Origin of the sequence: Citrobacter sp. Ca225, assembly GCF_030337175.1 — a bacterium.
GTDB classification, from domain to species: Bacteria; Pseudomonadota; Gammaproteobacteria; order Enterobacterales; family Enterobacteriaceae; genus Citrobacter_A; species Citrobacter_A amalonaticus.
Window position 1 is genome coordinate 1 of the sequence record NZ_JAOWCD010000051.1, and the last position, 107,641, is coordinate 107,641.

At 53.4% G+C, this 107,641-nt stretch carries 95 protein-coding genes and 4 pseudogenes; 56 read left to right on the forward strand and 43 right to left on the reverse strand.

Features of this window, described 5'->3' with window-relative positions; genetic code table 11:
* Nucleotides 1-680, reverse strand: a pseudogene (locus tag OGW13_RS03775) (autotransporter outer membrane beta-barrel domain-containing protein); the annotation flags it as partial.
* A 585-nt stretch (nt 681-1,265) separates the two neighbouring features.
* Between OGW13_RS03775 and OGW13_RS03780 the strand changes: the two are divergent.
* Nucleotides 1,266-1,976, forward strand: coding sequence for a YnfC family lipoprotein (locus OGW13_RS03780; protein WP_043000746.1), 711 nt, complete (start codon nt 1,266-1,268; stop codon nt 1,974-1,976).
* Between the two features lie 16 nt (nt 1,977-1,992).
* Here the strand turns inward: OGW13_RS03780 and speG are convergent, their stop codons facing one another.
* Together speG and OGW13_RS03790 are read right to left on the reverse strand one after the other, a co-directional pair.
* Nucleotides 1,993-2,553 carry a spermidine N1-acetyltransferase gene (gene speG / locus OGW13_RS03785; RefSeq protein ID WP_043000745.1) on the reverse strand — a complete coding sequence of 187 codons (561 nt, stop codon included), beginning with the start codon at nt 2,551-2,553 and terminating at the stop codon, nt 1,993-1,995.
* 33 nt (nt 2,554-2,586) lie between these two features.
* The gene (locus OGW13_RS03790; protein ID WP_044326672.1) at nt 2,587-2,928 is read right to left on the reverse strand and encodes a DUF1283 family protein; all 342 of its coding nucleotides are present in this window, start codon (nt 2,926-2,928) and stop codon (nt 2,587-2,589) included.
* 152 nt (nt 2,929-3,080) lie between these two features.
* On the opposite strand from OGW13_RS03790, the gene OGW13_RS03795 reads away from it, so the two are divergent.
* The 4 genes from OGW13_RS03795 (at nt 3,081) to OGW13_RS03810 (ending at nt 7,967) form a co-directional block, all read left to right on the forward strand.
* On the forward strand, nt 3,081-3,407 hold the full coding sequence (locus OGW13_RS03795; RefSeq protein WP_044268057.1) for a YnfA family protein: 327 nt from the start codon (nt 3,081-3,083) through the stop codon (nt 3,405-3,407).
* A 269-nt stretch (nt 3,408-3,676) separates the two neighbouring features.
* Nucleotides 3,677-4,891: a starvation-sensing protein RspA gene (rspA, locus tag OGW13_RS03800; RefSeq protein ID WP_043000742.1), complete on the forward strand. Its 1,215-nt coding sequence runs from the start codon at nt 3,677-3,679 to the stop codon at nt 4,889-4,891.
* A 58-nt stretch (nt 4,892-4,949) separates the two neighbouring features.
* A complete protein-coding gene (locus OGW13_RS03805) occupies nt 4,950-6,287 on the forward strand; it encodes an MFS transporter (RefSeq protein WP_287115716.1) in 1,338 nt (445 codons plus the stop codon).
* Between the two features lie 213 nt (nt 6,288-6,500).
* On the forward strand, nt 6,501-7,967 hold the full coding sequence (locus OGW13_RS03810; RefSeq protein WP_287115717.1) for a mannitol dehydrogenase family protein: 1,467 nt from the start codon (nt 6,501-6,503) through the stop codon (nt 7,965-7,967).
* Nucleotides 7,968-8,016: 49 nt separating this feature from the next.
* On the opposite strand, the gene ydfZ is transcribed toward OGW13_RS03810, so the two are convergent.
* From ydfZ to ydfG, 3 genes are all read right to left on the reverse strand, one after another.
* The gene (gene ydfZ, locus OGW13_RS03815) at nt 8,017-8,220 is read right to left on the reverse strand and encodes a putative selenium delivery protein YdfZ (RefSeq protein ID WP_042319125.1); all 204 of its coding nucleotides are present in this window, start codon (nt 8,218-8,220) and stop codon (nt 8,017-8,019) included.
* 182 nt (nt 8,221-8,402) lie between these two features.
* Entirely contained in the window at nt 8,403-9,089 is a 687-nt protein-coding gene (locus OGW13_RS03820) for a GntR family transcriptional regulator (protein ID WP_043000739.1), read from the reverse strand.
* A gap of 86 nt (nt 9,090-9,175) precedes the next feature.
* On the reverse strand, nt 9,176-9,922 hold the full coding sequence (ydfG, locus tag OGW13_RS03825) for a bifunctional NADP-dependent 3-hydroxy acid dehydrogenase/3-hydroxypropionate dehydrogenase YdfG (protein ID WP_043000738.1): 747 nt from the start codon (nt 9,920-9,922) through the stop codon (nt 9,176-9,178).
* Between the two features lie 138 nt (nt 9,923-10,060).
* Here ydfG and dcp point away from each other — a divergent pair, with 138 nt between their 5' ends.
* Nucleotides 10,061-12,106, forward strand: a complete 2,046-nt coding sequence (gene dcp / locus OGW13_RS03830) for a peptidyl-dipeptidase Dcp (RefSeq protein ID WP_287115721.1) — start codon at nt 10,061-10,063, stop codon at nt 12,104-12,106.
* A 124-nt stretch (nt 12,107-12,230) separates the two neighbouring features.
* A complete protein-coding gene (locus tag OGW13_RS03835; RefSeq protein WP_099434132.1) occupies nt 12,231-13,397 on the forward strand; it encodes a serine hydrolase domain-containing protein in 1,167 nt (388 codons plus the stop codon).
* Between the two features lie 433 nt (nt 13,398-13,830).
* On the opposite strand, the gene OGW13_RS25815 is transcribed toward OGW13_RS03835, so the two are convergent.
* The 3 genes from OGW13_RS25815 to ftrA form a co-directional block, all read right to left on the reverse strand.
* Entirely contained in the window at nt 13,831-13,938 is a 108-nt protein-coding gene (locus OGW13_RS25815) for a hypothetical protein (protein ID WP_224267578.1), read from the reverse strand.
* Nucleotides 13,938-14,033 carry a protein MgtS gene (gene mgtS / locus OGW13_RS03840; protein WP_000901367.1) on the reverse strand — a complete coding sequence of 32 codons (96 nt, stop codon included), beginning with the start codon at nt 14,031-14,033 and terminating at the stop codon, nt 13,938-13,940. Before mgtS ends, OGW13_RS25815 begins: the two co-directional genes overlap by 1 nt.
* 103 nt (nt 14,034-14,136) lie before the next feature.
* Nucleotides 14,137-15,129 carry a transcriptional regulator FtrA gene (ftrA, locus tag OGW13_RS03845; RefSeq protein WP_043000736.1) on the reverse strand — a complete coding sequence of 331 codons (993 nt, stop codon included), beginning with the start codon at nt 15,127-15,129 and terminating at the stop codon, nt 14,137-14,139.
* Between the two features lie 73 nt (nt 15,130-15,202).
* Here ftrA and OGW13_RS03850 point away from each other — a divergent pair, with 73 nt between their 5' ends.
* The 7 genes from OGW13_RS03850 to urtE all read left to right on the forward strand — a co-directional run bounded on the left by OGW13_RS03850 (nt 15,203) and on the right by urtE (nt 22,676).
* A complete protein-coding gene (locus tag OGW13_RS03850; protein ID WP_044258864.1) occupies nt 15,203-15,604 on the forward strand; it encodes a rhodanese-like domain-containing protein in 402 nt (133 codons plus the stop codon).
* A gap of 151 nt (nt 15,605-15,755) precedes the next feature.
* Nucleotides 15,756-16,859, forward strand: a complete 1,104-nt coding sequence (locus tag OGW13_RS03855; protein WP_054177040.1) for a cobalamin-independent methionine synthase II family protein — start codon at nt 15,756-15,758, stop codon at nt 16,857-16,859.
* 225 nt (nt 16,860-17,084) lie between these two features.
* Nucleotides 17,085-18,356 carry an urea ABC transporter substrate-binding protein gene (gene urtA / locus OGW13_RS03860; RefSeq protein WP_043000733.1) on the forward strand — a complete coding sequence of 424 codons (1,272 nt, stop codon included), beginning with the start codon at nt 17,085-17,087 and terminating at the stop codon, nt 18,354-18,356.
* Nucleotides 18,357-18,523: 167 nt separating this feature from the next.
* Entirely contained in the window at nt 18,524-20,098 is a 1,575-nt protein-coding gene (gene urtB, locus OGW13_RS03865; protein ID WP_104446439.1) for an urea ABC transporter permease subunit UrtB, read from the forward strand.
* The gene (gene urtC, locus OGW13_RS03870; protein WP_043000731.1) at nt 20,098-21,171 is read left to right on the forward strand and encodes an urea ABC transporter permease subunit UrtC; all 1,074 of its coding nucleotides are present in this window, start codon (nt 20,098-20,100) and stop codon (nt 21,169-21,171) included. The genes urtB and urtC overlap by 1 nt, the downstream gene beginning before the upstream one ends.
* The gene (gene urtD / locus OGW13_RS03875; RefSeq protein ID WP_043000730.1) at nt 21,171-21,968 is read left to right on the forward strand and encodes an urea ABC transporter ATP-binding protein UrtD; all 798 of its coding nucleotides are present in this window, start codon (nt 21,171-21,173) and stop codon (nt 21,966-21,968) included. Before urtC ends, urtD begins: the two co-directional genes overlap by 1 nt.
* A gap of 9 nt (nt 21,969-21,977) precedes the next feature.
* Nucleotides 21,978-22,676 carry an urea ABC transporter ATP-binding subunit UrtE gene (gene urtE, locus OGW13_RS03880; protein WP_043000729.1) on the forward strand — a complete coding sequence of 233 codons (699 nt, stop codon included), beginning with the start codon at nt 21,978-21,980 and terminating at the stop codon, nt 22,674-22,676.
* A gap of 35 nt (nt 22,677-22,711) precedes the next feature.
* Here urtE and ydeE read toward each other — a convergent pair whose 3' ends face one another.
* The gene (gene ydeE / locus OGW13_RS03885) at nt 22,712-23,899 is read right to left on the reverse strand and encodes an efflux MFS transporter YdeE (protein WP_200041205.1); all 1,188 of its coding nucleotides are present in this window, start codon (nt 23,897-23,899) and stop codon (nt 22,712-22,714) included.
* 196 nt (nt 23,900-24,095) lie between these two features.
* Between ydeE and eamA the strand changes: the two genes are divergently transcribed.
* Both eamA and OGW13_RS03895 read left to right on the forward strand, forming a co-directional pair.
* Nucleotides 24,096-24,998, forward strand: coding sequence for an O-acetylserine/cysteine exporter (gene eamA, locus OGW13_RS03890; protein WP_043000727.1), 903 nt, complete (start codon nt 24,096-24,098; stop codon nt 24,996-24,998).
* Nucleotides 24,999-25,271: 273 nt separating this feature from the next.
* Nucleotides 25,272-25,625, forward strand: a complete 354-nt coding sequence (locus OGW13_RS03895) for a nuclear transport factor 2 family protein (RefSeq protein WP_044258874.1) — start codon at nt 25,272-25,274, stop codon at nt 25,623-25,625.
* Nucleotides 25,626-25,730: 105 nt separating this feature from the next.
* Here the strand turns inward: OGW13_RS03895 and marB are convergent, their stop codons facing one another.
* The 3 genes from marB to marR are packed head-to-tail and all read right to left on the reverse strand — an operon-like array spanning nt 25,731 to nt 26,817.
* Entirely contained in the window at nt 25,731-25,949 is a 219-nt protein-coding gene (gene marB / locus OGW13_RS03900) for a multiple antibiotic resistance protein MarB (RefSeq protein WP_043000725.1), read from the reverse strand.
* A gap of 33 nt (nt 25,950-25,982) precedes the next feature.
* The gene (marA, locus tag OGW13_RS03905) at nt 25,983-26,363 is read right to left on the reverse strand and encodes an MDR efflux pump AcrAB transcriptional activator MarA (protein WP_139155862.1); all 381 of its coding nucleotides are present in this window, start codon (nt 26,361-26,363) and stop codon (nt 25,983-25,985) included.
* A gap of 19 nt (nt 26,364-26,382) precedes the next feature.
* Nucleotides 26,383-26,817 carry a multiple antibiotic resistance transcriptional regulator MarR gene (gene marR, locus OGW13_RS03910; RefSeq protein WP_043000723.1) on the reverse strand — a complete coding sequence of 145 codons (435 nt, stop codon included), beginning with the start codon at nt 26,815-26,817 and terminating at the stop codon, nt 26,383-26,385.
* Nucleotides 26,818-27,076: 259 nt separating this feature from the next.
* Between marR and OGW13_RS03915 the strand changes: the two genes are divergently transcribed.
* Nucleotides 27,077-27,739 (forward strand): MarC family NAAT transporter, encoded by a 663-nt coding sequence (locus tag OGW13_RS03915; protein WP_043000722.1) that lies wholly within the window; start codon nt 27,077-27,079, stop codon nt 27,737-27,739.
* A 34-nt stretch (nt 27,740-27,773) separates the two neighbouring features.
* On the opposite strand, the gene OGW13_RS03920 is transcribed toward OGW13_RS03915, so the two are convergent.
* Nucleotides 27,774-28,970: a sugar transporter gene (locus OGW13_RS03920; protein ID WP_287115727.1), complete on the reverse strand. Its 1,197-nt coding sequence runs from the start codon at nt 28,968-28,970 to the stop codon at nt 27,774-27,776.
* A gap of 93 nt (nt 28,971-29,063) precedes the next feature.
* Nucleotides 29,064-29,924, reverse strand: coding sequence for a putrescine utilization regulator PtrR (ptrR, locus tag OGW13_RS03925; RefSeq protein WP_090050094.1), 861 nt, complete (start codon nt 29,922-29,924; stop codon nt 29,064-29,066).
* A gap of 99 nt (nt 29,925-30,023) precedes the next feature.
* On the opposite strand from ptrR, the gene sad reads away from it, so the two are divergent.
* From sad to OGW13_RS03975, 10 genes are all read left to right on the forward strand, one after another.
* The gene (gene sad, locus OGW13_RS03930; RefSeq protein ID WP_287115728.1) at nt 30,024-31,412 is read left to right on the forward strand and encodes a succinate-semialdehyde dehydrogenase; all 1,389 of its coding nucleotides are present in this window, start codon (nt 30,024-30,026) and stop codon (nt 31,410-31,412) included.
* A 101-nt stretch (nt 31,413-31,513) separates the two neighbouring features.
* Nucleotides 31,514-33,103 carry a methyl-accepting chemotaxis protein gene (locus OGW13_RS03935; protein ID WP_200119823.1) on the forward strand — a complete coding sequence of 530 codons (1,590 nt, stop codon included), beginning with the start codon at nt 31,514-31,516 and terminating at the stop codon, nt 33,101-33,103.
* A 63-nt stretch (nt 33,104-33,166) separates the two neighbouring features.
* Nucleotides 33,167-34,093: a glutaminase B gene (glsB, locus tag OGW13_RS03940; protein WP_044258885.1), complete on the forward strand. Its 927-nt coding sequence runs from the start codon at nt 33,167-33,169 to the stop codon at nt 34,091-34,093.
* On the forward strand, nt 34,093-34,452 hold the full coding sequence (locus tag OGW13_RS03945) for a DUF4186 domain-containing protein (RefSeq protein WP_043000716.1): 360 nt from the start codon (nt 34,093-34,095) through the stop codon (nt 34,450-34,452). Before glsB ends, OGW13_RS03945 begins: the two co-directional genes overlap by 1 nt.
* 183 nt (nt 34,453-34,635) lie before the next feature.
* Nucleotides 34,636-36,072, forward strand: coding sequence for a GGDEF domain-containing protein (locus tag OGW13_RS03950; protein ID WP_090050101.1), 1,437 nt, complete (start codon nt 34,636-34,638; stop codon nt 36,070-36,072).
* 74 nt (nt 36,073-36,146) lie between these two features.
* A complete protein-coding gene (locus OGW13_RS03955; protein WP_090050103.1) occupies nt 36,147-36,674 on the forward strand; it encodes a GNAT family N-acetyltransferase in 528 nt (175 codons plus the stop codon).
* Between the two features lie 106 nt (nt 36,675-36,780).
* On the forward strand, nt 36,781-38,232 hold the full coding sequence (locus tag OGW13_RS03960) for a tagaturonate reductase (protein WP_090050105.1): 1,452 nt from the start codon (nt 36,781-36,783) through the stop codon (nt 38,230-38,232).
* A gap of 206 nt (nt 38,233-38,438) precedes the next feature.
* The gene (locus tag OGW13_RS03965; RefSeq protein WP_287115729.1) at nt 38,439-39,215 is read left to right on the forward strand and encodes a bestrophin family protein; all 777 of its coding nucleotides are present in this window, start codon (nt 38,439-38,441) and stop codon (nt 39,213-39,215) included.
* Between the two features lie 223 nt (nt 39,216-39,438).
* Complete coding sequence (locus OGW13_RS03970) at nt 39,439-42,222, forward strand: autotransporter outer membrane beta-barrel domain-containing protein (RefSeq protein ID WP_287115730.1); 2,784 nt, start codon at nt 39,439-39,441, stop codon at nt 42,220-42,222.
* 321 nt (nt 42,223-42,543) lie between these two features.
* The gene (locus OGW13_RS03975; protein WP_502874023.1) at nt 42,544-42,969 is read left to right on the forward strand and encodes a CaiF/GrlA family transcriptional regulator; all 426 of its coding nucleotides are present in this window, start codon (nt 42,544-42,546) and stop codon (nt 42,967-42,969) included.
* A 2-nt stretch (nt 42,970-42,971) separates the two neighbouring features.
* On the opposite strand, the gene tam is transcribed toward OGW13_RS03975, so the two are convergent.
* Nucleotides 42,972-43,730, reverse strand: coding sequence for a trans-aconitate 2-methyltransferase (gene tam, locus OGW13_RS03980; RefSeq protein ID WP_287115732.1), 759 nt, complete (start codon nt 43,728-43,730; stop codon nt 42,972-42,974).
* 92 nt (nt 43,731-43,822) lie between these two features.
* Here tam and OGW13_RS03985 point away from each other — a divergent pair, with 92 nt between their 5' ends.
* Nucleotides 43,823-44,188 carry a VOC family protein gene (locus tag OGW13_RS03985; RefSeq protein WP_043000710.1) on the forward strand — a complete coding sequence of 122 codons (366 nt, stop codon included), beginning with the start codon at nt 43,823-43,825 and terminating at the stop codon, nt 44,186-44,188.
* 336 nt (nt 44,189-44,524) lie between these two features.
* Here OGW13_RS03985 and OGW13_RS03990 read toward each other — a convergent pair whose 3' ends face one another.
* From OGW13_RS03990 to OGW13_RS04010, 5 genes are all read right to left on the reverse strand, one after another.
* A complete protein-coding gene (locus OGW13_RS03990; protein WP_016239971.1) occupies nt 44,525-45,331 on the reverse strand; it encodes a hypothetical protein in 807 nt (268 codons plus the stop codon).
* Nucleotides 45,332-45,348: 17 nt separating this feature from the next.
* Nucleotides 45,349-45,789 carry a hypothetical protein gene (locus tag OGW13_RS03995; RefSeq protein WP_016239970.1) on the reverse strand — a complete coding sequence of 147 codons (441 nt, stop codon included), beginning with the start codon at nt 45,787-45,789 and terminating at the stop codon, nt 45,349-45,351.
* 152 nt (nt 45,790-45,941) lie between these two features.
* Nucleotides 45,942-47,303 carry an FRG domain-containing protein gene (locus tag OGW13_RS04000; protein WP_016239969.1) on the reverse strand — a complete coding sequence of 454 codons (1,362 nt, stop codon included), beginning with the start codon at nt 47,301-47,303 and terminating at the stop codon, nt 45,942-45,944.
* Between the two features lie 13 nt (nt 47,304-47,316).
* Nucleotides 47,317-48,120, reverse strand: a complete 804-nt coding sequence (locus tag OGW13_RS04005) for a hypothetical protein (protein WP_000589340.1) — start codon at nt 48,118-48,120, stop codon at nt 47,317-47,319.
* Between the two features lie 58 nt (nt 48,121-48,178).
* On the reverse strand, nt 48,179-49,525 hold the full coding sequence (locus OGW13_RS04010) for an ISNCY-like element ISLad2 family transposase (RefSeq protein ID WP_076611902.1): 1,347 nt from the start codon (nt 49,523-49,525) through the stop codon (nt 48,179-48,181).
* Nucleotides 49,526-49,916: 391 nt separating this feature from the next.
* Here OGW13_RS04010 and OGW13_RS04015 point away from each other — a divergent pair, with 391 nt between their 5' ends.
* The 3 genes and pseudogenes from OGW13_RS04015 (at nt 49,917) to dosP (ending at nt 55,696) form a co-directional block, all read left to right on the forward strand.
* The gene (locus OGW13_RS04015; RefSeq protein WP_044268084.1) at nt 49,917-51,245 is read left to right on the forward strand and encodes a glycoside hydrolase family 10-like protein; all 1,329 of its coding nucleotides are present in this window, start codon (nt 49,917-49,919) and stop codon (nt 51,243-51,245) included.
* Between the two features lie 636 nt (nt 51,246-51,881).
* A pseudogene (locus OGW13_RS04020) lies at nt 51,882-53,264 on the forward strand (diguanylate cyclase).
* Between the two features lie 26 nt (nt 53,265-53,290).
* Nucleotides 53,291-55,696: an oxygen-sensing cyclic-di-GMP phosphodiesterase DosP gene (dosP, locus tag OGW13_RS04025; protein ID WP_044257956.1), complete on the forward strand. Its 2,406-nt coding sequence runs from the start codon at nt 53,291-53,293 to the stop codon at nt 55,694-55,696.
* A gap of 51 nt (nt 55,697-55,747) precedes the next feature.
* Here the strand turns inward: dosP and OGW13_RS04030 are convergent, their stop codons facing one another.
* Nucleotides 55,748-57,679, reverse strand: coding sequence for a methyl-accepting chemotaxis protein (locus OGW13_RS04030; protein ID WP_287115733.1), 1,932 nt, complete (start codon nt 57,677-57,679; stop codon nt 55,748-55,750).
* A 157-nt stretch (nt 57,680-57,836) separates the two neighbouring features.
* Complete coding sequence (gene hdeB, locus OGW13_RS04035) at nt 57,837-58,166, reverse strand: acid-activated periplasmic chaperone HdeB (protein ID WP_054177025.1); 330 nt, start codon at nt 58,164-58,166, stop codon at nt 57,837-57,839.
* 402 nt (nt 58,167-58,568) lie between these two features.
* Here hdeB and OGW13_RS04040 point away from each other — a divergent pair, with 402 nt between their 5' ends.
* From OGW13_RS04040 to OGW13_RS04070, 7 genes are read left to right on the forward strand one after another with little or no spacing between them, the layout of a single operon-like run.
* Entirely contained in the window at nt 58,569-59,435 is an 867-nt protein-coding gene (locus tag OGW13_RS04040; protein ID WP_044267623.1) for a MurR/RpiR family transcriptional regulator, read from the forward strand.
* A gap of 14 nt (nt 59,436-59,449) precedes the next feature.
* Entirely contained in the window at nt 59,450-60,037 is a 588-nt protein-coding gene (gene ddpX / locus OGW13_RS04045; RefSeq protein ID WP_287115734.1) for a D-alanyl-D-alanine dipeptidase, read from the forward strand.
* Between the two features lie 15 nt (nt 60,038-60,052).
* Nucleotides 60,053-61,603, forward strand: coding sequence for an ABC transporter substrate-binding protein (locus OGW13_RS04050; RefSeq protein ID WP_287115735.1), 1,551 nt, complete (start codon nt 60,053-60,055; stop codon nt 61,601-61,603).
* A 44-nt stretch (nt 61,604-61,647) separates the two neighbouring features.
* Complete coding sequence (locus OGW13_RS04055; RefSeq protein WP_044326786.1) at nt 61,648-62,670, forward strand: ABC transporter permease; 1,023 nt, start codon at nt 61,648-61,650, stop codon at nt 62,668-62,670.
* Nucleotides 62,667-63,554 (forward strand): D,D-dipeptide ABC transporter permease, encoded by an 888-nt coding sequence (gene ddpC / locus OGW13_RS04060; RefSeq protein ID WP_043000700.1) that lies wholly within the window; start codon nt 62,667-62,669, stop codon nt 63,552-63,554. The genes OGW13_RS04055 and ddpC overlap by 4 nt, the downstream gene beginning before the upstream one ends.
* Complete coding sequence (locus OGW13_RS04065) at nt 63,554-64,540, forward strand: ABC transporter ATP-binding protein (protein WP_044257945.1); 987 nt, start codon at nt 63,554-63,556, stop codon at nt 64,538-64,540. Before ddpC ends, OGW13_RS04065 begins: the two co-directional genes overlap by 1 nt.
* On the forward strand, nt 64,533-65,456 hold the full coding sequence (locus OGW13_RS04070; protein ID WP_043000698.1) for an oligopeptide/dipeptide ABC transporter ATP-binding protein: 924 nt from the start codon (nt 64,533-64,535) through the stop codon (nt 65,454-65,456). Before OGW13_RS04065 ends, OGW13_RS04070 begins: the two co-directional genes overlap by 8 nt.
* A 75-nt stretch (nt 65,457-65,531) precedes the next feature.
* On the opposite strand, the gene osmC is transcribed toward OGW13_RS04070, so the two are convergent.
* Nucleotides 65,532-65,963, reverse strand: coding sequence for a peroxiredoxin OsmC (osmC, locus tag OGW13_RS04075; protein WP_061070120.1), 432 nt, complete (start codon nt 65,961-65,963; stop codon nt 65,532-65,534).
* 227 nt (nt 65,964-66,190) lie between these two features.
* Between osmC and sra the strand changes: the two genes are divergently transcribed.
* From sra to OGW13_RS04090, 3 genes and pseudogenes are all read left to right on the forward strand, one after another.
* Nucleotides 66,191-66,334 (forward strand): stationary-phase-induced ribosome-associated protein, encoded by a 144-nt coding sequence (sra, locus tag OGW13_RS04080; RefSeq protein WP_042319017.1) that lies wholly within the window; start codon nt 66,191-66,193, stop codon nt 66,332-66,334.
* 171 nt (nt 66,335-66,505) lie between these two features.
* On the forward strand, nt 66,506-68,203 hold the full coding sequence (maeA, locus tag OGW13_RS04085; protein WP_044257943.1) for a malate dehydrogenase: 1,698 nt from the start codon (nt 66,506-66,508) through the stop codon (nt 68,201-68,203).
* Between the two features lie 308 nt (nt 68,204-68,511).
* Nucleotides 68,512-69,360 (forward strand): annotated as a pseudogene (locus tag OGW13_RS04090) (ATP-binding cassette domain-containing protein); the annotation flags it as partial.
* Nucleotides 69,361-69,394: 34 nt separating this feature from the next.
* On the opposite strand, the gene OGW13_RS04095 reads toward OGW13_RS04090, so the two are convergent.
* The 7 genes from OGW13_RS04095 to OGW13_RS04125 form a co-directional block, all read right to left on the reverse strand.
* Nucleotides 69,395-69,952 (reverse strand): recombinase family protein, encoded by a 558-nt coding sequence (locus OGW13_RS04095; protein ID WP_003100847.1) that lies wholly within the window; start codon nt 69,950-69,952, stop codon nt 69,395-69,397.
* Nucleotides 69,946-70,317 carry a hypothetical protein gene (locus OGW13_RS04100; RefSeq protein ID WP_003100853.1) on the reverse strand — a complete coding sequence of 124 codons (372 nt, stop codon included), beginning with the start codon at nt 70,315-70,317 and terminating at the stop codon, nt 69,946-69,948. Before OGW13_RS04100 ends, OGW13_RS04095 begins: the two co-directional genes overlap by 7 nt.
* Nucleotides 70,314-70,814, reverse strand: a complete 501-nt coding sequence (locus tag OGW13_RS04105; protein WP_003100856.1) for a hypothetical protein — start codon at nt 70,812-70,814, stop codon at nt 70,314-70,316. The genes OGW13_RS04100 and OGW13_RS04105 overlap by 4 nt, the downstream gene beginning before the upstream one ends.
* Nucleotides 70,811-71,137: a hypothetical protein gene (locus OGW13_RS04110; protein WP_003100858.1), complete on the reverse strand. Its 327-nt coding sequence runs from the start codon at nt 71,135-71,137 to the stop codon at nt 70,811-70,813. Before OGW13_RS04110 ends, OGW13_RS04105 begins: the two co-directional genes overlap by 4 nt.
* Before the next feature lie 254 nt (nt 71,138-71,391).
* Entirely contained in the window at nt 71,392-71,748 is a 357-nt protein-coding gene (locus OGW13_RS04115; RefSeq protein WP_000215515.1) for a cupin domain-containing protein, read from the reverse strand.
* 236 nt (nt 71,749-71,984) lie between these two features.
* Nucleotides 71,985-72,371: a HepT-like ribonuclease domain-containing protein gene (locus OGW13_RS04120; RefSeq protein ID WP_003100872.1), complete on the reverse strand. Its 387-nt coding sequence runs from the start codon at nt 72,369-72,371 to the stop codon at nt 71,985-71,987.
* Entirely contained in the window at nt 72,368-72,634 is a 267-nt protein-coding gene (locus OGW13_RS04125) for a nucleotidyltransferase family protein (protein WP_016487057.1), read from the reverse strand. The genes OGW13_RS04120 and OGW13_RS04125 overlap by 4 nt, the downstream gene beginning before the upstream one ends.
* Nucleotides 72,635-72,816: 182 nt before the next feature.
* Between OGW13_RS04125 and OGW13_RS04130 the strand changes: the two genes are divergently transcribed.
* The 4 genes and pseudogenes from OGW13_RS04130 (at nt 72,817) to OGW13_RS04145 (ending at nt 77,426) form a co-directional block, all read left to right on the forward strand.
* Nucleotides 72,817-75,783, forward strand: a complete 2,967-nt coding sequence (locus OGW13_RS04130; protein WP_015065644.1) for a Tn3-like element ISPa38 family transposase — start codon at nt 72,817-72,819, stop codon at nt 75,781-75,783.
* 34 nt (nt 75,784-75,817) lie between these two features.
* A pseudogene (locus OGW13_RS04135) lies at nt 75,818-76,687 on the forward strand (ATP-binding cassette domain-containing protein); the annotation flags it as partial.
* A 179-nt stretch (nt 76,688-76,866) separates the two neighbouring features.
* On the forward strand, nt 76,867-77,145 hold the full coding sequence (locus tag OGW13_RS04140; protein WP_043000694.1) for a type II toxin-antitoxin system RelE/ParE family toxin: 279 nt from the start codon (nt 76,867-76,869) through the stop codon (nt 77,143-77,145).
* Nucleotides 77,145-77,426: a HigA family addiction module antitoxin gene (locus OGW13_RS04145; RefSeq protein WP_287115736.1), complete on the forward strand. Its 282-nt coding sequence runs from the start codon at nt 77,145-77,147 to the stop codon at nt 77,424-77,426. Before OGW13_RS04140 ends, OGW13_RS04145 begins: the two co-directional genes overlap by 1 nt.
* A 47-nt stretch (nt 77,427-77,473) precedes the next feature.
* On the opposite strand, the gene OGW13_RS04150 is transcribed toward OGW13_RS04145, so the two are convergent.
* The 4 genes from OGW13_RS04150 to fdnG form a co-directional block, all read right to left on the reverse strand.
* Nucleotides 77,474-78,076: an inorganic diphosphatase gene (locus tag OGW13_RS04150; RefSeq protein WP_142765134.1), complete on the reverse strand. Its 603-nt coding sequence runs from the start codon at nt 78,074-78,076 to the stop codon at nt 77,474-77,476.
* 126 nt (nt 78,077-78,202) lie between these two features.
* Nucleotides 78,203-78,859: a formate dehydrogenase-N subunit gamma gene (fdnI, locus tag OGW13_RS04155; RefSeq protein ID WP_043000691.1), complete on the reverse strand. Its 657-nt coding sequence runs from the start codon at nt 78,857-78,859 to the stop codon at nt 78,203-78,205.
* A complete protein-coding gene (gene fdxH / locus OGW13_RS04160; protein ID WP_043000690.1) occupies nt 78,852-79,736 on the reverse strand; it encodes a formate dehydrogenase subunit beta in 885 nt (294 codons plus the stop codon). The genes fdnI and fdxH overlap by 8 nt, the downstream gene beginning before the upstream one ends.
* Nucleotides 79,737-79,749: 13 nt before the next feature.
* Nucleotides 79,750-82,797, reverse strand: coding sequence for a formate dehydrogenase-N subunit alpha (gene fdnG, locus OGW13_RS04165; RefSeq protein ID WP_090050117.1), 3,048 nt, complete (start codon nt 82,795-82,797; stop codon nt 79,750-79,752).
* 235 nt (nt 82,798-83,032) lie between these two features.
* Between fdnG and yddG the strand changes: the two genes are divergently transcribed.
* From yddG to OGW13_RS04180, 3 genes are all read left to right on the forward strand, one after another.
* Nucleotides 83,033-83,914: an aromatic amino acid efflux DMT transporter YddG gene (gene yddG, locus OGW13_RS04170; RefSeq protein ID WP_044257934.1), complete on the forward strand. Its 882-nt coding sequence runs from the start codon at nt 83,033-83,035 to the stop codon at nt 83,912-83,914.
* 546 nt (nt 83,915-84,460) lie between these two features.
* Nucleotides 84,461-85,537 carry a porin OmpC gene (gene ompC, locus OGW13_RS04175; protein ID WP_044257932.1) on the forward strand — a complete coding sequence of 359 codons (1,077 nt, stop codon included), beginning with the start codon at nt 84,461-84,463 and terminating at the stop codon, nt 85,535-85,537.
* An 87-nt stretch (nt 85,538-85,624) separates the two neighbouring features.
* Nucleotides 85,625-86,065 carry a GFA family protein gene (locus OGW13_RS04180; RefSeq protein ID WP_043000687.1) on the forward strand — a complete coding sequence of 147 codons (441 nt, stop codon included), beginning with the start codon at nt 85,625-85,627 and terminating at the stop codon, nt 86,063-86,065.
* A 1-nt stretch (nt 86,066) separates the two neighbouring features.
* On the opposite strand, the gene OGW13_RS04185 is transcribed toward OGW13_RS04180, so the two are convergent.
* The 8 genes from OGW13_RS04185 to OGW13_RS04220 all read right to left on the reverse strand — a co-directional run bounded on the left by OGW13_RS04185 (nt 86,067) and on the right by OGW13_RS04220 (nt 94,011).
* Complete coding sequence (locus tag OGW13_RS04185; RefSeq protein ID WP_109740242.1) at nt 86,067-87,554, reverse strand: MFS transporter; 1,488 nt, start codon at nt 87,552-87,554, stop codon at nt 86,067-86,069.
* Nucleotides 87,555-87,765: 211 nt separating this feature from the next.
* A complete protein-coding gene (locus tag OGW13_RS04190; protein ID WP_287115737.1) occupies nt 87,766-88,539 on the reverse strand; it encodes a 1,6-dihydroxycyclohexa-2,4-diene-1-carboxylate dehydrogenase in 774 nt (257 codons plus the stop codon).
* A gap of 9 nt (nt 88,540-88,548) precedes the next feature.
* A complete protein-coding gene (gene benC / locus OGW13_RS04195; RefSeq protein ID WP_044257928.1) occupies nt 88,549-89,565 on the reverse strand; it encodes a benzoate 1,2-dioxygenase electron transfer component BenC in 1,017 nt (338 codons plus the stop codon).
* 9 nt (nt 89,566-89,574) lie between these two features.
* Nucleotides 89,575-90,060: a benzoate 1,2-dioxygenase small subunit gene (gene benB / locus OGW13_RS04200; protein WP_043000683.1), complete on the reverse strand. Its 486-nt coding sequence runs from the start codon at nt 90,058-90,060 to the stop codon at nt 89,575-89,577.
* Complete coding sequence (locus tag OGW13_RS04205; protein WP_287115738.1) at nt 90,054-91,442, reverse strand: Rieske 2Fe-2S domain-containing protein; 1,389 nt, start codon at nt 91,440-91,442, stop codon at nt 90,054-90,056. The genes benB and OGW13_RS04205 overlap by 7 nt, the downstream gene beginning before the upstream one ends.
* A 122-nt stretch (nt 91,443-91,564) precedes the next feature.
* Nucleotides 91,565-92,491, reverse strand: coding sequence for a catechol 1,2-dioxygenase (gene catA / locus OGW13_RS04210; RefSeq protein ID WP_043000681.1), 927 nt, complete (start codon nt 92,489-92,491; stop codon nt 91,565-91,567).
* A 65-nt stretch (nt 92,492-92,556) separates the two neighbouring features.
* The gene (catC, locus tag OGW13_RS04215) at nt 92,557-92,847 is read right to left on the reverse strand and encodes a muconolactone Delta-isomerase (RefSeq protein WP_099434155.1); all 291 of its coding nucleotides are present in this window, start codon (nt 92,845-92,847) and stop codon (nt 92,557-92,559) included.
* A gap of 12 nt (nt 92,848-92,859) precedes the next feature.
* Entirely contained in the window at nt 92,860-94,011 is a 1,152-nt protein-coding gene (locus OGW13_RS04220; RefSeq protein WP_225738875.1) for a muconate cycloisomerase family protein, read from the reverse strand.
* 195 nt (nt 94,012-94,206) lie between these two features.
* Here OGW13_RS04220 and OGW13_RS04225 point away from each other — a divergent pair, with 195 nt between their 5' ends.
* From OGW13_RS04225 to OGW13_RS04260, 8 genes are all read left to right on the forward strand, one after another.
* Nucleotides 94,207-95,043 (forward strand): IclR family transcriptional regulator domain-containing protein, encoded by an 837-nt coding sequence (locus tag OGW13_RS04225; RefSeq protein WP_161215637.1) that lies wholly within the window; start codon nt 94,207-94,209, stop codon nt 95,041-95,043.
* A gap of 66 nt (nt 95,044-95,109) precedes the next feature.
* The gene (locus tag OGW13_RS04230; RefSeq protein WP_044257920.1) at nt 95,110-95,688 is read left to right on the forward strand and encodes a TetR family transcriptional regulator; all 579 of its coding nucleotides are present in this window, start codon (nt 95,110-95,112) and stop codon (nt 95,686-95,688) included.
* 216 nt (nt 95,689-95,904) lie between these two features.
* Nucleotides 95,905-97,293 carry a NarK family nitrate/nitrite MFS transporter gene (locus OGW13_RS04235; protein ID WP_044257919.1) on the forward strand — a complete coding sequence of 463 codons (1,389 nt, stop codon included), beginning with the start codon at nt 95,905-95,907 and terminating at the stop codon, nt 97,291-97,293.
* 147 nt (nt 97,294-97,440) lie between these two features.
* The gene (locus OGW13_RS04240) at nt 97,441-101,181 is read left to right on the forward strand and encodes a nitrate reductase subunit alpha (RefSeq protein WP_287115739.1); all 3,741 of its coding nucleotides are present in this window, start codon (nt 97,441-97,443) and stop codon (nt 101,179-101,181) included.
* A complete protein-coding gene (gene narH, locus OGW13_RS04245; RefSeq protein WP_099434159.1) occupies nt 101,178-102,722 on the forward strand; it encodes a nitrate reductase subunit beta in 1,545 nt (514 codons plus the stop codon). The genes OGW13_RS04240 and narH overlap by 4 nt, the downstream gene beginning before the upstream one ends.
* The gene (gene narW / locus OGW13_RS04250) at nt 102,722-103,417 is read left to right on the forward strand and encodes a nitrate reductase molybdenum cofactor assembly chaperone (protein WP_044257968.1); all 696 of its coding nucleotides are present in this window, start codon (nt 102,722-102,724) and stop codon (nt 103,415-103,417) included. The genes narH and narW overlap by 1 nt, the downstream gene beginning before the upstream one ends.
* On the forward strand, nt 103,414-104,094 hold the full coding sequence (gene narI / locus OGW13_RS04255) for a respiratory nitrate reductase subunit gamma (protein WP_044326516.1): 681 nt from the start codon (nt 103,414-103,416) through the stop codon (nt 104,092-104,094). Before narW ends, narI begins: the two co-directional genes overlap by 4 nt.
* Before the next feature lie 668 nt (nt 104,095-104,762).
* A partial coding sequence (locus OGW13_RS04260; protein ID WP_287115740.1) for an autotransporter outer membrane beta-barrel domain-containing protein occupies nt 104,763-107,641 on the forward strand: 2,879 nt, incomplete at its 3' end.

Below are 107,641 nucleotides of genomic sequence, written 5' to 3' on the forward strand. Positions count from 1 at the left end.
TTTTCACCGTCCACGAGGGCGACACCGTAGCCATTACGACTGGTGTTACTCGTATTGCCGACGTAGCCAATGTTCATGTGCTCCGTCGTTGAGAGTTTACCTCCATTGGTAATCAATAATTTACCGTGATTCTGATCTCCAACGATAATATGGTTGGTCGCAACGGATGAATTAGCACCGTCGATGGAAAGTAGACCCTCTCCCGTTTCGTAAAATTCGCCGACGCGTAATCCAGCAATACCGGTGATTTTGCTACCGTTATGTACATTCAGTATGCCGGTACCGCCCTCCAGACCAATTTGAATTAACGAATTATTCAGTTCCCAGGTTGCGCCATTGGTTAATGTCACGGAGCCTGTCGCCGCACGGCCAATTTCCGCCCCTGTTGTTGTCAGAATATCCCGCCCGTCAATGATCATTGATCCGGCGCTAGCGTCTCCAACACGTAATGTACTGAAGTTATTCCAGTAACTCTCAGTATTTTCTGTGTTAGAAAGGGTGAGTGTGTCATTATTATTAACAAGGACAATACTGTTGCCTCCGGTCGGAGGGGTAACAGCTAACAGATTGATATTATCCACATTCGCTGCGGCGGCAGTTTGTACAGCCAGTGCCACAGCGATTGCGAGCATTGATTTTGGGTGGTGCAAGTATTTAATTTTCATAATTGTCTCTTCCATAAGAGAGTGCCTGGTGTTGAAAATAACATTTCGTCTTTAAAACAATCTCTTAATGCTTTTATGTTGAACGCGATATAATATGTGTAAATAAATATTGTTTATCTAAGGCATATTTTATTTGCATCATTGAAAATAACGAAATGGTTTTATCTTTGAATTATTGGAACCTTTAATAGGTTTTATCTATTTAATATAATGTTTATTTTCTTATATAAGATCTTATATGTTTTTTTTGCAAGTAATATATCTTATTAAGGCTATTTAAAATAATAGGAATTGTACAAATAATTATCCTTATACAATGAGATAATGGATAGGCAGGATGAGTCATTTTCATTGTCAAAGGAATGACTCATCGGCTAGTCATTTGACGGGTAATCATTACTTAAATGCCACGAGGCGTATTTTTTAGGAATACTGTAAAAAACAGATACACATTAGTTTGATCTTGATCAATTAACGTGAGAGGAAACCGTGAATTCTGCTCACGATTTACCCTTGTTTATGCCACTTTCGCGCAGGTATACAGTAAACGACAGTCTTTGCTACTATGACTGAAGATCATCTTTTTCTCTTGGGGAACCTGTGAAAAAACAGATATTTCTTTTGTCGCTTGGTGTTGCGCTGGTGGGATGTGACAACAGCGCAACGCCGCTCTCCTTTACGCCGGAAATGGCCAGCTTTTCTAATGAATTTGACTTTGATCCCTTACGCGGGCCGGTAAAAGATTTCAGCCAGACGTTGCTTAATGAGAAGGGAGAAGTGACGAAGCGCGTCAACGGTACGTTGTCTGAAGAAGGTTGTTTTGACTCGCTTGAGTTACACGATCTCGAAAACAATACCGCTGTAGCGCTGGTGCTGGACGCGAACTATTATCGCGATGCCGAAACGCTGGAGAAAAAGGTGCGTTTGCAGGGGAAATGTCAGTTGGCGGAACTGCCGTCAGCGGGTGTCGTCTGGGATACCGATGATAATGGTTTTGTGGTTGCGGCAACGGGAAAAGAGATGAAAGTCCAGTACCGCTATGATGCGGAAGGGTATCCGCTCGGCAAGACCACGATCAGCAAGGACCAGACATTATCCGTCAGCGCGAAACCCTCGACCGATCCGCGCAAGAAGCTGGATTACACGGCGGTGAGTCTGCTTAACGATCACCCTTTGGGGAACGTTAAACAGACCTGCGACTATGACCGTCATGCCAATCCCACCGACTGTACGCTGGTGATCGTCGATGAAAGCGTCAAACCCGCGGTCGAGCATAACTACACGATCAAAAATACCATCGATTACTATTGAGAGGACCGCGCAGCGGTTACTGCGCGGTAGGTTTTAGCATCGTCGATCCCGGCGAGCGATGCTCTGCCAGGTACTGATGCTGGAAGATACACATCCGGATCGTATTGCGATATTCCCCGTTGATAAAGAATTCATGAATCAGCTCGCCTTCGACCATAAAGCCCAGCTTACGATAGATGTGGATCGCCTTTTCGTTCTCTTTATCAACGATGAGGTACAGCTTATAGAGGTTAAGTACGGTAAATCCGTAGTCCATCGCCAGTTTAGCGGCCCGTGAGGCGAGACCTTTTCCCTGATATTCCGGGGAAATAATGATCTGAAATTCAGCCCGACGGTGGACATGGTTAATTTCAACCAGTTCGACCAGGCCCGCTTTTTCGCCATCACATTCCACGACGAAACGACGTTCGCTTTGATCGTGAATGTGCTTATCGTAGAGATCGGACAACTCGACGAACGCTTCGTAAGGCTCTTCAAACCAGTAGCGCATCACGCTGGCGTTGTTGTCGAGTTGATGGACAAAACGTAAATCTTCACGCTCCAGCGGGCGCAGCTTAACACTGAGGGCGCTTGTCATACTTAATCCTTAATGTCTTTTTAACGCGTTATATCAAGGGGCAATCACGCGACCGGTGCGACGATCCAGACAGCGCAGGGTGTTCGGTTCCCAGTACGCATTCAGGTTGGCGCTCTGTTCGCAGCTGTCGCGGTTATCAAAGGCGGCATCCGCTTTATCCCACTCTTTTTCCGCGCGTTTGTTCACTTTCTGACGCAGACTGCGCGTGTCATCCCACTGTTCTTTTTGCATGGCCGCCTGTTGACGGCTCAGGGCGCTATCGCCTGATTCAATCACCAGTCGGCTGGTCTCAGCCTGCGCGGTCGCGGTGTAGACGACAGCACCCAGCAGCAGCATTGCCGTCAGGCACAGGCGTTTGCGAAGCGTAATGTTCATGGCAAGTTCCTTTTATGAGCGACGCAAAAAGCATCATTTGCAGGCAAATTCTACACCATTCCTTGCGCAGGGCATACCCGCCGCAAGGTTATGGATAAGATCGGAGGATTATGGCGTATCATGCCTGAACCCCAGGTCAATGAACGATTCAGATGCTTAAAACCACGCTGCTTTTTTTTGCCACTGCGCTTTGCGAAATTATCGGCTGCTTTCTGCCCTGGCTCTGGCTGAAGCGGGGGGCCACCGTCTGGTTGTTGTTACCCGCAGGCGTTGCGCTGGCGCTTTTCGTCTGGATGCTGACGCTGCATCCTGCCGCCAGCGGTCGGGTGTATGCCGCATACGGTGGCGTTTATGTCTGTACCGCACTGATCTGGCTGCGCGTGGTCGATGGCGTCAAACTCAGTCTGTATGACTGGAGCGGGGCGCTCATCGCACTGTGCGGAATGCTGATTATTGTAGCGGGATGGGGGCGCGGCTAAGCGTTCTCTGCGCAAGATGTGTCATGCTCTTGGCGTATGACATGTGTCATTTCTCGTAAATCTCTCTTTATTCTTATTTAAATTCAATGGATTAAGATGTCTGCTGTTTCTCTGTTCAGGCATCCGCCAGACGTTTTCCCTGAAAAGCCTCCTTTTTATAGCTCGTGATTTTTTGTGATCAAGATTGAAAAACAAACCGTTCATACTTGTATGGTAGTATATGTATTGCGTAGATTCTCACCATCACCACACAGAACCAGGAAGAAAAAATGAAGATTGTAGGGGCTGAGGTTTTTGTCACCTGTCCGGGACGTAACTTTGTCACACTGAAGATTACGACCGAGGACGGTATCACCGGTCTTGGAGACGCCACGCTGAATGGACGTGAGTTATCCGTCGCGTCTTACCTGAAAGATCATCTTTGCCCACAGTTGATCGGTCGGGATGCGCACCGCATCGAAGATATCTGGCAGTTCTTTTATAAAGGCGCGTACTGGCGTCGTGGCCCGGTGACCATGTCTGCTATCTCCGCCGTCGACATGGCGCTGTGGGATATCAAAGCGAAAGCCGCCAACATGCCGCTGTATCAACTGCTTGGCGGCGCATCACGCGAAGGGGTGATGGTTTACTGCCACACCACCGGTCACACCGTGGATGATGTGCTGGAAGACTATGCACGCCATAAAGAGATGGGCTTCAAAGCCATTCGCGTTCAGTGCGGCGTGCCAGGTATGAAAACCACCTACGGCATGGCAAAGGGAAAAGGGCAGGCCTATGAACCCGCCACGAAAGGACAGTGGCCGGAAGAGCAACTGTGGTCGACGGAAAAGTATCTTGATTTCACGCCGAAACTGTTCGAGGCGGTGCGCAATACGTTCGGCTTTAACGAGCATCTCCTTCACGACATGCACCACCGCCTGACACCCATAGAAGCGGCGCGCTTTGGTAAAAGCATTGAAGATTATCGCCTTTTCTGGATGGAAGATCCGACGCCTGCCGAGAACCAGGAGTGCTTCCGATTGATCCGTCAGCACACGGTGACCCCGATTGCCGTCGGTGAAGTCTTCAACAGCATCTGGGACTGCAAGCAGCTTATTGAAGAACAGCTCATCGATTATATCCGCACCACGATCACCCATGCGGGCGGGATCACCGGCATGCGTCGCATCGCCGACTTCGCTTCGCTCTACCAGGTGCGTACCGGTTCACACGGCCCGTCCGATCTTTCTCCGGTTTGTATGGCCGCTGCGCTGCATTTTGACCTGTGGGTACCGAACTTTGGCGTGCAGGAATACATGGGCTATTCCGAACAGATGCTGGAAGTCTTCCCGCACAACTGGACCTTTGACAACGGCTATATGCATCCGGGCGAGAAGCCGGGACTGGGTATCGAGTTCGATGAAAAACTGGCGGCGAAATATCCCTATGACCCCGCCTATCTGCCGGTTGCCCGGCTTGAAGATGGCACCTTGTGGAACTGGTAAGTTAACATTTATACGACACGGATGTTGTTCACCTCTGAACCAACGAAGGTAATTATTTATGGTTAGTTCCGTTGATATTAAAAATGATGTTGATAGCAAACCCGTAGTTCGTCGCGTCGCTTCTGCTTCAGCGATTGGTACAGCTGCTGAATACTATGACTTTTTTGCCTATGGCACTGCGGCAGTGCTGTTCTTTGGTCACCTGTTTTTCCCCAGTGACGATCCGTTAATCAGTACGCTGGCCGCATTTGCCACTTATGCGGTGGGCTTCCTGGCAAGGCCTTTGGGCGGAATTGTCTTTGGACATATCGGCGATAAAGTGGGGCGTAAAAAAGCGCTGGTTATCACGATACTGATTGTCGGGCTCGGGACATTCTGCATTGGCTTATTGCCAACGTACGAAAAAATCGGTGTCTGGGCACCCGTTCTGTTGATCTTCATTCGCGTACTCCAGGGGTTTGGTGTCGGGGGTGAACAGGCCGGGGCGGTCTTGATGACGGCAGAATATGCCGAACCTAAACGGCGCGGATTCTTTGCCAGTTGGGTACAAATTGGTGCGCCGGTCGGCTTTTTGTTACCGATGGCACTGTTTGCACAGCTCAATGCCACCTTATCTCCTGAAGCAATGATGGATTACGGCTGGCGTATTCCGTTCCTGCTTAGTCTGCTGCTGGTGATCGTTGGCCTGTTTATTCGCCTGAGAATCGATGAGTCTCCTGTCTTTGCGCAGATTCGTGAGACGAAAGCAGAAGAGTCCCGTCCACTCATTGAAGTCATCCGCGATTTTCCTGGCATCGTGGTAAAAGGCGTCTGCGCAAAACTGATTGAAGCCTGTACGTTTGCCATGTTCACGGTAATCGTCCTGGCGTACGGCAAAGCCAATAATCTGGATGCCAATATCTTAATGGAAACCATGATTATCGCTGTGGTGATCGAAGTGCTTGCCATACCCATGATGGGGGCGCTGTGCGACAAAATTGGTCGTAAGCCGGTGTATATCATGGGCGCGCTGATTCAGGTCATAATGATTATTCCGTTCTTCCTGGCCATTAATCAGGACAATTTCTGGCTGACGCAGCTGGTGATGATTATCGTCATTAGCTTTGGCCATAGCATGTGCTACGCACCGCAGGCATCGTTCTTCCCGGAGCTGTTCCCGACGCATATTCGCTGCAGCGGCATCGCTTTAATCTGGCAATTGGGTTCACTGATTGGCAGCGGGGTGCTGGGGCTGGTGGCAGTGAAGATTTTGCAGATGACCGGTGGGCATTACTACGGGTTAGCAAGCTATGTGATTGTTCTCGGCATCATTTCTGTTATCGGCTTGCTCATGATGCCTGAAACGGCGCCACAGCGACTCAAGCGTGAATACCAGGAGTGGCGCAAGCACGATTAAGAGGATTGTCACCTAATGGCTGCAGGGATGCAGCCATTACTCAGCCCAGGGAACCTGCCCTGGGCGTCAGGCTCAGCATCAGGAATCGCATCCTGTCACATAACTTTCAAATGATGTTATACCAATTGGCAAAATATTAATTCAAATCAAAACATACAACCATACAGGCGTTACTCTGGAACCGTCCTGATTTCATTCAAAGTAGGTCATACAATGCAAAACAAGCTCTTAACGGCAAAAGCGACGCTTCCTGACTACGATCGCAACCGACTGTTCCCGCGTATTGTTCATCTTGGTTTTGGTGCTTTCCACCGTGCGCACCAGGGCGTCTATACCGATATCCTGGCGGCGGAGCACAACAGCGACTGGGGATATTGCGAAGTGAACCTGATCGGCGGGGAACAGCAGATCGCCGATCTCAAACATCAGGATAATCTCTATACCGTGGCGGAAATGTCTGCCGATGCCTGGACCGCGAGAGTCGTGGGGGTGGTGAAAAAGGCGCTGCATGCTCAGGTTGACGGGCTGGAGAGCGTGCTGGCGGCGATGTGTGAACCACAGGTTGCGATTGTTTCACTGACGATTACTGAGAAAGGGTATTGCCATTCCCCGGCGACAGGACAACTGATGCTGGATCACCCGATGATCGCAGCCGATCTGCAAAACCCACATCAGCCGAAATCTGCGCCGGGTGTGGTGGTTGAAGCGCTGGCGCGCCGTAAAGCGGCGGGCTTAGCCGCCTTCACCGTGATGTCCTGCGACAACATGCCGGAAAACGGTCACGTGATGCGTAACGTGGTCACCGCTTACGCGCGTGCCGTGGACGCCGAACTGGCCGCATGGATCGAACAACACGTCACGTTCCCGTCGACGATGGTTGACCGCATTGTTCCGGCCGTCACCGCTGACACGCTGGATAAAATTGAACACCTGACCGGCGTGCGCGATCCGGCCGGTGTGGCCTGCGAGCCATTCCGTCAGTGGGTGATTGAAGATAACTTTGTTGCCGGCCGTCCGCAGTGGGAAAAAGCCGGGGCAGAACTGGTCTCTGACGTGATCCCGTTTGAAGAGATGAAACTGCGGATGCTCAACGGCAGCCACTCATTCCTCGCGTATCTGGGCTATCTCGCCGGGTATCAGCATATCAACGACTGCATGGGTGATGAAAATTATCGGGTGGCTGCCCGCGCACTGATGCTCAACGAGCAGGCGCCCACGCTGAAAGTGCAGGGGGTGGATCTCACCCGCTATGCAGACCTGCTTATTGAACGCTACAGCAACCCGGCGCTGCGTCACCGTACCTGGCAGATTGCGATGGACGGTAGCCAGAAATTACCTCAGCGGATGCTCGATTCAGTACGCTGGCATCTGGCACATAACAGTCGTTTTGATTTGCTGGCGCTGGGCGTGGCGGGCTGGATGCGCTATGTCGGCGGCGTGGATGAGCAGGGAAATGCCATTGAAGTCAACGATCCGCTTCTGCCAGTGATCCAACAGGCGGTACAAAACAGTGCGGAAGGCGCAAGCCGTGTTGAAGCGCTGCTGGCTATTGAGGCAATCTTTGGTAACGAACTGCCGCAGGTCGCGTTATTCACGCAGGCCGTGAAAGACGCGTATCAGACGCTGCTGGCGGAAGGGGCGAAAGCCACCGTGGCAAAGTATGCAGCAAACGTGAAGTAAATGCCTCAGGACTGCCGGATAATCAAGGCATTATCCGGCACTCACACCATTAGTTCATGCCGAGACGAATCAGTTCTACCGGGGCAAATTTGCCTTCACAGCCTTCCACTTCGACTGTTTTTTCACGACGAATTTGCGCCGCATCCAGGCCTTCGGTCTCAATCGCTTTAATGCGACCGGTATGGCCGGTGCCACTGATCATCACACGGCTGCCTGTGGTGATTGCGTTACGGTTACGATCGTATGTCATCATGGTATTTTCTCCTTTCTAACTTACCGTCAAAGCCCGTGGGCTCAGGTCCCACGTAACGGGCGCTATATAAATACGCTTATCAGTCAGGATTTTTTTTGTTTTTGATCAATCTCACATCTTTTTTGATGTAGACATGCAGGGGGACGGAGAGACCTCATCTCACGAGAGATGAGGCAGGGGAATTACTCTTCGCTGAACCAGTCGCTGTTTTCCTGGCGGATCAGCAGGACCGACTCGCCGATTTCTTGCAGATGTTGAGTCATGGCTTTCTCGACAGCATCGGCGTCATGTTTTTCCAGGGCTGAAAAAATATCGAGATGCTGGCGAAGCAACATTTCTGGTGGAGAGACGTGATCAAGACTCATATAACGCACACGGTCGATGGTGGCTTTGATATTTTCGATGGTGTCCCAGGCCAGTTGGCAGTCCGCAATGGTTGCTAGCTTCTGGTGAAAATTGTCATCCAGCTCGAAGAAATCATTCAGCTGTTTGCGCTCAATCGCAATCCGCTGCTGATTAAGATTCTGTTCAAGCTGATAGCACTGACTGTCGGTGATTTGGGCTGCGGCCCGCCGCGCCACCGCGCATTCGATAGCCTGACGGACAAAACAGCCGTTTCGCACCTGCGAGAGGGAGATCTTGTTGACGTAGCTGCCGCGCTGCGGACGGATCTGAATCAAGCCGTTTTCCGCGAGCTTAATAAACGCTTCGCGCACCGGTTGGCGAGACACATCGAAGCGAACAGACACCTCTTTTTCGGACAGCGGCGTGCCTGGCGCAATGAGGCAGTGCACGATGTCACGGCGAAGAATGCGATAAATCTGCTGATTTACGGGCTGTGTAGGATTGAGTTGCGTTTCGACGGTCATTCGCTCTTACTTTTTAGAAAATTAACCCACAAATTCTACCACTTTTTTGTCGCGAGCTATACCCGGCCCGCGGGCCGGGAGGCAAATTAACCGCGATGAACGCTCAGTCCGGCAAAAGATTGCGTCACTGGCATCATTTCTACCGTATTGATGTTCACATGGGCAGGCAGGGTGGCGACCCACCAGACCGCTTCGGTCACATCTTCCGGCGTCAGCGCCGTAGTGTTCTCATAGGTTTTTCCCGCTTTATTGTCATCGCCTTTAAAGCGCACGTTAGAAAACTCGGTGCCGCCCACCAGACCCGGCTCGATATCCGTGACGCGAACGGCCGTGCCGTGCAGGTCGGTACGCAGGTTCAAACTGAACTGACGTACAAACGCCTTGGTCGCGCCATACACGTTGCCGCCAGCATAAGGCCAACTGCCTGCGGTAGAGCCGATGTTGATGATATGCCCACGGTTACGCTCGACCATGCCCGGCAGGACGGCGCGGGTCATGTAAATCAGCCCTTTGTTGTTGGTATCGATCATGGTTTCCCAGTCTTCCACGCTGGCTTTATGCGCAGGCTCCAGACCCAGCGCCAGCCCGGCGTTGTTGACCAGCAGGTCGATGTCACGCCACTCGGCAGGTAACGATGCCAGCATCTCTTCAATGGCTGCGCGGTTACGCACATCCAGTTGCGCGATCAGCACGTTATCACCCAGCGACTCTTTTAACTCTTGCAGGCGTTCCTGGCGACGGCCAGTGGCAATGACTTTATGCCCGTTCTCAACAAAACGACGTGTAATGCATTCACCAAAACCTGCGGTTGCTCCGGTTACTAAAACGATCATCTCACTGTTCCTCAACGCTTTTTACGTTTGACTACCATAGCATGTGATCCGCTCTCACGGGTAACCCTGGTTTTACAGGATTGCGGTCTTTTACCCTGAAGCCTACTCTATTGAACAAATCGTTTTCAGGAGTGAAAGATGTCGTTAACGAATCCGTTCTTTAGCCACAGCCTGTTACCGTATCAGGCGCCCCGTTTTGATTTGATTAAAACGGAACACTATCGTCCCGCCTTTGACGAAGGGATCAAGCAAAAGCGCGCGGACATCGCCGCCATAATTGCTAATAGCGCGGCCCCGGATTTTGCCAATACGGTTCTCGCCCTGGAGAAAAGTGGTGAGCTGTTAACCCGCGTCACCAGCGTCTTCTTCGCCATGACCGCGGCACATACGCATGATGAACTTCAGCGTCTCGATGAGGCGTTTTCTGCCGAGCTCGCGGAACTGGCGAATGATATCTGGTTGAACCGCGCGTTGTTTTCCCGCGTTGATTGCGTCTGGCAACAACGTGATGCGCTGGGGCTCGACGATGAATCCGTGCGTCTGATCGAGGTGACACACCAGCGTTTTGTTCTCGCCGGGGCCCAACTGAGCGATGCCGATAAAGCGCAACTCCGGGCGCTCAATACCGAAGCCGCGACGCTCACCAGCCAGTTTAACCAGCGCCTGCTGGCGGCGAATAAATCTGGCGGACTGGTAGTCGATTACGCCCATCAACTGGAGGGGCTCAGCGCGGAAGAGATCGCCAGCGCGCGACAGGCGGCGAGCGAAAAAGGGCTCGCCGAGGGATGGCTGATACCACTGCTGAATACCACGCAACAGCCGGCATTAAGTGCACTGCGCGATCGCCAGACCCGGGAGAATCTGTTTAACGCCGGGTGGCGTCGTGCCGAAAAAGGCGATGATAATGACACGCGTGCGCTGATTCAGCGGCTGGTAGCCCTGCGCGCCCGCCAGGCGCAACTGCTGGGGTTTGCCGATTATGCATCGTGGAAAATCGCCGATCAGATGGCAAAAACGCCGGAGGCCGCGCTGGCCTTTATGCGCGCGATTGTCCCTGCTGCGCGCCAACGGGCGCTGAGTGAACTGACCGATATCCAACAGGTAATTGACGATGAACAGGGTGGGTTTACCGCGCAGGCCTGGGACTGGTCTTTTTATGCCGGGCAGGTGCGGCGTGCGAAATACGCGTTAGATGAATCACAGCTCAAACCGTATTTCGAACTGAATACCGTTCTGCACGAAGGGGTGTTCTGGACCGCCAACCAGCTGTTTGGCATCAAATTCATCGAGCGCTTTGATATTCCGGTCTACCATCCGGATGTGCGCGTCTGGGAAATCTTCGATCATAACGGTGTTGGGCTGGCGCTTTTTTACGGCGATTTCTTTGCCCGGGATTCGAAAAGCGGCGGTGCCTGGATGGGCAATTTCGTCGAGCAGTCGACGCTCAACGAAACCCAGCCGGTTATTTACAACGTCTGTAATTATCAGAAGCCCGCCTCAGGACAGCCCGCGCTGTTACTCTGGGATGATGTCATCACGTTGTTCCATGAGTTCGGCCATACCCTGCACGGACTGTTTGCGTCACAGCGCTATGCGTCGCTGTCGGGAACCAATACGCCGCGTGATTTCGTCGAGTTTCCATCGCAAATCAATGAACACTGGGCGAGCCATCCGACGGTGTTTGACCGCTATGCCCGCCATGCGGTCACCGGCGAAAAAATGCCAGAGGCGTTACAGGACAAAATGCGTAAGGCCAGCCTGTTCAATAAGGGGTATGACATGAGCGAACTGCTTAGCGCCGCGCTGCTGGATATGGGCTGGCACCGTCTGTCTGTTGACGAACCCCCTCAGGACGTTGAAACATTTGAAAAACAACGGCTGGCGGCGGAGCAACTCGATTTTCCGGCGGTGCCGCCGCGCTATCGCAGCAGCTATTTTGCCCATATCTTTGGGGGCGGTTACGCGGCAGGCTACTATGCCTATCTGTGGACGCAAATGCTGGCGGATGACGGCTATCAGTGGTTTGTGGAGCAGGGCGGACTGACGCGTGAGAACGGCCAGCGGTTCCGTGACGCGATTTTATCACGGGGCAACAGTGAAGATTTAGAACGCCTTTACCCGGCATGGCGGGGTAGTGAGCCACAGATCGAGCACATGCTCAAACATCGTGGCCTGGCGGGATAACACAATCGACACTTCATTATTAGCAACTTGATGTACAATGCGGGCTCCTTTTTCCGGAGTCCGTATTGTACATGCCTGTTTTCCTGCCTTTCTGCGCTGATATCCTTCAGGCGACTTTCTGCTCATGAAAGCGTCCGCGCCACTCCTTCTTTCTTCTGCTCTGCTGCTGACTGGTTGTAGCAACAGCACCTTATCGCAGTTGAATATGCCTGCCGAACAGAGTGCGCAGGCGGTGGTGGGGTACTATGCGCGCGGTATCGATCCGATGATCCACCAGTATATGCAGGAAAAGCAGGTGAGCGGAATGGTGGTTGCGGTCATTCAACATAACGGACCCGCTGAGTTCCACAGTTACGGTGTGACCGACAGCCGACATCAATATCCGATCACCCCGGACACGCTGTTTGCGCTGGGGTCGCTGAGTAAAGGGGTAACGGCCGAAATCACTACCGTGCTGGTGAATCAGGGTGTGCTGCACTGGAACGACACGCTGGCGCAGCTTCTGCCAGCAGATACGCCGCTGAGCGATGACGCCAGAAAGATTACCCTGCTGCAACTGGCGACGCATACCTCCGGCCTGCCCAGACAGCCGATGGATCTGCTGACTCTGGAAAATCTCCTGCGCTATTTCAGTTCGGGGGAGAATTTCTATACCCAACTGGATAACGATACGGTGCTGACTTCTCTTGCCGACTTCACCGCGCCCGAGGCACGCGTGCCGCACTATTCCAATATCGGTTACGCGCTGCTCGGTTTCATCGTGCAGCATCGTACCGGCGAGTCGATCCCGTCGCTGGCGAATCGTCTGATTTTCCAGCCATTACAGATGAACAACAGCAGTTTTGAGCCCATGACGCTCAACGCCTATCCGTATCGCGCATTAGGTCACGCGGGAGATCAGCCCAAGCTTATTCGACGCGGTGAACTGACGCCTGACTGGACGTTTAACCACAATATGGTCGGGGCGGCGAGTTTATACAGCAGTGCGCGCGATCTGGCGGGCTATGCGCGAGCGCATTTTGCCACGCAAGACAATGCCGGGCTTGCCCGTGCATTTGCGGACGTCGCCAGAACCCAGTTTTATCGTCAGAAAGAAGCCGCAAATATTGCATGGGTAACCGATACGTTAGCCGATCGTCAGATCACATATCAGGTCGGATATATTGGCGGTTATTCCAGTTATATTGGCTTTGATAAAAAGAACCAGAATGCGGTGGTGGTTCTGCAAAATAGTTTTAACTGGAGTAATTATCTGGGGCACACCATTCTCAGTCAGTTAGCTCCGCGGTAAATTAAACCGCTAGTTGACGTTTTCGCTGCCAATAATTCGTGGTGGGTTGCCGCCTTTACAAAACAGGCGGTTTATTGACATTAACCTGCACTCGATATGCTACATTCCCTTCAACAAATTGATTAATGGATTAAAGCAGTGACAACCGGAGGTAATATGCAGCTGTTCATGGGCAAGAAATTACAGAGAAAACGCTGGAATTCCCGTCCCGAAACGCAGGACTTACAGAATACACGCTCTGTTGAGCCGTGGTCTTCCCGTACTGCATCTTGCCAGAGTAAAAAAGAGTGGAAACGAGAAACGCCTCAATCTTAGCGCCTGCCGTTTAACATTCATTGAGAATCGGCGTGGTAAGGTGTAAGTGATCCATTGTCGCTGCCGGGAGTGGCGGGACGGTGGAAAAAGTAAAATACAAATCTATCCATGCAAGCATTCACCGTCGGTTATCCGGCGGTTTTTTTTGCCCGTCAGCCATAAAAAATGGCCCCTTGTGCAGTGATGCGACAAGGGGCCTTATCGGTTCAGGACTTTCTCCGTTCATTAGTCATCCCATTTGTGGCTGAAATACGCGGCCAGAAATCCAGAAAATAAAATAATCCCCAGAACGGCCATAAAAACGTTCATATTACCCAGCATGTTTGCCTCCATTTAATGAGTAGTGTGTTTCCTCGCTTACCTTAATTTGGTTGGTGAAAGAGATAATAGCAGCTTTAACCTAAACAAAAGCTGAATTAGGTGATTATTTAGCGATAAGCGTAAATTTCTTTCGATATTGTGAAGGAGACAGACAATACATGTGGCGAAAATGGTGGCGAAATAACGCGGCGCTGCCAAAACCAGTTTGTTCCGCGATCAATTCCACGCTGAGCGGTGAGTTTTCCAGGTAATCGCGCGCCCGTAATAAGCGTTCGTTGAGGATCCAGCGTGCAGGCGTGGTGCCGGTACAATCGGTAAAACGACGCAAAAACGTCCGCGGACTCATCCCGGCGCGTTTGGCCAGCGAGGCGGTATCGTGATTCACCGTCAGATTCTGATGCAGAAAATCAAACAACTGGCCCAGCGTCTGACTTTCACGCTGCCGGGCAACGGGGCGCAGAAGCTGCTGTGGCTGTGCGCCATCGCGATGGGGCTGCACCACCAGCCGTCGGGCAACGCTGTTGGCAACCTCAAGACCATAGTCCTCGCGGATCAGATAAAGACACAGATCGATCCCCGCTGCGCTGCCCGCCGAGGTCAGCAACAGTCCGGCATCATGGTAGAGAACGTCATCAAGCACCTCGATAGCCGGAAAACGCTGCCGGAGCGTGTCCGTGTAGCGCCAGTGAGTGGTGGCCTTGCGCCCGTCCAGCAACCCTGTCGCTGCCAGTACAAACACGCCAGAACAGATCGACAACAGACGGCAACCTCGCGCCCACGCGGCACGCAGCGCGGTACACAAGGCTTCGGGTACCGGCGCGTCGCTGCCTCGCCAGCCGGGAACCACAACGATATCGGCCTCAGCCAACAGTTCCAGTCCCCCATCCACCATCAACCGCACGCCGCCGGTCGCGCGGAGTGGACCGGCATCGACCGACGCGACGGCAAAACGATACCAGTCCGCGCCCAGTTCCGGGCGCGGCAGACCAAAGACTTCGACCGCTACGCCAAACTCGAAGGTGCACAGTCCGTCATAGGCGAGTACGACCACAAGCGGGCGCGGCGATTTTGGCAGAATCCTGGTGTTTTTTGGCATGGTCGAAGGCGGTACGTCAGCTCAGAGATGGTTAAATTATTGTAAACATAATCGTCACTGAGGAGAAAGTAGAATGAGTCATGTCACTGAGTTTCCCGCCGCCGCATCCACCGTTGCGGTCAACCATTTCCTGTCGCGTCTGAGTCTGGAAACCGATTGTGCCGACGTCCATGAGAGTATGCGCAAGGGGGAACCCGATTTCGTCTTACTCCACGTGGTGGGAAAACCGGAGGCGTTTGCACGTCGTCATCTTCCCGGGGCGATTCATCTGCCGCACGCCATGATGACCGCCGAACGGATGGCGCAGTGGCCTGCGGATACGCTGTTCGTGGTTTACTGCGCCGGACCTCACTGTAACGGTGCCGACCGGGCGGCATTAACGCTCGCCAGACTGGGCATACCGGTAAAGGTCATGATTGGCGGCATCACCGGATGGGAAGATGAAGGGTTCGCGTTTTCCTGTCTTGCGGAGTGAAGATGAATTTTTTTCATAAGCCATGAATTTATCTCGTTTGCCTGTCCGACAAGGGTATGTCAATTTGGACGCATAGACATCCAGAAGTCTAAATATTCAAATAAGAAACTATCACGTCAGGCAACCTTTGCCTGACGACGAAGGAGATCACATGCAAAGACAACAGGCCCCATTTCGCGCAGAAGTCGTTGGCAGCTTTTTACGTCCCGACGATATCAAAGTGGCTCGTCAGCAGTTTTCACGCGGCGAGTTAAGCGCACCACAGCTGCGCGCCATTGAAGACGACGCCATTCGTCGGGTGGTCGAACAGCAGTGCGCCTGTGGTCTGCATGTGGTGACGGACGGCGAGTTCCGTCGCGCCTGGTGGCATTTTGATTTCTTCGATGGTTTGCAAGGGGTTGAACGTTATGACTCACAGCAGGGAATTCAGTTTAACGGCGTACAGACCAAAGCACATGGCGTTCGGGTCACGGGTAAACTGGCGTTCGGCGATCATCCGATGCTGGAAGATTTTCGCTATCTGAAGAGCATTAGCGGTAACGCCCAGCCGAAGATGACGATTCCCAGCCCCAGCGTGTTGCACTTTCGCGGCGGACGTAAAGATATCGATGCCACGGTCTATCCGGATCTGAAGGACTATTTTGACGATCTGGCGACCACCTGGCGCGATGCGATCCACGCTTTCTATGCCGCAGGTTGTCGCTATTTGCAACTGGATGACACGGTGTGGGCTTACCTCTGTTCCGATGCTCAGCGCCAGCAAATTCGCGAACGTGGTGACGACCCTGATGCGCTGGCGCGAATTTACGCCGATGTGATCAACCGGGCGCTGGCGGAAAAACCCGCCGACATGACGGTGGGACTGCACGTATGTCGCGGCAACTTCCGTTCAACCTGGATCTCTGAAGGCGGCTATGAACCGGTTGCGGAGATCCTGTTCGGCAGCGTCAATGTCGATGCTTTCTTCCTGGAGTACGACAACGATCGCTCTGGCGATTTTGCGCCGCTGCGTTTTATCCGTCCTGGCCATCAGCAGGTGGTTCTGGGACTGGTGACGACGAAAAATGGTGAACTGGAAAACCCGGATGGCGTAAAAGCACGCCTGCAGGAAGCGGCACAATATGTCGACCACGCGCAAATTTGTCTCAGCCCGCAGTGCGGCTTTGCCTCAACGGAAGAGGGGAATTCGCTCACGGAAGCCCAGCAGTGGAACAAAATCAAACTTATCACCGAAATAGCTCAACAGGTCTGGTAAGTTGCCTCAATAATGCACACCGCGTTGCACATAAATAATGCAACGCGGGTACATTGTGGAGCATCCCCCGCGCGAAGCCTTGCAGGCCGCGCACGCCAACGCTTTTTCCTTTCTGCCTTCGTCCTGGCATCCTTTTTGCCTTATTCCTCCTGAACTCTTTTTTGCGCCGTGTTGTTTGTCGGTAGCACCAGAACTCACAGCATTTTTATTTTCAGGAGTGAAATTATGCAGCGTCGTACCTTACTCAAAGCGTTTGCCCTCTCGGCCTCGGTGGCTGCGATGGGACTCAGTTTTAGCGTTCAGGCCGCCGATACCATTAAAGTGGGCATTATGCACTCACTGTCCGGCACGATGGCGATCTCCGAAACACCGCTGAAAGATGTGGCCCTGATGACGATTGATGAGATCAACGCCAAAGGGGGCGTATTAGGCAAAAAGCTGGAACCGGTGGTGGTTGATCCGGCTTCGAACTGGCCGCTGTTCGCCGAGAAAGCCCGACAGCTGTTGAGCCAGGATAAGGTGGCGGTAGTGTTTGGCTGCTGGACCTCCGTGTCGCGTAAGTCAGTATTGCCGGTTTTTGAGGAGCTGAACGGCCTGCTGTTCTACCCTGTACAGTACGAAGGGGAAGAGATGTCGCCGAACGTCTTCTACACTGGCGCGGCACCCAACCAGCAGGCGATCCCGGCGGTTGAATACCTGCTGAGTGAGGATGGTGGGAGCGCCAAACGCTTCTTCCTGCTGGGCACCGACTATGTTTATCCGCGCACCACCAACAAGATCCTGCGTGCGTTCCTGCATTCGAAAGGGGTTGCGGATAAAGACATCGAAGAGGTCTACACCCCGTTTGGTCACAGTGATTACCAGACCATTGTCGCCAATATCAAAAAATTCTCCGCAGGTGGCAAAACGGCTGTCGTTTCAACCATCAACGGCGATTCCAACGTCCCGTTTTATAAAGAGCTGGCAAACCAGGGCCTGAAAGCCACCGATGTTCCGGTGGTCGCGTTCTCGGTGGGTGAAGAAGAACTGCGCGGGATTGATACCAAACCGCTGGTTGGCAACCTTGCCGCCTGGAACTACTTCGAATCGGTCGATAACGCCACCAACCAGAAATTTGTTGCCGATTATCGTGCGTACGCCAAAGCCCATAAGCTGCCAAATGCTGACACCGTGGTGACAAACGATCCGATGGAAGCCACGTACGTGGGTCTGCATATGTGGGCGCAGGCCGTCGAAAAAGCCGGGACGACAGATGTCGATAAAGTCCGGGCGGCAATGGCCGGACAGTCCTTCCCGGCACCGTCGGGCTTTACGCTGACGATGGATGCCACCAACCACCATCTGCATAAACCGGTGATGATTGGCGAGATTGAAGGCAACGGTCAGTTCAACGTCGTCTGGCAGACTGAAGAACCGGTTCGCGCCCAGCCGTGGAGCCCGTTCATTGCCGGTAATGACAAGAAATCAGAACAACCAGTGAAAACCGCCAGCAACTAAAATCAACCGCTTCGGCGGGGGCAGACGGCGACATGCCCGATGGCGCAAGCTTATCGGGCCTACACCGAGCAGGGTTAAGCAGATGTAGGCCGGATAAGGCGAAAGCGTCGCAAGGTTTGTCAACGTGCTTATCCCTCCCGCAGAGGGTGACTTCTGGAGATCTTGACATGAAAGCCATGGGCTTTATTCGCGGTTTGTTGCTGGCGTTCGGGCTTCTGCCAGGGTTCGTTCAGGCCAGCGATGCCGACGCGTTTGTCGCCGCCAGCCGTACCGTCCAGGCGCAACTGCTCGAACAGTGGGCGGCAACACCTGACCCTCAGCGTTTGCCGCTGCTGACGTCGCTGAGCCGGGAGGCGCTGCTCACCGACAGCACAAAACAGGCTTTCACCCGCGAGGGAACGCAGGTTGTGCCTCTGGGAACGGCCAGTAGCCCAACGGGAACGTTAAAACCCCTACGCCTGACCAACCGACTGCGCATTCTTGTTGCCGGCGCGCTGGCGACGCATCAACTTGTTAGTGACAGTGTCACACAAAGGCTGGCGGCTACCCGTACGCTACAGCGCGACGCACAGCCGTCCATGCTGCCTTTTATCCAACAGCGCCTGGCACAGGAAACTGATGCGGAGGTGAAATCACGCCTGACCCGCGTTCTGGCTAACCTGCAACTGGCCAGTCCATCGGCGGAGATTCGCCGTCAGGCGATCATGCTGTTGGGCGACTCCAGCGATCCGGAAATGCAGGCACGCCTGCAACCGTTTACTGACAAAGCGCATGAACCGGATGCCAGCGTGCGCGCGGTGGCCAGTGACAGCCTGGCGCGTATCCAACAGCGAATGGCGATTGGCGATCTGCTTGGACAGGCGTTTATGGGGCTGTCGCTTGGATCGGTGCTGCTGCTGGCGGCGCTCGGGTTGGCGATCACCTACGGCCTGTTGGGAGTGATCAACATGGCGCACGGCGAAATGCTGATGCTCGGGGCTTACTGTACGTGGATGGTGCAACAGGCGATGGCGCAGTTTGTCCCGCAGTGGCTGGCTTTTTATCCGCTGGTTGCTTTGCCGGTTGCCTTTATGTTTACCGCTGGCGCGGGAATGATTCTGGAACGCGGGGTGATCCGCCATCTTTACGGACGTCCACTGGAAACGCTGCTGGCGACGTGGGGTATCAGCCTGATGCTGATCCAGCTTGTGCGGATGACCTTCGGGGCACAAAACCTGGAGGTGGCGAATCCGGCGTGGCTGTCGGGTGGCGTACAGGTTTACGCCAGTCTGGTACTACCGTGGAATCGCATTGTGGTGCTGGGGTTCGCGCTTCTGGTGCTGTTCTTCACCTGGCTGCTGCTGAATAAAACGCGGCTGGGCATGCGGGTACGCGCCGTGACCCAGAACCGCAGTATGGCGGCCTGCTGCGGTGTTCCGACGGGGCGTGTGGATATGCTGGCCTTTGGCCTGGGTTCAGGTATTGCCGGACTTGGCGGCGTCGCCCTGTCGCAACTGGGTAACGTCGGTCCGGAACTGGGCCAGGGTTATATCATCGACTCCTTTCTGGTGGTGGTGCTGGGCGGCGTCGGCCAACTTGCCGGTAGCGTGGCGGCGGCGTTCGGTCTCGGTGTGTTCAACAAAATCCTTGAACCGCAGATGGGTGCGGTACTCGGGAAGATTGTCATTCTGGTGTTGATCATTCTGTTTATCCAGAAGCGACCCCAGGGACTGTTTGCTCTGAAAGGGAGAGTCACCGAATAATGACCATGCCAATGACCTTAACACTGGCGCGTAAAGCGCCGCGCATCAGTCGGGTGCTGGCGGGGATTATCCTGCTGGCGCTGATGGTGCTGCCGTTTCTTGCCTTGCTGCCCGCCGATCATCCGCTGGCGATTTCCGTGTGGACGTTGACGCTTGCCGGGAAAATTCTCTGCTACGCGGTGGTGGCGGTCGCACTGGATCTGGTCTGGGGGTATGCCGGGATGCTGTCGCTGGGACACGGGCTTTTCTTTGCGCTTGGCGGTTACGCGATGGGGATGTATCTGATGCGCCAGGCCTCCGGTGAAGGGCTGCCCGCGTTTATGTCCTTTCTCTCCTGGAGCGAGTTGCCGTGGTTCTGGTGGGGAACCCAGCATTTTGCGTGGGCAATGGCGCTGGTGGTACTGGTGCCCGGCGGACTGGCGCTGATCTTTGGCTACTTCGCTTTCCGCTCGAAGATTAAAGGCGTCTACTTTTCGATCATGACGCAGGCGCTGACCTTCGCCGGTATGTTGCTGTTCTTTCGTAATGAGACCGGTTTTGGCGGCAACAACGGGTTTACCGGTTTTACCACGCTTCTGGGGCTGTCGGTCACTGCCACCACCACCCGTATCGGACTGTTTCTGGCGACGCTAGGGTTGCTGGTACTGGCATTGTGGCTGGGGTTTGCGCTGGCGCGCAGTAAGTTTGGCCGGATCCTCACCGCCGTGCGCGACGCGGAAAACCGGCTGATGTTTTGCGGCTATGACCCGAAAGGTTTCAAATTGCTGGTCTGGACGCTCTCTGCCGTGTTGTGCGGGTTGGCAGGCGCACTGTATGTGCCGCAGGTCGGGATCATTAACCCCAGCGAAATGTCGCCCACTAACTCTATCGAAGCCGCCATCTGGGTGGCGCTCGGCGGGCGTGGCTCGCTGATCGGCCCGGTCATTGGTGCGGTGATGGTAAACGGTGCCAAAAGCCTCTTTACCGTCATCATGCCGGAATACTGGCAGCTGTTTCTGGGGCTGATCTTCATCGGCGTCACGCTGTTTTTACCCCGTGGCGTGATTGGCCTGTTTCGTAAAGGAGACAAATAATGCAGCCGGATGAAGGCCTTTTTACCCGCCAGGTTCCCGGCGATCGCTATCGCCAGCAGACGGACCCGGTGCTGCAACTGGAAAACATCAACGTCAGCTTTGACGGTTTTCAGGCATTAACCAATCTCACGCTGAATATTGGCGTTGGCGAACTGCGTTGCGTCATTGGTCCTAACGGCGCGGGGAAAACCACGCTGATGGATGTGATTACCGGGAAGACGCGTCCGCAAAGCGGAAAGGCGCTGTATGACCAGTCAACCGATCTGACCGCGTTGGATCCGATCGCCATTGCCCGTCAGGGTATTGGCCGTAAGTTTCAAAAGCCGACGGTGTTCGAAGCGCTGACGGTGGCAGAAAACCTTGAGCTGGCGATGAAAAACGATAAATCGGTGTGGGCGTCACTGCGCGCAAAGTTAAACAGCGAACAGCGCGACCGCATCGATGAGATGCTTGGCTTGCTGCGCCTGCGGACCGAAAGAGGGCGCCATGCCGGGATGCTGTCACACGGCCAGAAGCAGTTTCTCGAGATCGGTATGCTGTTGGTGCAGGAGCCGCACCTGCTATTGCTGGATGAACCCGCCGCTGGCATGACCGATGCAGAGACGGAATATACCGCAGAACTGTTTCGTACGCTGGCGGGCAAACATTCGCTGATGGTAGTGGAGCATGATATGGGCTTTGTAGAAACCATCGCCGACCACGTCACGGTGCTCCATCAGGGAAGCGTACTGGCGGAAGGCAGTCTGCGTGAGGTGCAGGCCAACGAGCAGGTGATTGACGTCTATCTTGGGCGCTAAGGAGTACAGATGCTACAGGTAAATGAACTGAATCAATATTATGGTGGCAGCCATATTCTGCGCGGCGTCACCTTTGACGCCAGCCCTGGTGAAGTGACCTGTCTGCTGGGTCGCAACGGCGTCGGTAAAACCACCTTGCTGAAATGTCTGATGGGGCTGATACCGGCGCGTAGCGGAACGGTGACCTGGCAGGAAAAGAACATCACCCATCGCAAGCCGCATCAGCGGGTACAGGCGGGCATCGCGTATGTGCCGCAGGGCCGCGAAATTTTCCCGCGACTGACGGTGGAAGAAAACCTGTTGCTGGGGCTGTCGCGCTTTTCGTCACGCGAAGCGAAAGCGGTTCCGGAAGAGATCTACACACTATTCCCGGTACTGAAAGAGATGAAACAGCGGCGCGGCGGCGATCTCTCCGGTGGTCAACAGCAGCAACTGGCGATTGGCCGCGCGCTGGCGAGTCGTCCGCAGTTATTGATTCTCGATGAACCGACGGAGGGGATTCAGCCGTCGGTGATCAAAGAGATAGGACAGGTGATCGCTCAGCTCGCCCGGCGTGGCGATATGGCGATTCTGCTGGTTGAGCAGTTCTACGACTTTGCAGCGGAACTGGCGGATAACTATCTGCTGATGTCGCGCGGTAGCATTATTCAACGGGGACGCGGCGAAAATATGGAATCGGAAGGGGTACGCGGTTTAGTGGCTATCTGACAGCCGTGCAGGCCTTGGATCTGCACGACATCAGCTCAACACAACGCCGGTTGGCCCCAGGATCTGACACGCATGCCTTTAAGCATCAGCGCCCACGCGACAATAATCGCCACCATCAGGACGATAAACAGCGTCCAGGCGGGGAATGAGGTCAGAATGACGCCGCTGGCCAACGGGTTAAACGCCGCCCCCAACCAACCCAGCGACTGCGCGGAGAAATAACTGGCCTTCATACCCGGTGGGGCGATGTTATCGATCAGCATGTATTCACCTGGTGCGTAGATCACTTCACCAAGCGTAAAGATCGCGGCGGATACGCCCCAGAGCAGCAGGCTGTTGCCGGAGATCATGAACCCGCCGAGACCAATGACAAAACAGACGGTGCCAAAGCCCATCAGCGGACGAATGTTAGCCGGCGTCAGTCTGCGCCCCACGGCATACTGCAAGCTGACGACCACCGCGGCGTTGACGGGCAACACCACCGCCACGACTTTCTCAGCGAAATTGCCATCGGCGACGACCATCACGTACTGAGAGAGACAGGACGCAAACGCACCGGAAACAAACGAGGCCAGAAACGCCGACAGCGTAAACCAGAACAGTGCTTTATCATGCAGCAGTACCGCAGGCGACCAGGCGACGCTGTTTTCGCTATTAACGGCGGCGGCAGAACGCTTGACCAGAAGCTGGATAAACACCAGCGGAAAGGCGGAGCAGAAGGCGGCGAGCCAGAAGGGTAAGTTGATGCTCTGCATCACCAGCAGCGTGCCGAGCGGCGGGCCAACGGTCCAGCCGATATTCAGTACCGTATAGTTGAGCGAAAAGATTTTTGCCTTCGCGCCGGGCGAAAGATGGTCGGCAAACCAGGCTTTCAGCACGGTGGCAAACACCGAATAAGCGCAGTTGATCAGGGCAAAAAGCAGCACCACCAGCATTACGCTATCAACCAACGGAATGGCGATAAAGCCAAAGGCAAAGGCGGAAATCGCCAGAAGCATGTAGCGCTTCTTGTCGAATTTGTCCGCCAGAATGCCAAAGCCAAGGCTAAAGACCACGCCGATGGTCAACGCAATGGTCATGGCATAGCCGATCAGATCCACGCTCAGGTCGTACTGGCGACTCAGATAAATGGTCATGAAGGGCAGCGTTGCGCCACGACCGATCGTCAGTAACAGTGAGGAGGCGAGTAAAGCAAGGGTGGATCGTCTCAGCGTTTTGTTCATTTCTCTGCCCGACAGTGCGTTTCGTTATATTTGTTTTAGATATGTAAAGAAATAACACGGCAAAAGTGTGATGTATAGCGGATAAATTGTTCTATTGTGCACTGCTATCCCTACCAGAATTAATGATCTGTTGCGGGCTACTCATTTCCGTTACTTTAACTTGTTTACAAAAATTTAAACTTCGCGGAGCGGTGGTATGACGCGCAAAGACGGGCTGTTGGCATTACTGGTGGTGGTGGTTTGGGGGCTGAACTTTGTTGTCATTAAGGTGGGGCTGCATGCAATGCCACCGCTGATGCTGGCGGGGTTGCGCTTTTTGCTGGTGGCGTTTCCGGCGATATTTTTTGTTGCGCGTCCGCGTATTCCGCTGTCGCTGCTGCTCGGTTACGGCCTGACAATCAGCTTCGGTCAGTTTGCCTTTCTGTTTTGCGCGATCAAGTTTGGCATGCCAGCTGGACTGGCGTCGCTGGTATTGCAGGCTCAGGCCTTTTTCACCATCGTGCTGGGCGCATTTGCCTTTGGCGAACGTTTGCAGGGCAAACAAATTGCCGGAATTGCGCTCGCAATTTTTGGTGTGCTGGTGCTGATTGAAGGCAGCCTCAACGGACAGCATGTCGGGATGCTCGGCTTTATGCTGACGCTGGCGGCGGCATTTAGCTGGGCCTGCGGCAATATCTTCAATAAAAAAATAATGGGGCATGCCTCGCGCCCGCCGGTAATGTCGCTGGTGGTCTGGAGCGCACTGATTCCGATACTGCCGTTCTTTGCAGCGTCGCTGTTGCTCGACGGCGCGACGCAAATCGTTGAAAGCCTGATTGCCATCGATCTGACCACGATCTTATCGCTGGTCTATCTGGCCTTTGTTGCCACGATAGTCGGCTACGGGATCTGGGGGACGCTGCTCGGGCGTTATGAAACCTGGCGTGTTGCGCCGCTCTCCCTGCTGGTGCCGGTGGTGGGACTGGCCAGCGCGGCGCTGCTGCTCGACGAAACGCTGAGCGCATTACAGCTGTTTGGCGCGGTGCTGATCATGGCCGGTCTGTACATCAATGTGTTTGGTTTTCGCTGGCGCAGAACGGCGCAGGTGAGGGGATCGTAGGTCGGAAAAAGCGAATAGCGCAGGGATTGCCTGATGTCGCTGCGCTGATCAGGCCTGGCAGGTAAAAACTGACGTTAATATTATCACAATCATCCATTGTCATTTAATACTTAGAAGTGAATTTAAAAATAGTAACAGATATTTTAATAGAGCAGCCATGTACAGGCTGCTCTATTTTTAAGTAATGGCTATATTTTAAATAAATGTTGAACTTGATAATTTTTTGATGATATGTTACGACGAGGGAATGTTCACAGGTTGGAGGTAAATTATATGACGCCAAAAGAGATACTTTGCCAATGGGTTGACGCATTTAATAATGCTGATATAGAAACTATTTCAGAATTATATGATGAGAATGCAATAAACCATCAGGTTGCCAATGAGCCAGTTATTGGTAAAGAGGCGATAAAGAAAATGTTTGAACAAGATTTTTCTTACACGGATATGGTTTGTATCGTTGAAAACATTTTCGAAGATGGACAATGGGCAATTTTAGAGTGGCGTGACCCATTAGGTCTGAGAGGTTGCGGTTTTTTCCAAATAGTAAATAATAAAATTTTATTTCAAAGAGGCTACTGGGATAAGCTAACTTTCTTGAAGCAGCATAATTTGCCTATTGAATAAAATGAATACGTAAAAGAAGAGCGAAAACGGCGCTGCGGGAAATTTTAAGAATATAACGATCAGGGGGATAAAAAAAGCCCCGCTTTTCAGCAGGGCGAAAACGAATCACAGGCTGTGCCGGTTGTAATAGGGCACGCCCAGTTCGTCGGACTTGTCACTTCCCGCGCCCATGTGATTAAAATCAAACGGCGACTGTTCCTGTGAAGTGGGGACAATCATCGTGTCACGACTGTTTGTCGTGGTGGGCTGCGCGGATTGCTCCGCAACGCTCTGACCTGAGACAACAAGCAGCAGGGCCAGCATTGCAGAAGACAACAGTTTCATGATTTCCTCGATTACGTCGTTTACAGGCGATGGTTAGTTACAATGGTTCAGCGGTAGCAAATACCGCGATTCGCCGCGCATATTGGTAATACGGTATTTATGCGGCGGAACGTCGAAATAGTTTTTGAATGTCCGGGTCAGCGTCTGCTGCGACTCGAAACCGTAACGTTCTGCCAGATATAAAATCGGCTCGTTACTCTCTTTTAATTTCTGCGCTATTTCGGTCATTTTACGGCTGCGAATGTACTGGCCTAATGAATGGCCGGTCTCTTTTTTGAACATCCGCTGCAGGTGCCATTTGGAGTAACCTGAACGCTCAGACACTTTTTCCAGTGAGAGCGGCGATTCCAGGTTATCTTCGATCCAGTCCAAAATGCTATGAATGGTGATAGCGTCAGTATTGCGTCTGGACATCGTCATACCTCTTCTTGTTTTACGGCAGTACTTTCTTAAGCAAATGCTCAAGTGTTGCCACTTCGTCCGCCGTTAAGTTTTTTGTTAATTCCTGGTGCAGGTCTTGTCCTACTAATTGATGACATTGCTCACAAATTGCCGCGCCGTGTTCGGTGAGTTTCACCAGCACACCGCGTTTGTCATGTGGGTTAGGCAGTCTGTCAATCCAGCCTTTGCAGACCAGACGCTCGAGCATGCGCGTTAAGGCGCCGAGATCGACAGACAACACTTTTTTCAGTTCAACCGGGGTAATGCAGCCCGCACAACGGATAGAGCAGAGCACCTTAAACTGTGCTGCCGTGATATCCAGCGGCGAGAGATAGTCGTTCAACAGACGATCTTTCTTCTGATTGACCATGTGGATCAAGCGCCCCAGTGGGATGATTTCATTGAATAAGTCACTGGTGCTTTTCACAATGGTTGCCCTGGCAAGTATTTAGTTACGGCAGATAATATTGCCCAGGCAACTATAAGTCAAACGAATGGATTTACCGATCACACGTTTTGCTAAAAGCGAAAAGACACGCGCTGTGTCACATTTTATTTAGTTAATGATAATTAGCGGTTATCTCTCAGGTCGCTAACGAATGCTTACAGCACCAGAATGGCTAACTTCATGGTTTTCCACTTATACTTGCCGCTAATACATGGGTGAAACAGGAATGACGGCCAATATGATGGATTTGTTTAAAGCAATAGGGCTGGGGCTGGTAGTGATTCTCCCTCTGGCGAATCCGTTGACGACCGTCGCGCTGTTTCTCGGCCTTGCCGGGAACATGAACAGCGCAGAACGGAATCACCAGTCGTTAATGGCATCGGTTTACGTGTTTGCCATCATGATGGTGGCCTACTATGCGGGCCAACTGGTGATGAATACTTTCGGTATCTCCATTCCGGGCCTGCGTATCGCCGGGGGGTTAATTGTGGCGTTCATCGGTTTCCGCATGCTGTTTCCGCAGCAAAAAGCGCATGAATCGCCGGAGGCGCGGAGCAAGTCGGAAGAGCTGGAAGATGAGCCGACCGCCAATATCGCGTTTGTGCCGCTGGCAATGCCAAGCACGGCGGGGCCGGGGACCATTGCGATGATTATCAGCTCTGCCTCAACGGTGCGTCACGGCACGGATTTTCCTGACTGGGTGATTACCGTCGCGCCGCCGCTCATCTTTGCCCTGGTGGGGGTGATCCTGTGGGGATGCTTACGCAGTTCCGGGGCGATTATGCGTCTGGTGGGCAAGGGCGGTATTGAAGCCATTTCCCGGCTGATGGGCTTTCTGCTGGTCTGTATGGGCGTGCAGTTTATTATTAACGGCGTGCTGGAAATTATTAAAACCTACTGATCAAAAAGCCCGGTCGCGATGATCGGGCTGTCTGTCAGGAATGCTGTGGTTGTTCTTCTAATGAGACCGGCCATTTACGGAAGATAATCACCGACCAGATCAGCGCGGCAAGTGCCGGAACGGCACCCACGTAGCCAATGGTTGACATCGACCAGTGCAGACTCACCTGATTTCCCACCAGCGCGCCCGCGCCAATACCAATATTGAAAATGCCGGAAAACAGCGCCATCGCTACATCCGTGGCATCCGGAGCCAGCGCCAGCACCTTCACCTGCATCCCGAGGCCAATCACCATGATGGCAATCCCCCAGAAAACGCTCAGAACAGCCAGATGAGATTCACTGTCAGCGGCAGGTAACAGCAATACCAGGCAGAGCAGCAGCAGCGCGATGGCGATGCTGATGAGCGCCGAGGCATGGTGATTGCCGAGCTTGCCAAAGATGATGCTGCCGATAATGCCTGCACCGCCCAGCACCAGTAACAGTACGGTGGCGAAATTTGCGCTCAACCCGGCAACAGTCTGCACAAACGGTTCGATATAGCTGTACGCGGTGTAGTGCGCCGTCACCACCACCACCGTCAACAGATAGAGGCACATCAGCGCCGGACGGCGGAACAGCAGTGGCAGACTTTTCAGCGAGCCGGAATGTTCACTTGGTAATTTCGGCAGCAGCTTGATCAGGCAAATCAGGGTGATGAATGCCCCCATCCCGATGGCGAAGAAGGTGGTTCGCCAGCCAAAATACTGACCAACAATACGACCAAGCGGTAAGCCCAGCACCATCGCCAGCGCCGTTCCGGTGGCGAGTAAACTTAATGCCTGAGCGCGTTTGCCCGCGGGAGCAAGGCGGATCGCCAGTGAAGCGGTAATCGACCAGAAGATCGCGTGCGCAAAGGCAATCCCGATGCGGCTAATCACCAGCACGGTGAAGTTCCACGCCAGGAACGAGAGCACATGGCTGGCAATAAACAGCACAAACAAGCATATCAGCAGCTTACGCCGCTCAACCTGACTGGTCATCAACATGAACGGCAGGGACAACAGCGCGACTACCCAAGCGTAGATCGTCAGCATGATCCCGACCTGTGCGGTCTGCATACTAAAACTCTGTGCGATGTCGGAAAGCAGACCCACGGGGACAAATTCTGTGGTATTGAAAATAAACGCAGCAATAGCCAGCGTAACGACCCGTAACCACGCGACTTTGCGGGAAACCGTTTGAGTTGTCATAAGAGTGCATCGGTTCGTTGCGAAAAGGAGAGGATGCGATCTTAAAACGTTTGCTGATGAAAAGACAACCGTTTTGTGATTCAGATCTCGTTTTCAGCATTGTTCCGTCAGCAGCTCAATGAACGCCTCCAGTTGGCGCATCTTCGCCCCGCGCCGCCAGACCAGCCAGGTCGTCAGCCAGCGCCAGTTACCGGACAGCGGCCAGGCCTCAACCTGCTGATGTCCGGGCATACTTTCCAGCATCGAACGGGGGATTAACGCGATACCAGCACCGGCGATCACACAGGCCAGCATGCCGTGATAGGACTCCATTTCGTGGATCGTGCCAGGCATTGCCCGATCGGCATGAAACCAGCTTTCGAAATGGCGGCGATAGGAACAATTGGCGCGAAAGGCGTAAATGTGACTGCCGTTGACCTCGCTGGCGCGTGTCACTGGCGGGTGACCGTGCGGCGTAACCACCATCATCTCTTCCTGATACACCGGCATCCCTTCAAGACCGGGGTGGGTAATCGGTCCGTCCACAAAGGCGGCATTGAGATGACCCTGAAGCACGCCGTCCAGCATGTTGCCAGAAGGCCCGGTCGCCAGGGAGAACTGGATTTTGGGGTAGCGCTGATTGTAGCGAGCAAGCGTAGCCGGTATGCGTACCGCGGCGGTGCTTTCCAGCGCGCCCAGTGAGAACAGCCCCTGAGGTTCATCACCCGCGACAACCATTCGCGCCTCGTCAACCAGCGCGAGGATCTGCTGACTGTAGCGCAGAAAGTTGTGCCCGGCGGGGGAAAGGCGCAGGCGCTGATTCTCGCGAATAAACAGATCGACGCCGAGATCGGCCTCCAGTTTGCGAATGCGGGTGGTGAGATTGGAGGGGACACGGTGCACCTTCGCCGCTGCCTGGGTGATGCTGCCCGTTTCGGCAACCGCGTTAAACATCTCCAGTTGGGTCAGATCCATAATGTTCTCTCATTGTGAATGGTTTGGTTAATATTATTCATTTTTAGGAAAGAGTAAATGCGTCCATGATGATCGCATCAAGAATGATGGAGAGACTGTATGACGATTTCACCGGCAACCCACGCCATTTCCACCAACCCGTACAATGGCGAACGCCTTTCAGCACTGCCGTGGTCTACGGCCAAAGACATTGAACAGGCGCTACAGCTTGCGGCCGTGGGATTTCGCGACTGGAAACAGACTACGGTGGCGTATCGGGCGCAGAAATTACGTGACATCGGCCAGGCCTTACGCGTGCGTGGCGAAGAGATGGCGCAGTGCATTACCCGTGAGATGGGCAAACCGATTAAACAGGCGCGTGCAGAGGTGGCAAAATCGGCGTCACTGTGTGACTGGTATGCAGAACACGGCCCGGCGATGCTGGACGCTGAACCCACGCAGGTGGAAAACCAACAGGCGGTCATTGAGTATCGTCCGTTAGGTACCATTCTGGCGGTCATGCCGTGGAACTTTCCGCTGTGGCAGGTGCTGCGCGGAGCGGTGCCGATTTTGCTGGCCGGTAATGGCTATCTGCTTAAGCCTGCGCCGAACGTCATTGGCTGCGCGCAAATCATCCGCCAGGTTTTTGCTGATGCAGCGATACCCGTCGGCGTCTACGGCTGGCTGAATGCGGATAATCAGGGCGTCAGCACATTGATAAACGATGCGCGGATTGCGGCCGTGACGGTGACCGGTAGCGTGCGTGCAGGGGCAGCCATTGGCGCTCAGGCCGGAGCCGCGTTGAAAAAATGTGTGCTGGAACTGGGAGGTTCCGATCCGTTTATTGTGCTAAACGATGCCGATCTGGATCTGGCAGTGCAGGCGGCGGTGGCCGGACGCTACCAAAATAGTGGGCAGGTTTGTGCGGCGGCGAAACGCTTTATTCTCGAAGAGGGGATCGCAGAGTGTTTTATCGCGCGCTTTGTGGCGGCTGCCGCCGCGCTGAAGCAGGGCGATCCGCTGGCGGAGGAGAGCGAACTCGGACCGATGGCGCGTGCCGATCTGCGTGACGAGTTGCATCAGCAGGTGCAGGCGACGATTGCCGAAGGCGCTCAGTTACGACTTGGCGGTGAGATGCCTTCCGGAGCCGGTAACTTTTATCCGGCCACGGTGCTGACCAACGTAACCCCTGAGATGACGGCGTTTCGCGAAGAACTGTTCGGGCCGGTTGCGGCGATCGCCATAGCGAAGAGTGCTGAGCATGCGCTGGAACTCGCAAACGACAGTGACTTTGGTCTGTCGGCGACCCTTTTTACCGCCGATGAAGCCCGGGCACTGGAGATGGCCGCACGTCTGGAATGCGGCGGTGTCTTTATCAACGGCTTTAGCGCCAGCGATGCCCGGGTGGCGTTTGGCGGCGTGAAGAAGAGCGGCTTTGGTCGCGAACTCTCGCACTTTGGTCTGCGTGAATTCTGTAATGTGCAGACCGTCTGGAAGAACCGACGCTAATCTTTCCGGCGCTCTGCGGGGCGCCTTGTCACATTTCTGCCATAGTTTTGTCATTTACGCTTCGTAGACTCGCGCTTAACGTGTTGATACTGAAGAATATTATGAACTTAACTCAAATTTTACGTCGCGTTGCGCGCCGTTTTCTACCGCAGCAGTTTGGCCTGTTAACCGGGATTTTTTGCATCATTGCGCTGTTTTCCGTGCTGCAAATGACGTCGTCATTGATGCTGTCGTTTTCTGTCAGTCAGGCCCGGGAAAACGAGCAGCGTAACCAACAGGCGTTGCGTCAACAGACAAAAGTTGAAGAGGCACGGATTGCGCTTCTGACCGCCAGCGATCTGCTCAATCGAGCGGGTGTTTACTTTATGCAGGATGCCGCCACGGGTTCTGAAGGCAGCTGGCAGCCGTTGATTGACGAAGCCCGGCAGGCGTTAACTCAGTCGACAACCGCGTGGCAGACATGGCGCGAAATGAACCCGCAGGCGGACGACGGGCTGGTCGACAGCTATCAGCGTTTTAGCGGCGGTATCCAGGAACAGGTGACAGGGCTAAGTAAGACGCAGTCGATTGACGCGTTCTTTGCGGTGCCCATTCAGGCGTTTCAGGCTGACTTCAATGATAACTATGCCAGAGTGCAAAAAGTCACTGCCCAGGAGCGGGAGAGTGGACGACAACAACTGCTGGATCGTCTACTCAATCTTCAGCATCTGTTCTTACTCCTGCCGATAATGCTGCTGGCCATTGCGATCGCGGTCTGGTGGGGGATGTCGCGCTGGGTGATTTCTCCGCTGCGTCGGCTGATCGCACATATTGATATTCTGGCGGCAGGCGATCTCTCACAGCCGCTTCCTGCCGTACCTGGGTCTAACCGGGAAGTGTCGCAGCTCCACGTAAGAATTGGTGCGATGCAGCAGGGGCTACGTGAGCTGGTCCAGCAGGTCAGTGAGGCAACGACGGCGATGGCTGACAATATCGAAAGGCTGGCGCAGAACAATACGCGCTTGTATCAGCAGTCGGCGAAACAGAGTGAAGAACTGCATAACGTCACCTCGCATATTTCTGTGCTGGAAACGCACGTTGAAGATAACAGCGGATATGCCCAACTGGCGAATCAGCGTGCGGAAGAAGCGCGCGCCATTGCGGCAGGCGGTGACCGAATGATGGATACCGTGAATCGTTCAATGCAGGCGATTGTGACGCGCTCGGCGGAAATGCGCGGGATTATTGCGCTGATTGATAACGTTGCCTTCCAGACTAATATTCTGGCGCTGAACGCGGCTATCGAAGCCGCCCATGCCGGTGAGCAGGGACGCGGCTTTGCGGTGGTGGCAAGAGAAGTGGGATTGCTGGCGCGCAAGAGCAGTCAGTCCACGCAGGATATTCAGGCGCTGATCTATCACTCTCTGCAAGGAATAGAAGAAGGGTCAAGCGCAGTGACGCATCTGGAAGAGAACTTACAGCAGGTGATCGCGCTGGTGGAAAATCTGGGCGCCTCGCTGAATGATATCTCCGCCGCGACGCTGCATCAGGGAGCCCGAATCCATCAAATGACGCGTCAGCTGCAAGCGCTGAACCTGGTCGCGCGTGATACCCGCGAACTGGTGGATACGGCATCGGCTTCCTCGCAGCAGTTGCATAATGAATCGCACCAGTTGATTCACGCCGTGGCGAGATTCCGACTTCCGGCCTGACGTGGGGTATTCCGCTCTGTTATACTCGCAGCCCTTTTCAGACCGGCAGGCAAGGAGCGTGGTGTGGCAATCACTCTGGACAATTCAATTTTAGAGACCATTCTGGCGGAGGTTCGCCCGCTGATAGGTCAGGGCAAAGTTGCGGACTATATTCCCGCGCTGGCCTCGGTTGACGGGTCCCGACTGGGTATTGCGATTTGTACCGTGGAAGGTCAGCTCTGGCAGGCCGGGGATGCGACTGAACGCTTTTCCATTCAGTCAATTTCGAAGGTACTCAGTCTGGTGGTGGCAATGCGTCACTATTCAGAGGATGAGATCTGGCAACGGGTGGGGAAAGATCCGTCCGGTTCGCCGTTTAATTCGCTGGTGCAGTTAGAAATGGAGTACGGCATTCCGCGTAATCCGTTTATTAATGCCGGGGCGCTGGTTGTCTGTGACATGTTACAGGGGCGACTCAGCGCACCGCGTCAGCGTATGCTGGAAGTGGTTCGTGCGCTGAGCGGTGTGCCGGATATCGCTTATGATGCGGTGGTGGCCCGTTCAGAGTTCGAACACTCCGCCCGTAATGCCGCCATTGCCTGGCTGATGAAATCCTTCGGTAATTTTCATCATGACGTGACGACGGTCCTGCAAAACTATTTTCATTACTGTGCGCTGAAAATGAGCTGTGTGGAACTGGCGAAGACGTTTGTCTTTCTGGCGAACCAGGGGAAAGCGTTTCATCTTGATGAGCCCGTGGTGACGCCGATGCAGGCACGACAGATCAATGCGCTGATGGCGACCAGCGGAATGTATCAGAACGCCGGGGAATTTGCGTGGCGTGTTGGCTTGCCCGCGAAATCGGGTGTAGGCGGGGGAATTGTGGCGATAGTGCCGCATGAGATGGCGATCGCCGTGTGGAGTCCTGAACTGGATCCGACCGGGAATTCGCTCGCGGGTATCGCTGCGCTGGAACAACTGACTCAACGCTTAGGACGTTCAGTTTACTGATGAACACGTTTGATCCGCTTTTTGCCCGTCTGTCGCGCTCGCCGTTTCGCTCCCGTTTTCGTCTGGGCACGAAAGAGAGACAGTATTGCTGGGATAAAGGGGCAGAGGTTATCGATCAACATGCTGCGGATTTTGTGGCGAAGCGACTTGCGCCAGCCGCACCGGTCAATGACGGCAAACAAACGCCGATGCGCGGTCATCCGGTATTTATCGCCCAACATGCCACGGCGACCTGCTGTCGCGGCTGTCTTGCTAAATGGCATAATATCGCCCAGGGACAGCCGTTGAGCGATGAGCAACAGCAGTATGTGGTCGCTGTTATCCATCACTGGTTAGTGCTTCAAATGAATACACCGTAATAATTAAATGGTTACGTTAATCCCATAAAATAAGCATGGTTTATTGCTGGCGAATTTAACAAATAAAAATGTTAACGCAGCTGGAGTACGACTACCTTTGAGAATAATTCATGCTATTCTCTTAAATATTATAACCATTACGCAGAGATAATTGCCGACGGCAATTATATGGATAGATATTTAATGCACGTACTCCACATTCCGTCTTTCCGGCTGTTTCAGGAAGGCCATTCACTGCGTAACGCCAGCGTTATTTTTGCTTTAACCACACTATTCTACTTTATTGGCGCCGAGCTGCGCCTGGTGCATGAACTTTCGCTGTTCTGGCCGCTCAACGGCGTGATCGCCGGGATTTTTGCCCGTTATGTCTGGTTAAACAAGCTGCATTATTATGCTGTTAGCTACGTCGCCATGCTGGGTTATGATGCGATCACCACCGAGTGGGGATGGGTATCGCTGATTATTAATCTCTCCAACATGGTGTTTATCGTGGTTGTCGCCCAACTGGTGATCCGCGATAAGCGACTGGGGAAAAATAAATATGAGCCTATCAGTGCGTTACGCTTATTTAATTACTGTCTGATTGCGGCACTGCTCTGCGCCATAATTGGCGCGATGGGATCTGTGGGTATCGACCGACTGTCATTCTGGCCACTGGTGGCTGACTGGTTCAGCGAACAATTCTCAACCGGGGTGCTGATTGTGCCCTGTATGCTGACGCTGGGTATTCCTGGCGCGGTAAAACGCTTTAAACCCGAACAACTGATGCCGGTGGCGGCGTTAATTATCTCGGTGCTGGCATCGGTCATTATTGGCGGCGCCGGAAGCCTGGCCTTTCCGCTGCCGGCGCTGATCTGGTGTGCGGTGCGCTATACCCCGCAGGTCACTTGTCTGCTGACTTTTCTTACCGGCGCCGTTGAAATTGTGCTGGTGGCAAATTCGATAATCAATATCGCGGTGGCGTCACCGTTGTCTACGCCGCAGATGTTCTCTGCCCGACTGGGAATTGCCACGATGGCAATTTGCCCCATTATGGTTTCAGTCAGCGTGGCGGCGATTAATTCCCTGATGAAGCAGGTTTCCCTGCGCGCCGATTTCGATTTTCTTACCCACGTTTATTCTCGTTCCGGACTTTATGAAGCGCTGAAGCGTCAGGAGTATCCGCACTCGCAGCATATCACCGTCATGCTGTTGGATATCGACTATTTCAAGAGCATTAATGATAACTTCGGTCATGAATGCGGCGATGTAGTACTCCGCGTGTTTGCACAACGTATTCGCGAGATTATCGGTGACCGGGGGCTGGTGGCGCGTATGGGAGGGGAAGAATTTGTCGTGGTGGTTCCCTCAGTGCATCCTGATGAGGGAATGCTGCTGGCGGAAAATATTCGTACGGCGGTCGCACAGCAACCCTTCACCTGGAACCAGCAGAATATCTATCTGACAGTCAGCATTGGCCTTGGGAATGGCAGTATCGGCACCCATTTGCTGACGGACGTTTTCAACACCTTGATGGTTGAAGCGGACGAGTGTTTGTACCGTTCGAAGAACGAAGGTCGTAATCGGACCAGCGATCGCCGGACGGATAAGACCGTCTTTGCTGGAAGCGATCTGGCATAACAATATCCTATGGAACTCCCCGTTGTGTTATCACAATGTTAAGTGCATGGTGTTGTCTCTATTACGGAGGCAACATGACCCTGGCAAAATCCTGTTATGTGTTGGATGCGGGAGCTATCGAGGCGAGAATTGATGAGCTCTGTGACGTCCTGACCGACTGTGTGACGCGCGGCGCATCAGTCAGTTTTGTATTACCGTTTACCTGTTCAAAAGCACGTGCATTCTGGCATGACGTCGCGCAAAGCGCGGGCAGAGGAGAGCGCGTCGTTCTTGCGCTCGACAACCCCTCAGGCGTGATTGTCGGTACCGTGCAACTCATTCTCAAGCAGCCGGAAAATCAACCTCATCGCGCGGACGTGGCGAAACTTTTAGTTCACTCCAGCGCACGTCGTCAGGGATTCGCTCGTCAGTTGATGACGGCACTGGAAACGTGCGCAATACAGCAGCAAAAAACGCAGCTGGTGCTGGATACCGCTACAGGAAGCGATGCTGAGTTGTTCTACCACTCTTGCGGCTGGCGCAAAGCCGGTGAGATCCCTGATTATGCGCTGATGCCAGATGGAAAGCTGACCGGCACCACGCTTTTCTATAAATCTCTATAAATAGTTGTCATGAATTGATCAAAACAGGGTTTTACTCTCGTGAAGTTTTGCTAACCTGTTCTACCAATTTAATCAGGTTGTATGACTAATCGAAAGGGAACCCATTGTGAAAACACTTAACCGTCGCGATTTTCCCGGTGCTCACTATCCTGAACGCATCATTCAGTTTGGTGAAGGTAACTTCCTTCGCGCCTTTATTGACTGGCAAGTTGATCTGCTGAATGAACATACCGATCTGAATTCTGGTGTGGTCATTGTTCGACCTATTGAAAGTACATTCCCACCTTCACTCAGTACCCAGGATGGTCTTTACACGACAATCATTCGCGGTCTGAATGAACAGGGAGAAGCCATCAGCGATGCTCGTCTGATTCGTTCGGTGAATCGTGAAATCAGCGTTTACGGTGATTACGATGCGTTCCTGAAACTGGCGCACAATCCTGAGATGCGTTTTGTGTTCTCTAACACCACGGAAGCAGGTATCAGTTATCACGCAGGTGATAAATTTGATGATGCGCCAGCGGTAAGTTATCCGGCGAAGCTGACGCGTCTGCTGTTTGAACGCTACAGCCATTTCAACGGCGCGTCGGATAAAGGCTGGATCATCATCCCTTGCGAACTGATTGATTATAATGGTGATGCTCTACGTGAGCTGGTGCTGCGCTATGCGCAGGAGTGGTCACTGCCAGCGGCATTTATCACCTGGCTGGATCAGGCAAACGTCTTCTGTTCCACGCTGGTGGACCGTATTGTCACGGGTTATCCGCGCGATGAAGCGGCGCAACTGGAGAACGAACTGGGCTATCACGATGGTTTCCTCGATACAGCCGAACACTTTTATCTGTTTGTGATCCAGGGACCGAAATCACTGGCAGCAGAACTGCGTCTCGATAAATATCCGCTTAACGTTCTGATTGTTGAGGATATTAAGCCGTACAAAGAGCGTAAAGTGGCCATCCTTAACGGTGCGCACACGGCGCTGGTACCGGTGGCATTCCAGGCAGGACTGGATACGGTCGGCGAGGCGATGAATGACACCGAAATCTGCGCCTTTGTGGAAAAAGCGATTTATGAGGAGATCATCCCGGTTCTCGATCTGCCGCGTGATGAACTGGAGTCATTTGCCAGTGCGGTTACCGGACGTTTCCGTAACCCCTATATTAAGCACCAGTTGCTGTCGATTGCGTTGAACGGGATGACTAAATTCCGCACCCGCATTCTTCCCCAGTTGTTGGCAGGGCAGAAGGCGAACGGCCAACTCCCGGCTCGTCTGACCTTCGCGTTAGCCGCCCTGATTGCGTTCTATCGCGGTGAGCGTAATGGGGAAGCTTACCCGGTTCAGGACGATGCGCACTGGATCACCCGTTTTCAGCAACTCTGGAGCCAGCATGGCGATCGCCAGATGACGACTCAGCAACTGGTGAGTGACGTGCTGGCGGTAGAAGAACACTGGGAGCAAGACCTGACGAAAGTGGCGGGGCTGGTTGAGCAGGTGGCTGCCGATCTCGATGCCATTCTGTCAAAAGGAATGCGAGAAGCGGTGAAACCGCTTTGCTAAAGCAGTGACCCGGCTAAGGCCGGGTTTCTTATACAAGCACTATAGTTACAACATACAATGTATTTAATAACTATTCCCCTCTGTTAGCCTTGTGCATGAACAGGTCTATTAGCATAAGGCAGGTGACAACGTCACGTTGGACATGCTTGAATGTTTGATCCAGATCACGTTTAATAGCAGGATTCGTTTCTTTCCAGAAAACCGTCATGATCGTTCGTCCGCAACAGCACTGGTTACGCCTGATATTCGTCTGGCACGGCTCTGTACTGGCAAAAATCTCTTCCCGCTTGCTGCTTAATTTTCTGCTGTCTATTGTCGTGATCGTCCTGCTGCCGTGGTATACGATGCTGGGTATCAAATTTACCCTTGCACCGTTCAGCATCCTCGGTGTGGCAATCGCTATCTTTTTGGGTTTTCGTAATAACGCCTGTTATTCCCGTTATGTTGAGGCGCGTCAACTCTGGGGACAATTGATGATCGCTTCTCGTTCACTGTTGCGGGAAGTCAAAACGGTCTTACCGGATGACCGCGAGTTAGGGCAGTTTGTCCGGCTGCAAATCGCCTTCGCTCACTGTCTGCGCATGACGCTGCGGCGTAAGCCACAGGCTGAGCCGCTGGCGAAGTATCTTAGCACGGCAGATCTGCAACGTGTATTTGCCTCTCACTCTCCGGCAAACCGCATTTTACTGATAATGGGTGAATGGCTGGCGACACGTCGTCGAGACGGGCAACTCTCGGATATGCCTTTCGCCCTGGTGGTCGATCTGCATTACATGACGCCTTTTATTTCGGTCCTCATCTCCTATACCTTCATCTATCTGGATGCACTGGCGGAAGAACTGGAGGATCCGTTTGGAACAGAGAATAACGATTTGCCCCTGGATGCTATCTGTAATGCCATCGAAATTGACCTGCTGGAGATGAATGATGAATCGACCATTCCAGCGAAACTGATGCCGGATAAGCACTACCAGTTGACGTAAAAGAAGGGAACATTCCAGTAAATGAACGACAGGCTGGGTGTGTCAATGCGCTAACATCGGTTTTCAGGATTAACTTATCACCGATGATTGAATTTCAGATAATGTCCGCATATTTTCTGCGCGATTAAAAATAACTCTTGATAAGGGTCGTAAGGCGTTCTTAAAACATCGGCATGCCATCAGTGCATATCAGGATGTTAAACGATGATCAGGAGGATTATCTATGAACGCTATTCAATCAGGAATGAATGACACCCCGCGTGTCGATGCAAAGGCGTCGACGCCATCACTGGTATCAATAAAGTCTCTCTCTCCGTTGCCGGTTATTCCAGGACTGCTGCTTGCCACCACCGGTCTTTTTGCCCCGACAGGTCTGTTGGCAGAGGAAATACGCTGCGAAAGTGAAACGGCCGCAGAGTGTATTGAGAAAAAAATCAAAGCGACAAAGACATTAACAGCATCCTGGACGCCCACGACGGCGAACAGTAGTGTTCTTATTAACGAAAATGCCCAGGTCATTTTATCTGCGGAAGTGAATAACGAGCCTGGTTGGCGTGAGTTTGGCTCCCTGACCGTCGGTCAGGGCACAAAAGGTGAACTCACAATAAGAGGACGCACCATTAAATCCTCTGCAAGCGCGATTGGTAATGGTGCTGTCGGAATTGTGACGTTAACCGAAGGTGCGCAATGGGATCTCAGTGGCGAGAATCTGTTTGTCGGCAAAAATAACGGCGACGGAACATTAACCGTTAAAGAGGGAAGTCAGATCTCCAATATTAACGAACTGCGCATCGGTGAATTTTATGCTGATGCAAAAGGACTGACCACGGTAGAAGGTGAGAATTCGTCGATCCGTTCCGGTTGGGCTGTTGTGGGCGATCAGGCAGAGGGCCGACTGGATATTTTGAACGGTGGTCAACTTTCAGTTAGTAGACATATGAATATTGGCTATGTCGGAAAGACGTTAAACTCAACGCTTAAAGGAAACGGCGTCGTGAATGTCGACGGCGAAAATTCTCTTTTAGAGGTTGGTACATTACTCATTTTAGGGGGCTTTGGAACCACGCCAAATGATGCCAAAGGTGAACTTAATATCAGTAATGGCGGCAAAGTTAAGACAGGAGAGGGAATCTGGCTTGGCATAGGGACAGGAAGTACCGCCACACTGAATATAGGTGGCAAACCCGGTGAAACTGCACAAGAAGCAGGATCTATCGAGACGCCGCTCATTATACTGAGTGACACAAACCAGAAAAATAGTACTGCAACACTGAACTTTAACCACACCAGCGAAGATTATTCTCTTAATGCAGCGATAAAAGGCTACGGTAATGTCAACCATAGCGGACCGGGTACGACGCAACTGAGCGGCGATAATCGTTATACCGGAAATACTCACATCAGTCGCGGAACGCTCAGCGCCGGAAGTGTCACAGGTTTTAGCCCGAATTCTGATTTTACTGTCGGGGAGGGCGCCACACTCGATCTGAACGGCTACAGTCAGACCATTCAGTCACTTCAGCTTGGTGGGAGGCTGAGCTTTGGCGATCCGCTGGCCAACCGCGATGCTCTGGCGCTGTCAAGTAGTGTTCTGACGGTCAGGGGCGATTACAACAGTGACAATGGCTTACTGAGCCTGAACAGCACACAGGATCAAGTGCAACAAAAACCGGTGGTTAACCAGCTTAATGTCTTGGGAAACACCGCAGGAACAACCCGGGTCGTGTTGAAGGAATTAGGCAATGTCGCGGTTGGTGATCTGAACGGTGCGCGAGTTGTCCAGGTTGCAGGGGATTCTGCGGGTGAATTTGTTGCCCAAAGCCGTCTGGTTGCCGGGGGGTATGATTACGCGCTTTTGCGCGGAGTTGAAAGTGAAAATGACGACGGGATCATGGATTCCAACCACTGGTATCTGGTCAATACCTGGGCGCCCGTCGACGATATCGATCCTATAGATGACCCGATTATTGAACCGAAAGAGGATGACCCGATTCCCTTGCCTACGCCATCCCCAGGCGTTGAGCGCTCATCCGCGGCGGTGATGCGCCCGGAAATGGGGGCATACCTGGCAAACCGCAGGGCGGCTAACACCCTGTTTGTTACCCGTTTGCACGACCGGTTAGGTGAAACGCAGTATATCGACCCGATCACAGGGGAAACGCGTGTCACCAGTCTGTGGTTACGCAATGTTGGCGGGCATACTCGTTTTCAGGACCGTTCCGGCCAGCTAAGCAGCCAAAGTAATCGTTATGTGGTGCAGATTGGTGGCGATCTGGCTCAATGGAGTTCCGGTCTGGAGGATCGCTGGCATCTTGGTGTCATGACGGGTTATGCCAACAGTCAGAGCAATACCCGGTCATCATTATCCCATTATCGTGCGGACAGCACGGTTTCAGGTTACAGCGCAGGCTTGTACGCGACCTGGTATGCCGATAATGCCGCGAAGCAGGGGACCTGGATAGACGCATGGGTGCTCTACAACTGGTTTGAAAACACGGTACGCGGAGAATCTCTGGCGGAAGAACGCTATCGTTCGAAAGGAATGACCGCATCTCTTGAGATGGGACATACCATTAAACTGGCTGAACAACCGCGTCTGAGTTACTGGTTGCAACCGCAAGCGCAGCTTATCTGGATGGGCGTCTCTGCTGACGATCACCGTGAAGATAACGGCACATGGGTGCGGGATAGAGGGAAGGATAATCTACAAAGTCGTCTTGGGGTAAAAGCCTTTATGCAGGGTTACCCTATTCGCGATGAAGGTAAAGATCGACTCTTTCAACCTTTTGTTGAGCTGAACTGGCTGCATAATACGCGTAATGATACGGTCTCAATGAATGAGATCAGTGGCTCTGTCGATGGAGCGAAAAATATTGCAGAGCTTAGAACGGGCGTTGAGGCGAAAATAGATTCGCGCCTGCATCTGTGGGGAAATATTGGTCAGCAGATCGGTAGTGAGGGATTTAGCGATACCCAGGCAGTGCTTGGTCTGAAGCTGCTCTTTTAACGCTTAACCCCGCGCATTCTGCAGGATGTGCGGGGTTGTCTCTATCATCAACACCTCCCTGAACTATTAACGAAAAGTGTGAATTAATAGACTGCATCACTCTATTACCTGACGAATAACGCAGGAAACCTCCGTTACAAGGTAATTAAAGCGATTTATCTCTGGCGCGTTGAGATCAAATAATTCCACTCTATTTGCGTGATAAATGTATTGGACACTTTTAATCCACCTGATATTCAGACCAATCGTTATTAAGGGAACGCGATGCTTATTAATTCATCGTCCTCCACCACGAAAAGACGCGCGGAGCACCGTTTTCACATGCCCGAGGAAATCCGGCATTTAGGGGAAATGCCGCTGTTCAGAGCCGTTGCGTGGTGGGGATTTCTGCGCAATAAAGAATTTTCACGCAATGACGTAAGCCAGGTATTTCATATTGACCTGCGCCGGGCCAGCGGGATACTACATTATCTTTGTCACCGCTACGATAAACACGACATCGAATTCAGCGTTCGCAAAACGGCAGTACGGGGCGGACATTGTCAGCTATTAGTCAAAATACATTCACCGGCGACGGCGGGGAACTTAACGGCACCGCCTGCCAAAGCGACACCTGCAACTCGTCAGGTAAAGAAGAGTACCGCAACGGACGATCGTCAGCTTTCACACTGGCTATTATCACGACCAACCGGGAATAATGAAGCGAAGCTGGCCGCCTGGAAAGCAGCCTGTCCGCTGAGAGAGTGAGATCAGGACTGGCGACGCGCAATCACGAACAAGCGCGGAAACGCCAGTAATATCTGGCCATCTTCCTGAAGTGGGTATTGCTCTTGTAAAAGCTGATGATAGCGCTCCAGGAACCGTTGCTGTTCGTGTTCATTGAGATCCTGCAGCCAGGGGCGCAACCCTGTGGCACTGACCCAGTCAATAATCGCCTGATGGGAACGCATCCTGTGATAATAGGTTGTGCGCCAGATATCCACTTCGCATCCCGCTTCGCTCAGAATGTCGTAGTAAGCGTGAACGCCGGGCAGGGCGTCACGACCACTATTCGGATAATCCTGTTCATAAGCCACTTCACGCATCAGCACGTGTGTAGGTTCCAGCCAGTTATCCGGCATTTGCACGGCCAGAATGCCGTTATCATTCAGCAGGGTGACCAGGCGGGGAAACAGATCATAGTGATCGGGGATCCACTGTAGCGAGGCATTGGCATAAATGACATCGGGCGGTGTGACGGGTTGAAACTGACGAATATCCGCTTCAACAAAGTGACAATTTGGCAAAGCCGTTCGCGCCTCGTCCAGCATCGCGGGAGAGGTATCTACACCGGTAATACTCGCTCCAGGCCAGCGGCTTTGGAGTAACGCCGTACTGTTACCGGGGCCGCATCCCAAATCAACCACGGAAGAGACATGCTCAAGTTGAATTCTGGCCAGCAGTTCAGCAGCGGGTCTTGAACGTTCTGCGCCATACTGCATATACAGCGCCGGATTCCAGTCGGACATCAGTAATTCTCCTGTCAATGGTTCAACTAAGTGTGCATAAGGTATGAACTATACTATTTTAGTATTGCCAGCGACTGGGAAGGAAATTCCTTATGAATAAACCAGATATCAAAGGTGGCATCGACATTGCGATGAAGGTCCCATCACATCAGTATCAACAGACGATTGATTTTTATCGCAATGTTATTGGATTACCGGAAATTATCGATAAGCCGCCAGCAGTCGGATTCGAACTCGGATCGAACAGGCTCTGGATTGATGAAGCGCCGGGACTCAGTCAGGCTGAACTCTGGCTGGAATTATTCACGCCTAATTTCAGCGCTGCCGAACAATACGTTGAACAATGTGGCGTAGTCCGTTGTGACGCAGTTGAACCGTTACCCAACGGTTTCAAGGGCGGCTGGATCATGAATCCGTGCAACATTGTCCATATGCTAAGAGAGCCAGAGGCCTGGTGAATGTAATTCATTGGAGAGGCTGCAGCGAATTCTGTTTGTAGGCATCAGGAACTGGCGAGAACGCTTGTAATCAGCAGGACAATGACGACCGTGAAATGGCAGATTCTGTCTTAATCTTTATTTGTCAAAGCAAGTTTAAAATGTCACCTCTTTGTGCAAGATAGAAAGGGCACTTTCAGCCTATGTAATCATATTAATGTGACTGCTGCGTTATCCCACTCAACCAATTAATAAAGCAAAAGTTAAATATGAAAGACTGGAATAAAAATATAACGAAAACATCTTAATATGGAAATATCTGTGTCAACGGGATCTTTAGTTATTGAATGTCTGGTTCTAAATAGGTTCTACATTCAACGGGAAGGGAAACCAAATATCTATATGTTTTTTATAAATACCATTACGTGGCAAACAACAATCTGCATATTTTTTTAAAGAATCTCCACATGGACAAATATTTTCTGGCGATAATACTCCATCATGTTCTTTCGCCTTAAATCTCCAGGTCGTAATATTGAAAATTTGATGTGGGGATTGTATGTATTTGACAACACTAATTAAAGTTGAATAGTTATAATGATCACCATCATTGGAGAAAAAAACACTACATTTGTTAACGGGATTACTAACTATGTCATAAGTAATTAATTCAAAATCGATCACTTCATCAAAGCAAAGAACTCCATTATAAAGTTTATTTTTAACATGACCACAATCATTAATAAAACTACGGGTTGTATTACATACTGAACATTTCACTTCTTTTATTATTTCACGAGAACTACCGAAGATTTTATATGGGAATAACGCCTGCCAATTACATACCATTCTCGCTAAGAAGTTAACACCATAGAAATTAACCTCAGGCAGAAACTCATTATTTTCTTTAATATGTATTAAATCTATTTCTATCCTTTCAAGTTCTACCCATGCTTCATAAAAATCACCTCTTGTAAGTAAATTAATGACTTGAATATATTTTAAATGGGCTAGTAAAATTGTTTTGTATAAAAACAATCTGTTTGATTCATTATTCAAGCTCAAGGATTGAGCTTTTTTTAACTCAGCATTAAGATAATCAAGAATAGCACTATCTTCTTGAGTAATACACATCCAACGCTTTAACTTTTCGTGAATATTCATAATATCTATATAGATTTTTATTTGATTTTGTTAATTACTTTTAAAACATCGTCTACTTTTCCAGAAACAGTGTATTTCACATGTTTTCCTGATTTATTTTTTTTAATTATAGAGACTTTAACGTCTATATCTCTAGTTCCAAAGTTATCAATTTTTTTCTGAATATAATTTGAAACAAGATTTACTAAAAAAGGTATCATTACTGATGTGGCAAAGAAAGTGCCTAACGCTAACGTTATACTGTTTAATTGCAGGTACGAAACACCATTAGAATCTCCGTACACTTTAACATTAGAATGTGATTGCTTGGTGAACTGGAAAAAATCCAGTGCATTACCTCCAGTAATTTTTGAACTATCAAAAACGATCGCAATCTCATCATCTTGAGGTTCATATGAAGAAATGATTTTTACCTCTTCATCTTCATCACTCATTTCACTCAAAGTAATGGGGTTCATTCTCAACTCCTTGTTTTATATTTTTACATTCAAATTTTACTATACGACTGGTTAATTGCTCCTGTCCAACACACACCAGAGTTCATATGCTTAGCATACAAGGGACCAATGCCAGTAGCGACAGGCTAGTGTGTCAAAAAACCACATGAAGATCAATCTCCTGCGGAAAATTGGGCCGCAATTAGTTTCATTGTCCTTTCCATGCCTTGATAAACTGTCGCATCTGTAATGTTTAACCTTGCGAGTTCCTTAAGTATTCTAGCTTTGTTTCTGATCACTATTTTTTCTACTTTAAACTCTTGCATAGCATCATCAGGGTTTGAAACTAAATCGGGATAAACAGCATTATTCCCAAATAATAAGAATGCACCTGACTGTGATGACATCCTTTCATTATTATTTCTTCCTTTAACGAAAATTAACCTTTCCAAATCTGATGGTATAATTACATCTTTAAAATAAGGTTTTTCATCTTTAATGTAATGTATGAGTTTTTGACAAGCTTCAGTTTTATTGAAAGCCTCCTTGTCCATTTTACAATCCAGCTGATCTTTCAGTGTTTGACTTAGCATTGATATATTTGATATGCAACTTACTGTATCAGAGTCAAAGAATTTTATACGATCCCTTTTTGTTTTGAAAATAATAACATGTCCATCAACCTCATTTGTATTTTCATTATTACTAATGTCGCAACAAGCGAAATACAGAGCGATTAGTGGATTTGATGTTATATCCAACAAACGAGTTGGTAGTCCGTAGTGTTGCATCCTTACTAACTTGTCTAGCATTGTTTTATCATCAACAAACTCAGTTGGCCTTGCTGTTAGGGCTTCACGGACTAAATTTGATTCACTGTGCAAATGCTTGAAGTTACCTTTTTTGTTTTTCCTGAAAACTGATGGAGCCAACTCGTAAGATACATCAGAATGTCCACGATAAAATATTTCTGCATCTTCTTCATGATCTTGTTCTAAAACACGCGCCATGAAACTTTGAACATTATCTATTATTGGGTAGTTATCAACTTCATCAGGAAGTGCTTCAGTAGGAGGAAGTGGTGTACTTCTTGTCGTTATATTTAGAAGTGCTAATGTTTGATTTAAATCACGTGCTTTTATTCCCCAGTGAGTCCGTTTCAGCCCATATGCACCTAATTCTAAAGCTGTTTGATATAACTCTTTGTTTATCACTACGACATCATCTTGTGAGTGAGTGATTCTGAAATCAAACTCAACATTTTTGTTAACTGTTCGTAGATTTGAAATTACACCAAGTCGCAAAGTAATGTATTCAACATTGTCTCGGGAATAAAGTTCTGACATAAAAAGCGTAGGTAATTTCTCAATATAAGATAATGCTTTATCATTCAAAGGCGTTAACTTCAACCGGATGTCATCAGAGGTGCCTTCTAACATACGTGATATAGGAAAATCACAACTCCCACTAACCCGTTCATACATGGGCCAATGTTCAAAATAGTCAGGTTCTCCGCCCATAATTAGATTAAACATTAAAACTAAATCCTTATATTTTACTTAATGAATTATTTACAATCCAATCAATTGCGCCAGAGGTGCGAATCCAAGGCTTTATATTATGATTCACATAATAAATGGCTTCATCCATTCCACCTAACGTGATATATCCACTGTTAGACTTGATCTGTAATCTGCACTTCGATAACAAGCCGGGGATGTGTCTATTAGAATCAATCGCAGCTTTAGCGATATCATCGGCATCCGGGGATGACTGTCGGTAGGCGAGTAGGGCGCGTGTATACTGAAAAAACGAACGCATATCCCCAGGATAATCGTCCAGTAGCAAGGCCAGATCATCCACCATTTCAAGCTCAAGGTAATAGTTCGCTAATAAATGACGAATCCCCTGGTTATCGTTCGGGTTGAGCTTCAGCATTTCGCGGCTATGAGCCATAGCCGGATAAAAATTACCAGACTCCCATAAGGCCTCAGCCAAAGCTGCTTTTGCTCTCATATATGGACGTGTTTCGACAAATCCCCAGAAACGTCCTGCGAACTCCTGAAAATCCTCGCCAAGTGCAATGCTGGCTGCGTACAAAGCAGTCTCCAGCTTCCCGATTTTTGACTCAGGAGGTTCTTGAGATATCTCGCAGTAGAATGAGTATGCGTCAGCACAGAGCGGGGATTTCTTGATAGCTTTTCTGATGAGTTTCAGCACAACTTCCAGGTCATCATTTTCCCAGGCATCGAACATGAACTCCTGAGCCGCAACCAGATCTAGATGTAATTGCTCAGAGCTGACAGCAGTTTTATACAAATCAACGCGCTTTGTAGTCGGGAATTTAATCATCTCAAGTATCCTTTTGGGGACTCACTGTTCCGGTACTTTGCAGCACTGATGGTCGATTCTATCGCTTTGAACTTGCCACAAACAAGCTCGGGTCTGCCAGAACGGGATTGATAGCCCGGAGCTGTTCCTGGATGCGCACCTGAGCCTTACGGCTGGGCGATTTTTTGCTTCGTTCCCGTTTGCCTTCGCTTTCCCGCTCATCCTGTTTTACCTGAGCCAGTCGGAGTACAGTCCCGAGACGTTTGTTATCAACAATCTGCCCCTGGTCGACACAGGCCAGCTTATCAAATGCCTGGCACTTAAGGCTCCGGTGCCCATAGAGGAAGGCGAGGGTGCCATCGGGATAATCCAGTACTTTAATTTTTTCACCGGCAAGACGGCTATTTTCTTCTGTGGTGTCCATGAGATAAAGGATCTTATCGTACTGGAAGGTCAGTGATTTCGACACGGTACGAACATCATGCCAGGCAAAGATGTCTCTTAATTCATCGGGGCTTTCCTGCACCGGACGATGCAAATCTTTGGGGAACTTAGCCGGTCGTGAAAACCGGCTGTTAAAGTCAGCGATGAAAGTGGCAAGCCAGGCATTTGCGGCCTCAATGCCGGTTATACCTTCCAGACGCATTTCTTTGATCAGCCGATCCTGAAGTGTCTGATTCGCACGTTCCACGCGGCCTTTAGCTTCAGAGCTGTTGGCACAAATAAGCTCGATTGCCAGGTCATAAAGCACACGTCCGAACTGGGTAACGGTGGTATTGCGTTTCTCCGGACCACTGACGCGAAATATTGCGTGTTTGTCACTGTACAGCGATACCGGCTTCCCATGCTGCTCGATGTATTCCCGGGTTGCCAGCATGTAGTCAAAGGCTGTTTCTGACTCGCTGAACCGCAAATGCATCAGACGCCCGGTGGCATCATCGATAAAGACCAGCAGGCAGCATTTTGGCGCACGGCCTTCAAACCAGTCATGGTGGGAGCCGTCGATCTGGATAAGTTCACCCAGACAATCACGCCGATGTCGGGGTTGATAAACCCGTGACTTACGGCGAGCATGCGGGACCCAGAGTCCGTCAGACGTCATCCAGTTGCGGACGGTCTCGATTGAAAGCCGGATATTATGGCGCTCTCTGAGTTTTTCTGCGGCCAGTGTGGGCCCAAAGTCACTGTAGTTTTCACGTATCAGCGTGAGTACTCGTAGTTTGAGAGATTCGGTCAACCGGCGGTTGCTGGGCTGGCCGCGTTTGCGGCTGACAAGTCCTTCAGCACCAGAAACTCGGTAACGATTGATAAGTCGTTGCGCCTGACGTTCTGAAATGCCAAGCTGTGATGCTGCATCACGACGGCGTAGACGCTTTTCACAAACTGCCTGTATCACCGGTAGGCGGTGGATCTCTTTATCTGACATGGTCACCAACATGCGTTGAGTCCCTTAGAATTGCATTCAGTTTAGCTTACTCTAAGGTGACGTTTCTATCTGGATAAAAAGTGACATTACTAAATGGTTCTAACATTATTGGTGCGCATAATGTATATTATGTTAAATGAAATATCACCAACCGCACTGTACCGGTGTCTGAGTCATTCTCTGCTGTATTGGCCTTCAGAACCGCTCTGGTTTTCACTCATACTCAGCGAGATGCGTTCTGGTGATTCGTAAACACATTTTTAAGCCGTTGAACAAATCATTCCTCTCCGCTAGCCTGTTTATTGTACGCCTCACCCCTTCTCCGGCTTGACTTAACGTCGATTAGGAACAAAATAATTTCTCTTTTGTGTTAACCGGATGACTGGCCTATATGGATATCTGTTCTCGTGCCGTTTGCTCTCTGTCTCGCGTTAAAAAAATCAGTACGTTGGTTGTCGCAACGATCTTTCTGGCGAGTTGTTCATCAAAGCCGCCTGTCTCACTGGTGACGCCGCCAAAATCGACGCCGACATCGCCGTATAAGACGCAAAAACTGAATGTGCCTGTTCGCGGCGTGTGGCTGGCGACGGTTTCCCGGCTTGACTGGCCGCCGGTTGCATCCGTGAATGTCAGTAGCGCCACCACGCGGATCGCCATGCAAAAGAAAGCCCTAACAGACAAACTCGATAATTTACAGTCACTGGGTATAAATACGGTCTTCTTCCAGGTTAAACCTGACGGCACCGCCCTTTGGCCGTCATCCATTTTACCGTGGTCGGATATGCTTACCGGGAAGATTGGTGAAAATCCGGGCTACGATCCGCTCCAGTTCATGCTCGATGAAGCGCACAAACGTGGTATGCGCGTTCACGCCTGGTTTAACCCTTATCGCGTCTCCACCAATGTGAAACCGTCAACGGTGAACGAACTGAACCGTACCGTGTCGCTTCAGCCAGCCAGCGTGTTTGTCCTCCATCGCGACTGGATCCGTACCGCCGGTGACCGCTATGTTCTCGACCCGGGGATCCCGGAGGCCCGTGACTGGATAACCAGTATCGTGGCTGAAGTGGTGAAACGGTATCCGGTGGATGGCGTCCAGTTTGACGACTATTTCTACGCTGAATCCCCCGGTTCCGCGCTGAACGACAACCTGACCTTCCGGCGCTACGGCCAGGGATTTAGCTCGAAGGCGGACTGGCGTCGGCATAACACTCAACTATTAATTGAACAGGTTTCGCGGACGATCAGACAGATCAATCCGGACGTGGAGTTTGGCGTCAGTCCAGCCGGTGTCTGGCGGAACCGTTCGCACGATCCGGCCGGATCGGATACCCGTGGCGCTGCCGCTTATGATGAGTCGTATGCTGACACGCGGCTTTGGGTTCAACAAGGCCTGCTGGACTATATCGCACCGCAAATTTACTGGCCCTTCTCTCGTGATGCGGCACGTTATGATGTGCTGGCAAAATGGTGGGCGGACGTCGTGAAACCGACAAAAACACGGCTCTATATTGGCGTTGCGTTGTATAAGGTCGGCGAGCCCTCTCGCAATGAACCGGACTGGACGGTCAACGGTGGCGTTCCGGAACTGAAGAAACAGCTCGATTTAAATGAATCAATGCCACAAATCAGCGGCACGATTTTGTTCAGAGAAAACAATCTCAACCAACCGCAGGCCCAGCAGGCTGTCAGTTACCTGAGAAATCGCTGGTCTAAGTGACACCGTAACGTAAAGAGAGACATCGATCTCTCTTTGCGTCGCCATTTAGGTTCCGTTTCCAGTCCCCGCGCTCGCTCTGTCATTGCCCGTTGTCATCATTTAACGCCTCAACAGGCGGGATAGCATTATTTATGCCAGTGATACGCTTCAGGATAGTGTAATGATTAAATGGGATATCTAAGAGAAAAAGATTATTCAAGCCTCCATTGATACGTGATGATTATTACCCGCAGTCAAAACGGGATTTATTACGTAATGATGACCATATCGCTCAAAAAACTCTCATATCATTTTATGAATTGAAAAAATGCTGACATTAAAAGAGAGTGTGAGCTACCTTACAGGGGGACATGATTCCTCTCAACGATCAAACGGATGGACTATACTTTTCAGACGTCAATACGTTTAAAAAGTCGCTTAAAAAGGATTTTTCTTGCTACTTTTGGCTATATCCATAATTGTTTCAGGCTTACTTCGCCGGAATGAATGAAAATATGGCTTAAGGCATTACACTATTTCATTAATGTCACCCTGCACGCTTTCAGGTGTTTTATGTTTTAGATTCATCTTACTATCCAGATTGTGCATTTGAGCCAGGCAAAATGTTGTTCGCTAACTACTGTAAGGATCTTCACCATGGAGATGTATCTTAAAAGAATGAAAGACGAATGGGTCGCGCTGGTTGAACAGACCGACCCTCACATTCGCAGACTCGCTTCTGAGATAGCGATCGCCCATGCCCATGCTTTAAGCATTGAGTTTTATCGTATTGTTCTCGCCGATCCGCATGCTGAGGAGTTTTTGAGTAATGAACAGGTTGAGCGCCAACTCAAAAGCGCACTTGAAAAGTGGATTGTGGATGTGCTCTCCAGTGAAGTCGACAATATTGATGAACTGATAAAAATACAGCATACGGTGGCTGAAGTGCATGCGCGTATTGGTATTCCGGTGGAACTGGTTGAAATGGGTTTTCGCGTACTGAAGAAAATTCTCTATCCGATCATCATTGACAGCCACCATGAAGCGACACATAAGCTGCTTGTCTACCACTTCTCCATTAACAGTATTGATCTGGCGATGGAAGTCATGTCCAGAGCCTTCTCCTTTAGTGAAAGTACCGCAGCAAAAGAAGATGAAAACTACCGTATTTTTTCTTTGCTGGAAAACGCAGAAGAAGAGAAAGAGCGTCAAATCGCCGCGTTACTGTCGTGGGAAATGGACATTATCTATAAGGTCTTACTCGACTCCGATCTCGGCAACAGCCTGCCGCTAAGCTAGGCGGATTTTGGTTTGTGGTTTAATCATAAAGGACGTCATTATTTCAGTGGTATTGCGGAAGTCGGTCACATCTCACGACTGATTCAGGACTTTGACGGCGTGTTTCACCACACCAGTGGGACAACGAAAACGTTAAGCAATAAAGCATCACGGGTGAAATTCCTGCTGCAAATCCGCAATACCGTCTCGCAGATCATTACGCTACTGCGTGAATTGTTTGAGGAAGTGTCCCGCCATGAGGTAGGGATGGATGTACTGACCAAATTACTCAACCGACGTTTCCTGCCAACCATCTTCAAGCGGGAAATCGCCCATGCTAATCGCGCCGGCACCCCCCTCTCTATTCTTATTATTGATGTCGATAAATTTAAAGAGATCAATGATACCTGGGGGCACAATACCGGTGATGAGATCCTTCGTCGGGTGTCTCAGGCTTTTTATGACAACGTTCGCAGCAGTGATTACGTTTTTCGCTACGGTGGCGATGAATTTATTATTGTTCTTACTGAAGCGACACAAACCGATACGCTACGTATTGCGGAGCGTATTCGCAGTCGCGTCGAGAAAACAAAAATAAAATCGCCTGCGGGGGATTTTATTCCGCTTTCATTGTCCATTGGGGCAGCGATGTTTAATGGTCATCCGGATTATGAACGTTTAATTCAGATAGCAGACGAAGCGTTATATACCGCAAAAAGACGGGGCAGAAATTGTGTTGAACTGTGGAAACCCGCTTCTTAATGGGTATACGGAAGCAGAGGTAATAAATGAAGCTATCCGACGTTAAAAGCACCGGAGACAGCATCTTCATTCCTGCTCTTGAGCAGAACATGATGGGTGCCGTGCTAATCAATGACAATGACGAGGTTTTATTTTTCAATTCTGCTGCGGAAAAACTGTGGGGATACCGTCGTGAAGAGGTGATTGGTCAGGGGATTTCGATGTTGATCCCGCATGATTTACGCGCAGCGCACCCCGATTTTATCCGTCATAACCGTGAAGGGGGTCAGCCCCGCGTTGAAGGCATGAGCCGGGAATTGCTGCTGGAAAGAAAAGACGGGACCAAAGTCTGGACCCGTTTCGCCCTTTCCAAGGTCAACGTTGAAGGCAAAATTTTCTATCTTGCCTTTGTGCGTGACGCTAGCGTAGAGATGGAGCAAAAGGAACAGAAACGCCTCCTGGTATTGGCGGTAGACCACCTGGACCGCCCGGTAATCGTACTCGACCCTGAGCGGCGTATTGTGCAGTGCAACCGCGCTTTTAGCGAGATGTTTGGTTACGACATTACCGATGCAAAGGGTCAACAGCCGGACAACCTGCTCAACCTCCCCGAAGAGCCGTCGGACAATGGCCTGCGACTCACACAGTTGCTCTGGAAAACGACCCGCGATCAGGATGAGTTTCTGGTGATCACCCGTGCGGGTGAAAAGATCTGGATTAAAGTGTCTATCAGTCAGGTTTATGATCGGCGAAACGCACTGCAAAATCTGGTTATGACGTTTTCCGATATCACCGAAGAGCGGCAGATTCGTCAGCTCGAAGGCAACATTCTGGCGGCGATGTGCAGTAGCCCGCCGTTTCACGAAATGGGCGATATTATTTGCCGCAATATTGAGGCGGTGCTGCGGGATACGCATGTTTCACTGTATGCCTTAAAAGATAACGTCCGCCAGTTCTGGGCGTCGTCATCGAAAGAGATTGACGCAAAAGAGGTGAACGTCTGGACGCTCACCATCCGTCAACGGGATGGTGAGCCAGCCGGGACGCTGTTAATTAAAACGGCGAAAGGAAAAGAGACCAGCGCCTTTATTGAACGCGTGGCAGACATCAGTCAGCATATGGCGGCCCTGGCGCTCGAACAGGAAAAAAGCCGACAGCATATTGAGCATCTCCTGCAATTTGATCCGCTCACCGGTTTGCCCAACCGCAATCATCTGCACTCCTATCTCGATGATCTCATTCACGGCGCGAAAGGGATTTCACCAGTGGTGTTTCTCATCAGCGTCGATCACTTCCAGGATGTTATCGACAGTCTCGGCTATGCTGTGGCCGATCAGGTCTTGCAACAGGTCATCAATAAAATCCGCGAGCGGCTCAGACCCGATCAGTATTTGAGCCGTATTGAAGGCACGCAGTTCGTGCTGGTCAGTGACGACAATGAAATGAGTAATATTACCCAGTTTGCGGATGAACTGATCAATATCGGCAGTGAAGCCACCCTGTTTGACGACAAACCCTTCCCGCTGACCCTCAGCATTGGAATTAGCTATGAAGCAGGAAAAAATCGTGACTATCTGCTGTCCACTGCGCACAACGCGATGGATTTTATTCGTAAAGCGGGCGGCAATGGCTGGCAGTTCTTCAACCCGGAAATGAACCTCGCGGTGAAAGAACGTCTGCAACTGGGCGCTGCATTGAAAAACGCCATTGCCAATAACCGGCTACGACTGGTGTACCAGCCGCAGATCTTTGCTCAGACCGGCGAACTGTATGGTTTCGAAGCGCTTGCGCGCTGGAGCGATCCGGTGCATGGTCACGTTCCCCCGAACCGTTTTATTCCGCTCGCTGAAGAGACGGGTGAAATTGAGAATATTGGTCGCTGGGTGGTCAGAGAAGCGTGTCGCCAGTTGTCGGAGTGGCGCCAGCTGTCGCTGACCATTCCGACCCTGTCGGTGAACCTTTCTGCCCTGCACTTTCGCAGCAACCAACTGCCGGACCAGGTGTCGGAAGCCATGGTGGAATTTGCTATTCCGGGCGATCAACTGACGGTCGAAATCACCGAAAGCATGATGATGGAGCAGGATGAAGAGATCTTCAGACGCATTGAGATCTTACGCAACATGGGCGTGGGACTGTCGATCGATGACTTCGGCACCGGTTTTTCCGGTCTCTCCCGCCTGGTCAGCCTGCCCGTGACGGAATTGAAAATCGATAAAACGTTTGTCGATCGCTGCCAGACCGAGAAACGTATTCAGTCCTTGCTGGAAGCGATTATCACTATTGGGCAGAGTCTGAACCTGATTGTCATTGCGGAAGGGGTTGAAACGAAAGAACAATTTGAGTTGTTGCGCTCGATGAATTGCCCGGTGATTCAGGGATATTATTTTTCTCGCCCCATACCAGCTGATGAGATCGCCGCCTGGATGCAGACGGCGCTGCCATTGAAAATCTGATTCATTGTGACGGAATGCCCGGGGCGTTGGCGCTTACCGGGCTTCCTGGCGTTACGGCAATTTAAACGATGACACTTGTAAGGCCAGCTCTTCTGCTTCCGCCTTTAAGATCTGCGTCCGCGCCGCGGCATCATCAATCAACGACGCGTTCTGCTGGACCGTGCTGTCCATTTCCGTAACCGCGAGCGTCACTTCGGCTACGCCTTTACGCTGTTCTTCCCCTGCGACGCGAATTTCGCCCATTAACTGACGCACCTGACGAACATGTCCCACCAGTTCCTGTAGACGATCGCCGGCATGATGAATTTGCTCGCTACTGTCATTGACGTGCGACACCGACTCATCAATGAGCGCTTTGATTTCCTGAGCAGCGGTCGCGCTACGCTGCGCCAGCGTTCTCACTTCAGACGCCACCACAGCAAATCCACGTCCGGCATCCCCGGCGCGAGCCGCTTCCACAGCCGCATTGAGCGCCAGGATGTTGGTCTGGAAGGCAATGCTGTCAATTACCGAGACAATCTCAACCATGCGTCCCGAAGAGGCGCTGACGTTATCCATGGTTGAAATCACCCCATGCATAACATCACCGCAGCGGTTGGCCGTTTGCGCTGTACTTTCTGACAGTTCATCCGCCAGTTGAGTATTACCCGCATTCTGATGAACGGTCGCATTAAGCTGTTCCATCGCAGCCGCACTCTCTTCCAGCGCAGCTGCCTGCTGGGTAACGCGTGTTGACAGCTCAGTATTACTGTCGGCAAGGCTAACGGCGTTATTCGCCACCACTTCACTGCTGCTGCGCACCGTAAGCAAAATGGCGGCAATTTTGTCCACGAAGAGGTTAAACGCCTCCGCAATCGCTGAAATTTCGTCCTTGCCCTTCACTTCTAAGCGCCGGGTCAGATCGCCGTCTCCCTGCGCGATATCGTCCAGTGCCTGCCGCGTGTCGTCCAGACGGGCAATCAACCGGCGGACAACCAGCCAGGAGCCCACCAGCAGCAACGTCATGACCGGGATCAGCACTTCAAGAACATCGCGCATCATGACTTTTGCCAGCCCGACGATGCGTTCTTGCGGTGTTACCAGTCCCACCACCCAACCGGTATCGGCCATCGGGAACAACATCACGCGTGATGGTGCGTTCAGAATGCCATCATTTTCCAGCGCCACGGAGGTGACATCGGTGGTTTCAGTGCGCAGTTTCTGCAAACGTTGAGCGACAGGACTCAGCCAGCCTGATGCCTTCACCAGATCGCTGACGGTCTTGTAGTGATCCCGATCGTTTTGTGGGAAATAGAGAATTTGCCCCTGTTTGTCGACCACAAAGGCGTATCCTCCGGTGCGTCCACCCTGCTGCTGCATAAAGCTGGCGACGTTATCGAGTCGAATATCGGTGGTTGCCACACCGGCGAATTTACCCGCCAGTTGATAGGGAATGCTGCAGGTCACCATGTTGATTCCGGAAATGGCATCCTGATAAACATCAGACCAGACACAGTTTTCTTGCGAATGGCCCTTCGCGCCCTGATACCAGCTTTCGTTGTGGTAGCCATTGCCACCTGCTGCGTTGTATTCGTCGGAATACACCAGCTTATCGTCAGCACCGCGCGCCCAGAAAAAGCTGCGCCGCGCAACACCAGGCGTAAACGCGTCCGGCTCAGGCCAGATCCCGCCCCCGGTGATGATCGAATTATTTTGTTCGCCGAGAATATGCGGCACGACAGCGCGGTACAGCGCTTCATCATTTGGCAGGACTTCAGCCAGTCGCGACAAACTGACGGTTTCTCCCTCAATACGTGACAGGACGCTGCTGAGTTGACGCGTCAGGCCATGCCCGGTCTCCTCGATCAGTGCCGTATTGACTTCAACGACGCGGGGTTGCCCGCGCCAAAGCATAATGACAACAATCACTAACGTCGTTACGGCAAGTAACGCGATCCCCCCGAGTGTCAAACGAGTCGAAATACGTGACGGATACCAGACCATATAAACATCCTTTTATTTTCAGGGTAATTTATATTCAGTATCGGCACGTATTTTTAGAGCTTTATACAGAATTCCGTATTGACTTAAATTAATAATGTGACATTGTCACAAATAGCAAAACCCAGCACTCTGGCTGGGTTTAAATACATGCTTAATCTTATTTACTTAATTCTTTTTTGATTTCGTCTTTAATTTTAGTCAGTTCGCTCTGCGGATGTTTTTTACAGATTTCAACGGTCAGAGGAACCGCCGTTGTTACTGTTTCATCGAAAGTAACGTAGTCGCCGCCTTTAAAGTCTTCATCTTCGTTTAATACCCAGAAGGCAACCGGCGCCATTGTCTGCGGGTTCAGGTCAATGAACTCCTGGCAGCTCATGTTTTTAGGAGTGACGTCGGTTTTCGCGTCAGTGGTTGCTGCATTGACGTTGACACTGGTTAACAGCGCTGCCACTAAAATACCTGCTGTAGAAAGGGAAAATTTGTTCATTATGATGGCTCCGTTAATGATATAAATAACCTCTACATGAGCGCTTTAAACCGTTAATGTAGAACGAAAAGAATAATACCCTTCCCCTCACAGAAATAAATACACCCACACTGGTTATGGCTGTTATTGATATTTCCCGGTACCGATCCTGATGTTTGCCGTTTATTTCGTCACGAGAGTGTGATCGCGCCTGCGTATCCGGCAGATAACAGCCCTTTCGCCTTACCGTTGCACCAAAACTGCACTACGCTGCACAAATGTTGATCATAAGTTAACTAATACGGCATTAATTTAACAATTAACGCCCGTCGCGGCGGCGTTTTCGAACATGGCACGCGTCCTGCATTGTTAATTAACTAACAGTCAGTGGACATTTGACAGCCTGGTAACAGCGAGACGGTGATGACAGCAAAACCTGAGTTACTGAACCGAATTGAACAGACCTTCAGCCTGCATACGCCGAGTGAAAAGCGGGTTGCCAGTTGGCTGTTGACCCACGTGGCGCAAATCCCGTTTGAAACCGCCGACAGCATTGGCAAAGCAACGGGCACCAGCGGGATTACCGTTGGGCGCTATCTGCGCAAAATCGGCTATCGCAATCTGGAAGATGCTAAAGCCAGCCTGCGTGAACTGCCTTCTGTCCCCTATCAGCCCTGGGGAATGAACGAACGTCTGGACTCCTGGCAACAACAGCAACAGTTGCCGGACCGCGCGCGGCAGTCGCTATCGCTGGAGATTGACGCGATCGCCCATGTTTATCAACTGGCGCAAGGGGACGCTTTCCAGCGTATTACCCGACAACTGGCGCAGGCGGAAGCGGTGTATGTCCTGGGGATCCAGTCGACGCGGGGGATCGCCAATGCCTTCTTCAGTCATCTCGAATATCTGCGTCCTCGGGTGAACTACTCCGAAGGGCTCTCCGGCAGTTGGGTGGAATCCCTCAACTCCGGATTTGAGAAACCGTATGTGGTGCTGACCGATACCCGCGCTTACTCCGCCATCGCCCGGCAGTACTGTCGCGTCGCCAGCGAGCGGCACATTCCGCTCGCGCTGATCACCGATGTCTGGTGTCCCTGGGCGCGGGATTACCCCATTGATTTACTGCAGGTGAAAACGGACACCGGACATTTCTGGGATTCGCTGGCGCCGGTGAGCTGCCTGTTCAACCTGCTGCTTTCCGGCGTGGCGGAACAACTGGGCGATTCACTTACCGGGCGGCTACAGACCAACCGCCAGTTACAACAAGAATTTGGTCAATTCGAACAATAAACAGGAAACGTGCTATGTCTGAAACTCCGCAACTGGTCGATCTGTCGGTGATTTTTCCGACGCTGGATATCGACCTCAAATATGCGACCGCCGATAACCTGATTGGCGCGCCGATTTATCGCGAATCGCGCTGCCTGCTGCACCAGGATGCGGTCACCGCGCTGGCGAAAAGCATCAGCATTGCGCAACTGGCGGGCCTTTCTCTGGTGGTGTATGACGCCTATCGTCCGCAACAGGCACAGTCAATCCTGTGGGATGCCTGCCCCGATCCGCAGTACGTGGTCGATGTAGCCATCGGCTCGAACCACAGTCGCGGAACGGCCATCGACGTCACGCTGAAAGACGCCAATGGCAAGATCCTCGATATGGGCGCGGGTTTTGATGAAATGCACGACCGTTCACATGCATATCACCCTTCTGTTCCTGCCGCTGCACAGCGTAACCGGTTGTTACTCAACGCCATTATGTTTGGCGGTGGCTTTGTCGGCATCAGCAGCGAGTGGTGGCATTTTGAGTTACCCGCCGCGAGTCGCTATCCGCTGCTGGAAGACTGTATTGCCTGTTTTCCCGTTACAACCACAACAACACACACCTCTTTTTGATTCCGGAGCGTCGTCATGAAAGTAACTTCGTTGTTTCGTCCCGCGTTGATTGCCGTTTCCCTGGCGATGGCCCTGCCTGCGGTCCAGGCTGCCGTCCCGAAAGACATGCTGGTGATCGGTAAAGCCGCTGATCCGCAAACCCTTGATCCGGCGGTGACTATCGATAATAACGACTGGACGGTGACCTACCCGTCCTATCAGCGTCTGGTGAAGTACAAAACCGAAGGCGATAAAGGCTCAACCGAGGTGGAGGGTGACCTGGCAAGCGGCTGGAAAGCCTCTGACGACCAGAAAGAGTGGACTTTTACGCTTAACGATCAGGCCAAATTTGCCGATGGTTCCCCCGTCACCGCTGAGGCGGTGAAACAGTCCTTCGAACGCCTGCTGAAAATCAGCCAGGGTCCGGCAGAAGCCTTTCCTAAAGATCTCAAGATAGACGCGGTCGATGCACACACGGTGAAATTTACCCTCAGTCAACCGTTCGCCCCGTTCCTTTACACGCTGGCCAATGACGGCGCGTCCATCATCAACCCGGCGGTGCTTAAAGCGCATGCCGCAGATGACGCCCGTGGTTTTCTGGCGCAAAACACCGCAGGTTCCGGGCCGTTTATGCTGAAAAGCTGGCAGAAAGGCCAACAGCTGGTGCTGGTCCCGAACCCGCATTACGCCGGTCCAAAACCGAACTTTAAACGCGTATCGGTGAAAATTATCGGCGAGAGCGCGTCGCGTCGTCTGCAACTGTCGCGCGGCGATATCGACATCGCGGATGCCCTGCCGGTGGATCAGCTCAACGCGTTAAAACAGGAAGGCAAAGTTGCCGTAGCTGACTATCCGTCACTGCGCGTGACCTATCTCTATCTGAACAACAGCAAAGCACCGCTGAATCAGGCGGATCTGCGCCGGGCGATTTCCTGGTCCACCGACTATCAGGGAATGGTGAAAGGGATCCTCAGCGGCAACGGCAAACAGATGCGCGGGCCGATCCCGGAAGGCATGTGGGGTTACGACGCCTCTGCGTTGCAATACAACTTTGATGAAGCCAAAGCGAAAGCGGAATGGGAAAAAGTTGCCAGCAAACCCACCAGCCTGAGCTTCCTCTATTCCGACAACGATCCGAACTGGGAGCCGATCGCCCTTGCCACTCAGGCCAGCCTCAGCAAACTGGGAATTACCGTCAAGCTGGAGAAACTGGCGAACGCCACTATGCGTGACCGTGTAGGCAAAGGTGATTACGACATCGCCATCGGCAACTGGAGCCCGGATTTCGCTGACCCCTATATGTTCATGAACTACTGGTTCGAGTCTGACAAGAAAGGACTACCCGGTAACCGCTCGTTCTATGAAAACGCCGATGTCGACAAGCTGTTGCGCAGTGCGCTAAGCACCACCGACCAGACCGCCAGAACCAAGGACTACCAGCAGGCGCAGAAAATCGTCATTGATGAAGCGGCCTACGTCTACCTGTTCCAGAAGAACTACCAGTTAGCGATGAACAAAGAGGTCAAAGGCTTCGTGTTCAACCCGATGCTCGAACAGGTCTTTAATATCGGCACCTTGAGCAAATAAGCCACGTTAATGCGGAGCCGTACAGGCTCCGCAAGGGGAAGCCAATGACTTTCTGGAGCATTTTGCGCCAGCGCTGCTGGGGACTTGTCCTTGTGGTGGCCGGCGTTTGCGTCATCACCTTTATTATTTCGCACCTGATCCCAGGCGATCCGGCGCGCCTGCTGGCGGGCGATCGGGCAAGCGACGAGATTGTCGAAAACATTCGCCAACAGCTTGGGCTGAATCAACCGCTGTATGTGCAGTTCGCGCGCTACGTGAGCGATGTCTTCCAGGGGGACTTAGGCATTTCCATTCGCACCGGGCGTCCGGTGATGGAAGAACTGCGCGTCTTTTTCCCGGCAACGCTGGAACTGGCCTTTTGTTCACTGCTGCTGGCGCTGGTCATCGGTATTCCGTTGGGCATTCTTTCCGCCGTCTGGCGTAACCGCTGGCTGGATCACCTGGTACGTCTGATGGCAATCACCGGTATTTCGACGCCAGCCTTCTGGCTGGGGCTGGGCGTCATCGTGCTGTTTTACGGCCATCTGCAAATTTTGCCGGGTGGCGGACGACTGGATGACTGGCTGGATCCGCCAACGCATGTAACCGGGTTTTATCTGATCGATGCCCTGCTGGAAGGCAACGGTGAGGTCTTTTTTAATGCCTTACAGCATCTGATTTTACCGTCGTTGACGCTGGCGTTTGTTCACCTGGGAATTGTGGCGCGGCAAATCCGCTCCGCGATGCTGGAACAGCTCAGCGAAGATTATATCCGCACGGCGAAAGCCAGCGGTCTTCCCGGCTGGTACATCGTGCTGTGTTATGCGCTGCCCAACGCGTTGATCCCGTCAATTACCGTGCTTGGACTGGCGTTGGGCGATCTGTTGTATGGCGCGGTACTGACTGAAACCGTCTTTGCCTGGCCCGGAATGGGGGCCTGGGTGGTGACCTCTATTCAGGCGCTCGATTTCCCGGCTGTGATGGGCTTCGCCGTGGTGGTCTCTTTTGCCTATGTACTGGTCAATCTGGTGGTGGATCTGCTCTATCTGTGGGTGGACCCGCGCATTGGGCGTGGAGGTGCTGAATGATGTTAACCGAAGAGACGCCGGTACGCGTGACGCGTCGGCGCATTGACTGGGCCAGACTGCTCTGGCTGATGAAAAGCAGTCCGCTGACGATGATTGGCGGTGTGATTATTGTCCTGATGCTGTTGTTGATGGTGCTGTCGCCGTGGATTACGCCTTACGATCCGAATGCGATCGATTTAAGTGCGCGGCTGCTGCCGCCAACGGCGGCGCACTGGTTCGGAACCGATGAGGTTGGACGCGACCTGTTCAGCCGCGTGCTGGTGGGCAGCCAGCAGTCGATTGTCGCCGGGCTGGTGGTGGTCGGGATTGCGGGCGGTATTGGCTCACTGCTCGGCTGCCTGTCCGGCGTCATGGGCGGTCGCGCTGACGCCATCATCATGCGGATGATGGATATTATGCTGTCGATCCCCTCGCTGGTGCTGACGATGGCGCTGGCCGCAGCGCTCGGGCCGAGCCTGTTTAACGCGATGCTGGCGATTGCCATTGTACGTATTCCCTTTTACGTGCGTCTGGCGCGGGGACAAACGCTGGTCGTGCGCCAGTTTACCTATGTTCAGGCCGCCCGCACGTATGGCGCTTCCCGCTGGCATTTGATTAGCTGGCACATCCTGCGTAACTCGTTGCCGCCGCTGATTGTGCAGGCATCGCTGGATATTGGCAGCGCCATTCTGATGGCGGCCACGCTGGGCTTTATCGGGCTTGGCGCTCAGCAACCGAGCGCCGAATGGGGCGCGATGGTCGCGATTGGTCGTAATTACGTTCTCGATCAGTGGTGGTATTGCGCTTTCCCTGGCGCCGCCATCCTGATCACGGCCGTCGGTTTTAACCTGTTCGGTGATGGGATCCGTGATTTGTTGGATCCGAAAGCAGGAGGAAAACAGTAATGACTCAACCGGTGCTGGAAATAGACGATTTACACTTGAGTTTTCCGGGATACAAGGCCGACGTTCACGCCCTGAGCCATGTGTCGCTGCGCATTCAACGCGGCGAGATTGTTGGCGTGGTGGGTGAATCGGGTTCAGGGAAGTCAGTCACCGCAATGCTCACCATGCGCCTGCTGCCGGAAGGCAGCTACCGCATTCATCAGGGGCGCGTCTCGCTACTGGGCGAAGATGTGCTGAACGCCAGCGAGAAACAAATGCGTCAATGGCGCGGCGCGCGCGTGGCGATGATCTTCCAGGAGCCGATGACGGCCCTCAACCCGACGCGACGTATCGGCCAGCAGATGGTGGAAGTGATTCGCCATCATCAGACGGTGAGCCGTGCGCAGGCCAGGGAAAAGGCGATTACCCTGCTGGAGGAGATGCAGATCCCCGACGCCGCCGGCGTGATGACCCGCTTTCCGTTTGAGCTTTCAGGCGGCATGCGTCAGCGGGTAATGATCGCCCTTGCCTTCTCCTGCGAACCGGCGCTGATCATCGCTGATGAACCTACCACCGCGCTGGATGTCACCGTACAGTTGCAGGTGCTGCGCCTGCTGAAACACAAGGCCCGCGCCAGCGGTACGGCCGTGCTGTTTATCAGTCATGACATGGCGGTGGTATCGCAACTGTGCGATCGGCTGTACGTGATGTATGCCGGCAGCGTGATTGAAAGTGGTCAGACCGATGCCGTGATCCACCATCCGACCCATCCTTATTCGATTGGCCTGCTGAAATGCGCTCCGGAGCAGGGAGAAGCACGCCAGCCGCTGCCGGCGATCCCTGGCACCGTACCGGATCTCACCCGTCTGCCGCGCGGCTGCGCGTTCCGGGATCGCTGCTTTGCCGCGGGCCCGCTTTGTGAAACGGTACCCGCTATGAGCCCGCATGGCGCTGGCGACCAGCACTCGGCCTGCTGGTATCCTCATCTGGAGAATCCCCATGTCTGAAACGTTACTGGCTTTACACGATGTGCACGTCAATTTCCCGGCGAAGAAAAACTGGCTGGGACGGGTCACCGAACGCGTGCATGCGCTCAACGGCATGGATTTACAGATCCGCCGGGGCGAAACGCTGGGGATTGTCGGTGAATCCGGCTGTGGGAAAAGCACACTGGCGCAGTTGCTTATGGGAATGCTAAAGCCCAGCCAGGGGCAGTATCAACAGGATTCATCGTCGACCGAAATGCAGATGGTATTTCAGGACCCGCTCTCCTCACTGGATCCACGTCTGCCAGTGTGGCGAATTATCACCGAACCGGTGTGGATTCAAACACGCAGCAGTGAACGGGAGCGACGGGCGCTGGCGGCAACCTTAGCCAGTCAGGTCGGGATCCGTCCGGAATATCTCGATCGTCTGCCGCACGCTTTCTCTGGCGGACAGCGCCAGCGTATCGCGATTGCCCGAGCACTGTCGTCAGAACCGGATGTGATCGTGCTGGATGAGCCGACCTCCGCGCTGGATATTTCCGTCCAGGCGCAGATCCTGAATCTGCTGGTTGCGTTGCAGGCCAGTCGCAATCTGACCTACATTCTGATCTCACATAATGTCTCGGTTGTACGCCATATGAGCGACCGGGTGGCAGTGATGTACCTCGGGCAAATCGTCGAACTCGGCGATACCGCGCAGGTGCTCTCCACCCCGGCACATCCTTATACCCGTCTGCTGCTGGATTCCGTGCCAAAAACCGGCGTGCCGTTGGCTGAAGAACGGGTAATTCGCAAAACGGAATTACCTGGCAACCGGGTACTGCCGACGGGCTGTTTTTTTCGCGACCGGTGCCCGTTGGCGACCCACGGCTGCGAAACTCGACAGGCGCTGCGCAGGCTTGATGCGGGAACTGACGTACGTTGTTGGCGTGCCTGATAATGCCCGGGAATCGTAGGCCGAATTCAACGTATTTATGCCCGGTCAGCATCGCGCGACCGGGCAATACTGCCGTTACGACTTCAGTTGATAATCGAGGGTGATTTCAGCTTTCAGCACCTGCGACACCGGGCAGCCGGCTTTCGCTTTCTGAATAATACCGTCGAAGGTGGCGACATCGATTCCCGGCACGTTCACTTCGCTGTGCAGCGCGATTTTGGTAATCGCAAAACCGGCATCAACTTTGTCCAGCGACACGTCAGCCGTGGTGTCGATAGCCTCCGGCGTAAAGCCCGCCTCACCAAGCATCAATGAAAGCGCCATAGAGAAACAGGCAGCATGCGCTGCGCCGATCAACTCTTCCGGATTGGTGCCTTTCGCCCCTTCAAAACGGGTATTGAAACCATAAGGCTGCTGGTTCAGCACGCCGCTTTCCGTCGAAACGGTGCCTTTTCCGCGTTTGATGTCGCCTTCCCAGTGTGCCTGACCTTTCTTATGGATTGTCATCGTTCGCTCCTTATTGTCGTCGGGATAACAAGTATAGGACGCTCACCCGATTTCGTGGCCGTTAGCAGAGACTTCTTAATTCCCTGCTTACACATTGACCTTTCCGATTAAATGTCCGACTATCAATCAGGTCGGTATCCATCGGTACCGTCGACCTTAAGGGTTATATTTCGTCCGCAGTCATATGGACTCATCCTTGAAACCAGTAACAGGATAAAGGAGTTAGAATGAAATCGAACCGTCAGGCCCGTCATATTCTTGGACTGGACCATAAAATCTCCAATCAGCGCAAAGTGGTGACTGAAGGTGATAAATCCAGCGTGGTGAACAACCCTACCGGCAGAAAACGCCACGCAGACAGCAAAAAGTAACCGCACAGCCCGAATATGACGATAAACACCATCGCAAACGCGATGGTGTTTTTGCTTACAAAAGCCTTAATTCATGCACGATGCTTTATACTCTGTGCCCGATGCCCTGGCGGAATGGCAACATATTATAAAAAGTGCCAGGGACGGATATTCAAAAAAAGAGTGAGTGACATGGAAACCAAAAGTAAAAAACTGCGTTCCCTTTATATTCCTTACGCTGGCCCTGTATTGCTGGAATTCCCCTTACTGAATAAAGGCAGTGCATTCAGCATGGAAGAGCGCCGTAACTTCAACCTGCTGGGGTTACTGCCGGAAGTGGTCGAGTCGATTGAAGAACAGGCAGAACGTGCCTGGATCCAGTATCAGGGATTCAAAACGGAAATCGACAAGCATATCTACCTGCGCAATATCCAGGATACCAACGAAACCCTGTTCTACCGACTGGTTAACAACCATCTCGATGAGATGATGCCAGTGATCTATACCCCAACGGTAGGTGCGGCCTGTGAACGTTTCTCCGAGATTTATCGTCGCGCGCGCGGCGTGTTCATCTCTTATCAGAACCGCCACAACATGGATGACATCCTGCAAAACGTCCCCAACCACAACATCAAAGTGATTGTGGTCACCGACGGTGAGCGAATTCTTGGTCTTGGCGATCAGGGGATCGGCGGGATGGGTATTCCCATCGGTAAGCTTTCGCTGTATACCGCCTGTGGTGGCATCAGCCCGGCCTACACCCTGCCCGTCGTGCTGGATGTGGGAACTAACAACCCGCAACTGCTCAACGATCCGTTATACATGGGCTGGCGCAATCCGCGCATCACCGACGACGAATACTATGCGTTTGTCGATGAATTCATTCAGGCCGTTAAGCATCGCTGGCCGGACGTTCTGCTGCAGTTTGAAGACTTCGCGCAGAAAAACGCCATGCCGCTACTTAACCGCTATCGCGACGAAATCTGTTCGTTCAACGACGACATTCAGGGCACCGCCGCGGTGACCGTCGGTACGCTGATCGCCGCCAGCCGGGCGGCAGGCAGCCAGCTTAGCGAACAGAAAATAGTTTTCCTTGGCGCGGGTTCCGCTGGTTGCGGTATCGCCGAACAGATCATTGCTCAAATCCAGCGGGAAGGATTAAGTGAAGAAGCCGCGCGTGAGAGAGTCTTCATGGTGGATCGCTTTGGCCTGCTGACTGACCAGATGCCGAATCTGCTCTCCTTCCAGACCAAACTGGTGCAGAAGCGTGAAAATCTGCAGGCGTGGGACAGCGACAACGAAGTGCTGTCGCTGCTTGATGTGGTCCGTAACGTTAAGCCTGATATTCTGATTGGGGTTTCCGGGCAAACCGGTCTGTTCACCGAAGAAATCATCCGCGAAATGCACAAGCATTGCCCGCGTCCGATCGTGATGCCGCTGTCTAACCCCACCTCGCGTGTGGAAGCGACGCCGCAGGACATCATCGCCTGGACCGAAGGCAACGCGCTGGTCGCGACCGGTAGCCCGTTTATGCCGGTGGTCTGGAAAGACAAAGTCTATCCCATCGCCCAGTGTAACAATGCCTATATTTTCCCGGGGATTGGGCTGGGTGTGATTGCTTCCGGCGCCTCCCGCATTACCGATGAGATGCTGATGTCCGCCAGTGAAACGCTGGCCCAGTACTCGCCGCTGGTGCTTAACGGTGAAGGTCTGGTGTTGCCTGAACTGAAAGACATTCAGACCGTCTCGCGCGCCATTGCGTTTGCCGTCGGGAAGATGGCGCAGCAACAGGGTGTGGCGGTGAAAACCTCCGCTGAAGCGCTGTTGCAGGCTATCGAAGAGAACTTCTGGCAGGCGGAATATCGCGACTATCGTCGTACGTCTATCTGACGAACTGCCCGGTAGCACGCGCTGCCGGGCCTTCAGGCTTGCGCTGTCTCATCACTTGCGATTACACTTTCGCCATTGATTAACATTCGGATAAATAAAAGGAGGATACTTATGCTGTACTGTGAACGCTTCATCGCTTCACATGCTTTTGGCGATCGCCAGTGCTCAAGCGTTATCGGTATCGTGCTGCGATAACTTCTGCTTGAGCGAAGCTAACTTCTGAATTCCCCTTCTCTCGGGCTTACCGGGTTATCGTCAGCGATGTTTGACGAGGCGTTTTGACGCCTGTAACTCTTGAGTAAGCAACAATGAGCACATTACTAACCGCACAATCCCTGCACGTTGATACCGCGTTCGGCACGCTTTTCGACGATCTGACGTTTACCCTGAAAAAAGGCGATCGCATTGGGCTTATCGGCTACAACGGCTGCGGCAAAAGCACGCTGCTGAAAGTTCTCGACGGTTCGATTGTCCCGACTGGCGGCAGCCTGGCGCTGGCGAACCACTGTCATCTTGCGCGTGTCGAACAGCACCTGCCCGACGAGATCCTGCCGCTGACGTTACAGGAAGCCGTTCTGGCACAACTTCCTGAACCTGAACGGGCCAGCCAGCTCTGGCAGGTCGAGGCGTTACTCGCGCAAATGGGCTTCAGTGTCCAGGATCGGCAATTAACGGCACAAACCCTGAGTGGCGGTCAGCATACACGTTTGTTGCTGGCCCGCGCGCTGATGCGCCAGCCTGATCTGCTGCTGCTTGACGAACCGGGAAACCACCTGGATTTACCGACGTTACTGTGGCTGGAGCAGTTTCTACAGAACTGGTCCGGCAGTTTTGTGGTCGTGTCTCACGATCCGCAACTGCTCGACGCGATCACAAACGGCACGTGGATCTTGCGCGATCGTACCCTACACGCCTTTGCACTGCCCTGTAGCGCGGCACGCCAGGCACTGCTTGAACGCGACGCCAGCGACGCGTTGCGCCATAAGGCGGAACAAAAAGAGATCGATCGCATCATCGCCAGTGCGAAACGACTGGCCACCTGGGGCCGGGTGTATGATAACGAAGATCTGTCGCGCAAAGCGAAGCAAATGGAAAAGCAGGTATTACGTCTGAAGGAGGTGCAAACGGATCTGACGGCAGGAAGTCAGTGGTCACTAAGGGGTCGTCTCAGAAAACGGAAAATAAAGCACGCTAAGCGTGCGTGGAGGCTGGCACCCAGCGGTACAGCGTCGGAATGGACACGCCGAGGTTCTTGGCCACGTCCTTGGGCGGCACCCCGCTGGCCAGCAGCTTCTTGGCCGACTCGATCTTGCTGTCGGTCATCTTCGGCTTGCGGCCGCCTTTGCGGCCGAGCTGCTTGGCGACTTCCAGCCCGGCGCGGGTGCGCTCGACGGTCAGCTCGCGCTCCATTTCGGCAAGGCTCGCCATGACGTGGAAGAAGAACCGCCCGGATGGTGTGCCGGTGTCGATGGAGTCGGTGAGGCTCCTGAACTGGACACCGTGCTTGTGCAGATCGCCGACCAGATCGACCAGTTGCTTGACCGACCGGCCCAGCCGGTCGAGCTTCCAGACGACCAAAGTATCGCCTTCGCGCAGCATTTCGAGCGTCTTGGCCAAGCCAGGCCGGTCTGCCCGCGTGCCACTCACCTTGTCCTCGAAGACCTTTTTACATCCGGCCTTGCTCAAGGCTTCGCGTTGCAGCTCCAGGTTCTGATCCTGCGTCGAGACGCGCGCATAGCCAATCAACATGGCTTGTCTCGCGCCCGGTCGATGCGTTCCTGCATCGCCTGCATCACTTCTTCGTGGGTGTACGATCTGGCGTTGGCGTCGGTGGCTTGCCGCAGGGCTTCCTCAACCTCGCGCGTCATCCGCTCGTAATCCTCCGGCCACAGCGCTTGCTCCATGCGCAGCGACGCCTGACCCAGCAGGTGCAGCAGGCTGAACAGCCGCATGTCGTTGGTGGCGACGATGCGCTCCCGAATCTGCTCCTGAATAGCTTCGCTAGCCCGATGCGCTTGTGGTGTGGCAGTCCCCTCGTAGTCAGCGGGGAATTCCGCTTCCTCGGCAATCCTTGCCCAGGCGCTGGCCAGCGCCTCGATGGTTGACGTGCTCATTTCCGCCGCTCCTGTGCTCTTTGGCGAATCAACCGGCCAAGGGGCCTCGACGCGAAAACCAGCAGCATCACGCCTATCGGATACCAGGTCGAGAAGACCACCAAGGCATCGAAGGCTGGCCGTCCGGTGTTGGTAGGCAGTACGGCGGTCACAGCCATCAACCCGCCGACCGTCCAGATGATGCGCCACACGTAGGGCATCACGCGGGGCACGTAGCCGTCATCGAAAGCGGTCTGGTAGTAGCGGCGCAGGCCGCGCTCGGCAAGCGCCTGGCGCTGCCGCTCCGACAGCGCATCCGTCCGGCCATACCAGCGCCGGAATGGTGGACAGCGCAGCAGCAAAGGGGTGAAGAGGATCATCACCGCCACGATCGCGACACCCCACGCCATGACGGCGCCGGCATCGGGCCGCTTGGCGTTCTCGATCACGGGCGCGAAGACGCCCGGAGCACCGATCATCCAGAACAGCGCAATGTGCTGATGGAAGGAGAGCTTCATTTGCTCATCCACTTGCGCAGCAGGCGCTTTTTCAGGGAGGCGCGTTCTTGCGGGTTGCGTCCCTTGTGATTGGCGATGCGATCCGCCGTGGCGGCCTGGCGCTTGACGGGCCAGTAGGAGCGGCCATCCTTGCCCATCGACCAGACGCTGCTGGCCTGGTTTTCCAGCAGGGGCAGATGGGCGCTCAGGGCTTCGGGCGACGCGCTGGTCAGCGCCGTGCGCTCACGGGTGCGCCAGCGCTGATGCCAGAGCTTCTTGTCCTCGCGCTCGCTGCCGCAGGTCGTGTGCCCGACGATGGGTGTTTTGCGGCGGCTGCGGCTCATAACGTAGTGGTCTCCAAGAACATTCAGGACTGATCCCAGGCGTCGATGGTCAAGACCTGATCGGCAGGACAGGCGGCTACGCGGTCGGGAACTGGATGGTGTTCAGTCTCATGCCGACCCCATTCGATTGATCGCGTCGCTTGCGGCACGCTGCGACGCAAGGAGGTTTGCGACCTGGTTTAGCAGCCGTGTCCGCTGCATGTCTGTTACCTATCTCCCCGACCGCTCATTGGACCAACTCCAGAGATTGGGCTCTATCGCTCAGCCAATACGAAACCGGCATTGGCTGATGCCACAACCGAGACTAACACAAATGGCTCGGTACCTGTATTTCGCGCCCCGTGCACTTGGCCCGGTCTTGCCACGGCTATCTCACCTTCCCTGAGGGCACGAACAATCCCATTGCCCTGAAAGTAATCAGCCATTCCCGACAAAACAGTCCACGTGTCTTGGCCGTGAGGATGAATGTGAGCCGCAATTTCCTGCCCGGGATGGACATGCCAAACCACGATAATTGAGTCTCGGGTTTCAAGCACAACGGAACGAATAGGCTCGCCTTCGGACGGCTGAACATACTCGGCTACAGAAAATATTCTCGATTCAACAGTCATCGGAGATCCCTCTTTCACAGTGCACCCAGACAGGCTGGATATGAGTTCTAACTCGAATTTGAACGGGAGGCTGGTCGTGCGGTCGTGCAGTTGCCGATGAGCGTGTCGGCTGCTGCCTCCTTGCCCACCAGCGAACTCACGTCCGTTGCGGCCATCCAGAAGGTCTTGCCCGAGCGCGGCTCATAGGTCGCGGGATCGAACACGCCAGAGGGGCCGAACATCGGCGGCTTGATTGGTCATGGCTCCATGCCTTTGTCGTTACGGTCTTCATCGTCGGCATCCTGACGCACGGCGGGCAATTGCTGGAGCAACGCCGGCAGCCATTCCTGTACCGTCTCCCACACCACATCGAGGTTGATGTCGAAATAGCCGTGAGCCATGCGATTACGCATATTGCGCATGCTGCGCCACGGCACGTCGGCATGCGCCTGGGTGAACTCGACGTAGCCATCCATCACCTTTGTGGCCGCCTCGCCGATGACGATCAGGCTCATGATGACGGCCTGCTGGGTGCGCTTGTCGGCCAAGAAGTCGTCCTTGGCCATCCCTTCCACGAAGCTGCGCGCATCGGTTGCGGCCTGCTGAATGTGGTCGAGGTAATCGGGCAGGCGGTTCTCGCTCATATCGGTTGCGCCTCCGCGAGCACCTTGGCCCGGAACTTCGGCGGCAGGTCGCCGGGAGTCAGCAGATCGACGTCAACGCCGAGCAGCGATTTCAGTTCTTCTTCCAAATCGCCCAAGTCCAACAACGTGGCACCGGGCAGCGCATCGACCAACAGGTCGAGGTCGCTGCCATCCCGGTCGGTGCCATGCAGCACCGAGCCGAAGACGCGCGGGTTCGCGGCGCGAAAGCGGCCTACCGCTTCACGCACTGCGCTTCGCTTCATGTCAAGCACAACAGACGGTCGCATGCGCATCCTTTCTTATCGAAACTCGTTGAGATGATATGCAATCAAGAATAGAATTTCAAGAACTATTTTCGAGAATCGCAATGCCTTGATTCCCGTGCCGCGCCGGTTGCCTTGGCGGGCTTGTCACAAACCTACGTTTTCAAGAAGAAGGAAACCGCATGCCCCGCCGTTCGATCCTCTCCGCCGCCGAGCGCGAAAGCCTGCTGGCGTTGCCGGACACCAAGGATGAGTTGATCCGTCACTACACGTTCAGCGAAAGCGACCTCTCCATCATCCGGCAGCGGCGCGGCCCGGCCAATCGGCTGGGCTTCGCGGTGCAGCTCTGCTACCTGCGCTTTCCCGGCGTCATCCTTGGCGCTGATGAGCCACCGTTCCCGCCATTGCTGAGACTGGTCGCCAACCAGCTCAAGGTCGGCATCGAAAGCTGGGACGAGTACGGGCAGCGTGAGCAGACCCGACGCGAGCACCTGGTCGAGCTGCAAACGGTGTTCGGCTTCCAGCCGTTCACGATTGGCCACTACCGGCAGGCTGTCCAGTTGCTGACCGAGCTGGCCATGCAAACCGACAAGGGCATCGTGCTGGCCAGAGCCTTGATCGAGCACCTGCGGCGGCAGTCGGTCATTGTGCCCGCCCTCAACGCCGTCGAGCGGGCGAGCGCCGAAGCGATTACCCGCGCCAACCGGCGTCTCTACGACGCCTTGGCTGAGCCGCTGACGGACGTGCATCGCCGTCGCCTCGACGATCTGCTCAAGCGCCGCGACAACGGCAAGACGACGTGGCTGGCCTGGCTGCGGCAATCCCCGGTCAAACCGAACTCGCGGCACATGCTGGAACACATCGAACGCCTCAAGGCGTGGCAGGCGCTCGACCTGCCCTCCGGCATCGAGCGGCTGGTTCACCAGAACCGGCTGCTCAAGATCGCCCGCGAGGGCGGCCAGATGACGCCCGCCGACCTGGCGAAGTTCGAGCCGCAGCGGCGTTACGCGACCCTGGTGGCGCTCGCCATCGAGGGCATGGCCACCGTCACCGACGAAATCATCGACCTGCATGACCGCATCCTGGGCAAGCTGTTCAATGCCGCCAAGAACAAGCATCAGCAGCAGTTCCAGGCATCCGGCAAGGCGATCAATGCCAAGGTGCGGCTGTTCGGGCGCATCGGCCAGGCGCTGATCGAGGCCAAGCAAGCGGGCCGCGATCCGTTCGCCGCCATCGAGGCCGTCATGTCCTGGGATGCTTTCGCCGAGAGCGTCACCGAAGCGCAGCGGCTCGCGCAACCCGAGGACTTCGATTTCCTGCACCGCATCGGCGAGAGCTACGCCACGCTGCGCCGCTACGCGCCGGAATTTCTCGACGTGCTCAAGTTGCGGGCCGCGCCCGCCGCCAAGGACGTACTCGACGCCATCGAGGTGCTGCGCAGCATGAACAGCGACAACGCCCGCAAGGTGCCCACCGACGCGCCGACCGAGTTCATCAAGCCGCGCTGGCAGAAGCTGGTGATGACCGACACCGGCATCGACCGGCGCTACTACGAACTGTGCGCGCTGTCGGAGCTGAAGAACGCGCTGCGCTCCGGCGACATCTGGGTGCAAGGCTCGCGCCAGTTCAAGGACTTCGAGGACTACCTGGTGCCGCCCGCGAAATTCGCCAGCCTCAAGCAGGCCAGCGAATTGCCGCTGGCCGTGGCCACCGATTGCGACCAGTACCTGCATGACCGGCTGACGCTGCTGGAAACGCAGCTCGCCACCGTCAACCGCATGGCGCTGGCCAACGAGCTGCCGGACGCCATCATCACGGAGTCGGGCCTGAAGATCACGCCGCTCGATGCGGCGGTGCCCGATACCGCACAGGCCCTGATCGACCAGACGGCGATGATCCTACCGCACGTCAAGATCACCGAATTGCTGCTGGAGGTAGACGAATGGACGGGCTTCACCCGGCACTTCGCCCACCTGAAGTCAGGCGACCTGGCCAAGGACAAAAACCTGTTGCTGACCACGATCCTCGCCGACGCGATCAACCTGGGCCTGACCAAGATGGCGGAATCGTGCCCCGGCACGACCTACGCCAAGCTGGCCTGGCTGCAAGCCTGGCACATCCGCGACGAAACCTACGGGGCGGCACTGGCCGAGCTGGTCAACGCGCAGTTCCGACATCCCTTCGCCGGGCATTGGGGCGACGGCACCACGTCATCGTCGGACGGCCAGAACTTCCGCACCGGCAGCAAGGCCGAGAGCACCGGCCACATCAATCCGAAATACGGCAGCAGCCCAGGGCGGACGTTCTACACCCATATCTCCGACCAGTACGCGCCGTTCCACACCAAGGTCGTGAACGTCGGCGTGCGCGACTCGACCTACGTGCTCGACGGCCTGCTGTATCACGAATCCGACCTGCGGATCGAGGAGCACTACACCGACACGGCAGGGTTCACGGACCACGTCTTCGCGTTGATGCACCTGCTGGGCTTCCGCTTCGCCCCGCGCATTCGTGACCTGGGCGACACCAAGCTCTACATCCCGAAGGGCGATGCCACCTACGAGGCGTTGAAACCGATGATCGGCGGCACGCTCAACATCAAGCACGTCCGCGCCCATTGGGATGAAATCCTGCGGATGGCCACCTCGATCAAGCAGGGCACGGCGACGGCCTCGCTGATGCTCAGGAAGCTTGGCAGCTACCCGCGCCAGAACGGCCTGGCCGTCGCCCTGCGTGAGCTGGGACGCATCGAGCGCACACTGTTCATCCTGGACTGGCTGCAAAGCGTCGAGCTGCGCCGCCGCGTGCATGCCGGGCTGAACAAAGGCGAGGCGCGCAACGCGCTGGCCCGCGCCGTGTTCTTCAACCGCCTGGGGGAAATCCGCGACCGCAGCTTCGAGCAGCAGCGCTACCGGGCCAGCGGCCTCAACCTGGTGACGGCGGCCATCGTGCTATGGAACACGGTCTATCTGGAGCGGGCCGCGAACGCCTTGCGTGGCCACGGTCAAGCCGTCGATGACGGCCTGTTGCAGTACCTGTCGCCGCTCGGCTGGGAGCACATCAACCTGACCGGCGATTACCTCTGGCGCAGCAGCGCCAAGATCGGCGCGGGCAAGTTCAGGCCGCTACGGCCGCTGCAACCGGCTTAGCGTGCTTTATTTTCCGTTTTCTGAGACGACCCCACTAACATTGCGCGGAGACGCGCTGCGGGCAGACCGTCTGCTGGAACTGTCTCAGTTGTCGGTCACGCCTGCCCCGGAGGCGCCGACGCTGTTTACCATTGCGGGCATCCGTTTGAAGAGCGGCGATCGGGTGGCGATCGTCGGGCGCAACGGTTGCGGTAAATCGTCGCTGTTAAAACTGATCTGGCAACATTATCAGACCGAACAGGAATCAGATTCGCTGCGCCTCCACCCTCGCGTGACGCTGGGCTACTACGATCAAACGCTGCATCAATTACCGGATGACGCGTCGCTGTTTGACGCCCTGGAACCGTTCGCCCCGCAGCCGGATATCCGTAAAATGGCGCTAATTAGCGCGGGATTCCCGTGGATACGCCACGCGCAATCGGTCAGTACGTTAAGCGGTGGCGAGCGCTCTCGTCTGCTGTTTGTCGGTCTGTCGCTGGCGCGCTATAGCCTGCTGATGCTGGATGAACCGACCAACCATCTGGATATGGAAGGTAAAGAGGCGCTGGCACAGACCCTGCAAACCTTTGAAGGCGGCGTGCTGCTGGTCAGTCACGATCGGCAACTCATCAGCCAGAGCTGTAATCGGTTTTGGTTTGTTGACGACGGCGAGCTCAGCGAATGGCACGATGTCGACGCCATCAATGCCCGTATCCGACAGTCCGCAACAGAACACTTACCAGCGGTGTTGGAGGATAATGCTTCACTGGTCGCGGAGCTGGTTGATGAGGAGCAACTGCTGGAAAAACTGGTCGTACTCGAACAGCGTCTGGCTGAGGAACTGGCGCGAAAACCGAGACACCAGAAACCGCAGTTGCAGGCTCAGTGGCGTAAAGAGATAGACGACATCACCGCGCGTCTTTAACCCTCAATGCCCGGCAACGTGAGGTTTGCCGGGCAATTTGCGTGGCGCTTTCCAGTATTCATCCCCTCTCCTTTTCTCTTTGTTCATTTCGCCACACAATCGCACACGCGATGGCGAAAATTGTTGCGCCGAACGGAACACAATGCTAATGTTCCTCATGAAGGAACGAGGTGAAAAGGATGATCATGAATTTCAGGCACAAGGGATTACGCGACCTGTTTCTTCACGGTAAAACGTCAGGCGTGCTGGCAAAGCACGTCAAACGTTTGCGACACCGCCTCGCCGTGATTGACGCCGCAGGCTGCGTGAACGATATCAACATGCCCGGTTATCGGCTGCATCCTCTGAGCGGCGATCGTGATGGCGTCTGGTCAATATCGGTTTCAGGCAACTGGCGTATGACGTTCGAATTTGTCAATGGCGATGCGTATATTCTGGATTACGAGGATTATCACTGATGAAAATGGCGAATCATCCCCGCCCAGGGGATATCATTCAGGAAGCGCTGGACGAACTGAACGTCAGTTTGCGTGAATTTGCCAGAGCAATGGAGATTGCGCCCTCAACCGCCAGCCGGTTACTCACGGGCAAAGCGGCACTCACCCCGGAAATGGCGATCAAACTCTCGGTGGTGATCGGCAGCTCCCCGGAGATGTGGCTAAATCTGCAAAATACCTGGAGTCTGGCACAAGCGCAAAAAAGCGTGGACGTGTCCCGTCTGCGCCGTCTGGCGGTGTAGTAATCGCGTTGACAGCCGGACGGGTAAACCCCGTCCGGCAAAATCGCTTATTGCTGTGGTTTTTTCGCTTTCCAGGCGTCCCATGCCTGTTTGATTTCCTGCTTTGCGGTCGCCGCGTCGTTAAAGCCGTTCAGCTCCACTTTCTTGCGTCCTTCCGGTAATTCTTTGTAGACGCGGAAGAACGATTCCAGGCGCTGAACTTCGATTTTCGGCAGGTCGGCCAGTTCCTTGATATTGTCATACGTAGGATCAATTTTGCTGGCGGGAACCGCCACAATTTTGTCATCCTTCTCGCCGCCATCAATCATTTTCAGTACGCCAATCGCACGCAGTTTGATCAGCGTACCCGGAGCCATCGGCGCGCGGGTATAGAAAATCACATCCAGTGGATCGCCATCACCTGCCAGCGACTGGGTCAGCGAACCGTAGTTTGCCGGATAGGCCACCGGCATCGACTGAAAGCGGTCTGCAACGATAAAGCCGGTATTGGCGTCGGTTTCATATTTAATGATCCCGCCTGCCGGGATTTCCGTCACGGCGTAAAATTCTTCCGGATTGTTCTCCGGCTGTGGGAATTCGAGAATGTTCTGCGCCTGAACTGACGCGGAAAAAAGTACGCTCACAGCGAGCAATTTTTTGACCAGATGCATTGTTGGTTAACTCTTCGGTTATTTGTGAAGACAACACGTTACGTTTAGCCGATGACAGGATCATGACGTTTTTATGACAAAAAAAAGGCGCTACCTGCGTAGCGCCTTCATCTGCTGAAAAAGGAATTAGTTTAGCCCTTCTTCACTCTCTTTTTTCGCTTCTGCTTTCTCGATATCACGGTACCAGCGCGGGTGGTGCTTCTTCGCCCAGCGGCGACTCACCTTCCCTTCAACCATCCCTTTAATCGATCCTTTCACCCAGAATGCCATGTACATATGAATGAGGATGGCGTGGATCAAAATGATCCCTGCCGCTGCGTGGATCAGCAGGCTGTAACGCACCACCTGCATCGGGAAATACTGCGCGAAATACGGACGCCAGATAATCACGCCGGTCACCAGCAGCACAAAAATCATGCTCATGATCGACCAGAACATCATCTTCTGTCCGGCGTTATATTTGCCGACATCCGCCACTTTGTGTTCGTTGCCTTTCAGCACTTCGACAATGTTTTTCAGCCACGGTATGTCTTTCTTGTCCGGGATGTTGTGGTGAACGAAGCGGACAAACATGAACATCAGCGCGATAAAGATCGCCACGCCAAAGAACGGGTGCAAAATGCGTCCCATCTGCGGCGTACCGAAGGTTTGCGTCAGCCATTGCAGCGTCGGGAAGAAAAATGAAATCCCCGACAGCGCGACCAGGAAGAAGCAAATCACCACCGTCCAGTGACAGGCGCGATCAATGAACTTCGTGCGCACAATCATTTTCGATTTACTCATGATGGTCCTCCTCGTCATCGTCCACTTCTTTGTTCGGACCTATACCGATGTAGTGATAGATCAGCCCGGCAAAGGTGGCGATAAATCCGGCGGCCGCCAGTGGCTTCAGCGCCCCTTTCCACAGATTGATAGAGGTGTCGACTTTCGGCTCGTTCGGTAAACCGTGGTAGAGCTCCGGCTGATCCGCGTGATGCAGGACATACATCACATGCGTACCGCCAACGCCCTGAGGGTTATAGACACCAGCATGTTCGTAGCCGCGCGCTTTTAGCTTCGCGACGCGCTGCTCGCCCATTTCCAGCATCTCTTGTTTGGTGCCGAAATGAATCGCCCCGGTCGGACAGGTTTTGACACAGGCCGGTTCCTGACCCACGCTGACGCGATCGACGCAGAGTGTACATTTATAGACGCGGTTGTCCTCTTTATTAAGGCGCGGAATATTAAACGGACACCCGGCGATGCAGTAGCCGCAGCCAATGCAGTGCTCGGACTGAAAATCGACAATCCCGTTGGCATACTGGATGATTGCACCTGCAGACGGGCAGGCCTTCAGGCAGCCCGGATCTTCACAGTGCATGCAGCCGTCTTTACGAATCAGCCATTCCAGTTTGCCGTTCTGTTCGGTTTCGCTAAAACGCATCACCGTCCAGGACTTGGCGCTGAGATCGGCGGGGTTGTCGTACACCCCGACACAATGTCCTACCTCGTCACGGATATCGTTCCACTCAGAGCAGGCCACCTGGCAGGCTTTGCAGCCCACACAGGAGGAGACGTCAATGAGCTTGGCGACCTCGGCTTTGTAATCACGCGCCTGCGGTGGCGGCGTAATCGTGTTTGTTGCGGACCGTTTGATGATGTCCTGCGTTTCCAAAGACATATGCTCGCCCCCCTTACGCCTTCTCGATGTTAACTAAAAACGCTTTGTACTCCGGCGTTTGCGAGTTTGAGTCACCGACGTTTGGCGTCAGGGTGTTGGCGATATAGCCTTTACGCGCCACCCCTTCAAAGCCCCAGTGCAGCGGGATCCCGACGGTTTCAACCTCCTGACCGTTGACGTGCAGCGTACGCAGACGACGTGTCACCACCGCAACCGCACGAATGAATCCGCGCTTGCTGCTTACCTTCACGTAGTCACCGTTGCCAATGCCTTTGGCGGCGGCCAGCGTTTCGCTGATCTCCACAAACTGTTCCGGCTGCGCGATAGCGTTCAACAGCGCGTGCTTGGTCCAGGTGTGGAAGTGTTCGGTCAGACGATAGGTCGTTCCGACATACGGGAACGCGTCCTTCTTCCCTAAGCGCAAGACGTCATCTTCATAGATGCGCACGACCGGACTGGACACCACGTTCGGATGCAGCGGGTTAGTACCCAGCGGCGTTTCCATTGGTTCGTAGTGTTCAGGGAACGGGCCTTCCGCCAGTTTATCAAGGGCAAACAAGCGCCCCAGTCCTTCGGGCTGCATGATAAACGGGCCGGTTGCGCTGCCCGGAGGCGCGGTGTTGAAGTCCGGGATATCGTTACCCGTCCATTTCGCCCCGTCCCACTGGATCAGCATGCGTTTCGCATCCCACGGCTTACCGTTGATATCCGCTGAAGCGCGGTTATACAGCACGCGACGGTTCAGCGGCCATGCCCATGCCCAACCCAACGTGTTGCCCAGCCCTGATGGGTCGGCATTATCGCGGTTGGCCATCTGGTTGCCCTTCTCCGTCCAGCTACCGGTGTAGATCCAGCAGGAAGACGAGGTCGTACCATCATCACGCAGTTGCGCGAAGCTGGTGAGCAGTTGCCCTTTCTTCGCAATCAGCACGCCGTTGGCGTCATAGAGATCGGCTAACGCGTAGCCGTTGTTCTCTTTCGCCACTTCTTCTGACTCTGGGTGATCCGGCTGTTTGTAGTCCCAGCGCATTTTCAGCAGCGGTTCCACACCTTTACCGCCTTCTGTGCGATACATTTCGCGCAGACGATGGAAAAGCCCGGCCAGAATTTCACCGTCGTTACGCGCTTCACCCGGTGCATCCTGACCTTTCCAGTGCCACTGTAGCCAACGCCCGGAGTTGGCAATGGAGCCATCTTCTTCAGCAAAACAGGTGGATGGCAGGCGGAACACTTCCGTCTGAATGGACGCCGGATCGACATCGTTCGACTCGCCGTGGTTCTGCCAGAAGGTTGAGGTTTCAGTCACCAGCGGATCGATCACCACCATGTACTTCAGCTTGCTCAGGCTGCGAACCACTTTGTTTTTGTCCGGGAAGGACGCAACCGGGTTGAAGCCCTGACAGATGTAGCCGGTGACTTTCCCGCTATCCATCATGTTGAAGTATTTAATGACGTCGTAGGCCTGATCCCATTTCGGCAACCAGTCAAAGCCCCAGTCATTCTCTTTCTGCGCATCATCGCCGTAGAACGCTTTCATCAGGCTGACGGCAAACTTCGGATAGTTGCTCCAGTAGTTCACCTGATCCGCCAGCGTGGCTTTCGGCGTGTTGGCGTTCAGCCAGGTCTGCCAGTCGCTCTGCTTTTCCGACGGCAGCGTCAGATAGCCAGGCAAACTGGTGGAAAGCAGTCCGAGGTCAGTCAGCCCCTGAATATTGGAGTGACCACGCAGGGCGTTCACGCCGCCGCCGGCCATCCCCATGTTGCCGAGCAACAGTTGGATCATCGCCATCGTGCGGATGTTCTGCGCCCCGACCGTATGTTGGGTCCAGCCCAGCGCATACAGGAACGTGGTTGTACGATCCGCCGCACTGGTGGAGGCCAGCACGTCACACACTTTCAGGAAGTCAGCCTTCGGCGTCCCGCAGATGTTCTCGACGACGTCCGGCGTATAGCGGGAAACGTGCTGTTTCAGCAAATTCCATACACAGCGCGGATGCGACAGAGTGTCATCGCGTTTGGCATAGCCGTTTTCATCGAACTGGTAGTTCCAGGACGACTTATCGTACTGCCGCTTTTTCGCGTCATAACCGCTGAATAAACCGTCATCAAAGGTAAAATCATCCCGCACCAGCAGGCTGGCGTTGGTGTAATGCCTGACGTATTCGGCGTTAATTTTGTTATTTTCAATCAGATACCGCAGCACACCGGACAGGAACGTAATGTCCGTGCCGGAGCGAATCGGCGCATAAATATCCGCAACCGAGGCGGTACGGGTAAAACGGGGATCGACAACAATCAGCGTGGCGTCATTGTTGTTCTTCGCTTCCATCGCCCAGCGGAAACCCACTGGATGGGCTTCAGCGGCGTTACCGCCCATCACCATCACGACGTTGGCGTTTTTGATATCAACCCAGTGGTTGGTCATCGCACCGCGACCAAATGTTGGAGCAAGACTTGCTACCGTTGGTCCGTGTCAGACGCGCGCCTGGTTGTCTACTGCCAGCATGCCGAGTGAGCGCACAAATTTTTGCGTCAGCATGCCGGTTTCATTACTGGCGGCGGAGGCGCAGAGCATCCCCGTGGAAAGCCAGCGGTTTACCGTTACGCCCTGTTCATTTTTCTCGATAAAGTTGGCGTCGCGGTCGGCTTTCATCAGTTTTGCAATGCGGGTCAGTGCTTCATCCCAGCTAATGCGTTGCCATTTGTCGGAGCCGGGTGCACGGTATTCCGGGTAGCGCAGACGGTTTTCGCTATGAATGTAATCCAGCAGACCGGCGCCCTTCGGACACAATGCGCCACGGCTGACCGGATGATCCGGATCCCCTTCGATATGATAAAGCGCTTCTTTGGCGTTTTTTGCTCCATCTCCCAGGCTATACATTAATAGCCCGCAACCTACGGAACAGTATGTGCAGGTGTTTCGGATCTCTTTCGCGCGCAACAGTTTATAATTTCGCGATTGAGCCAGTGCCATTTTGGGCGTAAATCCCAGCGCAGCAACCGTTGTTCCAGCCATACCGCCCGCGCAGATTTTAAAAAACTTTCTGCGGCTGACGTTCATTGCTTTCCCTCTTTTTCCAGAGTTGTCATGTCGCCGAGGAAACTAACAGCAATACCCATATTTTTTTTGAGTCAAATCAATAACGAAACGGTTCCGCTACTAAATAGCCCCAATTGTCGGTTTTATATACCACTAAGGTGGTAACCCCTCTTCGGATTCACCTGGATAATTTCGCTAAAAAAGTGCTATATATTTCGACTTCTTTTTAGATAAGGCATGGGAAACGGCAAACGGAATGACGAAACAAAAAGCAACGCTGATTGGACTTATAGCCATTGTGCTGTGGAGCACCATGGTAGGTCTGATTCGCGGCGTCAGTGAAGGACTTGGGCCAGTCGGCGGTGCGGCGGCAATTTATTCATTAAGTGGACTGTTACTGATATTTACCGTGGGATTTCCCACTATCCGTCGTTTTCCTGTTGGTTATTTAATCGCCGGTAGCGTGCTGTTTGTCAGTTATGAAATATGTCTGGCGTTATCGTTGGGCTATGCCGCCACACGTCATCAGGCGATTGAGGTCGGTATGGTTAATTATTTATGGCCAAGTCTGACTATTTTATTCGCGATTCTGTTTAATGGTCAAAAAACCAGCTGGATAATCGTTCCTGGATTACTGCTCGCGATAACCGGTATTTGTTGGGTGCTGGGGGGCGAAAATGGTCTGAATCCAGGGGAAATTATCAGCAATATCACCAGCAGTCCATTGAGCTATTTTCTCGCCTTTCTTGGGGCATTTATCTGGGCGACCTACTGTACCGTAACCAATAAATATGCGCGTGGATTTAATGGCATCACGGTTTTTGTTTTACTGACCGCACTCAGTTTGTGGGTCCACTATTTTCTGACGCCGCAACCTGAAATGGTGTTCAGTACACCGGTGGTGATAAAACTGGTCTCTGCCGCCCTGACATTGGGCTTTGCCTATGCGGCCTGGAACGTGGGAATTTTGCACGGGAATGTCACCATCATGGCGGTTGGTTCGTATTTCACTCCGGTGCTGTCATCTGCGCTGGCAGCCGTGCTGCTGAGCGCCCCGCTATCGTTCTCTTTCTGGCAGGGAGCCATTATGGTCTGCATCGGTTCTCTGCTCTGCTGGTGGGCCACACGCCGCGCATAACACTCTACCGGGTTGGTACGCTTTCTGGCCCGGACTTCACCTTCGCACGACAAATTGTCACTCGTTTATTTTTAGGATATTCATCTTTTGTTAGAAAATTCTTATTTGATTTTTCTGACCACTCAACCATAACTGTATTAATCAATGGAATCGGATTTATTTATTTCATCTTTAGTAAGAGCGTTAACTCTTTAACTTTATGTTAAATTTATGCTAACAAGGCGCTAATAAATCAGTGGGTTACATTGTTTGACAATTATTAACCCGTATATAGTACACATTGTTAACTAACTCAATTAATAACCAATTCCGCGTATATAGTCCCCTGTGAAAATATTGCATGAAAGGTAATTTCTAAGAATATCTGCGACTCAGATTTGACTTAAGGTGATCTGGATCACACAAATGGAAATAATCTGCAATTACATGAAACTTATTATTGAATTGATACTGCTGCGTAATTTAAAAATAGCTTGCCATTGATTAAATGATTCGATCGACAATGGTTCAGGAATCACACCAAGAAAATTATAAGGATTGTTAACAATGAAACTTAAATTAGTTGCAGTGGCAGTGACTAGCCTGTTGGCAGCAGGCGTCGTGAATGCGGCAGAAGTGTATAACAAAGACGGCAACAAACTGGATCTGTACGGTAAAGTTACCGCTCTGCACTACTTCTCCGACAATGACGGCGATGATGGCGACAAAACTTATGCACGTCTGGGTTTCAAAGGTGAAACGCAGATTAACGATCAGCTGACCGGTTTCGGCCAGTGGGAATATGAATTCAAAGGCAACAACGACGAAGCGAATGGCAACAAAGGCAACAAAACTCGTCTGGCGTTTGCTGGTCTGAAATTTGCTGAGTTCGGCTCTTTCGATTACGGCCGTAACTATGGCGTTGCTTACGACGTTGGCGCATGGACCGACGTTCTGCCTGAGTTCGGTGGTGACACCTGGACCCAGACTGACAACTTCATGACTGCCCGTACCACTGGCGTTGCAACCTACCGTAACACCGACTTCTTCGGTCTGGTTGAAGGCTGGAACTTTGCCCTGCAGTATCAGGGTAAAAACGATCGTGGCGACGAAGTTAAAGCGAACGGTGACGGCTTCGGTCTGTCCACCAGCTATGAGTACGAAGGTTTTGCAGCAAGCGCCGCTTATGCGAAATCTGACCGTACTGATGACCAGGTTGCTTACGGTAACAACAGCCTGAATGCTTCCGGCGACAACGCTGAAGTGTGGGCTGCTGGCCTGAAATATGATGCAAACAACATCTACCTGGCAACTACCTACTCTGAAACTCGTAACATGACGCCGTTCGGTGATGATCACATCGCGAACAAAACTCAGAACTTTGAAGTTGTTGCTCAGTATCAGTTCGACTTCGGTCTGCGTCCGTCCCTGGCTTACCTGAAATCCAAAGGTAAAGACCTGGGTGCATGGGGCGACCAGGATCTGGTTGAATACGTTGATGTTGGCGCAACCTACTACTTCAACAAAAACATGTCTACTTATGTTGATTACAAAATCAACCTGATCGACGAAAGCAACTTTACTCGTGCTGCTGGTGTAGGCACTGACGACATCGTTGCCGTTGGCCTGACCTATCAGTTCTAATTTTTTAGAATTGAGCTGTACAAAAGCCAGCCCACGATGGGCTGGTTTTTTTTCCCCCGAAATCGAATCGGTCATAAGGAGAATGCCGTGCAAACCTATACAGGACGTTGTCTCTGCGGGCAGAGCCATTTCACCGTCGACCTCGAATCCCTCGATGTCTACGCCTGTCACTGTACGATTTGCCAGAAATGGTCCGGTGGGATCGCGATGTATCTGGAAGCCTGTGGGCAGCCGATGATGGATGCCGATGCATCCGACCCGGCGCATTTTGCATCGTCGCCACGCGGGGAACGGTATTTTTGTTCCGGCTGTGGATGTCCGTTGTGGATCAAGTTGACCGACACTGAGCGCTACTTCATTCCCTGGACGTTGCTCGAATTTAACGAGGTCGATCGTCGTCGTCTGATCCTCGCCGCTGAGATTTATACCGAAACGCAACCCGCATTCTGGCGGCTCACAGGTCAGTACGCTCGTCTGAGCGGCAAGGAAGTGGAAGAACTGGACAACCGCTGCCAGTTCACCTACTGAGTTACTCGCGTGCGGCCTTCGCCAGACTGAACCACATGCCGACTGCCAGCAAAATCAGCATGCTCCCGGCGCTGCTTAATGCCACGCTATGCGACCAGGTAAAAGCCTGCTTCGCGGCCAGCAGAACAGGATCCGCCAATGCCGAGGGAAGCGACTGCGCCAGTTGTACCGCTTCACCCATTGAAGACGAGGCACGTTCCATTTCTCCGGCGTTCAGACCGTCAGGAAGAGCAATCGACGCAGAGAAACTGCGGCTGAGCAACAGACCAAAGACAGCAATTCCCAGCCCCGCCCCCAGCTCATAGGCCATCGTTTCGATCGCCCCGGCCGCTGCCGCTTTCTCGGCTGGCGCCGCCGCCATGATCGCCGCCGTTGAGGCCAACAGCGCGCTGGCGGCACTGAATCCCAGTAGCGCCATTAACATCCAGGCCTGAATTTGCTGGGTACTGAAATCCGTTGCCGCCAGGCCATAGAAACTCAATGCGCTTAGCGCCATTCCACCGGTTGCCACTTTCCGCAGCCCCAGTCGTGATACCAGCATCCCGGCAATCGGGCCGCTAAACCCACTGGCCAGCATCACTGGCAGCATAAACAATCCAGCCTGATACGGCGTTAAGCCATGAACAAACTGCAATTCCTGCGCCATTAACAGCTCAAAACCGACCAGTGTAATCATCGCTGTCATCGCCATCACCACGCCGCTTAAGATAATACGATGGGTGAACAGGCGCATATCAATCATGGGACGACTCGCCGCCAGCTGAATGCGGACAAACTGCGCCAGCAACAGTGCGCCGCTCACCAGCGCCAGCGCGATAACGCCGGTGGCTATGTGCCCTTTCAGCGCCGTTTTCGCGCTGTAAACCAGCAGCAAGATCGCGACAATCAGCATAATGGCATGTCCCAGATTGAGCGACTGATCGCGACGTCCGGCCTGACGCGGAACATAGCGCGCAGTGAGCGCCACCACAACAAGTACAATCGGCACATTGATTAAGAACACTGAGCCCCAATAGAAGTGCTCAAGCAACATGCCGCCGACCAGCGGGCCGAATGCCGCCCCGCCAGACCCCACTGCCGCCCAGACGCCAAGCGCCATGTTGCGATGGCGTGCTTGCGAGAAGGTGGCGCGGATCCCGGCCAGCGTCGCCGGTACGATCATCGCCGCGCCAATTGCCAGAATGGCCCGAGTGGCGATCAGCCAGCTGGCGGTGTGGGCAAAGGCGGCAGCCAGTGACGCGAGACCGAACAACGTCCCGCCGAGGATCAGCAGGCGCTTAAAGCCGATGCGATCGCCGAGCGCGCCCATCGGCAGTACCATCCCTGCCATCACCAGCGAGTAAATATCAATGATCCACAACAGCTCGTTGCCACTGGCACCCAGCGTCATACTCAGCGTGGGTGCGGCAACGTGCAGCACCGTTGCATCAATCGCAACAGGAATGTAGACCAGCACAATAATCACTAACGTTAACCACTGACGAAACATAAAGCTCCCTGTAAATACAAACTGGACACATGTCCAGCTTCCACGATCCTACGGAAAATTGAACATATGTCCAACTTTTTGCTCAGCTACGTGATTATCGAAGATGAGGGTTATTGAATCTGTGAATGATTTTGACGTCGGTGAATGATGGCAATCCAGCGGAATAAAACAGCAAGCCGACCTCCCGTGTCGGCTTACGGGCAGAACAACATCAGCCGAGATCGCCTCCGGCAACCGGTAAGATGACGCCGGTAATATAGCTGGCGTCATCGCTGGCGAGGAACAGGATCGCATTCGCCTGCTCCGCCAGCGTTCCATAGCGGTGCATCAGACTGCTGTCGATGGTCTGATCAATCACCTGCTGATACCACGCCTGCTCCTGGGCGGACGGCGTTTCGTCATTACGCGGAATGAGACGCGCCGGGGCGTCGGTCCCTCCGGGTGCCACCGCATTGATGCGAATACCGCAGCCGCTGTATTCCATTGCAATCGATCGTGTTAGCGCGTTGACGCCGCCCTTCGCGGCTGAATATGGCACGCGGTTTACCCCGCCTGTGGCAACAGAAGAGATATTCACAATACTGCCGCGCCCCTGTTTCAGCATCCACGGGAGCGCTGCGCGGCAGCCCCACAGCGTCGGAAACAGCGAACGACGGATCTCTTTATCAATCTGATCCGGCTGGTATTCGGCAAACGGTCGGGCCCAGATAGTCCCGCCGACGTTATTGACCAGCACGTCCAGTTGTCCAAAATGCGCGACGCCTGCGGCAAAAACCTGTTCGGTGCTTTCCCATTGTTCCAGGTCCGCTTCCAGCGCCAGCACCTGACACCCACCCGACGCCAGCGTTGCCGCCAGTTCATGGACATGGCGGGAACGATCGATAAGCAACAGCCGCGCCCCTTCTTGCGAGGCCTGAATAGCGGTCTGGCGACCAATTCCCTGCGCCGCGCCGGTAATAGCCACAACTTTATCGTTAAATCGCATAGAGGCTCCTTACGCCGCCGCACTCTGGCTGGCGATAAATTTTTCGTACCAGAATCCGGCTGGCGTAATGCCCCGCTCGCGTAACGCCGTGGTGATGGCATTGACCATCGGCGGCGGACCACAAAGATAAATATCCACATCGCCCTGATTGAGCATCGCCTCGCTAAGATGATCGGTGACAAACCCGCGCTGTGGACAACCACTTTGCGCGTCAGCGACAACCGGTAACCAGCGGAAGTCAGCCAGTTTCTGCTGAAAGGCGTCCAGCGCGTCGGTTTTGACCAGGTCGACATCATAGGTCACGCCATACAGTAACGAGATCTGACGCTGGCTCCCCTGCGCAGCGAGCGTTTCCAGCATGGACAGCATCGGGGCCAGTCCGGTACCGCCAGCCAGCATCAACACCGGGCGTTCGCCGTGGCGCAGATAAAAACTGCCCATCGGACCGCTAAGCGTAACGGTATCACCGGGTTGTCCGCGCTGGGTCAGCCACTGACTCATCAACCCACCGGGCACATTACGGATCAGAAAGCGTCCTTCGTTACTGCCCGGCAGCGAACTGAATGAGTAGGCACGCTGCTGCGTCGTCCCCGGAACCTGAATGTTGATGTACTGCCCGGAGAGAAAATGGAGCGCGGTATCCGGGCGTACGACCAGTTCAATCGCGGTGTCCGAGAGCGCATTGATCGCCAGCACATCTGCATGCGTCGTCGTGATGCTGGTTTTACACTGTGCCGCTGCGACCGGCACGTCAATGACACAGTCGCTGGCGGGGATCATCTGGCAGGTCAGCACCTGTCGTGCAGTGGCTTCATCCTCGCTCAGCGCCTCTTCCAGAAAGTCCTCTCCCAGCGCGTAATCGCCGCTGGCGCAGTGGCATTTACAGGTGCCGCAAACGCCGTCGGAGCAATCCATCGGCAGGTTCACCTTCTGCCGGTAAGCGGCATCCAGTACCTTTTCACCGGCGTTGCATTGAATAAAACGGGTGATGCCGTCCTCAAAATTGAGGGCAATTGTAAAACTCATAAGCACCTCTTAAATATGGTAAACGTCAATCACCTGACGGATATAGTCGTTATTGAGTCGCACGGTTTTCCGCGTGATTTGCGGCTGGCCGTCCTGTTCAACCAGCGTGCAGTGTGTGGTGCCGAAGTAGGCATCGGTATGCTGATAACGGTGGCTGTAAGTGACCCAGTTGTAGCGCACCTCGATGCCGCCTTCTTTCTCGCCCAGCAGTTCGACGTTGCTGATCATATGCGTGGTACGCGGCTCCGGGGTGCTGGCGCCGGAACGTTCGGTTTTGATGCGGTACACCCGATCTTCCAGTCCGTCCCGGTTGGGATAATAGATAAGCGAAATCTCCCGCTGTGGGTCGCGGGTGGTTTTATCATCATCGCCCCAGGCGGGCATCCAGAAGACTACCTTCGGGCTATAGCAGTTGAGCCACGCGTCCCACTGGCGATCGTCCAGCAACCGCGCTTCGTAGTAGAGAAACTGGCGAACCTGTTCAAGCGTTAACATCCGCCCACCTCCACGCGTTGCGTAATCGACTGTTCATATTGCTGCTGTTCTTTTTCCACCGCCGCGAGCATCACGTTTTGCCAGTGATGATGATGAGCGATGTAGAGCGCCTCATCTTCGGACTTCACACCACTCAACAGCGGTCTGAATCCTGCCTGTTGCGCATGTTCATCCGGACCATCTACCCAGTGCAGCGCGCCGCGACTGAGATCGCTCCACGCCAGATTTTCTCCCAGATAGCCGCGCTGGCAGGCGCTGAACTCTTCCAGATCGTCGGGGGTTCCCATCCCACTGACGTTAAAGAAATCCTCATACTGGCGAATGCGTAGCGCGCGAGCCTGGTCAGATTCGCCTTTAGGCGCAAAGCACCAGATCGTCACTTCGGTTTTATCGACCGCGATGGGGCGAATCACGCGAATCTGCGTGGAAAACTGATCCATCAGGTACACGTTGGGATAGAGACACAAATTCCGTGTCTCATTGACCATCTGGTCGGCGCGATTTTCACCAAATTCCGCCTTTAACCGCTCACGATGATCGTAAACCGGGCGGACTTCAGGGTTCATCGCCCGCGTCCACAGCAGCATATGACCGTGTTCAAACCCGTAGCCACCGCCGAGACTCTTAGACCAGCCGTTGGCATCCACCGCCCGCGTGCCTTCCGCTTCGTAATTACGGCGCGACATGGTTGAGGCATAATTCCAGTGCACCACGCTGACGTGATAGCCGTCGGCCCCGTTTTCCGCCCCCAGTTTCCAGTTGCCTTCATAGACATAGCTGGACGAACCTTTCAGGACTTCCAGCCCCTCGGGAGCCTGATCGACCATCAGATCGATAATTTTGCTGGTCTCGCCGAGGTAGGTTTCCAGCGGCAGCACATCTTCACTCAGACTACCGAACAGAAATCCGCGATATGAGGCAAAGCGCGGAAGCGATTTCAGATCGTGCGACCCGTCATGCCTGAATGTCTCCGGATAACCACCGGTACTTTCATCTTTCGCCTTCAACAGTTTGCCGTTATTACTGAAGGTCCAGCCGTGAAACGGACAGGTAAAGGAGTTTTTGTTTCCCGTCTTTCGTCGACATAACATCGCGCCACGATGTGCACAGCTATTAATAAGCGCATGCAGTTCGTTCTTTTTATCGCGGGTAATAATGACCGGTTGACGTCCCAGGGTCAGCGTAAAATAATCACCGGGTTCCGGGACCTGACTTTCATGCGCCAGAAATACCCAGTTCCCTTCGAAGATATGTTTGAGTTCCAGATTAAATAACTGCTCATCGGTAAATATCGAACGATGGCAACGATAAATATGATTATCACGATCCACAATCAGAGCCTGCGTGATTTTATCTTTTAATGCCGAGAGCGTTTTTTGCATGAGTGTATCCCTCCTGCATAATTCAGGATGTATATACCCGTCATACTTCAAGTGGCAGTTGTGTTGGCTGCGCTCAAATTATGTAGGGTATAAAACGATATGGGTCAGACAGGCGTCGCGTATTATTCCTGAGCGCGCAGTCGGGTAATTCGTTGCTCTTCTTCAGCACGTTGCGCCGCGCACAGCGTAAAGTCGAAACAGACTTCTGTATGTTCACCGGCAAGGTCGCGTTGCTGAATCAACGCCGGATCGCTGATTTTCACCGGGTCGGCAATCAGACCATCACGGGTAGCGAAGGCGAAATCATCCCACAGATACTGGTCACCGTTCAGGTTGATCTGACTGGTCAGGTGCTTAAAGCCCGGCGCAGAGACAAAGAAGTGGATGTGCGCCGGGCGGTTGCCGTGGCGGCCCAGTTGATTGAGCAATTTCTGCGTCGGGCCGTCCGGCGGGCAACCGTAACCCGAAGGCAGAATACTGCGCACGCTGTAGCGCCCTTCAGCGTCGGTACGAATGCGACGGCGCAGGTTGTAGTCGCTCTGGCTCTGATCGAAGAAAGAGTAATTGCCCAGCGTGTTGGCATGCCAGATATCGACAATCGCCCCGGCCACCGGTTGTCCGTGTACGTCCTTGACCTGACCGTGCAACCACATCACTTCGCCAGCATCTTTGCCGTCATCCATCCGGGCATAGCCATCAGCCAGCGGTGCGTTAGCCACATACAATGGCCCTTCGATGGTACGCGGGGTACCGGTCTCTGATGACTGGCGGGATTCGATCGCTTCCTGGCGCAGATCGAGGAAGTGTTCCAGACCCAGACCGGCAGCAAGCAGGGCCGCTTCCTGACGTCCGCCCAGTTCATGCAGATAATTCACCGCATGCCAGAATTCTTCCTGCGTGACATTATAATCATCAATAAGGGTACAAATATCACCGAGCAGGCGATGAATAATCGATTTAAAACGTTCATTCCCTTCCGGCCCATTTAATCCGGCACCTTCACGCAATAATTTCTGTACGTCATCTTGTTGGATAAAAGAATGGCTCATAATGCGTCTCGCTTATTATTGTCTGTAGGGTTATGCCGGATCATTTCCGGCATGCGGTACTGATATTATCGGTCGTTATTCTGAATAGACGATGGATGGCGGCACAGCGCTTCGATACGAATATCCATGAATGGATATAACGGCAGTGCCATTAATATCCGGTGTAATTCTTCGGCATCATCGACATCAAAGATACTGACATTGGCGTACTGCCCTGCAACGCGCCAGATATGTCGCCATTTACCGTCTCGTTGTAACTGTTGGGAATAGGCTTTTTCCCGTGATTTAATCTCTTCAATTTCATTCGCCGGCATTCCGTAAGGAATATTCACGGTCATATCCACTTTAAATAACATTTGTCTCTCCTGTTATTCCCGACGCTTGCGGGCATAAAACTGCAGTTTTTCCTCATCCAGTTCGACTCCCAGTCCCGGTGCTTGCGGTAGCGTGACACAACCATCGGCGAAGGAGAGCGGAAGACTGACGATGTCATCTTTTAACAGCAGCGGGCCAAACATCTCTGTGCCCCACTGCAACGGCAGAGTTGACCATGCATGCAGTGATGCCACCGTACCCACGGTACCTTCGAGCATCGTGCCGCCGTACAGTCCGATTCCTGCCGCCTGTGCAACGTGCGCCAGTTTCAGCACGCTGGCCGGTCCACCGGCTTTGGCAATCTTCAGCGCATAGGCGCCGCTGAACCCCTGCTGCGCCAGACGATAACCGTCGAAATGGCTGGCAACGGATTCATCCGCCAGGATTGCCGCGTCACTGCGATGACTCAGGCGTACCAGCGCATTGTTGTCTTCGGCGCTCACCGGTTGCTCAATCAGGTCAACGCCCATGGCCGCCAGTTCCCGGCATCCTTTTGCCGCTGAAGTGGCATCCCACGCCTGGTTGACGTCAACACGGATGCTGGCGCGATCCCCCAGCGCTTCCACAATGGCACGGGTATGACGCAGGTCGGTTTCCAGCTCCCGGGCGCCGATCTTCAGCTTAAATGCCCGATGCCGCCCGGCATCCAGCAGCCGCTGTCCCTCGGCAATATCGTTGTCCGTGTTGCCGCTGGCGAGCGTCCATAAGACCGGCAGGACGGTATTCAGCGCGCCGCCCAGCAGTGCGGAAACCGGCAGTCCTAACGCTTTTCCCTGGGCATCCAGCAGCGCGGTTTCAATAGCCGATTTGGCAAAGGTGTTGCCTTTGATTGCACTGCGAATACGCGACGTCAGCGCATTCAGATTCCCGGCAGGCTGGCCTTTCAACAGAGGTGTGAAATAGTGCGTAATCGCGGACTGAATCGCCTCCGGACTTTCCACCCCATAGCTCAGACCACCAATAGTAGTGGCTTCGCCAATGCCGCAGATCCCGTCTGAACGTGTGATCCGGACAATCACCAGCGTCTGACACCCCATCGTGGTCATGGAAAGTTTGTGAGGCCGAATCGTCGGGACATCAACCACCCAGCTTTCAATATGTTCAACGGTCGCAGTCATTCGTTTCTTCCTGAGCATAAATATCATTACTTTTCGTGCCACCGGTGATAACCCACGGTGACGATGCTTTTGACAATAGGTGTGTGCTATGGAGGTGGTCAACGGCGATAATCGAAATGTTGTGCGATTATCGGCGTGATTGTTACGTTGAGGTTAATAGTGTGATCCCGGTGGGAAAATGGGGATATTCCCGGGCTCGCGTTCATTCGCGCGGTATAGTTGATGCGGTTTAAGATTTGCGTTGCACAGGAGAAGGACTCAATGAGCGATAAAAATCAGATAGTTATCAATAGCCCGCCGGCTAAGTCTGACCCTAATTTTATGCTGTCCCTGGCGCGGGGTCTGGAAGTCCTGAATGCGTTTACTCCTCAACGTCAGCGCCTGACGATTTCACAACTCAGCCAGAAAACGCAGATTTCCCGTGCGGCTGTGCGTCGCTGTCTCTATACCCTGGCGGCACTGGGCATGGTGCACAGTCCCGACGGCCGCAGTTATGAACTGCTGCCACGCGTACTGGCCGTGGGTCACGCCTATCTCGCCGGTACGCCGCTGGCAAAAGTGGCGCAGGCCGCGCTGGATAATCTGGGTAAATCACTCGGCGAATCCTGTTCTGCTGCCACGCTTGATGGCGATAACGTACTGTATATCGCCCGCGCGGCGGTGAATAACCTGCTCAGCGTCGACATTGGACGCGGTAGCCGTCTGCCCGCATGGGCCACGTCGATGGGTCGCGTGCTGCTTAGCGCGCTTCCCGAAGAACAGTTAGAGGTGACATTGTCACGCGCTCAGCTCCTCCGCTATACCCCGCATACGATTTGCGACCTGACGGCGCTGCGGGAAGAGATCGCCCGGGTACGTATCCAGGGCTACGCGCTGGCTGACCGACAGATCGAAGTTGGACTCTGTTCCCTGGCCGTTCCGCTGCTTTCCCGCAGTGGCAACGTGGTGGCGGCCCTCAATGTCGGGGTGCCGGCGTCATCAATGAGCGCCGCCGCGTTGAAGGAAAAAGCGCTGGCCCCCCTGCGTCGTTCCGCGATGGAACTCTCGCTTCAGTTGTAGCGTGTAACAATTGAACGGTTGTCCAGCTTGTTGATACACTGCCTCTCCGCAAAGAATGGAGGGGATATGAGCTATCTGAACAAAGATGAGCGTCGCGAAGTGATATTGCAGGCCGCCATGCGCGTGGCGCTCGAAGACGGTTTTTCGGCCATGACCGTCCGACGGATAGCCACAGAAGCAAAAGTGGCCACCGGGCAAGTCCACCACCATTTCACCTCCGCTGGCGAACTGAAATCACAGGCTTTTGTTCGTCTGATTCGCACCTTGCTGGATGCGGAACTGGTCGCGGAAGATGCCACCTGGCGCACGCGTCTGCACGCCGCGCTGGGCAGTGATGATCGCGGATTCGAGCCCTACATTAAGCTCTGGCGCGAAGCGCAGATCCTTGCGGATAAAGACCCGGAAATCAAAAGCGCTTATCTCCTCACCATGCGCATGTGGCACGAGGAAACGGTCGCAATTATCGAAAGCGGACTCGCCGCCGGAGAGTTCACCCTCGCCTCCGACCCTGCCGACATCGCCTGGCGCCTGATTGCACTGGTCTGTGGCCTTGATGGCATGTACGTTCTCGGCATTCAGGAGATGGCCGATCCGGCGTTTGATCGCCATCTTGATCGCATGATTGAGCTGGAGCTTTTTTCCTGAACGAATGAATGTTAATCACTTATACTTTTTATTTACATTTGGTAACACTTAAGCAACCTGTTATTCCCCCTTCGCTCCGCGTGGTTGCGCATTCTTATCTATCCTTTCATCAATATTCCTAAAAGCATTAATAAATTCTAAAAAGGGCGTATAGCGCCCTTTTACGCAGACTATTTCTTATTTTTTTATGAACGATCTGTGCATGTGAGGGGTAATATGGCACGACAAAATGAGAAAAATAATCGTTATCTTTTGAGTGACTGGAAGCCGGAAAATCCTGCATTTTGGGAAAATAAAGGAAAGCACATAGCGCGAAGAAACCTTTGTATCTCAGTCGCTTGCCTTTTACTCGCCTTCTGCGTCTGGATGTTATTTAGTGCCGTTGCCGTCAATCTTAATAAAATTGGTTTTAATTTCACCACCGATCAACTCTTTTTATTAACCGCATTACCTTCTCTTTCTGGTGCAATATTACGTGTTCCCTACTCCTTTATGGTACCTATATTTGGCGGACGCCGTTGGACGGTGTTTAGTACCGCAATCCTGATTATTCCTTGCGTCTGGCTCGGCTTTGCGGTGCAAAATACCACCACCCCTTTCGAGGTATTTATCATTATCGCGCTGCTGTGCGGTTTTGCTGGCGCAAATTTTGCTTCCAGCATGGGCAACATCAGCTTCTTTTTCCCAAAATCGAAACAAGGCAGCGCGCTGGGAGTGAACGGTGGACTGGGTAATCTCGGCGTCAGCGTGATGCAACTCGTCGCGCCGCTGGTGATCTTTCTGCCGATCTTCGCCTTCCTCGGCGTTCAGGGCGTACCGCAACCCGATGGGTCACTGCTCTCACTGGCAAACGCCGCCTGGATCTGGGTGCCGCTGCTGGCGATTGCCACGATTGCCGCCTGGGTTGGCACCAATGATATTGCTAGTTCCAAAGCCTCTATTGCGTCTCAGTTACCGGTGCTCAAGCGCTTTCACCTCTGGCTGTTGAGCCTGCTCTATCTGGCCACATTCGGATCGTTCATCGGCTTTTCCGCGGGTTTTGCCATGCTGGCGAAGACGCAGTTCCCCGACGTGAACATCCTCAATCTGGCGTTTTTTGGCCCGTTTATCGGCGCGCTGGCGCGTTCTGCAGGTGGTGTCATCTCTGATAAGTTCGGCGGCGTCCGGGTGACGCTGATTAACTTCATCTTTATGGCGCTGTTCTCGGCCCTGCTCTTCCTGACACTTCCCGGCTCCGGTTCCGGCAGCTTTATTGCCTTCTATCTGGTCTTTATGGGGCTGTTCCTGACCGCCGGTCTGGGCAGCGGCTCTACCTTCCAGATGATCGCCGTCATCTTCCGCCAGCTCACCATCTACAGGGTGAAACTGCGTGGTGGCAGTGACGAACAGGCACAGCGTGAAGCGGTGACCGACACCGCCGCCGCGCTGGGCTTTATTTCCGCTATTGGCGCCGTCGGCGGCTTCTTCATTCCTAAGGCCTTCGGCAGTTCGCTGGCGATGACCGGTTCTCCCGTCGGTGCCATGAAAATCTTTCTGGTGTTTTACATCGTCTGCGTGCTGGTGACCTGGCTGGTCTATGGCCGCCGTAAACCGAAGCAAAAATAACAACATATTCACCGATGTTTTGTAGGTCGGATAAGGCGCTTGCGCCTATCCGGCAAGAATTTTACGCCTGATAGCGACGCCGCGGCGTCTTATCAGGTCTCCAGGACTTATCCGGCCTACAAGACCCTATGGAGCAGGAGAAATGTCATGAGTAAACTGTTGGATCGCTTCCGTTACTTTAAACAAAAGGGTGACACCTTTGCTGACGGTCACGGCCAGGTGATGCATACCAACCGGGACTGGGAAGACAGCTATCGTCAGCGCTGGCAGTTTGACAAGATTGTCCGTTCCACCCACGGGGTGAACTGTACCGGCTCCTGTAGCTGGAAAATCTACGTCAAAAATGGTCTGGTGACCTGGGAAACCCAGCAGACCGACTATCCCCGGACGCGTCCGGATCTGCCTAACCACGAACCGCGCGGCTGCCCGCGTGGTGCCAGCTACTCCTGGTATCTGTACAGCGCCAACCGCCTGAAATACCCGCTGGTGCGTAAGCGTCTGATCGAACTGTGGCGTGACGCGCTCTCTACCCATGCCGATCCGGTGCTGGCGTGGGAGTCAATCATGAACGACCCGCTAAAGAGCCAGAGCTACAAGCAGGTACGCGGACGCGGTGGATTCATCCGCTCTAGCTGGAAAGAGCTTAACCAGTTGATTGCCGCCGCCAACGTCTGGACGGTGAAAACCTATGGACCGGACCGCGTCGCCGGTTTCTCGCCGATCCCGGCAATGTCGATGGTCTCCTACGCCGCCGGGACCCGTTACCTTTCCCTGCTCGGCGGTACCTGCCTGAGTTTTTACGACTGGTACTGCGACTTACCGCCCGCGTCACCGATGACCTGGGGCGAGCAGACTGACGTGCCGGAATCGGCCGACTGGTACAACTCCAGCTATATCATCGCCTGGGGCTCCAACGTACCGCAAACGCGTACTCCGGATGCACACTTCTTTACCGAAGTCCGTTACAAAGGGACGAAAACGGTCGCCATTACCCCTGACTTCTCCGAAGTCGCCAAACTCAGCGATCAGTGGCTGGCACCAAAACAAGGTACCGACAGCGCGCTGGCGATGGCAATGGGCCACGTGATCTTAAAAGAGTTCCACCTCGACAATCCCAGCGACTACTTCCTTAACTACTGCCGTCGCTATACCGATATGCCGATGCTGGTATTACTGGACGCCCGTGAAGACGGCAGCTATGTGCCAGGACGAATGATGCGCGCCTCGGATCTGGTCGACGGTCTTGGCGAAAGTAATAATCCGGAGTGGAAAGCGGTCGCCTGCAACACCACCGGTGAACTGGTAGTGCCTAACGGCTCGATTGGTTTCCGCTGGGGCGAAAAAGGTAAATGGAACCTTGAGTCGCTGGCGGCGGGTACGGAAACCGAGCTGTCGCTGTCATTGCTTGGTCAGCATGATGAGGTATTGGGCGTCGCATTCCCCTATTTTGGCGGCAACGAAAACCCGCATTTTCGCAGCGTGAAGCAGGAACCGGTACTGGTGCGCCAGTTGCCAGTGAAGCAACTGACGCTTGCCGATGGCCGCCGTTGTCCGGTGGTCAGCGTTTACGATCTGGTGCTGGCCAACTACGGCCTCGATCGCGGTCTGGAAGACGCATACGCCGCGAAGGATTATGCTGAGGTGAAGGCCTATACCCCGGCGTGGGCGGAGCAGATCACCGGCGTGCCGCGTTTCCAGATTGAAACCATCGCCCGTGAGTTTGCCGATACCGCGCATAAAACTCACGGACGCTCGATGATTATCCTTGGTGCCGGTGTCAACCACTGGTATCACATGGACATGAACTACCGGGGAATGATCAACATCCTCGTGTTCTGCGGCTGTGTCGGACAGAGCGGCGGCGGCTGGGCGCACTATGTCGGCCAGGAAAAACTGCGTCCGCAAACCGGCTGGCTACCGCTGGCTTTTGCGCTGGACTGGAACCGTCCGCCGCGCCAGATGAACAGCACTTCGTTTTTCTATAATCACGCCAGTCAGTGGCGCTATGAAAAACTCACCGCCCAGGAACTGCTCTCACCGCTGGCGGATGCCTCGAAATTCACCGGTCATCTGATCGATTTCAACGTGCGTGCCGAGCGCATGGGCTGGTTGCCTTCTGCGCCGCAGCTCAACCTCAACCCGCTGACGGTGAAGGCCAGCGCCGAAAAAGCCGGCTTGTCTCCCGTGGAATACACCGTTCAGGCGTTGAAATCCGGCGATATTCGTTTTGCCTGCGAACAACCCGACAGCGGCAAGAACCATCCGCGTAACCTGTTTGTCTGGCGCTCTAACCTCCTTGGTTCTTCCGGTAAAGGCCACGAGTACATGCTCAAATATTTACTGGGAACAGAGAGCGGCATTCAGGGGGAAGCGCTGGGTTCCCGCGAAGGCATTAAACCTGAAGAGGTTGAATGGGAATCCCCCGCCATTGAAGGCAAGCTCGATCTGCTGGTGACGCTCGACTTCCGCATGTCCAGCACCTGCCTGTTCTCAGATATCGTTCTGCCCACTGCCACCTGGTATGAAAAAGACGACATGAATACCTCGGATATGCATCCGTTTATTCACCCGCTGTCTGCGGCGGTGGATCCGGCGTGGGAATCAAAAAGCGACTGGGAAATCTACAAAGGCATCGCCAGCGTCTTTTCTGAGGTCTGTGTCGGCCATCTGGGACAAGAAACCGACGTGGTGTTGCAGCCGTTGCAGCACGATTCACCGGCAGAACTTTCGCAGCCGTTCGACATCCAGGACTGGCGTAAAGGGGAATGCGAGTTAATCCCCGGTAAAACTGCGCCGAACATTGTCGTGGTGGAGCGCGATTACCCCGCGACGTACGAGCGTTTCACCTCGCTCGGCCCCTTGATGGACAAGTTAGGTAACGGTGGCAAGGGCATTTCGTGGAACACCCAGACGGAGGTCGATTTCCTCGGCAAGCTCAACTACACCAAGCGTGATGGCCCGGCGAAAGGTCGTCCGCTGATTGAAACCGCGCTGGACGCGTCGGAAGTGATCCTCGCTCTGGCCCCGGAAACCAACGGTCAGGTCGCCGTGAAAGCATGGGAAGCGCTCGGCGCGATGACTGGTCGCGAACATACGCATCTGGCGCTCAACAAAGAAGACGAGAAGATTCGCTTTCGTGATATTCAGGCACAGCCACGCAAAATCATCTCCAGCCCGACATGGTCCGGACTGGAAAGCGAGCATGTCTCCTATAACGCGGGCTATACCAATGTCCATGAACTGATCCCGTGGCGTACCCTCTCCGGTCGTCAACAGCTGTATCAGGACCATCAATGGATGCGGGCATTCGGCGAAAGCCTCGTGGCTTATCGTCCGCCGGTTGACACCCGCAGCGTCAGCGAAATGCGGGAGATCCCACCGAACGGCTTCCCGGAGAAAGCGCTTAACTTCCTGACACCGCATCAGAAATGGGGCATTCACTCCACCTACAGCGAAAACCTGCTAATGCTGACGCTGTCGCGCGGCGGGCCGATTGTCTGGATCAGTGAAACGGATGCGAAAGAGCTCGGCATTGAGGATAACGACTGGATCGAAGCCTTCAACGCCAACGGCGCCCTCACCGCCCGTGCGGTGGTGAGCCAGCGCGTGCCGCCCGGCATGACGATGATGTACCACGCCCAGGAACGCATCCTGAATATCCCCGGTTCGGAAGTCACCGGGATGCGCGGCGGGATCCACAACTCCGTCACCCGCGTGTGCCCGAAACCGACGCACATGATTGGTGGCTATGCGCAGCTTGCTTACGGCTTTAACTATTACGGTACCGTCGGCTCCAACCGCGACGAGTTCATCATGATTAGAAAAATGAAAAACATTGACTGGCTGGATGATGAAGGTCGGGATCAGGTACAGGAGGCGAAAAAATGAAGATACGCTCACAGGTTGGCATGGTACTGAACCTCGATAAATGCATTGGCTGCCACACCTGCTCCGTCACCTGTAAAAACGTCTGGACCGGACGTGAAGGAATGGAGTACGCGTGGTTTAACAACGTTGAGACGAAACCCGGCATCGGCTACCCGAAAAACTGGGAAGACCAGGGAGAGTGGCAAGGCGGCTGGGTTCGCGACGTGAACGGTAAAATCCGACCACGTCTGGGCGGCAAAATGGGCGTCATCACCAAAATCTTCGCCAACCCGGTCATTCCGCAAATCGATGATTACTACGAGCCCTTCACCTACGACTATCAGCATTTGCACAGCGCGCCGGAAGGCAAACATCAACCTACCGCCCGTCCCCGCTCGTTGATTGACGGTAAGCGGATGGACAAAATCATCTGGGGCCCGAACTGGGAAGAGCTGCTCGGCGGCGAATTCGAAAAGCGCGCGCGAGACCGTAACTTCGACAAGATCCAGAAGGAGATGTACGGCCAGTTCGAAAACACCTTCATGATGTATCTGCCGCGTCTGTGTGAACACTGCCTGAACCCAAGCTGTGTCGCCACTTGTCCGAGCGGCGCTATCTACAAGCGTGAAGAAGACGGCATTGTGCTGATCGATCAGGATAAATGCCGCGGCTGGCGTCTGTGTATCAGCGGCTGCCCATACAAAAAAATCTACTTCAACTGGAAAAGCGGCAAATCCGAAAAATGCATTTTCTGTTATCCGCGCATTGAATCGGGCCAGCCGACGGTCTGTTCCGAAACCTGCGTCGGGCGCATCCGTTATCTTGGTGTGCTGCTCTACGATGCGGACCGCATTGAAGAAGCGGCCAGCACCGAGCATGAAACCGATCTCTATGAGCGTCAGTGCGACGTGTTTCTGAATCCGCACGACCCGGCGGTGATAGAAGAAGCGCTTAAACAGGGCATTCCACAGAACGTGATCGACGCGGCGCAGCGTTCGCCAGTTTACAAAATGGCGATGGACTGGAAGCTGGCGCTGCCGCTGCATCCGGAATACCGCACTCTGCCGATGGTCTGGTATGTGCCGCCGCTGTCGCCGATTCAGTCTTACGCCGATGCGGGTGGACTGCCGAAAAGCGACGGCGTACTACCGGCGATCGAAAGCCTGCGTATTCCGGTGCAGTACCTCGCCAATATGCTGAGCGCTGGCGACACCGGCCCGGTGCTGCGGGCGCTGAAGCGCATGATGGCGATGCGTCATTATATGCGCTCGCAGACCGTGGAAGGCGTCACCGACACACGTGCGATTGACGAAGTCGGGTTGACCGTGGAACAGATTGAAGAGATGTATCGCTACCTGGCGATTGCCAACTACGAAGACCGTTTTGTCATCCCGACCAGCCACCGTGAAATGGCGCGTGATGCCTTCCCCGAGCGCAACGGTTGCGGCTTCTCTTTCGGTGATGGATGCCACGGCTCCGATACCAAATTTAATCTGTTCAACAGTAGCCGTATTGACGCGATCAACATCACCGAAGTACGTGACAAAGCGGAGGGGGAATGATGCAAATCCTCAAGGTGATTGGCCTGCTGATGGAGTATCCGGATGAGCAACTGTGGGAGTGTAAGGACGATGCGCTGGCGCTGGTGCGACACGATGCGCCGATGCTCACCGACTTCACCGAAACCCTGCTCAGCGCGCCGCTGCTCGATAAACAGGCCGAATGGTGCGAAGTGTTTGATCGAGGGCGCGCCACCTCGCTGCTGTTGTTCGAGCATGTGCATGCGGAATCGCGCGATCGCGGTCAGGCGATGGTCGATTTGCTGGCGCAGTACGAGAAAGTCGGGCTACAGCTTGATTGTCGCGAGCTGCCGGACCATCTGCCACTGTATCTGGAATACCTGAGCGTACTGCCGGAAGCGGAAGCACGAGAAGGTTTGCAGAACGTCGCACCAATTCTGGCCCTGCTGGGCGGGCGCTTAAAGCAGCGCGACACGCCGTGGTATCAACTGTTCGATGCCCTGCTTTTTCTGGCGGGCAGCCCACTATCAAGTGACAGTGTCACGAAACAGGTGAACGCCGAGGACCGTGATGATACCCGACAGGCGCTGGATGCCGTCTGGGAAGAGGAACAGGTGAAATTTATCGAAGATAACGCCACGGCCTGTGACAGTTCGCCGTTACAGCAATATCAACGACGCTTTAGCCAGGACGTGGCGCCACAGTACGTCGACGTCAGCGCGGGAGGCCCGAAATGATACAGTTCCTCAACGTCTTTTTTTACGACATCTACCCCTATCTCTGCGGGACGGTGTTTATCCTTGGCAGTTGGCTGCGCTATGACTACGGCCAGTACACCTGGCGGGCGTCTTCCAGTCAGATGCTGGACAAGCGCGGGATGGTCCTGTGGTCGAATCTGTTCCACATTGGCATTCTGGGGATCTTCTTTGGTCACCTGTTCGGCATGTTAACCCCACACTGGATGTACGCCTGGTTCCTGCCTGTTGCGGTGAAACAACAGATGGCGATGATTGCCGGCGGGATCTGCGGCGTACTGACGCTGGTTGGCGGCGCGGGCTTGCTGGTGCGTCGTCTGACCAACTCTCGCGTCCGGGCCACCTCGTCTACGGCAGATATCCTGATCCTCTGCATTCTGCTGATTCAGTGCATTCTGGGCTTAAGCACAATACCGTTCTCCGCCCAGCACCCGGACGGCAGTGAAATGCTGAAACTGGTGGAATGGGCGCAGTCGGTTGTCACCTTTCGTGGCGGAGCTTCTGCCCACCTCGACGGCGTGGCGTTTATCTTCCGCGTGCATCTGGTGCTGGGAATGACTATCTTCCTGCTCTTCCCGTTCACCCGTCTGGTTCACGTCTGGAGCGCACCGTTTGAGTACTTCAGTCGCCGCTACCAGATCGTTCGTTCTCGTCGCTAGGCATTTCGGTGTCGGATGGTAATGCCATCCGACACGCTGCACGTTATGACGCTTCTCCACCTCAGGGAGAATGCTGCTGGTGAAAAGACATCAGGAGCGAGTATTAGTCCGCGAGGGTATTGTCGATATTGAAGTAGTCATTCAGGGTAACCAACTGCTTAAAGTGACTATATCCGTCAATCCGGCGAACTTGTTTCACGCACAGCGGGTAATAGATTTTTAAAAATTCACGGGTAGGAAATATTCCTACCCGTGCGGTTTATTTGTCCGTTATGATACTGATGAGTTTAAATTACGCCATGAAACATCTTAATAAATCTTAAATCGGATTTAAGACACGTTATCTCTTTAAAAATCATAAAGATGACATCAGCCCCTCTCTTTTATTATATGCAATACCTGTTGCGATATTAACGTCATTTCATCTGTAATCCATTATTTCACTTCACACTTAACTGATTTCTTTAGTTACGTAAGATCAATTCATTTGTGATCCATTCAGCAACATGAAAAATAAATCACTCTTGCACGAATGAATTACTGGAAGGAATTCGGCAGATATCGTCTGACTCAAATTGCTTTCGCTCTGTCTGGAAACCAAAACGCAGCGTTGAGAAATATAATTTATTCCGTGCTGTATTTGTCTATTAAAAAAAGCGAATAGGGATATGAAAGAATTTAAATTAACCACTATGGCGCTGTTGATCGGCAGCCTGTTAATGACAAATAACGTAAATGCAAAAATTTATGATGAAGATGATGGCATTATCACCGGCAGTGGTGCCCTGGTTGCAGGTGGCAGCTATAAAATTATCAGCGTCGCAGGGGAAGACAACACCCTCTTCGTGGAAAACAATGGCGCGATTACGGTAACGGCTCCGGCTGGAACACCGATTGTTAGCGGCATGGGCGAGTTTGAAGATGGCGATTTTTCACTTGCCTCTGGCGCTGTCTTTGTTGCCAATAGCGGCACAATCAATTTGGGGTCAGGTTCTACCATTAATCAGCTTGTCGGGGATTACATTCCGGGTACGGTTGAAGGACGCCCTGACCTGGCGCTGGACAATGATTATCACACGATGTTCGCGGTTGGCATTCTCAATGTCGGCGGATCAAGCGATGCCTATCTTGCCAAAAAAGGCGCGATTATTGCTGATGATTTAACCATAAACATCAGCCACAAACGTGATAATAAGGACATCATGGGTATTTACGCTGATAAGAATAACGGCGTGATTACCCTGACCGGTGACACCACGGTGAATGCAACCATCACCGGAGCGAAGGGACACATTTTTGGCATTTATGCGAAAGAAGGAACCCTCATCAACGCTGAAAACCTGATTGTTAATAACAAGAGTACGGAATACTCCGTGGGGATCGTTTCAGAATCGACAAATTCCACTCACCGCTCGCTTATTCGTTATCAGAATGCCACCGTGAAATCCGTTGCTGATGAGTTTGCAGACGGCATTAATGCTAACGCGGGTTATATTGAAGCCTTTGGGGATACCGCGGTCGATATCACTGCCAATCGCGTTGGGGCGGTTGCTACAGGTATCTGGCTATCTGATGGTATTGATGACATCGATTTGGATTCGTACATCACCACTCATGGAACGACGTCAGTATTGTTAAAATCAGGCGCGGATCAGACGGTTCTTGAAGGCGTCGATTCAATGGGCTCCTCGCAATATACCGGTAGTAACCTGACCATTACCCTGGATACTCAAGGGCATCAACAGACGACCGGTTCCGGTATTATGGCCAGTAAAGAAGATGCGCTCACGGCGGGTAAAATCGACATTAATGGTCGTCTGAACATTGATGTTATCGATACCACCCGCAGTGGGAGCTGGAAATACGTTCAGGCGAATAAAGGCGGCGAGATCACGCTAAACGGTGAAGTGCAACTGGGGGTTAACTACAACGACCCGGATGCCACTGCCATTCTGGCGGAAAACGCCGACTCCCGCGTGACGATTAACCCGCAGAAAATCGACGTTGTCGGGACGATTGAAGCCCTGGATTCCGCCGTGGTTGATGTGAATGCGATTAACCAGTCGCGTTTCGTCGGCGGGATGGTCACCAGCGGCAATGCAGTGAATAACCTGTCGCTGGCCGACGGCTCGGCCTGGAACATGACCAAAAGTTCTCAGCTCACCAACCTGACGCTGAATGACTCCACGCTGACCTTTATGCCAGCCGCCACAAAGCGTCGTATGCTGACGCGTGATACCGCGAGCTTCAAAACCCTGACAGTGGACGGTGATTACACAGGCACTAACGGTAATCTCGTGATGAACACCCAACTGGGCGATGACAGCTCACCGACTGACCGGATGATCGTTGCGGGCAACACCTCCGGCACCACGAACGTTAAAGTACTGAACGCCGGGGGCGCGGGCGGTCTGACGACGTCGGGCATCGAACTGATTAGCGTTGGCGGCAATTCTGACGGTGTGTTTAAACAAAATGGCCGTATCGTGGCCGGTGCGTATGACTACACCCTGCATCGCGGTGAAGGCGAGAATAATAAAAACTGGTATCTGAGCAGCGCCCTGTCTCCGGTTACTCCGCTGGATCCTCTGAATCCTACCGATCCGCAGCCGCCAACTCCGACGCCGCGCGAACACGCGGTGCGTCCGGAAGCCGGTCTGTACGGCATGAACCTGCAGGCGGCGAACACGCTGTTCAATACCCGTTTGCAGGATCGTCTGGGCGAAACGCATTACGTGGACGCGCTGACCGGCAAAGAAGCCGTCACCAGTATGTGGCTGCGTAACGTGGGCGGTCATACCCGTCAGAAAGACAGCAGTAGTCAACTGGATATGCAGGCCAACCGTTATGTCATGCAACTGGGCGGCGACATTGCGCAGTGGTCTTCGGACAACACTGACCGCTACCATCTGGGTCTGATGGCCGGTTATGCGAACCAGAAAGCGCGTGCCGAAAACCAGCGTAACGGTAACCGGGCCGACAGCCGCATCAGTGGTTACAGCGTTGGTTTGTACGGCACCTGGCTGCAGGACAACGCGACGCACGAAGGCGCGTATGTCGATAGCTGGGCGCAGTACAGCTGGTTTGATAACACCGTTTCTGGTCGTGACGTCGAATCTGAAGAGTATGATTCTAAGGGCTTCACCGCCTCTGTTGAATCCGGCTACACCTGGAAACTGGCCGAACTCAGCGAGCGTAACGCGCTGTATATTCAGCCAAAAGCCCAGATCACCTGGATGGGCGTGAAGGCAGATGAGCACAAAGAAGTTAACGGTACCCGCGTTGAAGGTAACGGCGATGGCAACATCCAGACACGCGTCGGCGTCCGTCTGTTCGGCAAGGGCCACAACACACTGGACGACGGCAAAGACCATACCTTCCAGCCGTTTGTCGAAGCCAACTGGATCCACAACAGCAAAGACTTTGGCGTCGCAATGAACGGTGAAAATGTGAATCTGAAAGGCGCCCGCAATATTGGCGAACTGAAAGCCGGGGTTGAAGGCCAGTTGACGAAGAACGTCGCCCTGTGGGGCAACGTCGCACAGCA

What these genes read in the sequence shown, in the direction of transcription:
- speG (WP_043000745.1), bottom strand. Translation starts at nt 2,553, where the DNA reads ATGACAAGCGCCCTCAGTGTTAAGCTGCGCCCGCTGGAGCGTGAAGAT.
- OGW13_RS03790 (WP_044326672.1), bottom strand. Translation starts at nt 2,928, where the DNA reads ATGAACATTACGCTTCGCAAACGCCTGTGCCTGACGGCAATGCTGCTG.
- OGW13_RS03795 (WP_044268057.1), top strand. Translation starts at nt 3,081, where the DNA reads ATGCTTAAAACCACGCTGCTTTTTTTTGCCACTGCGCTTTGCGAAATT.
- rspA (WP_043000742.1), top strand. Translation starts at nt 3,677, where the DNA reads ATGAAGATTGTAGGGGCTGAGGTTTTTGTCACCTGTCCGGGACGTAAC.
- OGW13_RS03805 (WP_287115716.1), top strand. Translation starts at nt 4,950, where the DNA reads ATGGTTAGTTCCGTTGATATTAAAAATGATGTTGATAGCAAACCCGTA.
- OGW13_RS03810 (WP_287115717.1), top strand. Translation starts at nt 6,501, where the DNA reads ATGCAAAACAAGCTCTTAACGGCAAAAGCGACGCTTCCTGACTACGAT.
- ydfZ (WP_042319125.1), bottom strand. Translation starts at nt 8,220, where the DNA reads ATGATGACATACGATCGTAACCGTAACGCAATCACCACAGGCAGCCGT.
- OGW13_RS03820 (WP_043000739.1), bottom strand. Translation starts at nt 9,089, where the DNA reads ATGACCGTCGAAACGCAACTCAATCCTACACAGCCCGTAAATCAGCAG.
- ydfG (WP_043000738.1), bottom strand. Translation starts at nt 9,922, where the DNA reads ATGATCGTTTTAGTAACCGGAGCAACCGCAGGTTTTGGTGAATGCATT.
- dcp (WP_287115721.1), top strand. Translation starts at nt 10,061, where the DNA reads ATGTCGTTAACGAATCCGTTCTTTAGCCACAGCCTGTTACCGTATCAG.
- OGW13_RS03835 (WP_099434132.1), top strand. Translation starts at nt 12,231, where the DNA reads ATGAAAGCGTCCGCGCCACTCCTTCTTTCTTCTGCTCTGCTGCTGACT.
- OGW13_RS25815 (WP_224267578.1), bottom strand. Translation starts at nt 13,938, where the DNA reads ATGAACGGAGAAAGTCCTGAACCGATAAGGCCCCTTGTCGCATCACTG.
- mgtS (WP_000901367.1), bottom strand. Translation starts at nt 14,033, where the DNA reads ATGCTGGGTAATATGAACGTTTTTATGGCCGTTCTGGGGATTATTTTA.
- ftrA (WP_043000736.1), bottom strand. Translation starts at nt 15,129, where the DNA reads ATGCCAAAAAACACCAGGATTCTGCCAAAATCGCCGCGCCCGCTTGTG.
- OGW13_RS03850 (WP_044258864.1), top strand. Translation starts at nt 15,203, where the DNA reads ATGAGTCATGTCACTGAGTTTCCCGCCGCCGCATCCACCGTTGCGGTC.
- OGW13_RS03855 (WP_054177040.1), top strand. Translation starts at nt 15,756, where the DNA reads ATGCAAAGACAACAGGCCCCATTTCGCGCAGAAGTCGTTGGCAGCTTT.
- urtA (WP_043000733.1), top strand. Translation starts at nt 17,085, where the DNA reads ATGCAGCGTCGTACCTTACTCAAAGCGTTTGCCCTCTCGGCCTCGGTG.
- urtB (WP_104446439.1), top strand. Translation starts at nt 18,524, where the DNA reads ATGAAAGCCATGGGCTTTATTCGCGGTTTGTTGCTGGCGTTCGGGCTT.
- urtC (WP_043000731.1), top strand. Translation starts at nt 20,098, where the DNA reads ATGACCATGCCAATGACCTTAACACTGGCGCGTAAAGCGCCGCGCATC.
- urtD (WP_043000730.1), top strand. Translation starts at nt 21,171, where the DNA reads ATGCAGCCGGATGAAGGCCTTTTTACCCGCCAGGTTCCCGGCGATCGC.
- urtE (WP_043000729.1), top strand. Translation starts at nt 21,978, where the DNA reads ATGCTACAGGTAAATGAACTGAATCAATATTATGGTGGCAGCCATATT.
- ydeE (WP_200041205.1), bottom strand. Translation starts at nt 23,899, where the DNA reads ATGAACAAAACGCTGAGACGATCCACCCTTGCTTTACTCGCCTCCTCA.
- eamA (WP_043000727.1), top strand. Translation starts at nt 24,096, where the DNA reads ATGACGCGCAAAGACGGGCTGTTGGCATTACTGGTGGTGGTGGTTTGG.
- OGW13_RS03895 (WP_044258874.1), top strand. Translation starts at nt 25,272, where the DNA reads ATGACGCCAAAAGAGATACTTTGCCAATGGGTTGACGCATTTAATAAT.
- marB (WP_043000725.1), bottom strand. Translation starts at nt 25,949, where the DNA reads ATGAAACTGTTGTCTTCTGCAATGCTGGCCCTGCTGCTTGTTGTCTCA.
- marA (WP_139155862.1), bottom strand. Translation starts at nt 26,363, where the DNA reads ATGTCCAGACGCAATACTGACGCTATCACCATTCATAGCATTTTGGAC.
- OGW13_RS03915 (WP_043000722.1), top strand. Translation starts at nt 27,077, where the DNA reads ATGATGGATTTGTTTAAAGCAATAGGGCTGGGGCTGGTAGTGATTCTC.
- OGW13_RS03920 (WP_287115727.1), bottom strand. Translation starts at nt 28,970, where the DNA reads ATGACAACTCAAACGGTTTCCCGCAAAGTCGCGTGGTTACGGGTCGTT.
- ptrR (WP_090050094.1), bottom strand. Translation starts at nt 29,924, where the DNA reads ATGGATCTGACCCAACTGGAGATGTTTAACGCGGTTGCCGAAACGGGC.
- sad (WP_287115728.1), top strand. Translation starts at nt 30,024, where the DNA reads ATGACGATTTCACCGGCAACCCACGCCATTTCCACCAACCCGTACAAT.
- OGW13_RS03935 (WP_200119823.1), top strand. Translation starts at nt 31,514, where the DNA reads ATGAACTTAACTCAAATTTTACGTCGCGTTGCGCGCCGTTTTCTACCG.
- OGW13_RS03945 (WP_043000716.1), top strand. Translation starts at nt 34,093, where the DNA reads ATGAACACGTTTGATCCGCTTTTTGCCCGTCTGTCGCGCTCGCCGTTT.
- OGW13_RS03950 (WP_090050101.1), top strand. Translation starts at nt 34,636, where the DNA reads ATGCACGTACTCCACATTCCGTCTTTCCGGCTGTTTCAGGAAGGCCAT.
- OGW13_RS03955 (WP_090050103.1), top strand. Translation starts at nt 36,147, where the DNA reads ATGACCCTGGCAAAATCCTGTTATGTGTTGGATGCGGGAGCTATCGAG.
- OGW13_RS03965 (WP_287115729.1), top strand. Translation starts at nt 38,439, where the DNA reads ATGATCGTTCGTCCGCAACAGCACTGGTTACGCCTGATATTCGTCTGG.
- OGW13_RS03970 (WP_287115730.1), top strand. Translation starts at nt 39,439, where the DNA reads ATGAACGCTATTCAATCAGGAATGAATGACACCCCGCGTGTCGATGCA.
- OGW13_RS03975 (WP_502874023.1), top strand. Translation starts at nt 42,544, where the DNA reads ATGCCCGAGGAAATCCGGCATTTAGGGGAAATGCCGCTGTTCAGAGCC.
- tam (WP_287115732.1), bottom strand. Translation starts at nt 43,730, where the DNA reads ATGTCCGACTGGAATCCGGCGCTGTATATGCAGTATGGCGCAGAACGT.
- OGW13_RS03985 (WP_043000710.1), top strand. Translation starts at nt 43,823, where the DNA reads ATGAATAAACCAGATATCAAAGGTGGCATCGACATTGCGATGAAGGTC.
- OGW13_RS03990 (WP_016239971.1), bottom strand. Translation starts at nt 45,331, where the DNA reads ATGAATATTCACGAAAAGTTAAAGCGTTGGATGTGTATTACTCAAGAA.
- OGW13_RS03995 (WP_016239970.1), bottom strand. Translation starts at nt 45,789, where the DNA reads ATGAACCCCATTACTTTGAGTGAAATGAGTGATGAAGATGAAGAGGTA.
- OGW13_RS04000 (WP_016239969.1), bottom strand. Translation starts at nt 47,303, where the DNA reads ATGTTTAATCTAATTATGGGCGGAGAACCTGACTATTTTGAACATTGG.
- OGW13_RS04005 (WP_000589340.1), bottom strand. Translation starts at nt 48,120, where the DNA reads ATGATTAAATTCCCGACTACAAAGCGCGTTGATTTGTATAAAACTGCT.
- OGW13_RS04010 (WP_076611902.1), bottom strand. Translation starts at nt 49,525, where the DNA reads ATGTCAGATAAAGAGATCCACCGCCTACCGGTGATACAGGCAGTTTGT.
- OGW13_RS04015 (WP_044268084.1), top strand. Translation starts at nt 49,917, where the DNA reads ATGGATATCTGTTCTCGTGCCGTTTGCTCTCTGTCTCGCGTTAAAAAA.
- dosP (WP_044257956.1), top strand. Translation starts at nt 53,291, where the DNA reads ATGAAGCTATCCGACGTTAAAAGCACCGGAGACAGCATCTTCATTCCT.
- OGW13_RS04030 (WP_287115733.1), bottom strand. Translation starts at nt 57,679, where the DNA reads ATGGTCTGGTATCCGTCACGTATTTCGACTCGTTTGACACTCGGGGGG.
- hdeB (WP_054177025.1), bottom strand. Translation starts at nt 58,166, where the DNA reads ATGAACAAATTTTCCCTTTCTACAGCAGGTATTTTAGTGGCAGCGCTG.
- OGW13_RS04040 (WP_044267623.1), top strand. Translation starts at nt 58,569, where the DNA reads ATGACAGCAAAACCTGAGTTACTGAACCGAATTGAACAGACCTTCAGC.
- ddpX (WP_287115734.1), top strand. Translation starts at nt 59,450, where the DNA reads ATGTCTGAAACTCCGCAACTGGTCGATCTGTCGGTGATTTTTCCGACG.
- OGW13_RS04050 (WP_287115735.1), top strand. Translation starts at nt 60,053, where the DNA reads ATGAAAGTAACTTCGTTGTTTCGTCCCGCGTTGATTGCCGTTTCCCTG.
- OGW13_RS04055 (WP_044326786.1), top strand. Translation starts at nt 61,648, where the DNA reads ATGACTTTCTGGAGCATTTTGCGCCAGCGCTGCTGGGGACTTGTCCTT.
- ddpC (WP_043000700.1), top strand. Translation starts at nt 62,667, where the DNA reads ATGATGTTAACCGAAGAGACGCCGGTACGCGTGACGCGTCGGCGCATT.
- OGW13_RS04065 (WP_044257945.1), top strand. Translation starts at nt 63,554, where the DNA reads ATGACTCAACCGGTGCTGGAAATAGACGATTTACACTTGAGTTTTCCG.
- OGW13_RS04070 (WP_043000698.1), top strand. Translation starts at nt 64,533, where the DNA reads ATGTCTGAAACGTTACTGGCTTTACACGATGTGCACGTCAATTTCCCG.
- osmC (WP_061070120.1), bottom strand. Translation starts at nt 65,963, where the DNA reads ATGACAATCCATAAGAAAGGTCAGGCACACTGGGAAGGCGACATCAAA.
- sra (WP_042319017.1), top strand. Translation starts at nt 66,191, where the DNA reads ATGAAATCGAACCGTCAGGCCCGTCATATTCTTGGACTGGACCATAAA.
- maeA (WP_044257943.1), top strand. Translation starts at nt 66,506, where the DNA reads ATGGAAACCAAAAGTAAAAAACTGCGTTCCCTTTATATTCCTTACGCT.
- OGW13_RS04095 (WP_003100847.1), bottom strand. Translation starts at nt 69,952, where the DNA reads ATGTTGATTGGCTATGCGCGCGTCTCGACGCAGGATCAGAACCTGGAG.
- OGW13_RS04100 (WP_003100853.1), bottom strand. Translation starts at nt 70,317, where the DNA reads ATGAGCACGTCAACCATCGAGGCGCTGGCCAGCGCCTGGGCAAGGATT.
- OGW13_RS04105 (WP_003100856.1), bottom strand. Translation starts at nt 70,814, where the DNA reads ATGAAGCTCTCCTTCCATCAGCACATTGCGCTGTTCTGGATGATCGGT.
- OGW13_RS04110 (WP_003100858.1), bottom strand. Translation starts at nt 71,137, where the DNA reads ATGAGCCGCAGCCGCCGCAAAACACCCATCGTCGGGCACACGACCTGC.
- OGW13_RS04115 (WP_000215515.1), bottom strand. Translation starts at nt 71,748, where the DNA reads ATGACTGTTGAATCGAGAATATTTTCTGTAGCCGAGTATGTTCAGCCG.
- OGW13_RS04120 (WP_003100872.1), bottom strand. Translation starts at nt 72,371, where the DNA reads ATGAGCGAGAACCGCCTGCCCGATTACCTCGACCACATTCAGCAGGCC.
- OGW13_RS04125 (WP_016487057.1), bottom strand. Translation starts at nt 72,634, where the DNA reads ATGAAGCGAAGCGCAGTGCGTGAAGCGGTAGGCCGCTTTCGCGCCGCG.
- OGW13_RS04130 (WP_015065644.1), top strand. Translation starts at nt 72,817, where the DNA reads ATGCCCCGCCGTTCGATCCTCTCCGCCGCCGAGCGCGAAAGCCTGCTG.
- OGW13_RS04140 (WP_043000694.1), top strand. Translation starts at nt 76,867, where the DNA reads ATGATCATGAATTTCAGGCACAAGGGATTACGCGACCTGTTTCTTCAC.
- OGW13_RS04145 (WP_287115736.1), top strand. Translation starts at nt 77,145, where the DNA reads ATGAAAATGGCGAATCATCCCCGCCCAGGGGATATCATTCAGGAAGCG.
- OGW13_RS04150 (WP_142765134.1), bottom strand. Translation starts at nt 78,076, where the DNA reads ATGCATCTGGTCAAAAAATTGCTCGCTGTGAGCGTACTTTTTTCCGCG.
- fdnI (WP_043000691.1), bottom strand. Translation starts at nt 78,859, where the DNA reads ATGAGTAAATCGAAAATGATTGTGCGCACGAAGTTCATTGATCGCGCC.
- fdxH (WP_043000690.1), bottom strand. Translation starts at nt 79,736, where the DNA reads ATGTCTTTGGAAACGCAGGACATCATCAAACGGTCCGCAACAAACACG.
- yddG (WP_044257934.1), top strand. Translation starts at nt 83,033, where the DNA reads ATGACGAAACAAAAAGCAACGCTGATTGGACTTATAGCCATTGTGCTG.
- ompC (WP_044257932.1), top strand. Translation starts at nt 84,461, where the DNA reads ATGAAACTTAAATTAGTTGCAGTGGCAGTGACTAGCCTGTTGGCAGCA.
- OGW13_RS04185 (WP_109740242.1), bottom strand. Translation starts at nt 87,554, where the DNA reads ATGTTTCGTCAGTGGTTAACGTTAGTGATTATTGTGCTGGTCTACATT.
- OGW13_RS04190 (WP_287115737.1), bottom strand. Translation starts at nt 88,539, where the DNA reads ATGCGATTTAACGATAAAGTTGTGGCTATTACCGGCGCGGCGCAGGGA.
- benC (WP_044257928.1), bottom strand. Translation starts at nt 89,565, where the DNA reads ATGAGTTTTACAATTGCCCTCAATTTTGAGGACGGCATCACCCGTTTT.
- benB (WP_043000683.1), bottom strand. Translation starts at nt 90,060, where the DNA reads ATGTTAACGCTTGAACAGGTTCGCCAGTTTCTCTACTACGAAGCGCGG.
- OGW13_RS04205 (WP_287115738.1), bottom strand. Translation starts at nt 91,442, where the DNA reads ATGCAAAAAACGCTCTCGGCATTAAAAGATAAAATCACGCAGGCTCTG.
- catA (WP_043000681.1), bottom strand. Translation starts at nt 92,491, where the DNA reads ATGAGCCATTCTTTTATCCAACAAGATGACGTACAGAAATTATTGCGT.
- catC (WP_099434155.1), bottom strand. Translation starts at nt 92,847, where the DNA reads ATGTTATTTAAAGTGGATATGACCGTGAATATTCCTTACGGAATGCCG.
- OGW13_RS04220 (WP_225738875.1), bottom strand. Translation starts at nt 94,011, where the DNA reads ATGATATTTATGCTCAGGAAGAAACGAATGACTGCGACCGTTGAACAT.
- OGW13_RS04225 (WP_161215637.1), top strand. Translation starts at nt 94,207, where the DNA reads ATGCGGTTTAAGATTTGCGTTGCACAGGAGAAGGACTCAATGAGCGAT.
- OGW13_RS04230 (WP_044257920.1), top strand. Translation starts at nt 95,110, where the DNA reads ATGAGCTATCTGAACAAAGATGAGCGTCGCGAAGTGATATTGCAGGCC.
- OGW13_RS04235 (WP_044257919.1), top strand. Translation starts at nt 95,905, where the DNA reads ATGGCACGACAAAATGAGAAAAATAATCGTTATCTTTTGAGTGACTGG.
- OGW13_RS04240 (WP_287115739.1), top strand. Translation starts at nt 97,441, where the DNA reads ATGAGTAAACTGTTGGATCGCTTCCGTTACTTTAAACAAAAGGGTGAC.
- narH (WP_099434159.1), top strand. Translation starts at nt 101,178, where the DNA reads ATGAAGATACGCTCACAGGTTGGCATGGTACTGAACCTCGATAAATGC.
- narW (WP_044257968.1), top strand. Translation starts at nt 102,722, where the DNA reads ATGCAAATCCTCAAGGTGATTGGCCTGCTGATGGAGTATCCGGATGAG.
- narI (WP_044326516.1), top strand. Translation starts at nt 103,414, where the DNA reads ATGATACAGTTCCTCAACGTCTTTTTTTACGACATCTACCCCTATCTC.